At 66.0% G+C, this 113,858-nt stretch carries 119 protein-coding genes (1 of these 119 running past the window's edge); 38 read left to right on the forward strand and 81 right to left on the reverse strand.

The features are described 5' to 3' along the window. The first annotated feature begins 107 nt into the window (after positions 1-107). A complete protein-coding gene (locus tag H7J93_RS22530; RefSeq protein WP_267308526.1) occupies positions 108-683 on the forward strand; it encodes a DUF4396 domain-containing protein in 576 nt (191 codons plus the stop codon). 503 nt (positions 684-1,186) lie between these two features. After that, positions 1,187-1,900, forward strand: a complete 714-nt coding sequence (locus H7J93_RS22535; protein ID WP_308204947.1) for a DUF1326 domain-containing protein — start codon at positions 1,187-1,189, stop codon at positions 1,898-1,900. A 1,312-nt stretch (positions 1,901-3,212) separates the two neighbouring features. On the opposite strand, the gene H7J93_RS22540 is transcribed toward H7J93_RS22535, so the two are convergent. From H7J93_RS22540 to glmS, 15 genes are all read right to left on the reverse strand, one after another. Next, a complete protein-coding gene (locus H7J93_RS22540) occupies positions 3,213-4,190 on the reverse strand; it encodes a hypothetical protein (RefSeq protein WP_267308527.1) in 978 nt (325 codons plus the stop codon). 13 nt (positions 4,191-4,203) lie between these two features. Continuing rightward, complete coding sequence (locus H7J93_RS22545) at positions 4,204-5,412, reverse strand: protein kinase family protein (RefSeq protein ID WP_267308528.1); 1,209 nt, start codon at positions 5,410-5,412, stop codon at positions 4,204-4,206. Positions 5,413-5,518: 106 nt separating this feature from the next. Continuing rightward, positions 5,519-7,147, reverse strand: a complete 1,629-nt coding sequence (gene groL, locus H7J93_RS22550; RefSeq protein WP_267308529.1) for a chaperonin GroEL — start codon at positions 7,145-7,147, stop codon at positions 5,519-5,521. Positions 7,148-7,237: 90 nt separating this feature from the next. After that, the gene (gene groES / locus H7J93_RS22555) at positions 7,238-7,540 is read right to left on the reverse strand and encodes a co-chaperone GroES (protein ID WP_069416845.1); all 303 of its coding nucleotides are present in this window, start codon (positions 7,538-7,540) and stop codon (positions 7,238-7,240) included. A 200-nt stretch (positions 7,541-7,740) separates the two neighbouring features. After that, positions 7,741-8,193, reverse strand: a complete 453-nt coding sequence (locus H7J93_RS22560; protein ID WP_267308530.1) for a nuclear transport factor 2 family protein — start codon at positions 8,191-8,193, stop codon at positions 7,741-7,743. Continuing rightward, the gene (gene tsaD, locus H7J93_RS22565; protein WP_267308531.1) at positions 8,190-9,215 is read right to left on the reverse strand and encodes a tRNA (adenosine(37)-N6)-threonylcarbamoyltransferase complex transferase subunit TsaD; all 1,026 of its coding nucleotides are present in this window, start codon (positions 9,213-9,215) and stop codon (positions 8,190-8,192) included. The genes H7J93_RS22560 and tsaD overlap by 4 nt, the downstream gene beginning before the upstream one ends. Further along, positions 9,212-9,664 (reverse strand): ribosomal protein S18-alanine N-acetyltransferase, encoded by a 453-nt coding sequence (gene rimI, locus H7J93_RS22570; protein ID WP_267308532.1) that lies wholly within the window; start codon positions 9,662-9,664, stop codon positions 9,212-9,214. Before rimI ends, tsaD begins: the two co-directional genes overlap by 4 nt. Beyond that, a complete protein-coding gene (tsaB, locus tag H7J93_RS22575; RefSeq protein ID WP_267308635.1) occupies positions 9,661-10,263 on the reverse strand; it encodes a tRNA (adenosine(37)-N6)-threonylcarbamoyltransferase complex dimerization subunit type 1 TsaB in 603 nt (200 codons plus the stop codon). Before tsaB ends, rimI begins: the two co-directional genes overlap by 4 nt. After that, a complete protein-coding gene (gene tsaE / locus H7J93_RS22580; protein WP_267308533.1) occupies positions 10,260-10,727 on the reverse strand; it encodes a tRNA (adenosine(37)-N6)-threonylcarbamoyltransferase complex ATPase subunit type 1 TsaE in 468 nt (155 codons plus the stop codon). Before tsaE ends, tsaB begins: the two co-directional genes overlap by 4 nt. Then, a complete protein-coding gene (locus H7J93_RS22585; protein ID WP_267308534.1) occupies positions 10,720-11,811 on the reverse strand; it encodes an alpha/beta fold hydrolase in 1,092 nt (363 codons plus the stop codon). The genes tsaE and H7J93_RS22585 overlap by 8 nt, the downstream gene beginning before the upstream one ends. After that, positions 11,808-12,986 carry an alanine racemase gene (alr, locus tag H7J93_RS22590; protein ID WP_267308535.1) on the reverse strand — a complete coding sequence of 393 codons (1,179 nt, stop codon included), beginning with the start codon at positions 12,984-12,986 and terminating at the stop codon, positions 11,808-11,810. The genes H7J93_RS22585 and alr overlap by 4 nt, the downstream gene beginning before the upstream one ends. A gap of 148 nt (positions 12,987-13,134) precedes the next feature. Continuing rightward, entirely contained in the window at positions 13,135-14,517 is a 1,383-nt protein-coding gene (gad, locus tag H7J93_RS22595) for a glutamate decarboxylase (protein WP_267308536.1), read from the reverse strand. A 12-nt stretch (positions 14,518-14,529) separates the two neighbouring features. Then, a complete protein-coding gene (locus H7J93_RS22600; RefSeq protein ID WP_267308537.1) occupies positions 14,530-15,951 on the reverse strand; it encodes an NAD(P)H-hydrate dehydratase in 1,422 nt (473 codons plus the stop codon). A gap of 46 nt (positions 15,952-15,997) precedes the next feature. Beyond that, complete coding sequence (locus H7J93_RS22605; protein ID WP_267308538.1) at positions 15,998-16,897, reverse strand: alpha/beta fold hydrolase; 900 nt, start codon at positions 16,895-16,897, stop codon at positions 15,998-16,000. Further along, positions 16,897-18,765, reverse strand: coding sequence for a glutamine--fructose-6-phosphate transaminase (isomerizing) (glmS, locus tag H7J93_RS22610; protein WP_267308539.1), 1,869 nt, complete (start codon positions 18,763-18,765; stop codon positions 16,897-16,899). The genes H7J93_RS22605 and glmS overlap by 1 nt, the downstream gene beginning before the upstream one ends. 55 nt (positions 18,766-18,820) lie before the next feature. On the opposite strand from glmS, the gene H7J93_RS22615 reads away from it, so the two are divergent. The 4 genes from H7J93_RS22615 (at position 18,821) to H7J93_RS22630 (ending at position 23,262) form a co-directional block, all read left to right on the forward strand. Then, the gene (locus H7J93_RS22615) at positions 18,821-19,666 is read left to right on the forward strand and encodes a dienelactone hydrolase family protein (protein ID WP_267308540.1); all 846 of its coding nucleotides are present in this window, start codon (positions 18,821-18,823) and stop codon (positions 19,664-19,666) included. A 55-nt stretch (positions 19,667-19,721) separates the two neighbouring features. Then, complete coding sequence (locus tag H7J93_RS22620; RefSeq protein WP_267308636.1) at positions 19,722-20,762, forward strand: LLM class F420-dependent oxidoreductase; 1,041 nt, start codon at positions 19,722-19,724, stop codon at positions 20,760-20,762. Positions 20,763-20,941: 179 nt separating this feature from the next. Further along, positions 20,942-22,216 carry a DEAD/DEAH box helicase gene (locus H7J93_RS22625; protein WP_267308541.1) on the forward strand — a complete coding sequence of 425 codons (1,275 nt, stop codon included), beginning with the start codon at positions 20,942-20,944 and terminating at the stop codon, positions 22,214-22,216. Between the two features lie 257 nt (positions 22,217-22,473). After that, the gene (locus tag H7J93_RS22630; protein ID WP_267308542.1) at positions 22,474-23,262 is read left to right on the forward strand and encodes a DUF8548 family protein; all 789 of its coding nucleotides are present in this window, start codon (positions 22,474-22,476) and stop codon (positions 23,260-23,262) included. Between the two features lie 146 nt (positions 23,263-23,408). On the opposite strand, the gene H7J93_RS22635 is transcribed toward H7J93_RS22630, so the two are convergent. From H7J93_RS22635 to rplM, 7 genes are all read right to left on the reverse strand, one after another. Next, positions 23,409-23,990, reverse strand: a complete 582-nt coding sequence (locus H7J93_RS22635; protein WP_267308637.1) for a diacylglycerol-binding protein — start codon at positions 23,988-23,990, stop codon at positions 23,409-23,411. Between the two features lie 143 nt (positions 23,991-24,133). Continuing rightward, positions 24,134-25,486, reverse strand: coding sequence for a hypothetical protein (locus H7J93_RS22640; RefSeq protein ID WP_267308543.1), 1,353 nt, complete (start codon positions 25,484-25,486; stop codon positions 24,134-24,136). Between the two features lie 3 nt (positions 25,487-25,489). Next, entirely contained in the window at positions 25,490-25,795 is a 306-nt protein-coding gene (locus H7J93_RS22645; RefSeq protein WP_267308544.1) for a DUF7162 family protein, read from the reverse strand. A 44-nt stretch (positions 25,796-25,839) separates the two neighbouring features. Beyond that, the gene (gene glmM, locus H7J93_RS22650; protein WP_267308545.1) at positions 25,840-27,177 is read right to left on the reverse strand and encodes a phosphoglucosamine mutase; all 1,338 of its coding nucleotides are present in this window, start codon (positions 27,175-27,177) and stop codon (positions 25,840-25,842) included. 142 nt (positions 27,178-27,319) lie between these two features. Continuing rightward, on the reverse strand, positions 27,320-27,775 hold the full coding sequence (locus tag H7J93_RS22655; RefSeq protein ID WP_267308546.1) for a hypothetical protein: 456 nt from the start codon (positions 27,773-27,775) through the stop codon (positions 27,320-27,322). Positions 27,776-28,124: 349 nt separating this feature from the next. Beyond that, complete coding sequence (rpsI, locus tag H7J93_RS22660) at positions 28,125-28,598, reverse strand: 30S ribosomal protein S9 (RefSeq protein WP_372508010.1); 474 nt, start codon at positions 28,596-28,598, stop codon at positions 28,125-28,127. A 26-nt stretch (positions 28,599-28,624) separates the two neighbouring features. Continuing rightward, entirely contained in the window at positions 28,625-29,068 is a 444-nt protein-coding gene (gene rplM, locus H7J93_RS22665; protein WP_267308547.1) for a 50S ribosomal protein L13, read from the reverse strand. A 340-nt stretch (positions 29,069-29,408) separates the two neighbouring features. On the opposite strand from rplM, the gene H7J93_RS22670 reads away from it, so the two are divergent. After that, on the forward strand, positions 29,409-29,603 hold the full coding sequence (locus tag H7J93_RS22670; protein ID WP_267308548.1) for an excalibur calcium-binding domain-containing protein: 195 nt from the start codon (positions 29,409-29,411) through the stop codon (positions 29,601-29,603). Positions 29,604-29,720: 117 nt separating this feature from the next. Here H7J93_RS22670 and H7J93_RS22675 read toward each other — a convergent pair whose 3' ends face one another. The 4 genes from H7J93_RS22675 to eccCa all read right to left on the reverse strand — a co-directional run bounded on the left by H7J93_RS22675 (position 29,721) and on the right by eccCa (position 35,354). Next, positions 29,721-30,017 carry a WXG100 family type VII secretion target gene (locus H7J93_RS22675; protein WP_267308549.1) on the reverse strand — a complete coding sequence of 99 codons (297 nt, stop codon included), beginning with the start codon at positions 30,015-30,017 and terminating at the stop codon, positions 29,721-29,723. A 9-nt stretch (positions 30,018-30,026) separates the two neighbouring features. After that, positions 30,027-30,350 carry a WXG100 family type VII secretion target gene (locus H7J93_RS22680; protein WP_267308550.1) on the reverse strand — a complete coding sequence of 108 codons (324 nt, stop codon included), beginning with the start codon at positions 30,348-30,350 and terminating at the stop codon, positions 30,027-30,029. A gap of 82 nt (positions 30,351-30,432) precedes the next feature. Beyond that, positions 30,433-31,596 carry a type VII secretion-associated protein gene (locus H7J93_RS29300; RefSeq protein ID WP_267308551.1) on the reverse strand — a complete coding sequence of 388 codons (1,164 nt, stop codon included), beginning with the start codon at positions 31,594-31,596 and terminating at the stop codon, positions 30,433-30,435. Beyond that, on the reverse strand, positions 31,593-35,354 hold the full coding sequence (gene eccCa / locus H7J93_RS22690; protein WP_267308552.1) for a type VII secretion protein EccCa: 3,762 nt from the start codon (positions 35,352-35,354) through the stop codon (positions 31,593-31,595). The genes H7J93_RS29300 and eccCa overlap by 4 nt, the downstream gene beginning before the upstream one ends. Before the next feature lie 116 nt (positions 35,355-35,470). Between eccCa and eccD the strand changes: the two genes are divergently transcribed. Both eccD and mycP read left to right on the forward strand, forming a co-directional pair. Continuing rightward, the gene (gene eccD / locus H7J93_RS22695; RefSeq protein WP_267308553.1) at positions 35,471-36,748 is read left to right on the forward strand and encodes a type VII secretion integral membrane protein EccD; all 1,278 of its coding nucleotides are present in this window, start codon (positions 35,471-35,473) and stop codon (positions 36,746-36,748) included. Further along, entirely contained in the window at positions 36,745-38,079 is a 1,335-nt protein-coding gene (gene mycP / locus H7J93_RS22700; RefSeq protein ID WP_267308554.1) for a type VII secretion-associated serine protease mycosin, read from the forward strand. Before eccD ends, mycP begins: the two co-directional genes overlap by 4 nt. On the opposite strand, the gene eccB is transcribed toward mycP, so the two are convergent. After that, positions 38,044-39,390 carry a type VII secretion protein EccB gene (gene eccB, locus H7J93_RS22705; RefSeq protein ID WP_267308555.1) on the reverse strand — a complete coding sequence of 449 codons (1,347 nt, stop codon included), beginning with the start codon at positions 39,388-39,390 and terminating at the stop codon, positions 38,044-38,046. The two genes, mycP and eccB, sit on opposite strands and share 36 nt — an antisense overlap. A 53-nt stretch (positions 39,391-39,443) precedes the next feature. Continuing rightward, positions 39,444-39,998: a CGNR zinc finger domain-containing protein gene (locus tag H7J93_RS22710; RefSeq protein ID WP_267308639.1), complete on the reverse strand. Its 555-nt coding sequence runs from the start codon at positions 39,996-39,998 to the stop codon at positions 39,444-39,446. A 75-nt stretch (positions 39,999-40,073) separates the two neighbouring features. Here H7J93_RS22710 and H7J93_RS22715 point away from each other — a divergent pair, with 75 nt between their 5' ends. From H7J93_RS22715 to H7J93_RS22730, 4 genes are read left to right on the forward strand one after another with little or no spacing between them, the layout of a single operon-like run. Further along, positions 40,074-41,108, forward strand: coding sequence for an EamA family transporter (locus tag H7J93_RS22715; protein ID WP_267308556.1), 1,035 nt, complete (start codon positions 40,074-40,076; stop codon positions 41,106-41,108). Positions 41,109-41,141: 33 nt separating this feature from the next. Then, positions 41,142-41,900, forward strand: a complete 759-nt coding sequence (locus H7J93_RS22720) for a cutinase family protein (protein WP_372508005.1) — start codon at positions 41,142-41,144, stop codon at positions 41,898-41,900. Positions 41,901-41,928: 28 nt separating this feature from the next. Continuing rightward, a complete protein-coding gene (locus H7J93_RS22725) occupies positions 41,929-42,594 on the forward strand; it encodes a cutinase family protein (RefSeq protein WP_267308558.1) in 666 nt (221 codons plus the stop codon). Between the two features lie 48 nt (positions 42,595-42,642). Next, positions 42,643-43,320 carry a cutinase family protein gene (locus H7J93_RS22730; RefSeq protein ID WP_267308640.1) on the forward strand — a complete coding sequence of 226 codons (678 nt, stop codon included), beginning with the start codon at positions 42,643-42,645 and terminating at the stop codon, positions 43,318-43,320. Positions 43,321-43,373: 53 nt separating this feature from the next. Here the strand turns inward: H7J93_RS22730 and truA are convergent, their stop codons facing one another. From truA to infA, 8 genes are all read right to left on the reverse strand, one after another. Further along, on the reverse strand, positions 43,374-44,243 hold the full coding sequence (gene truA, locus H7J93_RS22735; protein ID WP_267308559.1) for a tRNA pseudouridine(38-40) synthase TruA: 870 nt from the start codon (positions 44,241-44,243) through the stop codon (positions 43,374-43,376). Positions 44,244-44,247: 4 nt separating this feature from the next. Then, positions 44,248-44,847, reverse strand: coding sequence for a 50S ribosomal protein L17 (gene rplQ, locus H7J93_RS22740; RefSeq protein ID WP_267308560.1), 600 nt, complete (start codon positions 44,845-44,847; stop codon positions 44,248-44,250). 75 nt (positions 44,848-44,922) lie between these two features. Further along, positions 44,923-45,975 carry a DNA-directed RNA polymerase subunit alpha gene (locus H7J93_RS22745; protein ID WP_267308561.1) on the reverse strand — a complete coding sequence of 351 codons (1,053 nt, stop codon included), beginning with the start codon at positions 45,973-45,975 and terminating at the stop codon, positions 44,923-44,925. 76 nt (positions 45,976-46,051) lie between these two features. Continuing rightward, positions 46,052-46,657: a 30S ribosomal protein S4 gene (rpsD, locus tag H7J93_RS22750; RefSeq protein ID WP_267308562.1), complete on the reverse strand. Its 606-nt coding sequence runs from the start codon at positions 46,655-46,657 to the stop codon at positions 46,052-46,054. Positions 46,658-46,671: 14 nt separating this feature from the next. Continuing rightward, entirely contained in the window at positions 46,672-47,088 is a 417-nt protein-coding gene (gene rpsK / locus H7J93_RS22755) for a 30S ribosomal protein S11 (RefSeq protein ID WP_267308563.1), read from the reverse strand. Next, positions 47,088-47,462 carry a 30S ribosomal protein S13 gene (gene rpsM, locus H7J93_RS22760; protein WP_083157592.1) on the reverse strand — a complete coding sequence of 125 codons (375 nt, stop codon included), beginning with the start codon at positions 47,460-47,462 and terminating at the stop codon, positions 47,088-47,090. The genes rpsK and rpsM overlap by 1 nt, the downstream gene beginning before the upstream one ends. Before the next feature lie 209 nt (positions 47,463-47,671). Continuing rightward, complete coding sequence (gene rpmJ / locus H7J93_RS22765; RefSeq protein WP_003879483.1) at positions 47,672-47,785, reverse strand: 50S ribosomal protein L36; 114 nt, start codon at positions 47,783-47,785, stop codon at positions 47,672-47,674. 39 nt (positions 47,786-47,824) lie between these two features. After that, positions 47,825-48,046 (reverse strand): translation initiation factor IF-1, encoded by a 222-nt coding sequence (gene infA / locus H7J93_RS22770; RefSeq protein ID WP_005140011.1) that lies wholly within the window; start codon positions 48,044-48,046, stop codon positions 47,825-47,827. 306 nt (positions 48,047-48,352) lie between these two features. On the opposite strand from infA, the gene H7J93_RS22775 reads away from it, so the two are divergent. The 9 genes from H7J93_RS22775 (at position 48,353) to mmsB (ending at position 58,803) form a co-directional block, all read left to right on the forward strand. Next, on the forward strand, positions 48,353-50,056 hold the full coding sequence (locus H7J93_RS22775; RefSeq protein WP_267308564.1) for an NAD(P)/FAD-dependent oxidoreductase: 1,704 nt from the start codon (positions 48,353-48,355) through the stop codon (positions 50,054-50,056). 50 nt (positions 50,057-50,106) lie between these two features. Continuing rightward, positions 50,107-51,609 carry an ATP-binding protein gene (locus H7J93_RS22780; protein ID WP_267308565.1) on the forward strand — a complete coding sequence of 501 codons (1,503 nt, stop codon included), beginning with the start codon at positions 50,107-50,109 and terminating at the stop codon, positions 51,607-51,609. Positions 51,610-51,638: 29 nt separating this feature from the next. Continuing rightward, a complete protein-coding gene (locus H7J93_RS22785; protein WP_267308566.1) occupies positions 51,639-52,484 on the forward strand; it encodes an LLM class F420-dependent oxidoreductase in 846 nt (281 codons plus the stop codon). 22 nt (positions 52,485-52,506) lie between these two features. After that, a complete protein-coding gene (locus H7J93_RS22790; protein ID WP_267308567.1) occupies positions 52,507-53,349 on the forward strand; it encodes an LLM class F420-dependent oxidoreductase in 843 nt (280 codons plus the stop codon). Positions 53,350-53,426: 77 nt separating this feature from the next. Then, positions 53,427-54,413, forward strand: coding sequence for a dTDP-glucose 4,6-dehydratase (rfbB, locus tag H7J93_RS22795; RefSeq protein WP_267308568.1), 987 nt, complete (start codon positions 53,427-53,429; stop codon positions 54,411-54,413). After that, positions 54,410-55,009 carry a dTDP-4-dehydrorhamnose 3,5-epimerase gene (rfbC, locus tag H7J93_RS22800; RefSeq protein WP_267308569.1) on the forward strand — a complete coding sequence of 200 codons (600 nt, stop codon included), beginning with the start codon at positions 54,410-54,412 and terminating at the stop codon, positions 55,007-55,009. The genes rfbB and rfbC overlap by 4 nt, the downstream gene beginning before the upstream one ends. Before the next feature lie 212 nt (positions 55,010-55,221). Then, entirely contained in the window at positions 55,222-56,739 is a 1,518-nt protein-coding gene (locus H7J93_RS22805) for a CoA-acylating methylmalonate-semialdehyde dehydrogenase (protein ID WP_267308570.1), read from the forward strand. A gap of 11 nt (positions 56,740-56,750) precedes the next feature. Then, entirely contained in the window at positions 56,751-57,917 is a 1,167-nt protein-coding gene (locus H7J93_RS22810; protein WP_267308571.1) for an acyl-CoA dehydrogenase family protein, read from the forward strand. Positions 57,918-57,927: 10 nt separating this feature from the next. Next, positions 57,928-58,803 (forward strand): 3-hydroxyisobutyrate dehydrogenase, encoded by an 876-nt coding sequence (mmsB, locus tag H7J93_RS22815; RefSeq protein ID WP_267308572.1) that lies wholly within the window; start codon positions 57,928-57,930, stop codon positions 58,801-58,803. Here mmsB and H7J93_RS22820 read toward each other — a convergent pair. The 3 genes from H7J93_RS22820 to H7J93_RS22830 all read right to left on the reverse strand — a co-directional run bounded on the left by H7J93_RS22820 (position 58,800) and on the right by H7J93_RS22830 (position 62,182). After that, entirely contained in the window at positions 58,800-60,029 is a 1,230-nt protein-coding gene (locus H7J93_RS22820; protein ID WP_267308573.1) for a serine hydrolase domain-containing protein, read from the reverse strand. The two genes, mmsB and H7J93_RS22820, sit on opposite strands and share 4 nt — an antisense overlap. 13 nt (positions 60,030-60,042) lie before the next feature. Next, complete coding sequence (locus H7J93_RS22825; RefSeq protein ID WP_267308574.1) at positions 60,043-61,281, reverse strand: serine hydrolase domain-containing protein; 1,239 nt, start codon at positions 61,279-61,281, stop codon at positions 60,043-60,045. 97 nt (positions 61,282-61,378) lie between these two features. Then, a complete protein-coding gene (locus tag H7J93_RS22830) occupies positions 61,379-62,182 on the reverse strand; it encodes an HAD-IA family hydrolase (protein ID WP_267308575.1) in 804 nt (267 codons plus the stop codon). Between the two features lie 107 nt (positions 62,183-62,289). On the opposite strand from H7J93_RS22830, the gene H7J93_RS22835 reads away from it, so the two are divergent. Continuing rightward, positions 62,290-62,952: a response regulator gene (locus tag H7J93_RS22835; protein ID WP_267308576.1), complete on the forward strand. Its 663-nt coding sequence runs from the start codon at positions 62,290-62,292 to the stop codon at positions 62,950-62,952. After that, positions 62,949-64,181, forward strand: coding sequence for a GAF domain-containing sensor histidine kinase (locus tag H7J93_RS22840; RefSeq protein WP_267308577.1), 1,233 nt, complete (start codon positions 62,949-62,951; stop codon positions 64,179-64,181). The genes H7J93_RS22835 and H7J93_RS22840 overlap by 4 nt, the downstream gene beginning before the upstream one ends. Positions 64,182-64,229: 48 nt before the next feature. Here the strand turns inward: H7J93_RS22840 and H7J93_RS22845 are convergent, their stop codons facing one another. From H7J93_RS22845 to secY, 10 genes are all read right to left on the reverse strand, one after another. Beyond that, on the reverse strand, positions 64,230-64,742 hold the full coding sequence (locus H7J93_RS22845; RefSeq protein ID WP_267308578.1) for a MarR family winged helix-turn-helix transcriptional regulator: 513 nt from the start codon (positions 64,740-64,742) through the stop codon (positions 64,230-64,232). A 45-nt stretch (positions 64,743-64,787) separates the two neighbouring features. Next, positions 64,788-65,822: a pyridoxal phosphate-dependent aminotransferase gene (locus tag H7J93_RS22850; RefSeq protein WP_267308579.1), complete on the reverse strand. Its 1,035-nt coding sequence runs from the start codon at positions 65,820-65,822 to the stop codon at positions 64,788-64,790. Further along, positions 65,822-66,832, reverse strand: coding sequence for a 3-oxoacyl-ACP synthase III family protein (locus tag H7J93_RS22855; protein ID WP_267308580.1), 1,011 nt, complete (start codon positions 66,830-66,832; stop codon positions 65,822-65,824). Before H7J93_RS22855 ends, H7J93_RS22850 begins: the two co-directional genes overlap by 1 nt. A 7-nt stretch (positions 66,833-66,839) precedes the next feature. After that, positions 66,840-67,511, reverse strand: coding sequence for an SRPBCC family protein (locus H7J93_RS22860; RefSeq protein WP_267308581.1), 672 nt, complete (start codon positions 67,509-67,511; stop codon positions 66,840-66,842). Beyond that, positions 67,492-69,222, reverse strand: coding sequence for a thiamine pyrophosphate-binding protein (locus H7J93_RS22865; RefSeq protein WP_267308582.1), 1,731 nt, complete (start codon positions 69,220-69,222; stop codon positions 67,492-67,494). The genes H7J93_RS22860 and H7J93_RS22865 overlap by 20 nt, the downstream gene beginning before the upstream one ends. Before the next feature lie 48 nt (positions 69,223-69,270). Next, positions 69,271-69,996, reverse strand: a complete 726-nt coding sequence (locus tag H7J93_RS22870) for an anti-sigma factor family protein (RefSeq protein ID WP_267308583.1) — start codon at positions 69,994-69,996, stop codon at positions 69,271-69,273. Continuing rightward, complete coding sequence (locus H7J93_RS22875; protein ID WP_267308641.1) at positions 69,993-70,484, reverse strand: sigma-70 family RNA polymerase sigma factor; 492 nt, start codon at positions 70,482-70,484, stop codon at positions 69,993-69,995. Before H7J93_RS22875 ends, H7J93_RS22870 begins: the two co-directional genes overlap by 4 nt. A 195-nt stretch (positions 70,485-70,679) precedes the next feature. After that, positions 70,680-71,483 (reverse strand): type I methionyl aminopeptidase, encoded by an 804-nt coding sequence (gene map / locus H7J93_RS22880; RefSeq protein ID WP_267308584.1) that lies wholly within the window; start codon positions 71,481-71,483, stop codon positions 70,680-70,682. 3 nt (positions 71,484-71,486) lie between these two features. Further along, on the reverse strand, positions 71,487-72,035 hold the full coding sequence (locus H7J93_RS22885) for an adenylate kinase (protein ID WP_267308585.1): 549 nt from the start codon (positions 72,033-72,035) through the stop codon (positions 71,487-71,489). After that, positions 72,032-73,369 carry a preprotein translocase subunit SecY gene (gene secY / locus H7J93_RS22890; RefSeq protein ID WP_267308586.1) on the reverse strand — a complete coding sequence of 446 codons (1,338 nt, stop codon included), beginning with the start codon at positions 73,367-73,369 and terminating at the stop codon, positions 72,032-72,034. The genes H7J93_RS22885 and secY overlap by 4 nt, the downstream gene beginning before the upstream one ends. Before the next feature lie 275 nt (positions 73,370-73,644). Between secY and H7J93_RS22895 the strand changes: the two genes are divergently transcribed. Genes H7J93_RS22895 through H7J93_RS22905 form a run of 3 tightly spaced genes read left to right on the forward strand, consistent with a single transcriptional unit; the run spans position 73,645 to position 76,402 of the window. Then, positions 73,645-74,583: a class I SAM-dependent methyltransferase gene (locus H7J93_RS22895; RefSeq protein WP_372508011.1), complete on the forward strand. Its 939-nt coding sequence runs from the start codon at positions 73,645-73,647 to the stop codon at positions 74,581-74,583. Further along, complete coding sequence (locus tag H7J93_RS22900) at positions 74,583-75,497, forward strand: class I SAM-dependent methyltransferase (RefSeq protein WP_267308588.1); 915 nt, start codon at positions 74,583-74,585, stop codon at positions 75,495-75,497. The genes H7J93_RS22895 and H7J93_RS22900 overlap by 1 nt, the downstream gene beginning before the upstream one ends. A 5-nt stretch (positions 75,498-75,502) precedes the next feature. Beyond that, on the forward strand, positions 75,503-76,402 hold the full coding sequence (locus tag H7J93_RS22905) for a class I SAM-dependent methyltransferase (protein WP_267308589.1): 900 nt from the start codon (positions 75,503-75,505) through the stop codon (positions 76,400-76,402). Positions 76,403-76,415: 13 nt separating this feature from the next. Here the strand turns inward: H7J93_RS22905 and H7J93_RS22910 are convergent, their stop codons facing one another. After that, positions 76,416-77,744, reverse strand: coding sequence for a xylulokinase (locus H7J93_RS22910; RefSeq protein ID WP_267308590.1), 1,329 nt, complete (start codon positions 77,742-77,744; stop codon positions 76,416-76,418). Positions 77,745-77,774: 30 nt separating this feature from the next. Between H7J93_RS22910 and H7J93_RS22915 the strand changes: the two genes are divergently transcribed. Beyond that, complete coding sequence (locus tag H7J93_RS22915) at positions 77,775-78,752, forward strand: NAD(P)-dependent oxidoreductase (protein WP_267308591.1); 978 nt, start codon at positions 77,775-77,777, stop codon at positions 78,750-78,752. Next, the gene (locus H7J93_RS22920; RefSeq protein ID WP_267308592.1) at positions 78,749-79,405 is read left to right on the forward strand and encodes an L-fuculose-phosphate aldolase; all 657 of its coding nucleotides are present in this window, start codon (positions 78,749-78,751) and stop codon (positions 79,403-79,405) included. Before H7J93_RS22915 ends, H7J93_RS22920 begins: the two co-directional genes overlap by 4 nt. 45 nt (positions 79,406-79,450) lie before the next feature. Here the strand turns inward: H7J93_RS22920 and sppA are convergent, their stop codons facing one another. The 16 genes from sppA to H7J93_RS23000 form a co-directional block, all read right to left on the reverse strand. After that, positions 79,451-81,247 carry a signal peptide peptidase SppA gene (sppA, locus tag H7J93_RS22925; RefSeq protein ID WP_267308593.1) on the reverse strand — a complete coding sequence of 599 codons (1,797 nt, stop codon included), beginning with the start codon at positions 81,245-81,247 and terminating at the stop codon, positions 79,451-79,453. Between the two features lie 76 nt (positions 81,248-81,323). Continuing rightward, the gene (locus H7J93_RS22930; protein WP_267308594.1) at positions 81,324-81,668 is read right to left on the reverse strand and encodes a DUF732 domain-containing protein; all 345 of its coding nucleotides are present in this window, start codon (positions 81,666-81,668) and stop codon (positions 81,324-81,326) included. A gap of 137 nt (positions 81,669-81,805) precedes the next feature. Next, a complete protein-coding gene (rplO, locus tag H7J93_RS22935; RefSeq protein WP_267308595.1) occupies positions 81,806-82,246 on the reverse strand; it encodes a 50S ribosomal protein L15 in 441 nt (146 codons plus the stop codon). A 2-nt stretch (positions 82,247-82,248) separates the two neighbouring features. Beyond that, positions 82,249-82,428: a 50S ribosomal protein L30 gene (rpmD, locus tag H7J93_RS22940; protein WP_083156001.1), complete on the reverse strand. Its 180-nt coding sequence runs from the start codon at positions 82,426-82,428 to the stop codon at positions 82,249-82,251. A 2-nt stretch (positions 82,429-82,430) separates the two neighbouring features. After that, entirely contained in the window at positions 82,431-83,099 is a 669-nt protein-coding gene (gene rpsE, locus H7J93_RS22945) for a 30S ribosomal protein S5 (protein ID WP_179967927.1), read from the reverse strand. 34 nt (positions 83,100-83,133) lie between these two features. After that, entirely contained in the window at positions 83,134-83,538 is a 405-nt protein-coding gene (gene rplR, locus H7J93_RS22950; protein WP_267308596.1) for a 50S ribosomal protein L18, read from the reverse strand. Between the two features lie 2 nt (positions 83,539-83,540). Next, positions 83,541-84,080, reverse strand: a complete 540-nt coding sequence (rplF, locus tag H7J93_RS22955) for a 50S ribosomal protein L6 (protein WP_267308597.1) — start codon at positions 84,078-84,080, stop codon at positions 83,541-83,543. Between the two features lie 13 nt (positions 84,081-84,093). Continuing rightward, positions 84,094-84,492 carry a 30S ribosomal protein S8 gene (gene rpsH, locus H7J93_RS22960; RefSeq protein ID WP_267308598.1) on the reverse strand — a complete coding sequence of 133 codons (399 nt, stop codon included), beginning with the start codon at positions 84,490-84,492 and terminating at the stop codon, positions 84,094-84,096. A gap of 86 nt (positions 84,493-84,578) precedes the next feature. Continuing rightward, entirely contained in the window at positions 84,579-84,764 is a 186-nt protein-coding gene (locus tag H7J93_RS22965; protein ID WP_067804051.1) for a type Z 30S ribosomal protein S14, read from the reverse strand. Positions 84,765-84,768: 4 nt separating this feature from the next. Next, positions 84,769-85,332: a 50S ribosomal protein L5 gene (gene rplE, locus H7J93_RS22970; RefSeq protein ID WP_083156011.1), complete on the reverse strand. Its 564-nt coding sequence runs from the start codon at positions 85,330-85,332 to the stop codon at positions 84,769-84,771. Position 85,333: 1 nt separating this feature from the next. Continuing rightward, the gene (gene rplX, locus H7J93_RS22975; protein WP_083156013.1) at positions 85,334-85,651 is read right to left on the reverse strand and encodes a 50S ribosomal protein L24; all 318 of its coding nucleotides are present in this window, start codon (positions 85,649-85,651) and stop codon (positions 85,334-85,336) included. Then, complete coding sequence (gene rplN / locus H7J93_RS22980; RefSeq protein WP_083124662.1) at positions 85,652-86,020, reverse strand: 50S ribosomal protein L14; 369 nt, start codon at positions 86,018-86,020, stop codon at positions 85,652-85,654. Positions 86,021-86,275: 255 nt separating this feature from the next. Continuing rightward, on the reverse strand, positions 86,276-87,157 hold the full coding sequence (locus H7J93_RS22985) for a formylglycine-generating enzyme family protein (RefSeq protein WP_267308599.1): 882 nt from the start codon (positions 87,155-87,157) through the stop codon (positions 86,276-86,278). A gap of 4 nt (positions 87,158-87,161) precedes the next feature. Further along, positions 87,162-87,869, reverse strand: a complete 708-nt coding sequence (locus H7J93_RS22990) for a hypothetical protein (RefSeq protein ID WP_267308600.1) — start codon at positions 87,867-87,869, stop codon at positions 87,162-87,164. A gap of 12 nt (positions 87,870-87,881) precedes the next feature. Beyond that, positions 87,882-90,233 carry an arylsulfatase gene (locus H7J93_RS22995; protein ID WP_267308601.1) on the reverse strand — a complete coding sequence of 784 codons (2,352 nt, stop codon included), beginning with the start codon at positions 90,231-90,233 and terminating at the stop codon, positions 87,882-87,884. A gap of 54 nt (positions 90,234-90,287) precedes the next feature. Beyond that, complete coding sequence (locus H7J93_RS23000) at positions 90,288-90,971, reverse strand: DUF2306 domain-containing protein (protein WP_267308602.1); 684 nt, start codon at positions 90,969-90,971, stop codon at positions 90,288-90,290. Between the two features lie 56 nt (positions 90,972-91,027). On the opposite strand from H7J93_RS23000, the gene H7J93_RS23005 reads away from it, so the two are divergent. The 6 genes from H7J93_RS23005 (at position 91,028) to H7J93_RS23030 (ending at position 97,969) form a co-directional block, all read left to right on the forward strand. Continuing rightward, positions 91,028-91,726, forward strand: coding sequence for a TetR/AcrR family transcriptional regulator (locus H7J93_RS23005; RefSeq protein WP_267308603.1), 699 nt, complete (start codon positions 91,028-91,030; stop codon positions 91,724-91,726). Positions 91,727-91,766: 40 nt separating this feature from the next. Then, positions 91,767-93,275, forward strand: a complete 1,509-nt coding sequence (gene zwf, locus H7J93_RS23010; protein ID WP_267308604.1) for a glucose-6-phosphate dehydrogenase — start codon at positions 91,767-91,769, stop codon at positions 93,273-93,275. Between the two features lie 58 nt (positions 93,276-93,333). After that, positions 93,334-94,044 (forward strand): GAF domain-containing protein, encoded by a 711-nt coding sequence (locus H7J93_RS23015; protein ID WP_308204945.1) that lies wholly within the window; start codon positions 93,334-93,336, stop codon positions 94,042-94,044. A 155-nt stretch (positions 94,045-94,199) separates the two neighbouring features. After that, positions 94,200-95,732, forward strand: a complete 1,533-nt coding sequence (locus H7J93_RS23020) for a sugar transferase (RefSeq protein WP_372508008.1) — start codon at positions 94,200-94,202, stop codon at positions 95,730-95,732. Between the two features lie 178 nt (positions 95,733-95,910). Next, the gene (locus tag H7J93_RS23025) at positions 95,911-96,564 is read left to right on the forward strand and encodes an undecaprenyl diphosphate synthase family protein (protein WP_267308606.1); all 654 of its coding nucleotides are present in this window, start codon (positions 95,911-95,913) and stop codon (positions 96,562-96,564) included. A gap of 7 nt (positions 96,565-96,571) precedes the next feature. After that, positions 96,572-97,969 carry an NAD(P)/FAD-dependent oxidoreductase gene (locus H7J93_RS23030; protein ID WP_267308607.1) on the forward strand — a complete coding sequence of 466 codons (1,398 nt, stop codon included), beginning with the start codon at positions 96,572-96,574 and terminating at the stop codon, positions 97,967-97,969. 18 nt (positions 97,970-97,987) lie between these two features. On the opposite strand, the gene H7J93_RS23035 is transcribed toward H7J93_RS23030, so the two are convergent. The 13 genes from H7J93_RS23035 to H7J93_RS23095 form a co-directional block, all read right to left on the reverse strand. Further along, the gene (locus H7J93_RS23035; protein WP_267308608.1) at positions 97,988-99,943 is read right to left on the reverse strand and encodes a hypothetical protein; all 1,956 of its coding nucleotides are present in this window, start codon (positions 99,941-99,943) and stop codon (positions 97,988-97,990) included. Between the two features lie 113 nt (positions 99,944-100,056). After that, the gene (rpsQ, locus tag H7J93_RS23040; protein ID WP_267308609.1) at positions 100,057-100,353 is read right to left on the reverse strand and encodes a 30S ribosomal protein S17; all 297 of its coding nucleotides are present in this window, start codon (positions 100,351-100,353) and stop codon (positions 100,057-100,059) included. Further along, a complete protein-coding gene (gene rpmC / locus H7J93_RS23045) occupies positions 100,353-100,586 on the reverse strand; it encodes a 50S ribosomal protein L29 (RefSeq protein WP_267308610.1) in 234 nt (77 codons plus the stop codon). Before rpmC ends, rpsQ begins: the two co-directional genes overlap by 1 nt. Next, a complete protein-coding gene (rplP, locus tag H7J93_RS23050; protein WP_006245113.1) occupies positions 100,586-101,002 on the reverse strand; it encodes a 50S ribosomal protein L16 in 417 nt (138 codons plus the stop codon). The genes rpmC and rplP overlap by 1 nt, the downstream gene beginning before the upstream one ends. A gap of 3 nt (positions 101,003-101,005) precedes the next feature. Continuing rightward, on the reverse strand, positions 101,006-101,887 hold the full coding sequence (gene rpsC, locus H7J93_RS23055; RefSeq protein ID WP_267308611.1) for a 30S ribosomal protein S3: 882 nt from the start codon (positions 101,885-101,887) through the stop codon (positions 101,006-101,008). Further along, complete coding sequence (gene rplV / locus H7J93_RS23060; RefSeq protein WP_267308612.1) at positions 101,887-102,492, reverse strand: 50S ribosomal protein L22; 606 nt, start codon at positions 102,490-102,492, stop codon at positions 101,887-101,889. The genes rpsC and rplV overlap by 1 nt, the downstream gene beginning before the upstream one ends. Beyond that, positions 102,492-102,773 carry a 30S ribosomal protein S19 gene (rpsS, locus tag H7J93_RS23065; RefSeq protein ID WP_007167837.1) on the reverse strand — a complete coding sequence of 94 codons (282 nt, stop codon included), beginning with the start codon at positions 102,771-102,773 and terminating at the stop codon, positions 102,492-102,494. The genes rplV and rpsS overlap by 1 nt, the downstream gene beginning before the upstream one ends. Before the next feature lie 10 nt (positions 102,774-102,783). After that, on the reverse strand, positions 102,784-103,626 hold the full coding sequence (rplB, locus tag H7J93_RS23070; protein WP_267308613.1) for a 50S ribosomal protein L2: 843 nt from the start codon (positions 103,624-103,626) through the stop codon (positions 102,784-102,786). 31 nt (positions 103,627-103,657) lie between these two features. Beyond that, positions 103,658-103,960, reverse strand: a complete 303-nt coding sequence (rplW, locus tag H7J93_RS23075; protein ID WP_267308614.1) for a 50S ribosomal protein L23 — start codon at positions 103,958-103,960, stop codon at positions 103,658-103,660. Further along, positions 103,960-104,622: a 50S ribosomal protein L4 gene (rplD, locus tag H7J93_RS23080; protein ID WP_267308615.1), complete on the reverse strand. Its 663-nt coding sequence runs from the start codon at positions 104,620-104,622 to the stop codon at positions 103,960-103,962. The genes rplW and rplD overlap by 1 nt, the downstream gene beginning before the upstream one ends. Then, positions 104,622-105,275 carry a 50S ribosomal protein L3 gene (gene rplC, locus H7J93_RS23085; protein ID WP_267308616.1) on the reverse strand — a complete coding sequence of 218 codons (654 nt, stop codon included), beginning with the start codon at positions 105,273-105,275 and terminating at the stop codon, positions 104,622-104,624. The genes rplD and rplC overlap by 1 nt, the downstream gene beginning before the upstream one ends. 14 nt (positions 105,276-105,289) lie before the next feature. Further along, a complete protein-coding gene (rpsJ, locus tag H7J93_RS23090) occupies positions 105,290-105,595 on the reverse strand; it encodes a 30S ribosomal protein S10 (RefSeq protein ID WP_003883485.1) in 306 nt (101 codons plus the stop codon). 548 nt (positions 105,596-106,143) lie between these two features. Continuing rightward, complete coding sequence (locus H7J93_RS23095) at positions 106,144-107,679, reverse strand: carboxylesterase/lipase family protein (RefSeq protein WP_267308643.1); 1,536 nt, start codon at positions 107,677-107,679, stop codon at positions 106,144-106,146. 154 nt (positions 107,680-107,833) lie between these two features. Here H7J93_RS23095 and H7J93_RS23100 point away from each other — a divergent pair, with 154 nt between their 5' ends. Further along, positions 107,834-109,084: a cytochrome P450 gene (locus H7J93_RS23100; protein ID WP_267308617.1), complete on the forward strand. Its 1,251-nt coding sequence runs from the start codon at positions 107,834-107,836 to the stop codon at positions 109,082-109,084. 112 nt (positions 109,085-109,196) lie between these two features. Then, on the forward strand, positions 109,197-110,462 hold the full coding sequence (locus H7J93_RS23105) for a cytochrome P450 (RefSeq protein ID WP_267308618.1): 1,266 nt from the start codon (positions 109,197-109,199) through the stop codon (positions 110,460-110,462). A 6-nt stretch (positions 110,463-110,468) separates the two neighbouring features. Here the strand turns inward: H7J93_RS23105 and H7J93_RS23110 are convergent, their stop codons facing one another. Continuing rightward, positions 110,469-111,110 carry a TetR/AcrR family transcriptional regulator gene (locus H7J93_RS23110; RefSeq protein WP_267308619.1) on the reverse strand — a complete coding sequence of 214 codons (642 nt, stop codon included), beginning with the start codon at positions 111,108-111,110 and terminating at the stop codon, positions 110,469-110,471. Positions 111,111-111,192: 82 nt separating this feature from the next. Between H7J93_RS23110 and H7J93_RS23115 the strand changes: the two genes are divergently transcribed. Further along, positions 111,193-112,887, forward strand: coding sequence for an MFS transporter (locus H7J93_RS23115; RefSeq protein ID WP_267308620.1), 1,695 nt, complete (start codon positions 111,193-111,195; stop codon positions 112,885-112,887). Here the strand turns inward: H7J93_RS23115 and mftG are convergent. Continuing rightward, positions 112,774-113,858: the 3' portion of a mycofactocin dehydrogenase MftG gene (gene mftG / locus H7J93_RS23120; RefSeq protein ID WP_267308621.1), read on the reverse strand. It continues 358 nt past the right edge of the window; only the last 1,085 of its 1,443 coding nucleotides appear in the window; its start codon lies off the right edge, out of view; it ends in the stop codon at positions 112,774-112,776. The genes H7J93_RS23115 and mftG overlap by 114 nt on opposite strands.

Below are 113,858 nucleotides of genomic sequence, written 5' to 3' on the forward strand. Positions count from 1 at the left end.
GCATCCTCCACGGCTGCCTGCGCCACCGCACCGCATACGACGAGCAGACAGCATGGTCGCACCGCCAAAACATCCCCACCGCAAAGGCCGCTTGACAACTTGCGCACTTGGGATGTCTAACCGGCTGTGCCATCGGCGAGATCGTCGGCCTCATTATCGGCACGGCGCTTGGCTTGTCGAATCTGGCCACCATCGCCTTGGCGATAGCACTGGCCTTCGTCTTTGGGTATTCACTTTCGACGCTTCCCCTGCTCAAAGCAGGTTTGACTTTGGGCGCCGCACTCGGCGTGGTTCTCGCAGCGGATACATTGTCGATTCTGACGATGGAACTCGTCGACAACCTTGTGATGGCGGTCATTCCCGGAGCGATGAATGCCGGCCTGGTGAATCCGATCTTCTGGGTGGGCATGATGATTGCGCTCGCCGCTGCCTTTTTTGCCGCCTATCCCGTCAATCGGGTGCTATTGCAGCGCGGCAAGGGGCATGCACTGACCCACCAATACCATGGCGCCGAGGGAACAGCCACGGGCGCAAGGCGATTCATTCCGTCGTTCAGCACCGGCGCACTGGTAGCCGTCATCGTGGCATTCATGCTAGGTGGATTAGTGGTGTCGGTCGCTGATGAGTTAACGCAAGCAAGCCCAGGACCAAGCCATGCGAAAGCGCTTGTGCCGCAGGTCTAGGAATACGAGCGAGGGCGTTTGTCGCGTCCGGCGTTGAAAGTTTGACAGGCGCGCCACGAAATAGCCCCCGCTATCAGTACCGCTCAGGCGCCCATTAACTGTCGGCGCTCCGTCTGCCAGGCCCTCATTCCGCTGCGACGCTCCACGAGGCCTGCATAACGAAGGTCCGTTTGAAAGTTCACTGCAAAATCGCGCTCATGGGAACCCGAACGGCAATGGACCGCTAGGCCGGTTCGTCGGTCGGCCAGGCAAACGATCCGATTGTGCAACGAGCTGTTCAATGGCACGGACAAGTCACTGCCCCCAATTACACCTGCTCGTTGATCGTTAAGGGGGGCGGGCGACACGACGCCACGGACCGCTGCCCGTCCTGGCAACGGCGAGGCACGCGCGGTTTTGATTCCTCCGCAAATACCCCCCGGGGGTACTTGCGGCGAGGGTTTCTGATGGTTACTGTCCAAATACCGGGTACCCCCCAGGGGTATATAAATGAGGAGACGGTTATGACAACCCCAACAACGGCTATCGACTGGCATCTCCAGGGCGATTGGTTCGACGTCTGCAGCTGCAAGTTGCCCTGCCCCTGTAGCTTCGCCCAAGAGCCGACGCACGGCGACTGCCTGTTCACCCTCGTCTGGCATGTGCGTGACGGCCACTTCGGCGGCGTCGACCTCAGCGGATTGAACGTCATATCCCTCGGCGAGTTCACCGGCAATATGTGGGTCGGTGACCCGAACGCCAAGATGCGACTTATGTTCTACGTCGACGAACGCGCTGACGACGTGCAGCGAGATGCCCTGGAGCGCATCTTCACCGGGAAGGAGGGCGGCTGGCCAGCTCAATTCGCCTCACTCATCGAGGATTTGCGCGGAATCGAATACGCCCCCATCTCCTTCGAAGCCGCTGATGATCTGGCTTACTGGAGGGCCGAAATTCCCGGAAAGGTCGACCTGCATGTTGCCGCGCTTACTGGGCCGACAGCAGATCCCGACCGGCGGGTCACGACAACGAATGCCCCAGGCTCCGAGGTCGGTCCGGGACAGGTCGCCACATGGGGTGTCGTCGAGAAGGACGAGGCAACCGGCTTCGATTGGTCACACCAGCATCGAGGCGGTTCGAGCAAGCACTTCCCCTTCGACTGGCGACCGGAGAACGCTGCAACGTCAGCGAGCGACTCCTTTTTGTCAAGCGAGTCATCGTGTAAGTGCCACGCCTGATCCAATGGTCGGCAATCGACACCAAGTTCGTTGAACAAACGAAGGGCGGCACCCTCCCGACAGAGGGTGCCGCCTTCTAGTGAAACAGCTGTACGACGAGGCCTCTCGAGGCTCTGTATGCCCCGGAGGGCAACAGATCACGGTCAAGGGCGTCGACTACCTTCACAGATCTGGGAGACGAAGGCGACTCAAGGCGGCCCGAGCCCCTTACCCGGACACCTGGACGGTCAGCCGGGTGCTGCCTGAGATCTAGCGCAGGTAGCGAAGGCGACTCGAACTTGCGGGGAGCACGCCAATCAGCATCCACGCCAATGGCCACGAACACGTGTGCCATCTCTCCTCGTGTAACCGTCGACCCAAGTGCAGCTGCTGCTAGGGGCATTGAGGCTAGGGGCGGGTATGTAAGGGACGTAGGGCGTATCAACCACAACCGGAGGCGGCATAACTGGCGGCGGCGCAACAGGCGCAGGGGTGGCGGAACACGGAACGACGTAGTCGGGAGGGTGCACTCTGTCAAGCCACTTGCCGTAGGCACGACCGCCCTCAGTCCTGACAGCAGCACAAATGTCAGCTTCGGTGTAACCGGCCACGCGGTACACCGCGTAAATCGGATCACCGGTCTCGGTGGCTTGGCGCAGCGACGGACAAGACTGATCCGTCCGCAACCACAGCGCTCCGGGGTGAGCATCAAGGAGTCGGTCTACTTCGGCGGGATAGCTGCCCGGCGTGTACACCGATTCAATAACGACGATTCCGACTGGCGGCTCACACGCCTGGTAAACGGGCGGCGGTGTGGCTAGTGCCGGCGCGGGAACAACGGCGGCTCCCGTCCCTAAAGCGGCTAACAGTCCCGCCGTCGCCAGCACCGGTTTGATCCCCATACCACTCTTCCCCCGGTCTCCCCGACCCACGTCCTCCGCTTCCAGGTGATTCCCAGCAGTATCACAGGCGCTTGTTTGGTCGTGCAAGTTTGCTGCACGCCTGTCACGACAGTGCCAGCCCTAGACATCGCCTTTGTACGAGCCTCGTGCCTTGCATCAGAAGCAAACCGGGGATCACTGCGAAAGCGGATCCTCACGCGAGATCCCGAGTGTCAGATCCGTGGTGATCGTTGTGCAGGTCGAGCACAGAAGTTGACCACATCAACGGCACCTCGATCACTCCGAAGCGAACCTTCGTGGTGTTGTGTGCTCCGCGCCACGCGTCACGGACCAGTCGGCAACGACTGGCTGCGAAAGCGGCAATGCGTACGAAGCGGTATCGGCTTCAGGATAAGCACCCCGGCAGCATCTGAGGGTGCGCCACAGGGAGCTCAACACCACTCCCCCGGGGTATTGGTTATGTCGTGTCGCACAACCAATTCTGTGTGCGCGGGGGGATCCCATGACCTTATGTAACTGTTGAGATCTTCACCCTCCAAACTCATCGCCTTCCCTCGGCAGGCATGATGCGGCCCGAAGGCTTCACCGCTGAAGCCCGTCTCGGGCACGAACATGAAAGACGGTCTGTCATCAGCCAAACTGGGCGTTGAAACGTTTGTCAGGAGCGTCTCACCCTTCGGGTCGTCATACGAGAGCCTCGGGAGGGACATGACCATGGCGTCCAGTCCTACGCGCGAAACGAGACCGGGCTCATTCGGGTCGGCGCGCTCGCTGATGGCTCGCTGGACTTTAATCATGAGGCGAACCCATCCGTCCCAATTTTGGTCGTGATACAACCGCGGACCGAGTTTCTTTATGAGACGCATGTCGTCAAACGCGAAGGGGTGACCGCTTGTGCGGTGGATAAATGCCACGTCTGCGTCAACGGCGCCCGAATATCGGTTGATGTAAGTTTCGAACTCAGGGAAGGCATGCGGGTAGATTTTCACCCCGTCGTCTTCGCTTCGTTCGTAGTTCGAGATGCAGTAGCAGACAGATGTGATGCCGTCTCCGGGTATGTCGGGAAACTTCGCGAATCCTGACATCGTTACGGTCATCCGCTTATCCCAACGGTGCGGGAGCATGCCGACTCGATGGTCCAGCGATGCCTGAAGCATTTCGACGACAGCCGTCACGTCCCCGGCAGCATCGCCGTTTCGGGCCAGTGTGGCAGCAATCCACTCGCTGGTGGGGAGTTCCGACGCTCGGTGATCCATAAAGGCGGGGCCGGTAAACGCGACAAAGAACTTGCCGCACCATGACACCACCTTGTTGGTGCTGTCGCTGACCGGTTCGCCCTCTTTGGTCAACCGTCGGTCTGAGACCTGCAGGATTCGGGTAGGACTCAGGAGGGTCTGAATCAGCGTCACAGAACTTGCCCAATCATGCTGGGGCACCTATTGGTTCGGTCTCAAGATTCTCTATCGCCTCGATGACCTTCAGTACCGTCTGATACCGCTGCGTCGGATCTGAATGGGAGCACTTCTGGATGATCTCACCGAGGGAACTGAAATCCGAGATGAGCCGGTTGACGCCCTTGAATATGTACGTCAGCACAAAGCCCACCACGTAGATGTCGTTGACAGGCTCGAATTCCTTGAACTTGTCCAGGGCCGGGTCCACGATAGTTCCCTTGATCTCGGTCTCCGACTTCGTGAACTCGGACTCTCGTGGCTTCGCCAGGCCGAAGTCTGAAAGCTTTACCTGGACCGCCCCGTTCGAGAACACGCGAAGAAGAATGTTCTTCAGACTCAGGTCGCGGTGGCAGATCCCCTTCCTGTGAAGGTAGTTGAGGCCGTATAGGAATTGGAGTGCGATCCTGCGCCGAACGCTGAAGTCGAACTGCGGCTGATTGTTTCGCCGCTTGATGTGCTCCTCAAGGGTCGTCTCGCAGAACTCCATCGTGTAGGAGTTCTCTTCCTCGTCGTACTTGTGGACCTTGAGGATGTACGGGAAGTCGAGCCCCTTCATGATCTCGAACTCACGGCGGAACCGTGCAATGTCACGCTCGTCAGCGTCCCGCTTCAGCTTCTTCCTGGCGAAAGTGATGTCGTAGTTGGGATCCACGAACTTGTGGACTATCGCGAAGGCCCCCTCGCCGACGAGGGTGAGGGATACCTGCGAGCTGTCGGCCAGGACGACGGCGGCGTCGGCCAACCCAAACACCGTGTCGTACTTCTCCACGAGAACCGGCGCGAAGCCATCGGGAATCGTGCTCCCACCGCTGTCGACCACCCATGTCTTGGCACCCTCGAGGACCCGCTGATATTCCGGTGCCACCGTGAGCGATTTTCCGACCTTCGCCAATGCCAGCTCCAGTTCGGCGACCTCTTCGATGAGAGCGAGCAGATTGCGGCTGTTGTCGGCGTTGAAGTGCCCGCCTCCATACAGCCCACCGCTGCGGGCTTTCTGGTTCATGAAGTCGAATTCGGCGTCCAACCGCGAGTGGATCGCCGCGAATGCCCACTCCAGTGGATCGACAAGCTGGAGAGAGTTAGGGGTGCGGTACATGTCGAAATAGTCGGGATCGACATACTTGTCCTTGTACTGCCTTAAAACCCGCTCTAGCCGTCTCTCCTCTGGTGAAGCCACAGGGTCCATTGTGTCATCGAGCGCCGACCGCCCAGCCGCATCGTCACGCAACGAGAACGTCCCCGGCCCTATTAGGACCGGGGACGCCTAGCACTGAAACTAGTGGTCAGTGGTGGTGATGACCGTGCCCATGGCTGTGACCGTGGTCATCCTCATCCTGGCTTACCGCTTCGACAACCGCGGTCTCGGTGGTCAGCACCATCCGCGCGACGGATGCCGCGTTCAGCACCGCCGACCGGGTGACCTTGACGGGGTCGACGACACCGGCGGCGGCCAGATCGCCGTACTCGAGCGTCGCGGCGTTGAAGCCCTGCCCGGCGGGCAGTTCGGCGACCTTGCTCACCACCACCGAGCCGTCGAGCCCGGCGTTGGTGGCGATCCAGTACAGCGGCGAACTCAGCGCAGAGGCGAACACGTCGACGCCCAGTGCTTCATCACCCGAGAGTGATTCGCGCAGCTTGGCGAGCACCGAGCCGGCCTGTACGAGTGCCGAGCCGCCACCGGCGACGATGCCCTCCTCCACGGCCGCCTTGGCTGCCGACACGGCATCCTCGACGGCTTCCTTGCGCTTCTTGAGGTCGGTTTCGGTGGCCGCGCCGACCTTGATGACGGCGACGCCGCCGGACAGCTTGGCCAACCGCTCCTCGAGCTTCTCGCGATCCCAGTCGGAATCGCTGACTTCGATCTCGGAGCGCAGCTGGGCCTTACGCGCCTCGATGGCGTCCTGCGTACCACCGCCGTCGACGATGACCGTGCTGTCCTTGTCGACGACGATGCGGCGGGCGGTGCCCAGCACGTCGAGGCCGACCTCGCGCAGCAACAGGCCTACGTCGGGGTTGACGACCTGTCCGCCGGTGACCACGGCCAGATCCTCGAGGAACGCCTTGCGGCGGTCACCGAAGAACGGCGCCTTGACAGCAACGGCCTTGAGCGTCTTGCGAATCGCGTTGACCACGAGCGTCGAAAGCGGCTCGCCCTCGACGTCCTCCGCCACGATCAGCAGCGGCTTGCCAGCCTCGGCGACCTTCTCCAGCAGCGGAAGAAGATCGGGCAGCGAGCTGATCTTCTCGCGGTGCAGCAGGACCAGTGCGTCCTCGAGCACGGCTTCCTGCGAATCGAAGTCGGTGATGAAGTACGCGGAGATGAAGCCCTTGTCGAAGCCCACACCCTCGGTGACCTCGAGCTCGGTGTTCAGCGTCGAGGACTCCTCGACCGTCACGACGCCGTCGGCGCCGACGGCGGTCATCGCCTCGCCCACCAGCTCGCCGACCTGCTCGTCGCGCGAGGAGACGGTCGCGACCTGAGCGATGCCGGTCTTGTCGCTGACGGGAGTCGCCGCCGCCAGAAGCGCTTCGGAGACCGCGTCGGCGGCCTTGCTGATGCCCGAGCCGAGTGCGATCGGGTTGGCGCCCGCTGCCACGTTGCGCAGACCCGCCTTGATGATCGCCTGCGCGAGCACCGTCGCCGTGGTGGTGCCGTCGCCTGCGACGTCGTTGGTCTTGGTCGCGACCGACTTCACCAGCTGGGCACCCAGGTTCTCGAACGGATCCTCCAGGTCGATCTCGCGGGCGATGGTGACGCCGTCGTTGGTCACCACGGGGCCGCCGTACGCCTTGGCCAGCACCACGTGCCGCCCGCGCGGGCCAAGCGTGATCCGCACGGCGTCGGCGAGCTTGTCGACCCCGGCTTCCATTGCCCGGCGCGCAGTTTCGTTGAACTCAATCTGCTTGCTCATGGATGTGCTTCCTGACTAAAGGGGGATGTACGAGTGCCGCCCCGGAACTCACCCGTGGATACGGGAAGCTCCGGGGCGGGACACGGGTGCTTACTTGTTGACGACAGCCAACACGTCGCGGGCGGAGAGAATCAGGTACTCCTCGCCGTTGTACTTGATCTCGGTGCCGCCGTACTTGCTGTAGATGACGGTGTCGCCTTCGGCAACATCCAGGGGGATGCGCTTCTCGCCCTCGTCGTCCCACCGGCCGGGGCCGACTGCGACGACGGTGCCCTCCTGGGGCTTCTCCTTGGCGGTGTCGGGGATGACCAGACCGGAAGCGGTCGTGGTCTCGGCCTCGTTGGCCTGAACGAGGATCTTGTCCTCGAGTGGCTTGATGTTCACGCTCGCCACGATGGAGCCCTCCACTAATTCGGGTGTCGGACCCGGGGGATTCCGGGTTCTCAATTACCAGGTGTTCGGCATAGCGTCCGTACCTTGCGACGTCGTCGCGGGTGCCGGCGCAGGGGTTGGCCGCCTGCCACCTAGCACTCTATACATGAGAGTGCTAGCACTCAAGACTGCCCTACTGCCTATCGCGGGGGGCGAACAGGTCAGAAGTTCGGCGGATCGACCATCAGATGATCAGAGACGTTGCCGATCATCTGGATCTCGACCTTGCGCTCGGTGAAATGCCAGGTCAAGCCGTCGCGGCCGAACGCGTCGAAATACCGTCCGACCACGATCGGCTGGATCGGCACGGTTTCGGTGTCCTGCAGGACGCAGAAGGTGGACCGCGCGACCGCGGTACCGCCGCTGACCTCGACGATCGGGTTGAGCACGAGGTGACGTGTCCGCGGCGTGTTGCCGTGGTCGGGGAAGCGGCGGGTCGTGGCGGCGAACAGGTTGGCGATGTTCTCCGCACCGGAGACGCCCGCCGGGCCGGTGCCGCCGAACGTCGCCCGGGACAGCAGCGCACCGACGCCGTCGAAGTCACCCGCATCGATCAGCTCGGCATAGCGGTAGAGCAGCTCGATGATCTCCAGCTTGTCCTCGACGGTGCTCATGCGACCTGGCCTTTCACCACCGGTAGGCCCGGGTCACTCGCCGCGTCCAGCGGCGATGGCGACGCGTCCGCCGCGATCAGGTGGGCGGCGAACGACGCGATCATCGCGCCGTTGTCGGTGCAGAGCCGGGGCCGCGGAATGCGCAGCGTCAGCCCCGCCTCGGCGCAGCGCTCCTCGGCGAGCTCACGCAGCCGCGAATTGGCCGCCACCCCACCGGCGATCAACAGCGTCGACACTCCCAGCGCCTTGGCGGCGCGGACGGCCTTCATGGTCAGCACATCGGCGACGGCCTCCTGGAAGCCGGCGGCGACGTCGGCCTGCGACGCCTCCGGATGACTCTCGACGTAGCGCGCCACCGCTGTCTTGAGCCCGGAAAAGCTGAACGCGTACGGATCATCGCGGGGCCCGCTCATGCCGCGGGGGAAGACGATCGCGTCGCGGTCGCCGGTCCGGGCGAGATCGTCGAGCACCTTGCCCCCCGGATAGCCGAGGCCCAGCAGGCGCGCCACCTTGTCGTAGGCCTCACCCGCGGCGTCGTCGACGGTGCTGCCGAGCTCGATGATCGGCTCGCCCAGCGAGCGCACGTGCAGCAGGTGGGTGTGTCCGCCGGACACCAGCAGCCCGACGCTTTCCGGCAGCGGACCGTGGTCGTAGACGTCGGCGGCCAGGTGTCCGCCGAGGTGGTTGACGGCGTAGAACGGCACCTGCCACGCCGCCGAATACGCCTTGGCGGCAGCCACTCCCACTAACAGGGCTCCGGCCAGGCCCGGGCCGATGGTCGCGGCGACGATGTCCGGCTTGTTCACGCCCGCCGTCTCGAGGGCGCGACGCATCGTCGGCCCTAGGGCCTCCAGGTGGGCGCGCGACGCGATCTCGGGGACCACCCCGCCGAATCGGGCATGCTCGTCGACGCTGGAGGCCACCTCGTCGGCGAGCAGCGTCACCGAGCCGTCTGCGCCCAGTTCGGCGATGCCCACGCCGGTTTCGTCGCAGGAGCTCTCAATGGCCAGGATGATTGTCATGTCGGATCTCGACGCATCGTATAGGCGTCGGCGCCACTGGCGCGGTAATAGCGCCGACGCAGACCGACGTTGACGAATCCGAAGCTCTCGTAGAGTGCGATCGCGGGTGCGTTGTCGGTGCGTACCTCAAGGAAAACCACGCTGTCGGAAGCAATTTCGAGGAGTTCGTGCACCAGACGGCGGCCGATGCCCTGCCCCTGATATTCCGGATCGACGCCGATGGTGTGGATTTCGTATTCGTAGGGCCGGGTCCGGCCCAGCCGTGCGATCCCCGCGTAGCCGACGAGCTTGTCGTCGGCGCGCGCAGCGACATAGTGGATGTGCTTGGCCTTGAGTTCGGCCAGGAACGCCCGCTCCGGCCACGGATCATCGCCCTTGAACAGTTGGGCTTCCAGTTCGGCACATCGCGCGGCGTCAGACGGTTTCAGCTTCCCGTAGACGACGGTCATCGAGCGGCGGCCTCCCGTTCGGCCAGCGTCTTGGCGTCGGGACGGCGGAGGTAGAGCGGCACCAGCGGCGCAGGTGGCGAGGTCCAGTCGGCGACGGCACGAACCAGGCCCTCGGCGGTGGGATACAACGGCGGCCGCGCCAGCGCCTCGTCCGCGCCGGGGACGTCTGCGGGGGCGGCGACGCCCGGGCCCTCGATCCGCACACCGTCGCGGTAGCGCGCCCAGTACACCTCACGCCTGCGCGCATCGGTGACGGCTAGCAGGTTGCCACCGGCCATGATGCCGATGGCGTCCAGACTGCACACGCCGTACACCGGCAGACCCAGCGCATGGCCATAGGCCGCCGCGGTGGCCATGCCGACGCGCAATCCGGTGAACGGCCCCGGTCCGCATCCGACGACGACCGCCGCCAGATCGTCCACCCCGACCTCGGCGTCGGCGAGTGCGGCGACCGCGTTGGGTGTCAGCTGCTCGGCGTGCGCACGGGCATCGAGCGTGACCCGTTCGGCCAGCACCTCGATCGTGTCGCCGTCCCGACGGACCACACCGGCGGTGACCGCAGGCGTGGCGGTGTCGATCGCCAGGATCAGCCCGTTCACGGTGTGCTCCACTGCCACATAGCGGTGCGCACCTCGCTGTCGATGCCGCGTTCGAGGCGGATGTCGAGATGGCTGTCGGACAGCCGCTCGGCCACTCCTTCACCCCACTCCACCACGACGACCGCGTCCTCGAGGTCGGTGTCGAGGTCCAGCGAGTCAAGTTCGGCGAGCAGGTCCACCGCGCTGTCGTCCAGAAGCCGGTAGAGGTCGACGTGGATCATGGCCGGGGCATCAGGTTTACGCGGCCGGTGGACGCGAGCCAACACGAACGTCGGCGAGGTGACCGGTCCCTCGACATCCATGGCCTGCGCGATCCCCTTGGCCAACACGGTTTTTCCGGCGCCGAGTGGACCCGCCAGCACGACAACGTCGCCTGCGCGCAGCTGGCTGCCCAACCGCTCACCCAGCGCGATGGTGTCGGCGGCGGTCGGCAGCTCCGCGGCACCTGCGGCGCGCTCAGCCATGGTCCCGAATCCGTTCCCGGACACGGCGGGTCAGCGCGACGAGCTTGGAGGGAGTGGCGCGCTCGACCAACCGAACCAGCGCATCGTCGATGATCTCCGGCTGCTCAAGCTCCACGAGATGTCCTGCGCCCTCGACGATCACGAGTTCGGACTTCGGCAGGGCGTCGGCCATGTCCTGCGAATACTCCATCGGGGTGAGCAGATCCTCGTCACCGCACGCGATCAGCGTCGGCACTTTCGCCAGGGTGCTCAGCCCTTCGGTCTCGTCGTGAACTTCGAGCGCGTGCAGGAATTCGACCAGTGTCTCGATCGGGGTGTCGTGCATCATCTTCTCGGAGAATTCGACGACGCTCGGGCTGATCTTCTCGTCGCCGTAGGAGGCCGCACGCAGGATGGGCGCAATCACCGATTTGGCGGCACCGCGGGTGCGATGCACAGTCTTCGGTGCGTAGCGGACGGCGAAGCGGACCGCCTCCAGCGCGGGGTTCTTCAGGATCTCCCCCAGCGGGGAGCGTGAAACCCCTTCCGCCGCAGACGCAATCAGCGCTGCACCCACGACGCGGGTCGGATAACGCTGGGGATACTGCCGCGCGTGCGACAACACCGTCATGCCGCCCATCGAATGGCCCACCAGCACGACCGGCCCGCGCGGTGCCATCACCGCCAGGACGGTCTCCAGGTCCCTGCCCAGTTGCTCGACCGTGTAGGTGTCCGGTGGCGCCTGACCGGACTGCCCGTGCCCACGCTGGTCGTAGAACACCATCCGCACCTGCGAGCCCCACTCCTCGGTCAGGCGGGCACGCTGGAAATGGAAAGCGCCCATGCGGAGACAGAAGCCGTGCGCGAAGACGACCGTCAGCCGGGCATCCTTGTCGCCCACCTCGCGAACGGCGAGGTCGACACCGTCCGGGGTGGTGATGACGACGCTGCGGTCGGCGTCGAGAAGGCCGAAATCCTCGTATTCGTAAGGGTCGTCGCTACTGACGCGGCGCCGCAGCGACCTGGCGACCGACACCGCGGTCGCGGTGCCGACAGCGGTCACACCCGCCGCGCCCGCCAGCCAACGAGCCCCTTGATCGCTCAACGCTGCGACCCGCGGTAGGTCCGGACGACGCGACCGCGTGGACTCGTGACGACCTCATAGTTGATGGTGCCCAGCAGCTCCGCCCAGTCCTGCGCGGTGGACTCACCTCGGCTGCCCGGCCCGAACAGGATCGCCTCGTCGCCCTCGGAGACATCACCGTCAGTGCCGACGTCGACCACGAGCTGGTCCATGCAGACGCGTCCGGCGATGCGTCGCAGCCTGCCGTTGATCAACACGTCGATGCGGCCGCTGAGGTTGCGGAAGACACCGTCGGCGTAGCCGATGGGAAGCAGCGCCAGGGTAGTGGCGCGCTCGGCGATCCAGGTGTGCCCATAGGACACGCCGTCGCCCGCCTGCACCGGCCGCACCAGCGCCACAGGGCATTTCAGCGTCATCGCCGGCTTCAACCCCATATCGCCGCGCTCAGGGATCGGCGTCTGCCCGTATACCGCGATGCCTGGCCGGACCATGTCGAACACCAGATCAGGGCGAGTCAACACCGACGGCGAGTTCGACAGGTGCACCACTTCGAAGTGCACACCCGCATCGCGCGCCTGGCCGACCATCTCCTTCAGCCGTTGCGCCTGAACGTCATTGAACGGATTGTCGGGGTCGTCGCCGTGCACCAGATGCGACATGAGGCCACGCACCGTGAACGCGTCGTCGGCGAGAGCGCGCTTCAGCGCCGTCAGCATCTCGAGATACTCGGCGGGGCTTGCGCCGTTGCGACTCAGCCCGGTGTCGACCTTGACGGTGACGTTCGCGGTGCTGCCCGTGCGTTCGACGGCGTCGCGGAGTTCGCCGATCTGACCCAGCGATGACACGGCGATCTGCACGTCGGCGTCGAGCGCGGGCGCGAAGTCCGTCCCCGGTGGATGCAGCCAAGCGAGCACCGGGGCGGTGATGCCGTCACGGCGCAGCGCGAGCGCCTCGTCGATGGTGGCGACACCCAGCTCCGCCGCACCCGCGGCCAGCGCGGCGCGACCCGTCTGGGTGGCTCCGTGGCCGTAGCCGTCGGCCTTGACAACGGCCATCACCTGAGCCGGACCCGCATGATCGCGCAGCAGCGCCACGTTGTGCGCCACGGCGTCGAGGTCGATGACCGCCTCGGGGGTCGCGGACGGCGGCACTGCCGTTGCCGGCGTCGTCGTCGCTCTGGTCGGTTGCATGGTCATGTCACCAGAGCCGATTCTCCCAGACCGGGAGCATGTGTCGCCGACGGCAACAGCCAACAGCGCGCTTCGAGCACCGCCTACACCGGCTGACCTAGGGTTTCATCCGCTTCTCGAGGCGGGTGTTTCCGGCCACAGTCACCGGTCCTGGTCAGTGAGCGAACGGCTCCAGTTCGTTGAAGTGTCCTTGCGGCTTCAGCGCGTCGAGGTGGGACAGCACGGTGACGGTGTCGTCATACAGGGCTCTGGCCAGGTCGGCCGAGAACCCCTCGCGGACCACGATCCGCAGCATGGTGATGTCCTCGGCACCCTCGGGCATGGTGTACGCGGGCACCTGCCAGCCGTACGAGCGCAGCGCGTGGGACACGTCGAACTCGGTGTAGCCGAAGTCGCCCTTCAGCCGGAAGCTGACGACCGGGATGGCCGAGCCGTCCGCGACCACGTCGAAGTGTTCGCTTTCCCGTAACTGGTCGCCGAGCCAGCGCGCCGTTGACGACAGACAATGCATCACCTTGCCGTAGCCGCCGCGGCCGAGCCGCAGGAAGTTGTAGTACTGGCCGACCACTTGGTTGCCCGGCCGGGAGAAGTTCAGCGTGAAGGTCGGCATGTCGCCGCCGAGGTAGTTGACGTGGAAGACGAGATCCTCGGGTAGATACTCCTTGCTGCGCCAGACCACGAATCCGACGCCGGGGTAGGTGAGCCCGTACTTGTGGCCGCTGACGTTGATCGAGACCACGCGGGGAAGGCGGAAGTCCCACACCAGGTCGGGGTGCAGGAACGGGACCACGAAGCCGCCACTGGCCGCGTCGACGTGGACCGGGACGTCCACTCCCCCGTCCGCCGCTACCTTGTCGAGTGCCGCGCAGATCTCGCCGATCGGTTCGAGTTCCCCGGTGTACGTGGTGCCCAGGATCGCCACCACGCCGATGGTGTCCTCGTCGATGTTCTCCACCACCTGTTCGGGGGTGATGACGTACCGGTCCTCGGCCATCGGAAGGTAGCGCGGTTCGACGTCGAAGTAGCGGCAGAACTTCTCCCACACCACCTGAACGTTGGCGCCCATCACCAGGTTTGGGGTCCGGTTCTTCCAGTCTTTTCCGACCTTTTCACGCCACCGCCACTTCATCGCGAGGCCGGCGAGCATCACGGCCTCGCTGGAGCCGATGGTGGAGACGCCGACCGCGCTGGACGGGTCGTCGTCGCGCAGATCCTCGGCGTGGAACAGGTCGGCCACCATGCATACGCAACGCTGCTCGATCGCTGCGGTCGCCGGGTATTCGTCCTTGTCGATCATGTTCTTGTCGAACGTCTCGGCCATCAGCCGCTCGGCTTGGGGATCCATCCAGGTGGTCACGAACGTCGCCAGGTTGAGCCGCGAGCTGCCGTCGAGCATCAACTCGTCGTGGATGAACCGGTACGCGGCGTCGGGATCCATCGCATCGTCCGGCAATCGCAGCGACGGGACGGGCGCCATTTCGAACCGGCACGTGTATGCCGGCTCGACGTGTTGTGCCTGAGTGTGCTTGCGCTTCACGGCAAGTCCTTCCTATAGAGAGGCGATGGCGGATCGAACATGGGCGAGGATGCGTGATGCCGACGTCGGCACGGGGCGCGGCCCGGGATCGGCCGCAGACAGGTTGGCGGCCCGCGCGTGGACGTAGGCGGCCGCGGCGGCGGCCTTGCCGGGCGGTAATCCGGCCGCGAGCAGCGCACCGACGATCCCGGACAGCACGTCACCGGAACCGGCTGTGGCGGCCCACGATTGGCCTGCGGAGTTGAGGTATACCGGCCCCCCGGGCTCCGCGATGACGGTGATGTTGCCCTTCAGCAACACGGTGACGCCGAGGTGGTCGGCGAGCTTGCGGGTTGTTCCGACGCGGTCGTCACCGGGTGGCGAGCCGGCCAACCGTGCGAATTCCCCTGCGTGAGGGGTCAACACCGTCGGCGCGGCGCGATTGGCGACGAGGTCGCGATGGGCGGCGAGGATGGTCAGCGCATCGGCGTCCACGATCACCGGCAGGTCCGTCCCGAGTGCGAACCACAGTGCGGATGCTCCCGCTTCGTCGATTCCCAGCCCCGGGCCGACCGCCCATGCCTGCACACGTCCCGCCGCGGAAACGGTCGGCGTGGCGATGACCTCCGGCCACTGTGAAAGAACCTGCTGCGCGGCACTTCCCGCGTAGCGCACCATGCCCGAAGTGGCAGCGACCGCCGCACCCGTACACAGCACCGCTGCACCCGGGTAGGTCGCCGATCCGGCCAGGATGCCCGTCACGCCCTGGGTGTACTTGTCGTCCTTAGGGCCGGGAACCGGCCACAGGGCGGCGACGTCGGCGGCCTCGAGCTCGAACACGTCGGACTGCGGCAGGTCCAGGCCGATGTCGACCAGCTCCACGCGTCCGCAATCGCCCAGTGCGTGAGCCGGTTTGAGGCCGCCGAAGGTGACAGTGAGCGCAGCGTGCACGTGCGGACCGTCGGTGGCGCCGGTGTGTACGTCGATGCCGCTGGGGATATCGACGGCGACCACGGGGATGCCGTCAGCGTCGACGGTGCCGAAGACCTCGGCAGCGTTCGGCCGCAGCGGTCCGGAGCCGGAAATTCCCACCACCCCGTCGATCACCAGATCGGTTGAGGCCGGGATGCTTTCGACGACCCGTCCGCCCGACGCGGTGAACGCGGCCAACCCCTTCGCGTGTGCGCGTTCCGGATTCAGCAGTACCGCGGCGGCAGTCGTTCCGCGGCGGCGCAGGAAGGTGGCCGCCCACAGCGCATCGCCGCCGTTGTCGCCGGAGCCGACGACCGCGCAGATCCGCCGGCCGGACACCCCGCCGGTGCGCATGGTGAGTTCACGGGCTATCGCGTTGGCCAGGCCGTGGGCGGCGCGGCGCATCAAGGCACCGTCGGGGAGGCTCGCCAACAGCGGCGCTTCTGCCTCGCGGATTTGGTCGGCGGTGTAGTAGTGCCGCATCGCTCCCTACGTTACGTGTCGAACCGGCCCATCGGACGCGGTTTCATCATCCGCGAGCCTGGCCGTCGACCCGATCCCAGAATGCCGCGGTTGTCGCGGCGATCCTTTCAGGAAACTCGCCGTTGATCGCATGCGACGCGTCGGGCCACAACTCGACTTGGCCCCTCGGCAGCAGCCCCCGTGCAGTCCCAGCGGCCCGCTCGGCGTCATGGAACACGCTACGGCCTGCGATCAGGGCAAGGACCGGGATGTCGAGCTCCCGCAATTGGTCGGCGGTGAAACGCGTAGGCGGAGGCTGCCGCAAGGCGAAGTCCTTGGTGCCCGCGGCGATAAGCGCCGCCACCGGGACGGAATCGTCGACGTCGGCACCCCCGGTGATCCATTTCAGCACCCGGCGACGCACCGATTCCGGAACCCCGGGAAGGCCCATCGGCAGCACCATCAGAATGGCCCGGAGCGGAATCGCCGCGAACGTCATCACCGGATCGAGCAATGTCAGCGACGCGACCGACCCGGGTCTGCGGACGGCGTAATTGGTGGCCGACCATCCGCCGAAGGACACCCCCATGAGATGCGGCGATGACAGCCCCAGCCCGGTGAGCATCTGGTCGAACCACTGTGCCTGGTCCTCGGCGTCCCTGAGCGGACGCTTCTGCACCGACAACCCCGGCTCGCCCAGCAAGTCGACTGAGAACACCGTGCGATGGGCGAGCAGGCCGGGAAGGTTGGTGCCCCACATCGGTGTCGACGCGTTGCGGCCGGGCAGTAACACGACCGGACGCCCGTCGGGGCCCGGGAAGCGATACACCCGCACAGTGCCGAAATCCGTTGGAATGTCGAATGACTCGTCGTAGGGCGGCAGCTCGGCCAGACAGGCGTCATACGTGGCGACGAAGTGCGCACGGGCAGCCTCGCTCCGGAAGTGTCCAACCCCGGAGCCCGGCACTATTCGACGGTGACGGACTTGGCGAGGTTGCGCGGCTTGTCGACGTCATAGCCGCGGGCCTGCGCCACTCCCGCCGCGAAAACCTGCAGCGGAATGGTCGACAGCAGCGGCTGGAAAAGCGTTGACACCGCAGGGATCTCGAACAGGTGATCGGCGTACGGACGGACGGTGTCGTCGCCCTCTTCCGCGATGACGATGGTGATCGCGCCCCGCGCCTGGATCTCGCGGATGTTCGACAGCAGCTTGGCGTGCAGCGTCGGCGCGTTCTTCGGCGACGGCATGACCACGATGACCGGCAGATCGTCCTCGATCAAAGCGATCGGTCCGTGTTTGAGTTCGCCCGCCGCAAAACCCTCGGCGTGCATGTACGCCAATTCCTTGAGTTTGAGCGCACCCTCGAGCGCAACCGGGTAGCCGACGTGGCGCCCGAGGAACAGCACGGTCTGCGACTGCGCGAACCGGCGGGCCAGCTCGAAAACGGGCTCGACCGACTCGAGTACGCGGGCCACCAAGTCCGGCATCGCCTCGAGGGAGCGGTACTCACGCTCGACCTCGTCGGGGTACTTGGTGCCGCGCGCCTGCGCAAGGGCCAGCCCGACAAGGTAGTTGGCGGCGATCTGGGCGAGGAAGGTTTTGGTCGACGCGACGCCGATCTCCGGTCCGGCGCGGGTGTAGAGCACGGCATCGCATTCGCGCGGAATCTGTGAGCCGTTGGTGTTGCAGATGGCCAGGACCTTGGCCTTCTGCTCCTTGGCGTGGCGCACCGCCTCCAGCGTGTCGGCCGTCTCGCCGGACTGCGAGATGGCGACGACGAGCGTGTGCTGGTCCAAAACCGGGTCGCGGTAACGGAATTCGCTGGCCAGCTCGGCCTCCACCGGCAGCCGCGTCCAGTGCTCGATCGCATACTTGGCCAGCAGACCGGAGTGGAAAGCGGTGCCGCAGGCCACCACGAACACCTTGTCGATCTCGCGGAGTTCCTGATCGGAGAGGCGCTGTTCGTCGAGCACGATGCGGTTGTCGACGAAGTGGCCGAGCAGCGTGTCGGAGACGGCGGCGGGTTGCTCGGCGATCTCCTTGAGCATGAAGTACTCGTAGCCGCCCTTTTCGGCGGCCGAGATGTCCCAGTCGATGTGGAAGGTGCGCGCGTTGGCGGAGTCGTCGATACCGTTGAAGTCGGTGATGCGGTACCCGTCGGCGGTCACGACGACCGCCTGGTCCTGACCCAGTTCGACGGCATCGCGGGTGTATTCGATGAACGCGGCGACGTCCGAGCCGACGAACATCTCGCCCTGGCCCACCCCCAGCACCAACGGCGTGGAACGCCGCGCGGCGACGATCGTGCCGGGATCGTCAGCGTTGGCGAACACCAGGGTGAAGTGGCCCTCCAGCCGGCGCAGTACGGACAGCACCGACGCCGGGAAGTCGCCCGCGGTCTCACCGTCGCGGTATGCGCGGGCAACCAGGTGCACGGCGACCTCAGTGTCGGTGTCGCTGGCGAACTCGACGCCGACGGCCTCCAGTTCGGCCCGCATGACGGCGTAGTTCTCGATGATGCCGTTGTGGACGACCGCGATCTTCTCGGCAGCGTCACGGTGCGGGTGGGCGTTGCGGTCGGTCGGCCTGCCGTGGGTCGCCCAGCGGGTGTGCCCGAGGCCGGTGCTGCCCACCAGGCTGGCGGCGTCGGACTCGGCCAGCGCGGCCGCAAGGTTGTCCAGGCGCCCGGCCCGCCGGCGCACCGTCAGGTGACCCTTGCCGTCGAGCAGGGCAACGCCCGACGAGTCGTATCCGCGGTACTCCATCCTGCGTAGAGCGTCGACGACAACGTCGCAGGCAGGACGCTGCCCCACGTAGCCGACGATTCCGCACATAGCCATTCAGGGTAGTGCAAGAGCGTCTGGCGACCGCCTGCGCTACGGTCGTCTCGTGGCGCGAACGGCGAAGCTATTCAACCAGTTGAAGCGTCGCGGGCCGCATCGTGTTTTACGTGGTGACCTGGCCTTTGCCGGATTGCGCGGCGTCGTGTTCACCCCGGAGTCAGGCCGCAATCTCGCAGGCGTGGCCTTCGGTCACGATTGGCTCACGAGTGACGACCGTTACTACGGGACGCTCGACCATCTGGCGTCGTGGGGCATCGTTGCCGCGGCGCCCGCCACCGAGACCGGGCTCGCGCCGTCAGTGCTCAATCTGTCCTACGACCTCGGCACCGCGCTGGACATCATCGCCGGGGTGCGGTTGGGACCAGGCAAGATCAGCGTGCATCCCACGAAGCTCGGCGTGGCCGGACACGGTTTCGGCGCGTCCGCGGCGGTGTTCACGGCGGCAGGCATGCCCAGCAGGATCAAGGGCGTCGTGGCGGCTTTTCCGACGGTCACCAAGCCCCGCGCCGAAGAACCCGCGGCGACGCTGAAGGTGCCCGGGTTGATCCTGTCCGATCCGGGCGATCCGATGTCGTTGCGTTCCAACGCCGTCGAGCTCGCGCGTGTGTGGAAGACCGGGACGCTGCGGGCCGTGAGCAAGGTGAAAGCGGGTGGGCTCATCGAGGGCCGTCGCCTGGCGAAGGTCGTCGGACTGCCGGGTGCCAATCGCGGCACGCAGAAGATCGTGCGGGCGTTGATGACCGGATACCTGCTGCACACGCTGACCGGCGACAAGGCCTATCGCGACTTCTCCGATCCCGAAATCGTGCTGCCGAAGGCCCCGACGCTCGACCCGTTCGCCGACGATCCGGTGGATCTCGAGAACAAGGTCGTCGCGTTGTTGAAGCCCTGAGGGCAACCAACCAACCGGTTGGGTGTATAACTTCCCCATGTCCTCTGCGCCGTCTATGCGAACCGGGATCTTCCTCAACTACGCGGGCGGCTTCCTGGAGGCCGTCGAGCAGGTCGTCGACATGGAGAAACTCGGTATCGACATCGCGCTGGTCGCCGAGGCCTATTCCTACGACGCAATCAGCCAGCTGGGGTTCCTGGCGGCCAAGACGTCGACGATCGAGCTCGGAACGGGCGTCGTCCCGATCTACATCCGCACCCCGACCCTGCTGGCGATGACGGCGGCCGGCCTGGACTATGTGTCCGACGGCCGATTTCGGCTCGGCATCGGCACCTCCGGCCCACAGGTGATGGAGGGCTTTCACGGCGTACCGTTCGACGCCCCGCTCGGTCGTACCCGTGAGGTCATCGACATCTGCAGGCAGGTGTGGCGTCGCGAGCGGGTGACCTACGACGGCAAGTACTACCAGATTCCGTTGCCCGCCGATCAGGGCACCGGCCTCGGCAAACCTCTGCATTTGATCAATCACCCTGTGCGGGAGCGGATTCCGATCACGATTGCGGCGCTCGGACCGAAGAACGTCGAGCTCACCGCGGAGATCGCCGAGGGCTGGCAGCCGGTGTTCTTCTTTCCGGAAAAGGCCGACGACGTCTGGGGCGATTCGCTGCGGGCCGGGTACGCCAAGCGCGACCCTTCCCTTGGCCCGCTCGACATCATGGTGAGCGCGCCGCTGGCGATCGGCGATGACGTCGACGACCGATTGGCTTGGGTGAAGCCACAATTGGCGCTGTACATCGGCGGTATGGGCGCCCGCGGGCAGAACTTCTACCACAAACTGGCGACCCGTTACGGGTTCGGCGAGGTGGCCGATCACATCCAGAATCTCTACCTCGACGGAAAGAAGGCCGAGGCGATCGAGGCGGTGCCCGACGACCTGGTGCGGTCCGTCTCGCTGGTGGGTCCGCGCGGGTTCGTCAAGGAGCGGCTGGCCGCGTTCAAAGAGGCGGGTGCCACCACGCTGTTGCTGCAACCGCTTTCAGGCGACCGCGGCGAAACGTCGAAATTCGTCGAGGAACTTCTGGGCCTGCTGCCGTAGCGATTAAGGAAATCGCCCATACCCCTGTAGACTGGGTACAGCGGCATCGTCTGTTCTGCCTTTTGCCGCTTCTCGATCGTCAAACCGAGCGCCGCGGGATCACCCGCGCCGGGCAGGACGACCACACTCAATCTTTCGGAGCTTCAATCTTGTCTGTTCAAATCCCTGGTGGCTCAACCGTGCCCACCTTCGCCGAACTCGGTCTGCCGCAGGCCGTCGTCGACGTGCTCGCCGACAACGGCATCGATACGCCCTTCCCCATCCAGGCGGCCACGCTGCCTGATTCGTTGGCGGGCCGTGACGTCCTCGGCCGCGGCCGCACCGGATCCGGTAAGACTTACGCGTTTCTGTTGCCGATGGTGACGCGACTCACAAACAATCCCAGCAAGCCTCTTCCCGGCCAGCCCCGGGCGCTCATCCTGGCCCCGACACGCGAGTTGGTGGCTCAGATCCAGGAGTCGCTCGCTCCCCTGGCTGCCGCCACGAATCTGCGCTCGGTCATCGTGTTCGGCGGTGTCGGGTACCAACCGCAGATCGACAAGCTGCGTGCCGGTGTCGACATCGTCATCGCCTGCCCCGGTCGCCTCGAAGACCACGTACAGGCAGGCCATGCTGACCTGTCGGCAGTGGAGATCACCGTGCTGGATGAGGCCGACCACATGGCCGATCTCGGATTCCTGCCTCCCGTCAAGCGTCTGCTCGACAAGACACCCCGCGACGGTCAGCGAATGCTGTTCTCCGCCACGCTGGATCGCGGTGTGGACGTTCTAGTCAAGCGCTATCTGAACAATCCGGTCGAGCACAGCGTCGACTCGGAGCAGTCGCCGGTCACCGCAATGGACCACCACGTTCTGCATGTCGAGAAGGCGTCGCGCATCAACGTGTTGGCCGACCTCGCCGCTTCACCCGGTCGGACCATCGTTTTCACCCGGACCAAGTTCGGTGCCAAGAACCTTGCCCGGCAGTTGAATTCGCGGGGTGTGCCTGCGGTGGAACTGCACGGCAATCTGTCGCAGAACGCCCGCACCCGTAATCTCGCGGCGTTCTCCGATGGCACGGCGTCGGTCTTGGTTGCGACTGACATCGCGGCACGCGGCATTCACGTCGACGAGGTCAGCCTCGTCGTACACGCGGATCCACCGGTCGAGCACAAGGCGTACCTGCACCGGTCCGGTCGGACGGCACGCGCCGGAAACGACGGCACGGTGGTGACGCTGATGCTCGACGAGCAGGTGTCGGATGTGCGGCAACTGACCCGTCGGGCCGGGGTGAAGCCGACGATCACCCGCTTCAGCGGTCCGTCGCATCCGGTGCTTCATGAGATCGCGCCCGGCGAGCGCACCTTCGGGAAGCCGATCGTGCCGGCCACGCCCAGTCGACCCGCGCCGGCCAAGCCGGCCCAGGCGCGCCGTCGTCGCTCGAACAACCGCCGTAGGCGGCCCGCCAACGCCTAGCTTGTTGGGCTGTGGACGGAGCCGCTTGTCGACTGCATTGTCGAGGGCGCTTGCCCACCCGCTCGTCCCGTATTGGGCGGACCCGCAGCAAACGGACGAAGTTCACTCTCGATTAATTCGCCGCTGCGCAGGCGTCGAACATGCCGCGAAGAGCACATCGACCCGTTGTTCCACCTCAAGTGCCGTAGTTGGCTGCGACATGTCGCAGGCCAGTGTTGTACTACCTCGACTGAGCACGACAGTGCGGAGAGGAAGTTATGGCCGAGGAATACAACCACGACGAACTAGCGCGGCTTATCGCGGCAATCGAAGAGGAGCTTGGAGACCCCGCACTTTGGGCAACGCCTGACGGCTACCCGGCCAGCCTCGCACTCTGCGTCATCGATTCAATCTTCTCCATCGGTGTGAATTACTCCGGGGTCGTCAATGTGATAGGTCGATACCGATCGCACCGCATTGCGCAGAGCGGCAACGCTGATGCTGATGGTCTCCTGGAGCTCATGGGCACGTTCGAATACCTGGGCGGCCCCGAACGCTGGGCAGATGAGATTGGAAACAAGCAGCGCACGTCGACCAAGAGCGGGATCCTCAAAGCTGAGGCGGTGCTCCAGGAGGCCCATGTACTTGCCGCGCAGGGTGTCTGGACAGTTCGCGATCTTCAGGAAGCTCAGCTAGTGGGTCGGCTACCTGAGATCAAGGCTGGTTGGAGGTCGGTCCGCGGGCAGAAGTCAGGAATTTCGTGGAATTACTTCCTGATGCTTGCCCGCGTACTTCCAGAGGGTGGCGATGTCGGTGAGAAGGCCCGATTAGAAGCGCGTCCCCGACCCAGTGGCGACGACGCGGTAGCCGGCGTGAAACCAGATCGGATGATCAAACGCTATGTCGCCGGAGCGATCGGCGCAGATGTTGGCAGGCTGACGGAACGGAAGGCAGCCGCGTTGGTAAAGGCAGCGGCGGAGGCAAAAGTATTGGAAGTTGTCGCCCTCGATCATGCAATCTGGCGTTTCGAGTCGGGCCGGTCAAGCCTGGCCGACTCCGATGAATGAGCGCCGGCACTCGCCGGCCGACAAGTCGTCATCAGAAACAAAACACGGAACGGTACCAACTGCAATATCATGACGCCCTGCCGAAGCACGCGCGGCCACCTACATCAAAACCGAACGCAAACAGAATATTTCGGTAATCTCCGATTCTAGACGGGGGCCTTCGAGGGTTGCCGTTCCTTGGCAAGGATTTCTGCGAGCATCGCAGCAACGACGCCAAACGCGAAATACAGTGGGACGAGCCATGGTCCGACACCAAACAGTCCGTCGGAGTCGGCGTTGTATGCGAACACGTCGGACTTGGCGAGCACGATCTCGACGATCGGTCCGAAGATCGCGGCCAGTACACCGCAAACGATCGACGGCTTGTCGCCAAGCACGCACCAGATGATGACCGCCATCGCGATGATGAGGGCTGTGCTCGGCACTGTCGGTGCGCTGTGCACCAAGGCAGTAGTGACGTAGGTACCGATAACCGCGGCGATACCTGCCAGCCCCTGCCGCGCAGTGACAGTGGTACGCGGATCAGGCAGATGCAGCCGCAGTTCGGCTAACGAGACCGTCGCAGCGCCAACCATTATCGGGAACCAGATGGGGCTGCTCCACACGAACGGCACCGCATCCGTGAAGTACTCCGTTGTGCCGGTGACGACGTGGCTGTGATCGCCGACGAGCGATGCCACCGCACCCAGTAGGAATAGGAAAAGAGCTTCAGGCACGCGCAACTTCACGAAGCGGACGTTACTCTCGCCAGCCCACCGATCGTGCCCAAGCTGCAACCCCTTCGTGGGTAGCGAGGTCGTCGGGTCGAGCGTCAGCACCGTGTGCCCTGGACGTTCCTTGAGGTTGACGAGTCATCTGCCCAGTCACCTGTTCATTCGCCCACCTGTGGCAGTTCGTCGGCTGCAATTTCACACGGCGTCCCCGCGGAGTCCGATGGCGCTGCGAGCGGCTCTATCGGCGGTGGTACGGCAGAGATGGGTGGCGGCGGCTCGATCGGTGTTTCGGTCGCCGCAGGTGGCGGGGGATCTGCCGGCCGCTCGGCGGCCGCCTCCTCGTCAACCGCCGCGGGATCGGCCTCGGCTGCGTCTGCGCTCTCTTCGTCGTCGACGATTTCTTCGTCTAACTCGCCCTCGTCGTCGGGCTCATCGAGTTCCTCTGGATTGTCTAGCTCATCTGGCTCGTCGACCTCGGGCAGATCCGCCAGTGCGTCCTGCTCGCTGCTCGACGTCCCCAGTAGACCGCCCAGAAGGTCGGCGAGCTGCCCCCCGAACCCCGACAGTCCGCTTCCGATGTCGGGCATTCCTCCCCCGAGCGACGGCATCGACGACGGCGCCATCGCCGCGGGTTCGACTGGCGGCGTAGCCGGTGGCGTGGGCAGAGGCGGGGGCGGTGGCCCCGGCAGCGGTGACTGCGCCACCGGTGGTGTCGACCACGGCGTCGACGCGCCCAGCGGCAAACTCATCCCCCCGCCACCACTCGAGTTCACCCCCGCTGGCGCGGTTCCCACGGCGTCATCCGTTGGACCAGACCACGCCGGACCGAAATCGCCGGGCACCTCGAACGCAACGGCCGACTGCGATGTCAGCTCGGCCACCGCGGCATCGTAGGCGTCCGTCACGGCGGCCACCGCCGAGCGCATTGCCGTCAGCCACTCGCCCCGAATATCGTTCTCTACGAACGGTTTTACCTCGAGTTCGACGAGTTCACTGGCCGTCGCACGATCACCCGCTCCGGTGGTGACCGTCTGCACAGCGGCACGCCAATCCGGGTTGGCGGCTCGGCTCTCCACCGCAACGGCCGCCGCGACCTTCCCATCGATGCTGCGCCACAACCGATCCCGCAGCGAGGTCAATGATTCAACCGCCGTGCGGACCGCGCTCACCACCGTCGCCGACGTCTCACCGTGACGGCGCAGGAACTCCCGCGACGCCCGCGCACCCTGCCCACGCCACACCACGGGCATCAAGACCAGCTGGGCCTCCTGACGAGCGAGCACCCCTTCGACCGCGGTGGCAGCGGACCGCAACGCCTCGCAGTCGGCATCGAGCGCACGCAAGTCGATACCGTCCTCGCTGCCGTACCAATCGCGCACTTGCGATGCGTGCAGGGTCAGATCCGCGTCCTGGTAGCCGACCAGATGGCAGGCCCATACATAGTCCTGCACCGTCTCGGTGGCAGGCTGGCCCTCGGCCAATCGTGAACCAGCGTCGTATGTTTCGGCCATCACTCAGCCCACCAGGCGGCTGGTGCGAAGATCAGCCTCGTCGTAACGGTGCGCGGTGGTACGCAACGTCGCCGCGATCTCCGCCGATGCCCGCGCCCACTCCCGGAGTTGGTCAGCAATACCGTCGATGGCGGCACGTACCGCTCCACCGCGTGCCACGTGCATCCGGCCAGCCGCCGCGCCACCGAACTGCAGCCCGGCAAGCCGGGTGCGGACAACGGCATCGATGGCGTCAGCAGCGGCCTGGTATTCGTCTGCGACATGCAGCAGTGCGGCGACGTCGACGTGCGCGACGTCTCGTTCTCCCATGTAGAGCTAGGACGCTATACGCGTCCCGCCGGTTCCCACCGGTTTCAGGGTTGTTCGCTGACCGATTCCGCCACCCGTGCGGCGAGCCTGCGAGCGGTGTCCTCGTCGGCGGCCTCCACCATCACACGGACCACCTGCTCAGTCCCCGAGGGGCGCAACAGGATTCGACCCGAGTCGCCCAGCGCACGTTCGGCCTCAGCCACCGCGGTACGTACCGACGGCGCTTCCGCGACCGTCGCCTTGTCCGCCACCTGGACGTTGATCAGCACCTGCGGCATCGTCTGCATCGGCTCGGCGAGCGTGGCCAGCGACGAACGCGTCTGCGCCATCCGCGACATCAAGCGCAGACCGGTCAGAATGCCGTCTCCCGTCGTGCCGAACGCCGGCATGACGATGTGCCCCGACTGCTCGCCGCCCAACGAGTACTCGCCCGCGCGTAATTCCTCGAGTACATAACGGTCGCCGACGCCGGTGGTGCGTACCTCGATGGAGGCCGCGCGCATCGCAAGGTGTAGACCGAGGTTGCTCATGACCGTCGTGACCAGCGTGTTGGACGCCAGTTCGCCGGCCTCCTGCATCGCGAGCGCCAGGATCACCATGATCGCGTCGCCGTCGACCGTCCGGCCGCTCGCGTCGACCGCCAGGCAGCGGTCGGCGTCTCCGTCGTGCGCGAGGCCGAGATCCGCACCGTGGGCTACGACTGCGGCCTGCAGCGTCTCCATGTGCGTGGAGCCGCAAGCCTCGTTGATGTTCAGACCGTTGGGCTCCGCATTGATCACGATGACGTTGGCGCCCGCTGCGCGATAGGCACGGGGTGCGGCGGACGAGGCCGCGCCGTGGGCACAGTCGACGACAACGGTGATTCCGTCGAGGCGGGTCGTCACGCCCTTGCCGACGTGGCGGAGGTAGCGGTCCAGGGCGTCCTCGCCGTCGACCACGCGGCCGATGCCCGCACCGGTCGGGCGGCGGCCGGGTCCTTCGTGAACGAGCTCCTCGATGCGGTCCTCTGCCGCATCGTCGAGCTTGTGACCACCCGGCCCGAAGATCTTGATGCCGTTATCCGGCATCGGATTGTGCGACGCGCTGATCATCACGCCGAAGTCAGCGTCATATGCGCCGGTGAGGTAGGCCACCGCCGGGGTCGGCAGCACCCCGACCCGCAGCGCGTCCACGCCCTCGCTGGTGATACCGGCGATCACCGCTGCTTCGAGCATCTCCCCGCTGGCCCTGGGATCGCGGCCGACCACGGCCACCCGGCGCGCATGACCGCCGACACTGCCAAGCCGTCGAGCAGCCGCCGAACCAAGCGCCATGGCCAGTTCAGCGGTCAGATCCTGGTTGGCGACGCCGCGCACCCCATCGGTGCCGAACAGTCGACCCATGCCGACAAACTTCTCATAAATGGCGTCCAAAGAGCCAACCGCGGACACCGCGCGCCGTGCCGCCACCGAACCGGTACTCAAATGCGACCAGAAGCACTCACCGCCCGTATCCGGGCGGATACGGGCGGTGAGGTCGCTTCATTTAGCTGCCGTGCTCAGCGGACGGCTGCTGCGGGGTTGCGGGCGCCGTGGTCGGAACCTCGTCCCCGGACGTCTGACCAGGGGTGCTCTCAGGCTGGCCGGGAGTGCCCTGGATGTGGCCAGGGGCGCTCTCAGACTGGCCCGGGCCGTTCTGCTGGATCAGGACCGATCCGAGGCTGTTGTTGCACACCGACTGCTCGGTGCCCTCAGTGTCGGTGGACTCCACCAGCTGGGTCACTCGATCCACCTCGAGGTCGCAGACACCGGCTGCGATCGTCGCGGCGTCGGTGGCCTTCACGTCCTCAAGGACTCCAGCGCTGCCGAGGGTCACATTGACCAGGCCGTCGGGCGCGGGAGCGTTGTCGGGCTGCGCAGCCGCGATGCCCAGGCCCGCAGTGAAGAGCAGCGACCCACCGAGGACGGTGCCGGCTGCGACGTTCTTCATGACGTTCCTCATCCAATTGCTCCTTTTCAGTCGAGGAGGCGACAACCGGTCCCCAACGGCATGACTGCCGTACCGGTGGCCCGTGGGGCCTATCCGCGCATGCAGGACCGCCACCTCCGAAGACGCTGTATTCACGATTCACGATCGGGCCAGCCTCTAAACGAAAAGCACCGAATTGTGAACTGGTCGACCTTGTATGCAAACCCGCCGATAACGGCCAAATTGCCTATTTACCTGCTGCGGACCAGTCGAGATCGTCGCTGCCCACGGCGAATGGATATGTCATGCGCAGCGACCTGCTCTCCCCACTAAGCATTCCGCCCGGTGCGCGTGATGCACACCGGGCGGAATGAGAAACAGATCAGCGCTTGCTGTACTGAGGCGCCTTACGGGCCTTCTTGAGGCCATACTTCTTGCGCTCGATGGCCCGCGGATCGCGGGTCAGGAAGCCGGCCTTCTTGAGCGCAGGCCGATCCTCGGGCTGCACCAGGATCAGCGCGCGGGCGATCGCCAGGCGCAGTGCACCGGCCTGCCCGGACGGGCCGCCACCGTCGAGGTGGGCGTAGATGTCGAAGGAGTCAACCCTGTCGACCGTCACCAGCGGCGCCTTGATGAGCTGCTGGTGCACCTTGTTCGGGAAGTAGGCCTCCAGGGAGCGGCCGTCCAGATGGAACTGGCCGGTGCCCGGCACCAGACGCACCCGGACCACGGCCTCCTTGCGGCGCCCGACGGTCTGGATGGGACGGTCGATGATGACCGGCTCGCGCACGGCTGCTGCTTCAGGCGCAGCGGTCTCGGTCTCGGTCGCGGTCTCCTCGACGGGAGCCTCGGTCACTTCTTCGGTCGTATCGGTCGATTCGGTCACTGGGCCACCTGCTTGATCTCATACGGAATGGGCTGCTGGGCGGTGTGCGGATGATCCGGCCCCGCGTAGACCCGCAGTTTCTTCTGGATCTGGTGGCCGAGCTTGGTGTGCGGGATCATGCCGAGGATCGCCCGCTCGACGACCCGGTCGGCGTGCTTTGCCATCTCGTCACCGAGCGCACGTGCCCGCAGACCGCCGGGATAACCCGAGTGGCGGTAGGCGAACTTCTTCGAAAGCTTGTCGCCGCTGATGGCGACCTTGTCTGCGTTGATGACAATGACGAAATCGCCACCGTCGACATTCGGCGTAAATGTCGGCTTGTGCTTGCCACGCAGCAGATTCGCTGCTGCGACGGCGAGCCGGCCGAGCACCACGTCCGTGGCGTCGATGACGTACCACGAACGCGTGGTGTCACCCGCCTTTGGCGTGTACGTAGGCACAGCGCTACCTCTCATCTATCGGGTTGGATCCCGGAGCGACCCGGGGGCCGGTCAGGTGTGCGGTGGGGAACCCTCGGCGACCGACGTTGACCCGAGGCCCCGGCGTTACCGCACGCCAACGGAGCAGCTTACCTGTGCACGTCCTCGCAGGTCAAAACGCCTTCGGCAGGGGCTGACCTGGCCTGATCGGCCGGGGTCGGCTGCCCCTCGGCCCCGCGCGGGTCAAAACATAGGGAAACACCTGATTTCTCCGCCCACCAAGCCGCCGTAGCTTCGTCTGCGTCGGCGAGCGGTGTTAGCCAGGGCCCGATCCAAATATCAAGATCACAACGGAGAACAGATGTTTCGCACTCTCATCGCCGGGGCTTTGGTTGCCGCGGCGGCCGCTGTCGGCGCCGCTTCGGTCGCCAACGCCGAGACCTACTACAAGAACTGCACTGCGGCGCGCGACGCCGGTGTAGCGCCGATCATGCAGGGCGAGGACGGCTACGCGCCGCACCTCGACCGCGACGGCGACGGCATCGCCTGCGAATAGCCGCAGCTCAAGCTGGGTTTGCGCCACCGTGGCCATCTCCCGCACCACGGTGGCGCAAACCTTCTCCTGGCGAATCCCCTGGCTCCCCTCCAAACGGGACCGCGCAGAGTCTGCGGGCTACCGGCCCCAGGCGTTCGCCGCCATCCGGTCCATCGCCGCGACCTCGTCGGAGCCGTCGCGGACAGCGTTACCCAACCTGATCAGGATGTCGTTCAGCGCCGCCGCGGCCTGCTCCCAGCGTGCCTGCTCGATGCGGTACGCCTCGGCGGCCTGTCGCGTCCAGATCTCCTGTAGCGGCGCGATCTGAGCGCGCAGCTCGTCCAGCGCCGTGTTCAGTCGCGCCGACGTGGTGTGTATCTCCTGCCGGACGGTGTACTCGATCTCGCCGAAGTTGTACGAGAGCACGTTTTCCATGCGGACTCCTCAGAGGTTGTTGGCGACGGCGCTGATCTGATGCGAATGGCTCTCCGCTGCTTCGCGAAGCGTCTGCTGATTCAGGCGGATCGTTTCGGCGATCCTTTGCAGAGAACCGTGGAGCCTTACGGATTCGGTGTTCCATCGGTCCACGACATCGTGGAAGCGGGCAGCTGCCACGCCTCCCCACACCGATGCGGGCACTCCGCCCATGCGCCCGATGAAGGACGACAGCATCGCGCGGATCTCCTCGTTTCGCGCGTCGGTCTTGGCGGCGATTGCAGTCATCAGGTCGAAGTCGGTGTTGAGTGCGCCACCTGCCGGTGTGGTCATCGATGTCCTTCCGTCCGTGCGTGCTGTCATGAAGGTTCGACGCAAGGGCGTGCCATTCGGTTCCACCGTTCTTGCGCCTGATTCACCGCACCGCGTGTGCGGATCGGATCGCGCGATCGCATGCATCGCGAATGAGGTGTTCGCGGCCGAGCGTGCTCTGGCAGCCGATGGCGATGCGAACGGCGCCGTCGACCACCACCGCCCACTCGATACGCCGCTCTTGTCGAATCTCTCGATATGTCACCGCCGATCTGCCTGCACGGTGATCGGACGGGTTGAACTCGACGAAGGCGCCGTCGACGCCCTCGGCCATCGCTGTCCGCAGAGAGTCCGCGGTCTGCGCCAGGGTGGACGGAAAGGGGGCGAGGGACTGTGTGATGTGCACAGCGATATCGCCGTCTGTCGGTGAAACCACCTGCACCCTTGCCGATCCGGGTCCAGACGTGATGCGTCGCGCTGTCCAGGTCGCAGGCACCATCACCCCGACCCTGCCCTCCACCAGCAGCGTCATCGGCATGTTGTCGACACGTGAACCCGAACCGCTGTCATGCGCCGCCACGAAACCGCCGGCCACGGCCAATGTGAGCAGCAAACCGGACAACACAGCCAAGGGCCTGCGGTGCCGAAAGTTGCCCTGTACAACGACGTCCGTCGGTTGCGCTGTGGCCGCGCGCTGTACCCAGTCGTCGTCGAGGATCCTGGCCGGTACGCCTATGGCACGCAGGCGACTCATGATCATCGATGCGAGCGCATCGGCGCCGAAGACCGCCGCCGGAGCGTCCACCACCACCCCTGCCGCAACCCCAACGGCCGTCACCACCGCGTCCGCGGTGGCCACCGGCTCCTCCCCTCGCGGCACCACAGCGGTGATCGTTCCGAAGGCGGTCACCACGACGATATCCGGAGCGATTTCGACGACCGAGTCTTCGACCGGTATCCCCTGTCTCAGCAGTGCAATTCGCTCCAGGACCACAACATCGGTCGCCGCGTTGCATGCGGCCTGTCGTGCCCTTTGGAGTCTGGCCGACGACCACCAAGCGGGGCAGACCAGGACAGCGGTGTCGACCTCTGAGCCCACGACCACACTCATGAGGTCGTCCCATACCTGTTGGACGGTCACTGGGCGATCGGCGAGCAAGGCGATGTCGTCATCAACGTAATCGAGTGCGACGGAGATCAATTCAGGGCGGGCATCGTTGGCTCCTCGAATCGTTCCCGGGCCGATCTCGACCACGACTTCAGTCACGGCGGGTCGGTCCAGGCAACCTGGATGAGCTGATCCCCATCGCCTCGGGTGATGAGCGTTCCCCGTCCGGGTGGCAGCGGCGATGATCGGACGGTCCCGAGCAGCACACCGTCGTCGGGGCGGGCGCTCATCATCAACCCCACGCAGCCCAGTTCGCGCATCCCCGCCAGGACCGGATCGAACATCGCGCGTGCGGCACCGCCGGAGCGGCGGGCCACGACGACGTGCAGCCCGAGATCCTTGGCATGAGGCAGGAAGTCGGCCAGCGGAGCCAGCGGATTGCCGGTCGACCCGGCTGCGAGGTCGTAGTCGTCGATGACGAGATAGACGTCGGGCCCCGACCACCAAGAGCGGGTGCGCAACTGCTGCTGAGTGACGTCTTCGCCGGGCATCCGAGCTTCGAGACGTTGCACCAGCGCCGTCACTCGCGACGTCAGCGAGGCCGGTGACATCACGTATCCGCTGAGATGGTCGGACTCGACGACACCGAGCAGACTTCTGCGGAAGTCGACAATCTCGAGTTGAGCCTCGTCGGCGGTGTTGGTCCGAATCAGCTCGCGGCACAGGAGCCGCAGCAGCGCGGTCTTCCCGCAGCCAGATTCACCGAGCACCAAGAGATGGGACTGTTCGGCGAAATCGACGCGTAGGGACGTCAATTCGCGTTCGCCGATGCCGATCAGAACCCGCGATCCGTGGTCAGCGCTGACACCGAGGGCATCACGGTGGATCTTGGTCGGCAGCAGCTGGACCTGAGGTGCAGTGCCGGGGGCCCATCGGTCACGCAGACGTTGGACGTTGACGACGATCACGTCGGCGAGCCCATCCGCCGTGGGCTCGCCGTCCCACCGCGGCAGGGCAATGGCGAACTCCCGGCCGCTAGTCGAGATGCCGCGTCCGGGTGGCCGAAGGGACAGTTCGCGCGCACGTTTACGGTCTATCTCCGATTCAGCGGGGTCACCGAGCCGGAGTTCGATGCGCGTGGCGATCTGATCCTTCAGCGCGGGCCGCAGTTCTGCCCAGCGCGATGCGGTCACGACGACGTGGACGCCGAATGAAAGGCCCTGGGCGGCAATCGCAGTGATCGTCGCCTCGAGGAAGTCAAACTCCTGACGCAACGTCGCCCACCCGTCGATGACCAGGAACACGTCGCCGAACGGATCGTCGACCGTCTCACCGGTGGCTCTGCGGCGGCGATATTCGGCCATCGAGTCGATACCCAGGCGACGGAACGTCGACTCCCGCTTCCTTATCACCGAACTCGCCATCGCGACGGTGCGGCGGCACAATTCCGCGTCTTGACGGGCCGCCATCGATCCCACGTGCGGCAGGTGCCGCAGTGAGGACAGGACCCCTCCGCCGAGGTCGAGACAGTAGAACGCGACAGTCGCCGGGGCATGGCGTTGGGCCAGGGCCAGCATTATCGTGCGCAGCGCCGTCGACTTTCCTGACCTCGGAGCGCCGACGATCGCGACATTGCCTGCCGAGCCGTCCAAGTCGACGATGAGCAGGTCGCGGCGCTGTTCGTACGGGTTGTCGACCACTCCGATCGAGACCGCGAGACTAGGCCCCCCGGCGGGCGCCGCCGCCACCATGTCGAGCGTCGGCGATTCGGTCAGCGGCGGCAGCCACACCTGATGTGCGCGTGGGCCGCGGCCCGCCAGACGGTCCAGCATGGTGTCCAGCACGGTGCGGTCCGGCTGTTGCAGGCGGTCGCCAGCGACCTGCTCAACGAGCGATCCCACCCGCGACGCCGTGAACACCAGTGGCCGCGTAGGCCTCCTCGGTACGGGCGCGCTGCGCCGCGGCCTGCCCTGACCGGAGACGTATGCGGTCTGGAATCGCACGAGTTCGCCCTCCGCCGATTTCAGATAGGCCGCGCCGGGTGTGCTCGGCAGGTTGTAGGCGTCGGGAACACCCAGAACCGCACGAGATTCCGCAGCGGAGAAAGTCTTGAGGCAGATCCGATACGACAGGTGTGTCTCCAGCCCGCGCAACCGGCCTTCGTCCAGGCGCTGGCTGGCGAGCAACAGATGTATGCCCAGCGATCGACCCAATCGACCGATCGCCACAAACAGCTCCGCGAACTCCGGGTGCTGGCTGAGCAATTCGGAGAACTCGTCCACCAGAATGAACAACGCGGGCAGAGCCGCCAGACTCGGATTCTTCGCCCGCGCCCGTCGGTACTCACCGAGGTTGGCGCATCCGCCCGCCCGAAGCAGCTGCTGGCGCCTGTTCATCTCGCCGGTCAGCGCATCGTTCATCCGGGTCACAAGGGGTGCCTCTGCGGCCAGATTGGTGATGACGGCGCCGACATGCCTGGCGCGCTCCAAACCGAGAAACGTTGCGCCCCCCTTGAAGTCCACCAGGATGAGGTTGAGGACATCCGGTGGATGCGACGTGATCATCCCGAGCGCCAAGGTGCGCAGCAGTTCAGACTTGCCGGAGCCGGTGGCGCCGACGCACAGCCCGTGCGGCCCCATTCCGTTGTGTGCCGCTTCGTTGATGTCGAGAGTTACCCGGATTCCATCCTGCGCGACGCCGATGGGCACCGGCTTGATGTGACCATCGGTTGTCGCCCAGAGCTTCTCGATATCAACGCCGTCGATCGCCATCAGGTTCAGCCAGTCGAGTGACTCTGTCGTCCTGCGGTCCGCCTCGGTCACGCGGTATGGCGCGAGGCGACGAGCGCACACCGACGCCTGCACCACGGTGAGAAGGTCGGGCTCAGCGATCACCTTGTCGCTGTCCTGCTCGCGAACGGCGTCGGCACTGACGTGCAGCCCTTGGCCCTGCACCAAACCGTCCAGCGATGCGCCAATGTCGATAATGGTGGCGTCGGGGCCCACGCACACTCCTGCCGAATCACCACCGTCCAGGACCATCACGACGTGACGTGAGTCGGCATCTGAGTCTGCATTGGCCAGCCTCGCCGGGCCCGCCTCGTCGGCAGCAAGCCAATGCTGATGATGGGGAAGCCATTTCAACCAGTCCCACTCGACGCCTGTCTCGGCGCCGACGACGGCGCATATCGTGAGATCGTCAGGGCCGTGCCATACCGCCAGCTGGCAGATCATCGCGCGAACCAACGCCCTCGCGACGTCCACGTCACCGTAGACGGTGAGCACTGAGAATGATCTCAGAGGCACCACAAACGGCGCACTGGCAACCGTCGACCGCTCTTGGATCAACCTGCGCATCGCAGTCACCGTGACGGGATCGATTTCGTCCTCTGCGCCCAGCTCCGGTGCGATGAATTCAGTGTTCAATTGTTGGTCGCCGACGCCGATGCGCACAGCGCAAAAATCCGGATCATCGGGGCGTCGCTCCCACATCCGTGCGTCACCGGCCAGAGTCCACAGCCTGCGCGGCTCAGGGTGATTCCACCGCGACGACTCCCGTTGGGTATCGGCTGCTTTCGCGGTCGTCTGATCAAGCGTGTCGAGGTAGTCGAGATACTTTCGCCGCTCCGTGTTGAGGTCAGCGGTGCGGTTGGCACCTCGCGAGTAGACCAGCGTGCCGAGGACCGATGTCAACATCATCACGGGAAAGAACGCGTACATCGGGTGGCGCATCGCCTGCGAACCCGATGTGAAGTACACCGCCATCATCCCGACGGCCGCGACGAGCATGGCTATCGGCATCAGGCGGGCCAGCGGGTTGGCCGGCGGCGACGCCGGAATCGGTGGCGGCGCATCGACGGCAATGGCACCGCGCGCCGCCGTCGGCACCGGCACCCTCGACTCGCGGGTGAAGTCCATCGAACAATGGACGCCGCGGTCGCCGATTCCGTTCCATCCCCAGCCGGTGGAGTTGCCGCGATTGCGTTGTCCCGAGCGGCGTTACGGTGAACCCGGTCAGTATCGAGGGGGGATCGATGCGAGATTCGCTGTGCCGGCTCACGGTTGCGGCCTGCGCCGACGACATACATCGAATGGTCGATCTGGCGCTGCCGACCGATATCCACATTGCCCAGCTCCTGCCGCTGATCGTCGACATCGTTCACCCCCATGGCACGAACGGTCGTGACTGGAGATTGTCGCGACTCGGTGATCTGCCGCTCGACGACTGTTCGACCCTGAACGACAACGATGTCCGCCACGGTGAAGTCTTGCTGCTCACCGCCATTGACCCGCCCATCACGGAATGGGTCGGCTGCGATCCCTGTCTCGCCGTGGCCGCGGGAGTCACTCAAGGCAGCGCCCCAGTCCTACGGATCCTGCCGACGGTCTGCTGCGTATTACTCGGTGGACTCGGCGCGTTGATGTTGACACGGTCGGCGGGCACCGGCGATGTCCTTGTCGGATCGTGTTTGGCCGTCGCTGCGGCGACGGGGGCGGCTGTCTCTTGGCGGCTTCGCGCCGATCCCCGGATATGTGTGCCGTTGAGTCTGGTCACAATCCTCTATGCGGGCGCCGTGGGATTTGTCAGCGTCCCACCGGGGCCTACCGCTTCGGGACTGTTGCTCGCGTCTGCGGCCGTCCTCGCCGCGGCGGTTGTCCTGTCGCGGATAACCCGCTGCGGTACACCGTATTTGACGGCAATCGCGACCCTCAGCGCGCTGATCGTCGCGGTAGCGGCCGCCGCGGCGACATGGCGATTGCAGCTCGCGGCGGGCGGCGCGGCGCTGGTCACGCTGTCACTCGCGCTGCTGGGAGGGGCGCCCAGGCTGTCGATGATGCTCAACCGTATGCCAGTCGACTCCGCGGTGCCTGACGTGGGGAGCTGTCATCAAACGTTGACGGGGCTGGTGATGGGGTCATCGGCCGCCGCGGCCCTCGGCGCCGCATCGGTCGCCGCGGGGGATGGATCTGCGCTACGGGGTACCGCGTTCGCGGCCGTCGTCGCGCTGGTGCTCGTCCTGCGGATGCGGACTCATGTTGATCCGGCTCGTCGCGTCGGTCTGGCGGCGGCGGCAATGCTCGCTGCCGCCGCAGGTTTCGCCATCGCCGCCGCGTCGGCTCCGCACCACATCCCTGTCATCAGCGCACTCGCCACGGTCTCGGGTGCCGCCACGTTGACCTGCCTGGCCCCGCCAGCGTTGAGCCCCATGGTGATACGTGCCGTCGAGATCATCGAGTACGTCGCACTCGCGGCGGTGGTCCCGTTGGCATGTTGGGTGGCCGGCGTCTTTGGATTGGTTCGCGGACTATGACGACTGCCGCAGCGAAGGCTTCTCGGATGGCGGGCGCGGCGGCGCTCGCGATCGTGCCGCTGTGGGTCGCGCCCACGGCGGCGGCGGTCACGCCGCCGGTGGTCGATATGTCGATGCTGCCCGAGCCGGAATCACCGCATCCTTCGCGGCGTACGGAACAGCAGGGTCAGTGTCTCGCCTCCACTGATCGCACTGTCGACTCCAAAGGCCCCGACTTGCAGGATGTCTGGCGGCTGACGCGTGGCGCGGGCCAGACGGTCGCTGTCATCGACACCGGCGTGTCGCGGCACCGCCTGCTCCCCCACCTCGTCCCCGGCGGCGACTACGTGTCAACCGGGGACGGCACCGCGGATTGCGACGGTCACGGCACCGTTGTCGCCGGGATCATCGGCGCATCCCCGGATGACAGCGGGTTCAGCGGCATCGCCCCCGATGCCACCATCATCGGAATCAGACAGTCCAGTAACAAGTTCCGTGCTGCGGACGACCCGTCCGGTAGCGGCTTCGGCGATGTCGACACCCTCGCGATGGCAGTGCGCACGGCCGCGGATCTGGGCGCGACCGTGATCAACATATCCACGGTCGCATGTGTGTCGACCGGTGACGGGTTGGACGACCGCGCGCTGGGGGCCGCGCTGGCCTATGCCGTCGACATCAAGAACGCAGTCGTGGTGGCCGCCGCGGGAAACGTCGGCTCGGTCGGCCAGTGCTCCGAGCAGAACCCGACATCCGCCGGTGATCCGGACTGGTCTGACGTCGAAACCGTCGTGAGCCCCGGCTGGTATGACGACTACGTGCTGACCGTCGGTTCGGTGGGCCGCGACGGCACGCCCTCGGCGTACAGTCTCGCCGGGCCGTGGGTCGACGTCGCAGCGGCGGCCGAGGACGTCGTCTCGCTGGACCCCGACGGCGAGGGTCTGATCAACAGCCTCACGGCTGACGAGACGCCGATCTCCGGGACGAGTTACGCCGCTCCCGTCGTCAGCGGGATCGTCGCACTGGTGCGGTCACGGTCACCGGAGCTGACCGCTCGGCAGGTCATGCAGCGCATCGAGGACACCGCCCGTCGCCCTTCCGCGGGTTGGGATCCCGTCGTCGGACACGGGGTGGTCGACGCAGCGGCATCGGTGAGCGCCGGTCCTCGTCGCCCGGACGGCGAGCACCGGCCGCTGCCTCTGCCGGTTCCTGCGTCCACTCCGCCGGACGACCGACCCACCCGATTCGCTGTGCGAGGGGCCGCGGTCTGCGTTGGGGTATCGGCCGCGCTGGTTGCGATTGCGGCGTCGACGAATCGGCTACGGCGTCGGTCCGACGCTGTCCCTCCCCACTGATGCGCCTTCGACGCTGAGCTCGGGACCGCGTGGCAGCCGAGCCAGCAGCGGCCACGGTGCAGGCACCGGGTCCGACAGACCGAGTCGGCCCGCGGCCTCCTCGTCGCGTATCCCGAACACCACACCGGAATCGTCGACGAGATACAATGCACCGGTTTCGGCGCCCTCACCGGACAAGCCTGTCGCCCGGACGAATGCACTGCGGCCGGTAGGCATGACAAAGCCGTCGACACCGGGACCCGCGCCGTCGGCCTGCGCCAGTTGCACGAGATCGCTGTCCAGGGACAGTGTTTCCGACGTGAGCACAGCGTCCGGCCGAACACAGAGCGCCGAACTCTCGGCGACGCCGCCACGATCGGGAAAGGTGGCCACGGGGAGCGCGTTCACAATCGGCACGTTTCCGATGAGCCCCGGTGCGACAGTGACGATGTCACGTCTGTGCGCATAGGCGAAGTTGATGAGGTCGGCCGCCACCTCACCGACGCGCTGGACACCGTGTCCGAGCACCACGTAGTGCTCCCCGGAATCGGCGCGAGTCGACCGCACCACGGTGCCGACCGGAAGCCCCGGCAGCACCGACGGCGTTCCGACATGCGCAATGACGGGGGTGGCTATCTCGGGTACCTCCGGCACTGCGTCGAGCAGCGCCCGCGACACCTGCTGTGGTGTAACACCATCGATCTTCAGCGCGCGAACAACGGCCGGGTTGCGCAAGTCGACTCGCGCCTTGCGTCCGTCGTAGAGCAGGTACGCTGTCGCCGCGCTCTCACCACGCGCGGCAACAAGGCTGTTGGCGCCCGAATCCATTGGCGGGGGCGCTGTTCCGGCCAGCACGGTGGTGATCCCGTTGTCGTCTTCGCAGACCGTCCAGACCAGTTCGGCTGTCCCGAGCGGAGCCCCGATCGTATCCGGGGCACCCGGAATGCCGACGAGAGGTCCACGCCTGGCCCGTGCCAGCGCCGACGCGCTGACGAGCTCGGGCTTGTCCGTCGCGCCGGTGATCAACCGTGCGGAAGCGAGATTCATCGCGGGGTGCATGGTGTCGCCGATGCGCACATACAAGGCGCCAGATTCTCGGACCATGACGATCGTAGCGTTGCCGACGTCACCTCGGGGTTGCAGGAACGCGAGGACCGCGCATACCGCGATCGCTATGACCGTTAGAACGGCTCCGGCCATCAACGAAAGTGATTGTGCACGTAGGGGATCATCGAGCATCCGCGCGTCGGCGCGCACCAGCGCATGTTCCATTCGCCGCATCAGGAATCGATGCGCGCTGACCTGGATCCTGGTTGTCGCCCGTCCAGCCATCCCTCCCCCGCGGCCAGCCTAACGGCGCGCGGGTGGTGGCGGCGTCACGAATTTCAGTCGGCCTTGGCGCGGCGTTCGCGATAGGCGGCGACGTGTTGACGGTTGCCGCAATTGCCGGTGTCGCAGAACTTTCCGGAGCGGTTGCGCGAGAGGTCCACCAACACTGCGTCGCAATCCGATGCGGCACACACCTTGAGCCGGCGCAGCTCACCGATGCGGATGAGGTCGGCCAGCGCCATCGCCATCTCTGCTCCCATCCGCTGCCACAGCGGGTCGTGCACGGACGCCAGGTGCAGATGCCACTCCGGCATCTCCGGGTGGCGGGTCAGCCACGGGGCGGCCTCGGTGTCGCTCAGTAGAGCGTTCACCTGCCCAACCGCGCGCTCCTCGTCACCGGCGACGGCCCAGATCTTGCCGAGCCGTTCCCGCAGGCGATGGACGGAGTCGAGCTCGGCGGCGTCGTGGTCGCGCCTGCCGGTCCACCCGAACCCGTCCAAATAGGCATCGAGCGCCGGGAGGTCGGCGAGCTGCTCACCGTCCACCCGATCGCTGTTGACCAGGACACATGCCGCACGCAGCGTGAGCTCCGTGTCATGACTGAAAAGCATTTGACTCATGACCCCCTTTCCCGCTAGCGTCATGAGCAAAGTTCATTTTACTCATTACATCCCGGAGGTGTCCCCGTGACCGCGAATCAGCTCGGCGTGCACGCGTCCGCCAGTCACTTCCGGCTCGGCTTGCTGCTGGCCGTCGGCTCGGCATTCTCGTTCGGGTCATCGGGACCGTTCGCCAAGGCACTGATGGAGGCCGGCTGGAGCCCGACGGCCGCCGTGGTCGCCCGCTTGGCCGGCGGCGCCCTGGTGATGGCGGTGTTCGCGACGATCGTGCGACCCGGCTGGGTTCGTGAAGCGTTGCGCCATGCGAAGACCGTCGTCCCGTACGGCGTGATCCCGATCGCCGGGGCGCAGCTCTTCTACTACTGCGCGGTCTCGCACCTGTCCGTCGGCGTCGCGCTGCTGCTGGAGTACACCGCGCCGATCCTCGTCGTGGCGTGGGTCTGGACCACCACACGACGCAGGCCGACCAACCTGACGTTGGCAGGAGTCACCATCGCGGTGGTTGGAATCATGTTGGTGCTCAACGTGTTCAGCGACGCGCACATCAATCTCATCGGCGTCGGTTGGGCCTTGGCCGCCGCGGTCTGCGCCGCGTGCTACTTCGTGATGTCGGCCAACGTCGGCAAGCACGCCGACGACAGCGATGGCGTCCACCCCGTCACGCTGGCCGCGGGCGGCCTGGTCGTCGGCGCCGCAGCCGTCACGCTGCTCGGCGTCGGCGGCATCATGCCGCTGACCTTCACCGCCAACGACACCGTCATCGCGGGGGTGACGACGTCGTGGGTCGTGCCGGTCGTCGCACTGGGCGTGGTCGCCACCGCGATCGCCTACACGCTCGGCATCATGGGCATCGCGCGGCTGCGTCCCCGGTTCGCATCGCTGGTCGGCCTGTCCGAGGTGATGTTCGCGGTCCTGGCCGCGTGGGTCCTGCTCGGTGAGGCGATGACGATGATTCAGGCCGTCGGCGGGGTCATCGTGCTCGCGGGCTTGGCGATGGCACGTCAGGGCGACCGCTCCGAGGAGTCCGCCGATGTGACCTTGCCCGAGGGCGTGCCCTCGGCTCCGCTGACCTCGGTAATTGACGCAACCGTCGAAAAGTAAGCGGCTGGCTGCGGCCCCCGCAGATATGCGAAAATGGCCGACGTGACTTTGCTCCGGATGCCATTACGGCTGGCTACGGTTACTTCGGCCGTTGTCTGCGCCGCCATGACACTCGTCGCTGCCCCGCTGGCGGTGGCGCAGCCTGGCCATTCGCCGGGACCTGCGCCAGGGCCGGGGGTTGCGCCGGGGCCTGACCCGTCGGCCTCGTCACCGTCGTCGACGTCGTTATCGTCGTGCCCCGACATCGAGGTGATCTTCGCCAGGGGAACCGACGACACCCCGGGGCTCGGCACGCCCGGCACGGCGTTCGTCAACGCGTTGCGCCCGCTGGTCGGGGGTCGGACCGTCAACGCCTACCCGGTCAACTACCCCGCCTCGTATGACTTCCTGGCGGCCGCCGACGGCGCCACCGACGCGGAGAACCGCGTCGCGCTGATGTCGCAGCAATGCCCCTCGACCAAGCTCGTGCTCGGCGGCTACTCGCAGGGCGCGGCCGTCATCGACATGCTGGCCGGTGTCCCCCCGTTGGGCAACAAGATCGGCGACATCGGGTCGGCGCCGCCGTTGCCCGCGAGCCTGCAGGACAACATCGCCGCCGTGGCCGTGTTCGGCAACCCCGCAGCGAAGTTCAGCAATCCGCTGACCAGTTCGGTCTTCGGCGGCAGGGCCATCGACCTCTGCAAGGACGGCGACCCCATCTGTTCGCGGGGCAGGAATCCGTTCGCTCACAACGATTACGTGTCCGCGGGGCTGGTTCAGCAGGCGGCGAGCTTCGTCGCCGGAAGGGTCTGACGGCAATTGCCGCTACCCTGTTGATCTTGTGACGTTAGATCGACTCCGTAACCTGCTGATCGCCACCTCCATCGCTGCGGCTGCGCTTGTCGCCTCTGCCCTGTCCCCCTCGCCGATCGGCGGCCTCGGAACCGCGTCGGCCCAAGGGTGCCCGGACATCGAGGTCGTCTTCGCCCGCGGCACCAACGACGCACCGGGCCTGGGCAATGTGGGCGGCGCCTTCGTCGACGCGTTGCGCGGCAAGGTCGGCGGCAGGTCCGTCGGCGCGTACGCGGTCGACTACCCCGCGACGTTCGACTTCCTCAAAGCGGCCGCCGGCGCCAACGACGCCAGTGGCCACATCCAGTACATGGTGAACAACTGCCCCAACACCCGTCTGGTGCTCGGCGGGTACTCCCAGGGCGCCGCGGTGATCGACGTGATCAGCGCCGTACCAGTGCCAGGCATCGGGTTCGACAATCCGTTGCCACCCAACGTCCCCGACCACGTCGCGGCGATCGCCGTATTCGGCAATCCGTCGGCGAAGCTCGGGCTGCCGCTCACCGTGAGCCCGACGTGGGGCGGCAGGTCCATCGACCTGTGCAACCCGGGCGATCCCGTCTGCCAGACCAACGGCGAGGACGTCGCCGCGCATCGCGCATACGTGGGTGGCCCCACCAACCAGGCCGCCGATTTCGTCGCTTCGCGCCTCTGACCTGGCCCTACACCATTATCTGCGAGGCCGTTAATGCTTTCTATTAACATCCGTGTGGTGATCCGCCGTCACTTGCTCACCGGTCTCATCGTGGCGCTCGTTCTCGGCACCGCACTCATCACGCCCCAAACTGTCGCGTCGCTGACGCCGTCTGCGAATGCCCAATCGTGCCCTCCCGTCGAGGTGATCTTCGCCCGCGGCCGGCTGGAATCGCCGGGGGTCGGCAATCTCGGCAATGCGTTCATCAACGCGCTGCGGTCGAAGTCGAAGAAGAACATCGGTGTCTATGCGGTGAAGTACCCGGCCGACAACGAGATCGACATCGGCGCCAACGACATGAGCGGCCATATCCAGTACATGATGAACAACTGCCCGGACACACGACTGGTGCTCGGCGGCTACTCGCTTGGCGCCGCGGTCACCGACGTGGTGCTCGCGCTGCCGTTCGACTTCTTCGGGTTCAAGGCCCCGCTGCCGCCCGGCGCGGATCGCCACATCGCCGCCGTGGCGCTGTTCGGCAACGGCGTCGCCTGGGTCGGACCGATCACCAACTTCAACCCGGTGTACCGCGATCGGACCATCGAGTTGTGCCACGGCGCCGACCCGATCTGCAACCCGGCCGATCCGAACACGTGGGAAGAGAACTGGCCCGCCCACCTCGCCAGCGCGTACATCAACGCGGGGATGGCGAATCAGGCGGCCGACTTCGTCGCGGCCCGCATCTAACTCGGCGGTTTCGGCGTGCTAAGTCTCGCTGAGCGTGACCCAGCACGCCGAAATCACAACACTCGCAAGTCGCGCGTCATCTTGGTCCGCGCCTCGAGCTCGGCGTCGGGCGGATAGTCGACACCCACGAGCGTCAGGCCCTGCGCCGGCGCCGCCGCGAAATCGCTCGACCGGCTGGTCGCCTTCAACAGCGTGGCGCACCAGCCTGGTTCGCGGCGATGCTCGCCGATCGCCAGCAGCGCGCCCACCAGCGACCGCACCATGGACCAGCAGAAGGCATCCGCGGTGACGTACGCGGTGACCCGGTCGCCGTCGCGCACCCAGTCGAACCGCTGCAGGTCCCGGATGGTGGTGGCGCCGTCGCGATGGCGACAGAAGGCCGCGAAGTCGTGCAGCCCCACCAGATCCCGCGACGCGGTCGCCATGGCGTCGACGTCCAGCGGTCGCGGCCACGGAGTGACGAAGCGCGCCTCCTGCGGTTCGACGCCGTACGGCGCGGTCGACAACCGGTATTCGTAGTGTCGCCGAAGCGCCGAGAACCGTGCGTCGAAACCCGGTGCCGCGCGGGCGATGTCGAGCACCCGCACGTCTCGGGGCAGGAACCGGCCCAGTCGTTGCACCAGCGGACGGAACTCGCTCTCGCCGGGACGGGTCGTGCGTGGATAGGCGTGCGGCAACGCTTCCACCGGCACATCGACATGGGCGACCTGACCGGTGGCGTGTACGCCGGTGTCGGTGCGGCCGGCCGCGCGCAGCTGCACCGGGGTGCGGAACACCGTCGAGAACGCTTCGTCGAGCACACCGGCTACGGTGCGCTGACCCGCCTGCACCGCCCAGCCCGCGAATTCGGTGCCGTCATAGGCGATGTCGAGGCGAAGACGAACGAGCCCGCCACCGTTGTCGATGGCGGGCTCGTCGCTCATGTCGCTAGGACTTGTCGGCATCCTCGTCGGAGTCGGCCTTCTCCTCGGCGGCCTCCTCAGAGACCTCGGCCTCGGCTTCCGCCTCCTGAGCCTCCTCGATCGCGGCGTCCTCGGCCTTGACCTCGTCGACGCTCTCCTCGGCACCGACCGCGGCCTCGGGCTCGACCGCGGCCTGCGGCGCCGCGGCGGCCGCGACCTTCTGCGATGAGGCCGCACGGCGGGCCCGGTTGGCCTCCGAGGTCACGGTCCTCTCCCGCACCAGCTCGATGACGGCCATCGGGGCGTTGTCGCCCTTACGAGGCTCCACCTTGATGATGCGGGTGTAGCCGCCCTCGCGGTCGGCGAAGAACGGACCGATCTCGGCGAACAGCGTGTGCACCACGTCCTTGTCGCGGATCTTCTTCATCACCTCACGCCGGTTGTGCAGCGTGCCCTTCTTGGCATGGGTGATGAGCTTTTCCGCATAGGGCCGCAACGCCCGCGCCTTGGGCTCTGTCGTCTTGATCCGGCCGTGCTCGAAGAGCGACGTGGCCAGGTTGGCCAGCAGCGCCTTCTGGTGTGAGGACGACCCGCCGAGGCGAGGGCCCTTGGTGGGCTTAGGCATTTTGAACCTCAGGCATTGCGACTATCTCCTATGTGGGGCCGACCCCCGTATCAGGTAGGGCCGGGACGGACTTTCTTAGAGCTGTTCGGTTTCTGCGTAGTCCTGGTTGTCGTCCAGGTCGTAGCTGGCATCGCTGTTCCAGGTGCCCGTGGCGACGTCGTAACCGGCGACCTCGGACGGATCGAACGTGGCCGGGCTGTCCTTGAGCGACAGACCGAGCTGGTGCAGCTTGATCTTCACCTCGTCGATGGACTTCTGGCCGAAGTTACGGATGTCCAGCAGATCGGACTCCGTGCGGGCGACGAGCTCGCCCACCGTGTGCACGCCCTCGCGCTTGAGGCAGTTGTACGACCGAACGGTCAGGTCGAGGTCGTCGATCGGCAGCGCGAAGCTGGCGATGTGATCGGCCTCGGCGGGCGACGGCCCGATCTCGATGCCCTCGGCCTCGACGTTGAGTTCCCGTGCCAGACCGAACAATTCGACCAGCGTCTTGCCCGCGGACGCCAGCGCGTCCCGAGCGGTGATCGAGTTCTTGGTCTCGACATCGAGAATCAGCTTGTCGAAGTCGGTGCGCTGCTCGACGCGGGTGGCCTCCACCTTGTAGGTGACCTTCAGCACCGGGCTGTAGATGGAATCGACCGGGATGCGGCCGATTTCGGCGCCCGACGCCTTGTTCTGCACGGCGGGCACGTAGCCGCGGCCGCGCTCGACGACGAGCTCGACCTCGAGCTTGCCCTTGTCGTTCAGCGTCGCGATGTGCATCTCGGGGTTGTGCACCGTCACGCCGGCCGGCGGGACGATGTCACCCGCGGTGACCGCGCCGGGGCCCTGCTTGCGCAGGTACATGGTGACGGGCTCGTCCTCCTCGGATGACACGACCAGACCCTTGAGGTTCAGGATTATGTCGGTGACGTCTTCCTTCACGCCGGGAACGGTGGTGAACTCGTGCAGCACACCGTCGATGCGGATGCTGGTGACCGCCGCGCCGGGAATCGACGACAGCAGGGTCCGCCGAAGCGAATTGCCAAGGGTGTAACCGAATCCGGGCTCCAGAGGTTCGATGACGAACTGGGACCGGTTCTCGGAAATGACCTCTTCCGACAATGTGGGTCGCTGAGAAATCAGCATTGTTTCTTTCCTCCTTCGCGGCAACCGCTATTTGATGCCGCGCAACCCGGCCGTCATCCGGACGGCCAAGCAAGTCTTACTTCGAGTAGAGCTCGACGATCAGCTGCTCCTGCAGCGGGATGTCGATCTGCGCGCGCTCCGGCAACTGGTGCACGAGGATGCGCTGACGCTCGCCGACAACCTGCAGCCAGGCCGGGATCGGGCGCTCGCCCGCGGTTTCCCGCGCGACTTCGAACGGCAGCGTGTTCAGCGACTTCTCCTTGACATCGATGATGTCGTACTGCGACACCCGATAGCTCGGGATGTCGACCTTGACACCGTTGACGAGGAAGTGGCCGTGGCTGACCAGCTGACGCGCCATCCGGCGGGTGCGCGCAAGGCCCGCACGGTAGATGACGTTGTCCAGCCGGCTCTCGAGGATGCGCAGCAGGTTGTCACCGGTCTTGCCGGGCTGCCTGTTGGCCTCTTCGTAGTAACGGCGGAACTGCTTCTCCATCACGCCGTAGCTGAAGCGGGCCTTCTGCTTCTCCTGAAGCTGCTGGCGGTATTCGCTCTCCTTGATCCGCGCGCGGCCGTGCTGACCGGGCGGGTAGGGGCGCTTCTCGAAGGACTGATCTCCGCCGACCAGGTCGACGCCGAGGCGGCGTGACTTGCGGGTCGCGGGTCCGGTGTAACGAGCCATCTGTTCTATACCTCCTAGACCCTGCGTCGCTTCGGCGGACGGCAACCGTTGTGCGGCTGCGGCGTGACGTCGGCGATCGCGCCGACCTCGAGGCCGGCGGCCTGCAACGAGCGGATGGCGGTCTCGCGGCCCGAGCCCGGGCCCTTGACGAAGACGTCGACCTTCTTCACACCGTGCTCCTGCGCCTTGCGGGCAGCGTTTTCCGCGGCCAACTGCGCGGCGAACGGGGTCGACTTACGCGAACCCTTGAAGCCGACGTGTCCCGAGGACGCCCATGCGATGACGTTGCCCTGCGGGTCGGTGATCGACACGATCGTGTTGTTGAACGTGCTCTTGATGTGCGCGGCGCCGTGCGGGACGTTCTTCTTTTCCCGGCGACGGGTCTTCTGCCCCTTCTTCGGAGCGCCTGCTGCCTTCTTTGCGGGTGGCATTACTTGGCCTTCTTCTTACCGGCGATGGTGCGCTTCGGGCCCTTGCGGGTGCGCGCATTGGTCTTGGTCCGCTGGCCGCGCACCGGCAGGCCACGGCGGTGCCGCAGGCCCTGGTAGCAGCCGATCTCGATCTTGCGGCGGATATCGGCCTGCACCTCACGGCGCAGATCACCCTCCACCTTGAGGTTGCCCTCGATGTAGTCGCGCAACTGGGTGACCTGATCATCGGTCAGGTCCTTGGTGCGCAGGTTCCGGTCGATGCCGGTGGCGTCCAGGATCTCCTGGGAGCGGGTACGGCCGACGCCGTAGATATAGGTCAGCGCGATCTCCATGCGCTTATCGCGCGGGAGGTCGACGCCCACTAGACGTGCCACAGTGGTGTGTTCCTTCTCGTTGCGGAGGTCTGCTCCCAGTCCGTTCCCGACGGCGTCGGGGTCCAGCCTCCGTACCGGACGTTCAGAGTCTTCGGCTTGTCGCCTAACGGCTCATCTCAAGCGGCCTATCCGCTCAGTGGTACTGGGATTTCATCATTCAGTTGTGTTGCGATCCAAGGTGGTTGGCCAGGTCCTGGCGGAAGCCTTGACTAACCCTGTCGCTGCTTGTGGCGAGGATCGGAGCAGATCACCATGACCCGCCCATGCCGACGGATCACCCTGCATTTATCGCAAATGGGCTTGACGCTCGGGTTCACCTTCACGACTGTGTCGATCCTTCTGTGTTTCTCGTTTGCTTCTGATTACTTGTACCGGTAAACGATGCGGCCCCGAGTCAGGTCGTATGGAGACAACTCCACGACGACGCGGTCCTCGGGCAGGATGCGGATGTAGTGCTGCCGCATCTTGCCGCTGATGTGGGCGAGAACCTTGTGACCGTTCTCCAGCTCAATGCGAAACATCGCATTGGGCAGGGGTTCGACCACGCGACCCTCGACCTCGATGGCACCGTCTTTCTTGGCCATTATGTTTCGGAGATCCTCCGTGTCCTGCGAATCGTTGGCGCCTTCTTTGGCGCAGCTACACTCCGACTACAAAACGTGAGCCTGTAGCCAGAAATTCCAGCAATTCGAGGACAGAGAGCACGCAAGAGCCGGCGCGGAAGCCGCACCGTTGGTCAATACTACCCGCTTCGCTCCCGCTCCCAAAATCGCTGAACGCCCAGCTCAGCCTCTCAACCGCACGCTGAACTGGTCCAGCTCGTTCCGCTCATGGCGAACCGGTCGCCTGACCCTGATATCCGCTGGACGACGGGCGCATACTTAGAACCGATGACCGCCCCCGTCGCGCAGTCCCGAAAACCCGTCATTCTCACCGTCGACGACGACCCGGCAGTTTCGCGCGCCGTCGCTCGTGACCTCCGCCGCCACTATGGCGAGAGATACCGCATCGTGCGCGCCGAATCAGGCGCCGACGCCATCGACACGTTGAAGGAGCTCAAGCTGCGCGGCGACGCCGTCGCAGTCTTCGTCGCCGATTACCGGATGCCGCAGATGAGCGGCATCGAGTTCCTCGAGAAGGCGATGGACTTCTTCCCCTTGGCGCGCCGGGTGCTGCTGACGGCATACGCCGACACCCACGCCGCCATCGACGCCATCAACGTCGTCGACCTCGACCATTACCTGCTCAAGCCGTGGGATCCGCCAGAAGAAAAGCTCTATCCGGTGATCGACGGTCTGCTGGAGGGCTGGCGTGCCGTCGGCGACCGAGCCATGCCCTACACCAAGGTGATCGGTCACCGGTACAACGACCGATCCTGGGAGGTGCGCCAGTTCCTGGCCCGCAACGAGTACTCGTTCCGCTCCATCAACGCCGACGAACCCAAGGGCAGGCAGCTACTGGAAGCCGCAGGGGTGGACGACACCCGGCTGCCGGTCGTCATCACCGAGAAGGGCGAGACCCTCGTCCAGCCCTCGGATGTCGAATTGGCCACCCTCCTCGGCCTGTCCACCAGCCCGCAGCTGGAGATGTACGACCTCGCGGTCATCGGCGGTGGCCCCTCAGGCCTGGCCGCCGCGGTGTACGGAGCGTCGGAGGGCCTCAAGACGGTCTTGATCGAGAAGGCCACCACCGGCGGGCAGGCCGGCCGCAGCTCCAAGATCGAGAATTACCTGGGGTTTCCCACCGGCATCTCGGGCGCCGAGCTCACCACGTCGGCGCGCAGGCAGGCCGAACGCTTCGGAGCCGAGGTCATCACGACCCAGGAAGCCGGCAGGCTCGAGATCAACGGTGTCGGCGCGGCACATTCCGTCCGTCTCAACGACGACACCACCATCGGCGCGCGGGCGGTCATCCTGGCCACCGGTGTGGACTATCGCCAACTGCAGATCACCGGCTGCTGGGACGATCCCGCGGATCCGAGCTGCAACTACATCGGCCGCGGCGTCTACTACGGGGCCTCGGTCTCGGACAACAGCGAGTGCGCGGGTGAAGACGTCTACATCGTGGGCGGCGCGAACTCGGCCGGCCAGGCGGCGATGTTCATGTCGCAGACCGCCAAGTCGGTCACCATGCTGATCCGCGGCGCCTCGCTGGAGGCCGGGATGTCCCAGTACCTGGTCGACCGAATCCTCAGGACCCCGAACATCACGGTCCGCACCTGCACCGAGGTCGTCGACACGGTCGCCGAGGACGGCCACCTGTCCGGGCTGGTGCTACTGGACAAGCGCACCGAACAGACCGAGACCGTCACCTGCGATCGGATGTGCTGTTTCATCGGCGCGACACCACGCACCGATTGGCTGGAGGAAGCGGGAATAGCCCGCGATGATCACGGTTTCATCCTGTCGGGACCCGATCTGCGTGACAAAGTCGGGTGGACGCTCGATCGCCCGCCCCATCACTTGGAAACAAGTGTGCCGGGTGTGTTTGTTGCAGGTGATGTGCGTTCGGAATCCGCGAAGCGGGTTGCGGCCGCGGTCGGCGAAGGGTCGATGGCGGTGATGCTGGTGCACAGGTATCTGGCCGAGGCATAGGAGCCGACACCGCCGGCGGGGCATGATTGGCCCAAGAAAGGAAGGCGCCAATGAGCACGCAAGAAGAGGAATGCGTGCGCGACGAGCTGCGGACGCTCTTCCTGTTCGAGAAATTGTCCGATGAGCAGCTCGACATCCTCTGCGCCGCCGGACACATCGAGAACTTTCCCGCGGGCCCGATAGTTCGCGAGGGCGACCCTGCCACCTGCTTCTACGTGATGATCGACGGTGAACTTGTCATGTCGAAGCGCTCCGGCGGTGTCGACATCCAGACCAACCGCACATCTCAGCGTGGCGTGTACTTCGGTGCCTGGTCCGCGTACATCCCGGGTGAAGAGCAGACCTACCAGGCCTCGGTGCGGCTGACCAAGCCCGCCCGCTGCTTCGTACTGGACTCCAACGACTTCGCGGAATTCATGCGGACCCAGTTCCCCATGGCCGTCCACCTGCTCGAGGGCCACCTCGTCGGCGGACGCCGTCAGACCCAGATCATCGGCCAGCGCGAGAAGCTGCTCGCACTCGGCACGATCACCGCAGGCCTGACCCATCAGCTCAACAACCCCGCCGCGGCCACCGCCCGTGCGGTCGCCGACCTCCGCGAAAGCGTCGGCCATATGCGACACAAGCTCGCCATGGTGGCCGAGGCCCAGTTCACCCCGGAGGCGCTGCGCGTCCTGGTGAACATTCAGGACCAGGTCGCCGAACAGGTCGCCAAGTCCCGCGATCACGAGCTGACCGCACTGGAGGCCTCCGATCGCGAGGACCAGATCGGCGAATGGCTGGAGGATCACGGTATCGCCAGCGCCTGGGACTACGCGCCGACGTTCGTCGACGCGGGACTGGACACCGACTGGCTGGAACGCGTCTCGGCGTTGGTCGACGACGTCGATGCCTCCGCGTCGCTGCAGAGCGCGATCGGGTGGTTGAAATACACGATCGACAACGAAATGCGGATGAACGAGATCGCCGAGGCCAGCAAGCGCATCTCGGCACTCCTCGCCGGCGCCAAGCAGTACTCGCAGATGGACCGGGGCGCCTACGGCAGCGCCGACGTGCACGAGCTGCTGCGGAGCACGCTCATGATGTTCGGCGACAAGATCGGCATGGAGGGCAAGGGCAAGCCGGTCACCCTGATCAAGGACATGGACAAGACGTTGCCCGAATTACAGTGCTACCCAGGCGATCTCAACCAGGTGTGGACCAACATCATCGACAACGCCATTCAGGCGATGGACGGGCACGGCACCTTGACCATCCGGACCGCCCGCGAGAACGACGAGATGATCCGCGTCGAGATCTGCGACGACGGACCGGGGATCCCCGAGGAAATCATCGACCGGATCTTCACGCCCTTCTTCACCACCAAACCGTTCGGTGAGGGCACCGGCCTAGGCCTGGATCTGGCGTGGCGCATCGTCGTCGAGAAGCACGGCGGAAACCTGTCGGTGCAGTCCCAACCGGGCGATACCCGCTTCAGCGTGTGCCTGCCGTTGGTGGCACCGGCGCCCATCGCACCGACGCCCGGCGAGCTTTCGGCCGCAGGAACGGAATAGGGCCGGCCGAATCGCAGGTTAGGTAGATCATGGCGACTCCTGATCTCGGCAAGTACGGCGTCTTCGGGCACTTCTTCCACTGGCGAAAGTTCTCCCCCCAGCAGTTCAAGGACATCGAGGCGCTCGGCTACGGCGCCCTCTGGGCCGGTGGCTCACCGCCTGCCGAGCTCGACTGGGTCGACCCCATCCTCGAGGCCACCCAGAAGCTGCAGGTCGCGACGGGGATCGTCAACATCTGGACCGCGGAGGCAGGTCCGGTCGCCGAGTCCTTCCACCGGCTCGAGAAGAACTACCCGGGTCGATTCCTGCTCGGGATCGGCGTCGGCCATCCCGAGGCGCATCAGGAGTACAAGAAGCCGTACGACGCCTTGGTCGAGTACCTCGACAAGCTCGACGAGTACGGAGTGCCGAAGGACCGCCGAGTGGTCGCCGCACTCGGGCCGCAAGTGCTCAAGCTGTCGGCGCGGCGCTCGGCAGGTGCGCATCCCTACCTGACGACACCTGAGCACACCGCCGAGGCGCGCAAGCTCGTCGGACCCGGCGTGTTCATCGCACCCGAGCACAAGGTCGTGCTGACCACCGACGCGGACAAGGCGCGCACCGCCGGACGCAAGTACCTCGACGTCTACCTCGGCCTGAAGAACTACCTGAACAACTGGAAGCGGCTGGGGTTCACCGATCAGGACGTCGCCAAGCCGGGCAGCGACCGGCTCGTCGACGCCGTCGTTGCCTATGGCACTGTCGAAGACATCGCGGCACGGTTGAAGGAGCACCTCGGCGCGGGCGCCGACCACGTCCCCGTGCAGGTGCTGACCGAACCGGACAAATTGGTCGACGCGCTGGCCCAGCTGGCGGGGCCGCTCGGCCTGCAGTGAACTCGCAACGGAAGGATCTCCGATGACTGAGCTCAAACCCGATCTCGGCCGCTACGGCGTATGGACGTTCGGTGCGCCCAAACCCGAACAAGCCGTCGAGATCGAGAAACTCGGTTACGGCGCGGTGTGGATCGGCGGGTCACCCGCGGGCGACCTGAACTACGTCGAGCCCATCCTCGAGCGCACCGAGACGCTGCAGGTGGCCACGGGCATCATCAACGTCTGGACGGCACCGGCGGAGCAGGTCGCGGAGGCCTATCACCGGATCGAGGACAAGTTCCCTGGCCGATTCCTGCTCGGGATCGGGATCGGTCATCCGGAGCACACCGAGGAGTACCGCAAGCCCTACGACGTGCTGGTCGAATATCTCGACGTGCTCGACAGCGCCAAGGTGCCGACGAGCCGGCGCGTCATCGCCGCCCTCGGACCCAAGGTGCTCAAGCTGTCGGCCCAGCGCAGCGCGGGCGCCCACCCGTATCTGACGACCCCGCAGCACACCGGGGAGGCCCGAAACATCCTGGGGCCGACGGTGTTCCTGGCACCCGAACACAAAGTGGTGCTGGCACGCGACGCGGAAGCCTCCCGCAAGATCGGCCGTGAGACCGTCGATTTCTACCTCAACCTGTCGAACTATCTGAACAACTGGAAGCGGCTGGGGTTCACCGACGACGACATCGCAAAGCCGGGCAGTGACCGGCTCATCGACGCCGTCGTCGCACATGGCACCCCCGAGGACATCGCCAAACAGCTCAACGAGCACCTCGAGGCGGGGGCCGATCACGTGGCGATCCAGGTGCTCGGCGGCTGGGACAATCTGGTGCCGACGCTGGAAGAACTCGCGGGCCCGCTCGGGCTGAAGCGCTGACACTGCCGCGGCGCGACGCCTGGCAGCAAAGTCAAGGCGGATGCCGCCCCGAAGCGATCCTCGACTAGGGTTTGGCCATGCGGTTGCTGGTCACTGGCGGCGCGGGGTTCATCGGCGCCAACTTCGTGCACAAGGCTGTCGGCGAGCACGAGGTGACGGTCCTCGACGCGCTCACCTATGCGGGCAGTCGCGAGTCGCTGACGCCGGTCGAGAACGACATCCGACTGGTCGAGGGTGACATCACCGACGCCGACCTGGTCAACAAGCTGGTCGCCGATGCCGACGCCGTCGTGCACTTCGCCGCCGAGACCCACGTCGACAACTCGCTGTCGGGCCCGGAGCCGTTCCTGCACGCCAACGTCGTCGGCACGTTCACCATCCTGGAGGCGGTGCGGGCGCGCGACGTTCGGCTGCACCACATCTCCACCGACGAGGTGTACGGCGACCTCGAACTGGGCAGCCCAGAGCGGTTCACCGAGTCGACGCCGTACAACCCGTCGAGCCCGTACTCGTCGACGAAGGCCGCCGCCGACATGCTGGTGCGCGCATGGGTGCGCTCCTATGGTGTGCGCGCGACGATTTCGAACTGCTCCAACAACTACGGGCCCTACCAACACGTCGAGAAGTTCATTCCGCGTCAGATCACCAACGTGCTGACCGGGCGGCGGCCGAAGCTCTACGGCGCCGGGGCCAACGTGCGTGACTGGATCCATGTGGAGGACCACAACAGCGCGGTGACACGCATTCTCACCGACGGCAAGATCGGGCGCACGTATCTGATCGGCGCCAACGGCGAGCGGGACAACCTCACCGTGATGCGCACGATCCTGCGACTGATGGATCGCGATCCCGACGACTTCGACCATGTGACTGACCGCGCCGGCCACGATCTGCGGTACGCGATCGACGCGTCGGTCCTGCGCGACGAATTGGGTTGGAGTCCCGCACACACCGACTTCGAGGACGGGCTGCGCGACACCATCGAGTGGTACCGCACCAACGAAGCGTGGTGGGCGCCGTTGAAGGAGAGCGTCGAAGCCGGATACGCGGGGCGGGGCCAGTGACGTTCCGCGAGCTCAAGGTTCCCGGTGCATGGGAGCTCACCCCGCAGGTGCACGCCGATTCGCGCGGCGGGTTTTTCGAGTGGTTCAAAGATGCCGAGTTCACCGAGTTCGCCGGGCATCGGTTCGATCTGCATCAGGCGAACTGTTCGGTGTCGGCGGCGGGCACGCTGCGCGGTCTGCACTTCGCCGAGGTGCCGCCGAGTCAGGCGAAGTACGTCGGATGCCCGCACGGCAAGGTGCTCGATGTGGTCGTCGACATCCGGGTCGGGTCGCCGACGTTCGGGCAGTGGGACTCGGTGGTTCTCGATGACCGCGACCGGCGGTCCATCTACATCTCCGAGGGCCTCGGCCACGCTTTCTTTGCGCTGGAAGACAATTCGACGGTGATGTATCTGTGCTCGGCGCCCTATAACCCGCAGCGGGAGCACACGATCAACGCGCTCGATCCCGCGCTCGGCATCGTCTGGCCGGAGTTCGACGGCGGGCCCCTCCTGTCGGATCGAGACCGCGCGGCACCGACGTTGGCTGAAGTCGAGGCGGCCGGGTTGCTGCCGACGTGGGACGAGACCCAGGCATTCATCGCCGGTCGGCGCTAGCTCCCCTCCCTTTTCACCGAGACTGCGCACAGATCGCGATCCGGGCGGAAATCGCGATCTGTGAGCAGTCTCGGCGCAGAGTGTTCGACGAGTTTCTGCTCGGCGTATTCGGCCCCGGCCCCACAGGCGGATGATGGGCTGCAGAGGCGTCTTGCGCGCGCCATCCGGCCATTACTAGGATATCCAAGTATCTAGCAGCGAGGGACACGATCATGACCACACAGATTTCGCATTTCATCAACGGCAAGCGCACCACCGGCGATTCCACGCGCACCGGCGACGTGATGAACCCCAGCACGGGTGAGGTGCAGGCCAAGGTGCCGATGGCGTCGCGAGCCGACGTCGACGCGGCCGTCGCGGGCGCCGCCGCGGCGCAGAAGGAGTGGGCCGCGTGGAACCCCCAGCGCCGCGCCCGCGTGATGATGAAGTTCATCGAGCTGGTCAACGCCAATGTCGAAGAATTGGCCGAGCTGCTCAGTTTGGAACACGGCAAGACCGTCGCCGACTCCAAGGGCGACATCCAGCGCGGCATCGAGGTCATCGAGTTCGCGATCGGCATCCCGCATCTGATCAAGGGTGAGTACACCGAGGGCGCGGGCACCGGCATCGACGTCTACTCGATGCGCCAGCCGCTCGGCGTGGTCGCAGGCATCACCCCGTTCAACTTCCCCGCGATGATCCCGCTGTGGAAGGCCGGTCCCGCACTGGCGTGCGGCAACGCGTTCATCCTCAAGCCGTCCGAGCGCGACCCGTCGGTGCCGGTCCGGTTGGCCGAGCTGTTCCTCGAGGCCGGCCTGCCGGCTGGCGTGTTCCAGGTCGTGCACGGCGACAAGGAAGCCGTCGACGCGATCCTCGAGCATCCCGACATCAAGGCCGTCGGCTTCGTCGGCAGCTCCGACATCGCGCAGTACATCTACGGCAACGCCGCCGCCAACGGTAAGCGGGCACAGTGCTTCGGCGGTGCGAAGAACCACATGATCGTGATGCCGGACGCCGATCTGGACAACGCGGTCGATGCACTGATCGGCGCGGGCTACGGCAGCGCTGGTGAGCGCTGCATGGCGATCAGCGTCGCCGTTCCGGTCGGCGAGCAGACCGCAGACCGGTTGCGCGCCAGGCTCGTTGAGCGCGTCAAAGGTCTGCGCGTCGGTCACAGCCTCGACCCGAAGGCCGACTACGGACCGCTCGTGACCGAGGCCGCGCTCGCACGCGTCAAGGACTACATCAACCAGGGCGTCGAGGCCGGCGCCGAGATCGTCGTGGACGGCCGCGAACGCACCAGCGACGACCTGCAGTTCGGCGACGCGAACCTCGAGGGCGGCTACTTCATCGGCCCGACACTGTTCGACCATGTCACACCCGACATGTCGATCTACACCGACGAGATCTTCGGCCCGGTGCTGTGCATTGTGCGGGCCAAGGACTACGAAGAGGCACTCGCGCTGCCATCCGAGCACGAATACGGCAACGGCGTCGCGATCTTCACCCGCGACGGCGACACCGCCCGCGACTTCGTGTCCCGCGTGCAGGTCGGCATGGTCGGCGTGAACGTGCCGATCCCGGTGCCGGTGTCCTACCACACGTTCGGCGGGTGGAAGCGGTCCGGCTTCGGTGACCTCAACCAGCACGGCCCACACTCGATCCTGTTCTACACCAAGACGAAGACGGTGACGCAGCGTTGGCCCGCGGGTAGCCACGGCGCCGAGTTCGTCATCCCCACCATGAAGTAGAGCTGGAATCGATGGACTTCTTCGGGCTCGACGACGACGAACGCGTGATCGCCGAGACGGCGGCGGCGTTCGCCGAGAAGCGGCTCGCGCCATACGCATTGGAGTGGGACGAAACCCACCACTTCCCCATCGACGTATTGCGCGAGGCCGCTGAGCTCGGGATGGCCGCGATCTACTGCCGGGAGGACGTCGGCGGCAGCGAGCTGCGCCGGCTGGACGCCGTGCGGATCTTCGAGCAGCTGGCGATGGCCGATCCGACGATCGCGTCGTTCCTGTCGATTCACAACATGTGCGCGTGGATGGTCGACACGTATGGCACCCAGGAGCAGCGCAAGTCGTGGTTGCCACGGCTGGCGTCGATGGAGGCCATCGCGAGTTACTGCCTGACCGAGCCGGGCGCCGGATCGGATGCCGCGGCGTTGCGCACCAAGGCGGTCCGCAGCGGAAGCGACTATGTGCTCGACGGCGTCAAGCAGTTCATCTCGGGTGCGGGATCGTCGGACGTGTACGTGGTGATGGCGCGTACGGGGGAAGACGGTCCGCGTGGGATCTCGGCGTTCGTCGTCGAAAAGGACATGCCGGGTCTGAGTTTCGGCGCACAGGAAGTGAAGATGGGCTGGAATGCCCAACCCACCGCGCAGGTGATCTTCGAGGGTGTCCGGGTTCCGGCCGACGCGATGCTGGGCGGTGCCGAGGGTGAGGGTGGCGGCTTCGGTATCGCGATGAACGGTCTCAACGGCGGTCGCATCAACATCGCCGCATGCTCGCTGGGCGGTGCGCAGGCCGCGCACGACAAGGCGCGCAGCTACGTGGCGGACCGGCAGGCGTTCGGCGGTTCGCTGATCGACGAGCCGACGATCAGGTTCACGCTCGCGGACATGGCGACGGCGCTGCAGGCGTCACGAATGCTGTTGTGGCGCGCGGCATCCGCGCTGGACGAGAACCATCCGGAGAAGGTCGAGCTGTGCGCGATGGCCAAGCGTTACGTCACCGACGCCTGCTTCGACGTGGCGGATCAGGCGCTGCAGCTGCACGGCGGATACGGCTATCTGCGCGAGTACGGCCTGGAGAAGATCGTCCGGGATCTGCGGGTGCACCGAATCCTCGAGGGCACCAACGAAATCATGCGTGTGGTCATCGGTCGGGCTGAGGCGGCCCGGGCCCGCGCGTCGGCGTAAGGGAGAGCACATGAGCACGGTCGCGTTCTTGGGGTTGGGCCACATGGGTGGGCCGATGGCGGCGAATCTCGTCGCGGCGGGCCACACCGTGCGGGGCTTCGACCCCGTCGCCGCGCTCAAGGAGGAGGCCGTGGAGAAGGGTGCACAGGTCTTCGACAGTGGCGCCGAAGCGGTTTCGGGCGCCGAGGTCGTCATCACCTCTCTGCCCAACGGCGGCGTCGTGAAGGCCGTGTATGCCGAGGCACTGCCCGCGGCCGCGAAGGGGACGCTGTTCATCGACACCTCCACGATCTCGGTCGACGACGCACGCGCGATTCACGCGCAGGCGCTCGAGCAGGGCCACGCCCAGCTTGACGCACCGGTCTCCGGTGGGGTGAAGGGTGCGGTCGCGGGCACGCTGGCGTTCATGGTCGGCGGCGAAGCCGACGCGGTGGAGCGCGCGCGACCCATCCTGGAACCGCTGGCGGGCAAGATCATTCACTGCGGCGATTCCGGCACCGGGCAGGCCGCCAAACTGTGCAACAACATGGTTCTGGCGGTGCAGCAGATCGTCGCGGGCGAGGCGTTCGTGCTGGCTGAGAAGCTCGGCCTGTCCGCACAGTCGCTGTTCGACGTGATCACGGGCGCCACGGGTAACTGCTGGGCGATTCACACCAACTGCCCTGTGCCCGGCCCGGTTCCGACGTCGCCGGCCAACAACGATTTCAAGCCGGGCTTCGCGACGGCGTTGATGAACAAGGACATCAGCCTCGCGATGGACGCGGTGAAGTCGACCGGTGCGTCCGCACCGCTTGGCTCTCATGCCGCGGAGATCTACGCGAAGTTCAACGAAGACAACGCCGACAAGGACTTCAGCGCGGTCATCGAACTGATCCGCAAGGGCTAGTGCTGGGGTCGGCACCCCAGCGCGTCGCGGAACAACGCCTGGCGCAACGCGAGCTCTCTGGGGTCGCTGAAGGCGTGGTAGCCAAGCTTGTTCATCACGTAGCCGTATCCGATACCGGTGTCCGGGTCGGCGAACCCGAACGAGCCACCCAGGCCGGGCCATCCGTAAGCCCGGTCCGTGGAACCGAATACGAACTTCGACGTGGGCTTGCCGAAGCCCAGTGAGAACGACGAGTCCAGGTACATGATCCTGTCGCGCGAGCCACGGGTGGAGGCGACGGCGGGGCCTTCCAACGCGTCGCGGACGGATTGGCTCAGGCCCAGCTTCGTATCGCCGGTGGCCGCGCTCGAGTAAAGGTTGGCGATCGACCTGGCAGTGCCGGTCCCGTTGACCGACGGTATCTCCGGAATGCGCAACTCATCGCGGTTGAAGTCGCCCGCCTCCTTGATTCCCATCGCCACCAGGAACGCTCGTGCGGTCAGACTCCTCGGGTTGAACAGCCCCGCCACGAACAACGGCGGCATCGTGTGAAGGTGCAGCAGCATTTCGCGTCGGGTGACTGGCTCCAGAAGGGCCACCCGACTCCGGTCGACCGACTCCGGCAGGCCGATGTAGAAATGCAGGTCGAGCGGTCCGGCGATCTCCTCGGCGAAGAACCGGCCTATTGTGCGGCCCTGTGGATCCACCTTCCGGATGAGCACGGACTGATACCACCCGAGCGTCACCGCGTGATAGCCGAATCTGGTCCCCGGCTCCCACGCGGGGACCTGCGCCTCGATCCTTGCCGCCAGCGTGTCCGGGTCGGCGATGTCGGCAAGCGTCAGTGGCGGCGTGATCGCAACGAGTCCGGCCTGGTGGCTCAGCAGCTGACGGACGGTGATCGCGCCCTTCCCGCCCTGCGCGAACTCCGGCCAGTAGTCGGCGACCTTGGCGTCGTAGTCGAGTAGGCCACGGGAGGCGGCGACCGCTACGGCAAGTGACGCAATGCCTTTCGTGGTCGAGAACACATTGACGATGGTGTCTTTCTCCCACGGCGTGTGGGTGTGCCCGTTGCGGTATCCACCCCAGAGGTCGACGACCTTGCGGCCGTCCCGATACACCGCGATCGCCGCACCGATCTCCTGACCGCTGCTGAAATTGCGACGGAAGGCATCGGCGACCTGTCCATAACCTGTGTCGACCTCACCGCCGATGAGATCGGTTGAGGCATGGGGCCGTTGGACCATGGCGTGCCCTTTCTCAGGATTGGGGCCGAGTCCCCAGGATGTCGCGGAACAGCGCCTGGCGCAGGCGTAATCCTCGGGGATCGCTGATCAAATGGAACCCGAGCTTGTTCATCACATAGGCGAACCCGACGCCGGTGTCCGGATCGGCGAACCCGACCGAACCGCCCGCACCTGGCGCTCCGAACGCCCGCTCCGACGAGCCGATCACGTACTTCGGATTGTTGGGGATGGGCCTGCCGAAGCCGAGTGAGAACGACGTGTTCACATGCAAAACCTTGTCGCGCAACCCTTTCGTCGGATGCACCGGCGGAGCCGTCAACGCATTGAAGACCTGCGCCGTCAGCCCGATCTCGGATCCGCCGATGGCCGCATCGCCGTAGAGCCTGGCCACGGATTCGGCGGTGCCGGTTCCGTTGGCGGCGGGGATCTCGACGACGCGGACGTCCTCGCGATTGAAGGTCGAAAGGCCGGTGGCCCCTTCGAACGCGACACCCGCTTGCGCGGTCAACGTCGTCGGGACGAACAGGGCGGCCGCAAGACGGGGCGGCAGCACGTGCAGATTTAGCAGGGTGGCAAGCTGGGAGGGCACGTGCAGATGCGCCACCCGGTCGCGGTCGATGCTGGCCGGCAATCCGATGTGGAAGTCCAGTCCGAGCGGGCCTGCGATCTCGTCGGCGAAATATCGGCCGAGGGTGCGCCGCTGTGGGTCGACATGCCGGATGAGCTCGGAGGCGTACCAGCCGAGCGTCACACCGTGGTAGCCGTGCCGGGTGCCCGGCGACCACGCGGGGACCTGCGCCGCCAATCGCCGCGACAGTTTCTCGGGCGCGGCGATGTCGGCAAGGGTCAGCAGCGGCTTGATCACCGGCAGCCCGGCCTGGTGGCCAAGCAGCTGCCGAACCGTCACGGCCTCCTTGCCGCCCTGCGCGAATTCGGGCCAGTACTCGGCCACTCTGGCGTCGTAGTCCAACAGCCCACGGGAGACAGCCAGCGCGACGGTCAGTGCCGCAACACCTTTCGTGGTCGAGAACGTGTTGACCAGGGTGTCCTTCGTCCACGGGGCCCGAGTGCTCCCGTTGCGGAATCCGCCCCAGAGATCGACGACCTTGCGCCCGTCGCGGTAGACCGCGACCGCAGCCCCCACCTCCGCACCGCTGGACAGGTTGAGCCGGAATGCGTCGGCGACCTTCCCGTAGCCCTCATCGACGTCACCGCACACGGCCTCGCGTGAGAAGCTGATTCTCGAAGCCATGACCTAGTTCACCGCCTACGCGGCGGACTCAGCCAACGACACACCGCCGTGCGCACGAATTTTATCTGCGCAGACGCTGCTGAAGAAGAAATTCCGGCTAAGCGGCGGACGGCTTGCGCCTCGCCCACCAACGACCATGCATCAGTTGGCAATCGGCGACCCGCAGCGGCGTGTTGCCACCGAAGTCGGGACGCACGGCCACGGCCGCCGGGATGTCCGGGGCGCCCTCACCGGTGATGACGACGGTCGCGAGCCCGGCCCCGGTGGCCGCGCGCAGACCGGAGGCCGATCCGCTGATCGCGAGCGCGTTCTCCGCGGTGATCCCCAGCTCGCCGAGAGCGTAGCGATGAGCCTCCGGATTGGGCATCATCTGCTTGACGTCCTCGGCGGTCACCACCGTCTCGACGATTCCCTCGCCGACGAGCTGTCGCACCAGCGGCTCCGCCCAGCTCCGATGGCCACTCGTCACGACGGCCACCTGCAGACCGGCCGCAAACGTGTCCACCACGAAGTCGGCGAGGCCGGGACGCGGGGCGAGATCGCGCTCCAGGATCAGCTCGTCGAACAACATGGTCTTGGTCGTGTAGATGTCGTCGGCCAGCAGCTTGGTCAGTACATCGGACTCGGTCGCCACGCCGCGCTTGCGCAGTTCGGCGGCGACGCGCTGGCGCTCGTCGGTGAGCGCGAGCAGCTGCCGGTAGCGCGTCACGGACCAGCTCAGGTCGAGTCCATGGGCCGCAAACGCGGCGTTGTACGCCTCCCGGTGACCGTCGCATTCGATGTCCGTCAAAGCATCGAGGTCGAAGATCACCGCCCGAAGCGGACATCGGGCTCCGGCGGGCGAGGCGGAATCCCACCAGAAGCGGCCGGCGCGCCAAGTCGTCTCATGCGTTGTCGGCATGCAGCTAGGGTGGCCCACATCACAGTCTGCTACCTCCCCCATTTGGGGGATCGGCGATGCCAACTTCTCCTACCCGCGTAAAACACCAGGTCATTAAGGTGGTGAACATGACGTCCGGCACTCCGGTGCGGCTTGTACTGGTCGACGATCACGAGATGGTCATCGAAGGTCTCAAAGCCATGCTCGCCGCCTTCCGCGACCGCGTAGAGGTGGTCGGGCAGGCGATCGGGGCCGAACGGGCGGTCAGCGTCGTCGACGAACTCGACCCCGACATCGTGCTGTCAGACGTGCGCATGCACGGCTCGAGCGGCCTGGACCTGTGCATGGAACTTCGCGAACGCAATCCCGAGCGCAAGGTCGTGATGCTGTCGGTCTACGACGACGAGCAGTACCTCTTCCAGGCCCTGCGTGTCGGCGCGTCCGGATACCTGCTGAAGAGCATCAGCAGCGACGAACTCGTCCGGCAGCTCGAGTTCGTCCATCGCGGGGAAACCGCGATCGACCCGAGCATGGCGGCCAGAGCGGTCGATACCGCGGCGCGGATGCAGCGCGACGAGTTCTGGCCGGGAGCGCGGCAGGGGTTGACGCAGCGCGAGAGCGAGATCCTGTCGTATGTGGTGAACGGGCTGTCCAACCGGGCCATCGCAGGCAAGCTGGTGATCGGCGAAGAAACCGTCAAGACGCACCTGAGTTCCATCTACCGCAAGCTCGGAGTCACCGATCGCACGGGCGCGGTGGCCACGGCGCTGCGGGAGGGCATCTACCAATGACATGGCCGCCCCGGCCGCCCAACGCGGTCCACGACCTCGTCGACGCCGACCGCGAACTCGCCCTGCTGCGCGAGTTGATCCAGGCGGCGTCCTCGGGACCCGGCGTCGAACCGCTGGCCGCCGCGGCGGCACGAATGATCACCGCCGCCACCGCCAGCGACGTCTGCTTCGTCCACGTCCTCGACGACAGCGACCGGTCCCTGACGCTCGCGGGCGCCACCCCGCCGTTCGACGCCGAGATCGGCAAGATCCGATTGCCGTTGGGCCAGGGCATTTCCGGATGGGTCGCCAGCCACCGCGAGCCCGTCATCATCACCGAGGACAAGGAGAGCGACCCCCGCTATATGCCGTTCCAGTCGCTGCGCGGCCGCGACTTCACGTCGATGGTGTCGGTGCCCATGGAGACCGACCCCGGCGGGCTGGTCGGGGTGCTCAACGTGCACACCGTCGAGCGCCGCGAGTTCACCGCGCGTGACGTCGAGCTTCTGTTGGTGATCGGCAGGCTGATCGCAGGCGCGCTGCATCAGGCCCGGCTGCACCGCCAGCTGGTGGCCCGCGAGCGGGCACACGAGAACTTCGTCGAGCAGGTGATCGAGGCGCAGGAGATCGAGCGGCGACGGCTGGCGGGCGATATTCACGACGGAATCTCGCAGCGCCTGATCACCCTGTCGTACCGGCTCGACGCGGCCAGCCGCTCGGTGTCCGACGATCCGACCGCGGCCGCCGAACAGCTGGGTAAGGCACGCGAACTGGTCGATCTGACGTTGCAGGAGGCCCGAGCCGCGATCAGCGGGCTACGGCCGCCGGTGCTCGACGACCTCGGCCTTGCGGGTGGGCTGGCCAGCCTGGCGCGTTCCATCCCGCAGATCGGCATCGAGGTCGATCTGGTGGAGGCGCGCCTGCCCGACCACGTCGAGCTCGCGATGTACCGGATCGCGCAGGAATGCCTGCAGAACGTCGTCAAGCACGCGAAGGCCACGTCCGCGCGGCTCACGTTCGCCGTCGATGCGACGGACACCGGGAGCGTCGCACGCCTCGAAATCATCGACGACGGTGTCGGTTTCGACACTTTCGAGCATCCCCTGGGCAGCGACGAGATGGGCGGCTACGGCCTGCTGTCGATGGCTGAACGCGCCGAGATCGTCGGTGGCCGGCTCAACATCCGGTCGAGGCCCGGCTCAGGCACCGCCGTGACCGCGACGATCCCGCTGCCGTCCCAACTCCAGTGATTTGTGTGCGTTGAGGAGCGGCCACCGCTCGCGAACGCACACAATTCGCTAGAAATCGCCGGCGTTGCGGCGCAGCGTCTCGATGGACTGGGCGAGCGCTTTGGACTCGCGCTCGGACATCCCGATATCGGCGAACACCTCGTTGTTGAGGGTGACGGTGGCATCCTCGACCGTCGACCGACCGAGTTCGGTGATCCGCACCAGGGTGGTGCGCCCGTCCGTCGGATGCGGGATGCGCTCCACCAGGCCGTCGGCTTCGAGCCGCCGGATGGCGTGCGTGACGCTGGTGACGTGGACCTGAAGGCGGTCGGACGCCTTGGTGATCGGCAGCGCCCCGTCCCGGGTGAACGCCAACAACCGCAGCAATTCGAACCGGGAAAAGCTGAGGTCATACGGCCGCAGCGCGTTCTCGACGCGGGCCAGCAGAATCTGGTGCGCCCGCATCACCGAGGTGACCGCGACCATGCCGTCGGCTACGTCACCCCACCCGAAGCGCTCCCAATTTTCGCGCGCCAACGCGATGGGATCGCGCTTGCGCGGCCACGATGGTTGCGAGGGCACGCCTCTTCATACCGCACATGACGGCCGTCGGGATCGAGTACCGGGTCAGAGCGCGGCGGCCACCGCGTTCAGCACCGCACGCGTCGACTGTCGGTTGCCGACCGTGATCCGCACTCCCCCGTCGGCGTAGCCGCGGACCTGCAATTCGGTGCCTTCGAACGCCTCCCGCCACTGCCGGCCCCACGACGGCAGGTAGACGAAATTGGCGTGCGCGTCGGTGCTGTACACCCCCATCGCCCGCAATCGCATGCGCAGGTAGCGCCGTTCGGCGGTGACCATCCGGATCCGTTGCTGCAGCTCACTTTCCGCGTCATAGGATGCGGCGACCGCCACCAAGCCGGTGATGGCGATACCGAACGGCAGCTGCATGGTCCACATCTTGCGGGCCAGCTCGGGGGCACAGAAGCCGTAGCCGACGCGCAGCCCGGCCAACCCGTAGGCCTTCGAGAAGGTCCGCACCGCCACGACATTCGGATACCGCTCGATCAACGCAGGGGTGTCGATGCGGTGATGGGGCGAGAGGAACTCCACGTACGCCTCGTCGAGCAGCACCACGGTGTCCGACGGGACACGATCGAGGAAGCGCTCGATGTCGGCCGAGGACTCGACGGTGCCCGTGGGGTTGTGCGGCCGGCACACCACCACGACCCTGGCGTTCGCGGCGGCGTCGGCCATGGCGTCAAGGTCGTGGTGTCCGTGCCGATCGAGCGGGACGGTGACCGACTCCAACCGGGCCATCTGGGCGAAGATCGGATAGCCGTCGAACGTCGGTGAGGTCATCACGATCCTGTCGCCAGGGTTCGTGAGGGCGCTCAGCATCTGCATGATGACGCCCGTGGCGCCGACGCCGATGACGACCTGTTCGTCGCGCACCCCGATATGGTCGGCGATCAGTGCGCGAAGCCGCTCGGGCAGGAACTCGGGATACCGGTTGCCTGCATCGATCGCGGAGATGAGCGCGGACCTCACAGTCGGCAACGGCGCGAACGGATTCTCGTTGAGCGACAGGGCCATTGAGTTCACCGCGCTGGGTAGCGCGCCGACCGCGGCATCCGTGACGGCGCGGTTCGGGCTGGCCATCAGCCCCGACCTCCCCACCGCACGGCGGCAGCCCCGGCGAAGTCGCCGGCGTGGGCGAAGGCCGACATCATCACGACGTCGCCCTTCTTCAGCTGGCCGTCGGTGATGGCGCGGTCGAGGTTGACGGGTATCCCCGCGGCGAACATGTTCCCGCACTCGTCGAACGTGTCGCGGTGACGTTCCTTCGGCAGCTCCAGCGCCTCGCGCCAGTTCCGCAGGAACGCCCGGTTCGGCTGGTTGGTGACAAGCAGGTCGAGATCCCTTGGCTTGACCCCGATCCGGTCGCAGACGGCGTACGACACCTCGGGCACCTGACGGTTGCCGCGGGCCAGCACCTTCGTGATCTTGCTTTCGGTGAACCCGATGGACGCCTCGCCTTCGCCGGGCTGCCACCACTTGCGCGGCGGATCGACCGCAATCGTCATATCGCCGGCGTACTGACCGTAGGTGCGGCATTCGATGTCGAGGATCGGTGACTCGTCGGACAGCGACACCAGACCCACCGCGGCACCGTCACCAGGGACCGCCGCCTGCGCCTTGCGCCGGACCGTCGGTTGATTGAACGCCTGCCCGGCCGCGTTCGAAGCGATCGCGATCAGCGCGGTGCGCCCTTCGCCCGACTCGATCAGGGTGCGTGCCACCTTCAGGCCGAGCACAAACGCCGCACATCCTCCGTTGTGCAGATCGAGCACCCAATTCGGTTTCATGCCAAGGCGATGCGCCGTTCCGCCGCCGCCACCGTAAAACGGGACATCCGGCATCTGGGTGTGCGTGATGAGGATGTCGGCACCCGCGATCACATCGTGGCCATGGCGTTCGATCAGTCCGGCCGCGGCGCGCTCGACCATGTCGATGGCGGTCTCGTCCTCGGCGACGTGGTGGCGGAACTTCGGCGCACGGAACATCAGGTTGTCCCGTAGGTCGTCGGATTCGGCGAACTGCGCGTAGTAGTCCGCGCTGATCGGCTCTCCGGGTAGGTATGTCGAAACATCGATCAGGCTGACGGTCATAGCGTCCTCACTTCATCCAGTCCGGGGTGATGGAAAGCCCGTTGCGGTGGCGGTATTCGGCGATTGCCTTGAGGTTCTTCAGCTCCAGCAGGTGGCCGGGGCCGAACATGTCCCAGAAGTCTCCGACCCAGACCGGTCGCTGCGGCGGCGCAGTCTCGGGGTAGGGGTTGTTGTCGTAGAAGGGGTGGTGGCAGTTGGTCCACAGCACCACCGAACCGGGCTTGTCGAACACCAGCTGGGCGTCGACGATGCGCATCAGGTAGATCATCCACAGGTGCTTGCCCTGATCCCACGCGCAGTGGTAGTCGACCGTGCGGGCCTCTTTGTTCGCCACGGTACGGGTGAATATCGGGCTGCCGGTCTCGCCGCCGAGTTTGTCGTACGCGACCCACAGGCCGGGCTCCTCGGTGGGCTCGAAACCGCGGAGGCTGTAGGTCCACTCCTCGAGACAGCGAGTGTCGGCCATGTAGTCGAACAGCTCGTCGGGCGGGCAGTCGACGTAATCGTTGACGGTGCAATAGGTTCCGAACACCTCATCATGCGGATACACCGAGCGCATCATCTCCATGATGATCGGCGTCGCCTTCTCTCTCGGCGACGTCTCGACGCGGATCACCCCGTCGATCGGATCGGCGGTTCCCCGGTGGACGGTGATGTCCTCAAGTGCGGGCAGCGACATTGACGTGCTCCTTCGTTGTGGTGCGCGGTTGACTGACTGCATCGGCAGAGTTGCCGAGAAACGCTGCGAACGGGGGGATCTCGTCGGCGGAGCACTCGATGCTGATGACCGAGGGGCCGTCCACGTCGAGTGCTGTCGCGAGAGCGTCGGGCAGCTCGTCGAGGTCGGTGACGTTGATCGACCTCAGGCCCGGGAACATCGCGGCCAGCCCGGCGCCGAGCCGGCTGGGCCCGAACCGGTTGTAGCTGTAGTGGTCGCCGTAGAACACCTGCTCACGCGTCACGCACATCGCATGTGCGTGGTTGTCGAACAGCAGGAAGGTGACCGGGAGCCGGTACTGCACCGCCGTATGAATCTCCATACCGTGCATGAAGAACGAGCCGTCTCCGGCGATGACGACAGTCCGGCCGCCGGTGTCCGCGGCACGGCCGAACGCCATACCGATACCGGCGCCGAAGCTGTATCCCATCCCGCCCATGCCCAGTGCGACGACGAAGCGGCCGCCTCGGCGCACGGGAAGATGATGTATTGCCGAGGCGCCGATGTTGCCGGCGTCGACGACGACGTCGACGGCATCGGGCAGCATCCGGTCGAGCACCGTCAGCGCATCGCGGTAACGAACGCCCGGCCCGTCGTGGGCGGGCGGGCGCAGCTCGGAACGCCGCATCGAATCGGGCACGCGTATGCGGGCCGGGCGGCCATGCCCCGACAGCGCCGCGGTCAGCGACGCCAGCGATCCGCGCAGATCGTCGGTGTGCACATGCGTGCACGGCAGATACGGTGTCTCGCCGCCGATGGAATAGACCTGTGTCGAGCGGAGCGCGTCGTCCAGTCCTGCGCGCGCCGTCACCGACAGCCTGGTGCCGACGACGAGGCACAGCGCGCTCTCGGCGATGGCCTCCGCGACTCCCGGGTGGCCCATCACGCCGGTCACTCCGAGCGCGGACGACGACCCCATCCCCGGTGTGCCCGCGGCGTCTTTCGCGTCGGGAACGCATGCCACGCGTGCCCGTAACAGCGACCGCAGCCGCTCGAGCTCCGCGCGGGCGTCGTCACGGACCACTTGTTCACCGGCGATGATCGTCACGGGTCCGTCGATGCGGCGCAGCGCACGCGCGATCGGATGCGGATTGCCGGTGTACCGGTTCTGATGGTTGATCGCCAAGGCAGAGCCGTTCACCGAGGTGAGGGTCGCCTGCTGAATATCCTTGGGCAGCAACAGGACCGCCGGTCCACCGGTGCGCGCCGCCGCGATCGCCTCCGGTAGCACCGTAAGGATGTCCTCGGGCGTCGTCACCCGCTTGCAGTACACCGACACCGCCGAGAACAGCGCGTGGGCGTCCAGCGCTCCGTTCAGTCCACTGGTGTCCTGAAACGCGCCCCGCCCGTCCAGGGACGTCGGCGCCTGTCCGATGAGCGCCAGCACCGGAACCCGGCTCGCGAAGGCCTCACCGAGGCCGGGCACCGTGTTGAGGCATCCGCCGCCGGACGTCGCGGCCACCACGCCGAGTCCAGATCCGCTGCGGCTGTAGCCGTCGGCCATTGTCGCGGCAGAGAACTCGTGCTTCGCCAGGACTGCGGTGATGTCCGCGCGGTAGTACGCCGCGTCGTAAAGGTCTTCGATGTTGGCGCCGTCGACGCCGAATATGTAATCGACGCCGATCCCCGCGAGAGTGCCGACGATGTGGTCGACTACCCGATGCCTGCCCATATACAGGACACGATTGGCTAGCCGATTCGGTTCATTCGGTGTCTGGAATCACAGCTTCTTTTCCAACAGTACCTGTCCGGAATCGGGCGAAACCAGTTGCACTGCAGCGATTTCATCCACCGGAAGAGGCGTGTTGGCGCTCGGCAACGCCGTCGCACCCGACAACCCGAGCCACGTCGCAATCTGACTCTGGCTTCCATCGCGTCCCACGACGACCATGCCGAGGTTCTGCGGCGGAGCGTCGCGTCGGCCCCAATCCCCGTAGGTGCATGCCATGTCGATGCGGGTGCCCCAGCCGTAACCGGTCATGCTGATGGTCGCGTTGATCGGCGTGTCCGACACCTTCGTCATTTCCATTGCCCCGGCGACAGGTTCCGAACCCTGCTGCAGTCCGAAACTCTGTGGACGGATGGCGAACACCAAGGCGATGGCCACCACGGCGGCCGCGGCGGCGAGCGCGGCGGTGGTCATCCAGCGCGAGCGTCTGCGTCGTGACTGGACTCGGGTCAGCAACGAATCCAACATGTGAGGCGGCGGCTGCGATTGCTCACCGTCGATCGCCGCGACATCCGCGGTGTCGAGCGTGGCAAGCAGCGGCGGGATCTCACTCAGCTCCGCGACGGCGGCGCGGCAGCGCGGACATGTTGGCAGGTGTGCCTCGTATTCGCGGCGGTCCTCCGCGGTCAAGGAGCCGAGCACGTAGGCGGCGTCCCAGGTGGCAAAGCGGTCGTCGTCCAAATCCTCACCGCCTATGTGCAGCCCCAAGCGTGTCATCGTGTCACCCCCATTTCCTGCAACGTGAGCCGCAAGGCCCGCATGCCGTAGTGCAGCCGCGACTTCACGGTGCCTTCGGCGATCTGCAGGTCGGCAGCGATCTGGGCGGTCGTGGCGCCCTGGTAGTACGCGCGGCTGATGACCGCGCGGTGGTCCTCGGACAGCTGGGCCATGGCCTCAGTGAGCAACATGCGGTCCAGCGCCGTCTCCACCTCGTCGGGCCCTGCGTGGTCCGCCGCCTGTTCCATGTCGGGAGTGCCGGTTTCGCTGCGGAACCTCGCGCTTCGTCGTTCGTCGATGACAAGGTTACGCGCCACGGTGAACAGCCACCCCCGCGCGGATCTCTCGGTGTCGTCGGTCACCTCGGGGTGACGCCACGCACGCAGAAGCGTCTCCTGCACGACATCCTCCGCCCGAGCTGTATCCCCGGTGAGCTTCATGGCATAGCGCCAAAGCGCTGCGGCGTGCTCTTGGTAGAGCACCCGCATGACCTGCCCTTCCGCGGTCGCCGGGTCGTCCAAATTTCAACCTCCGTCTGTAATACGAGGTTGCCGGTCATCCGGTTCACTTACAGCGGGTGAAGCAGCGACGCGTCGCAGCTCAAGAATGCGCCGAAACAGCATTCCGGGTCGGGAAATTACGCGGCCCGCAGCCCGGAACGCTATTTCGCGAGTTCGGGAAGCCTAATTCGCCGGAGCGGTCAGGATTCGCGGTCCGTCATCCGTGACGGCCACGGTGTGCTCCCAGTGCGCGGCCCGGGAGCCGTCGGCGGTGACGACGGTCCATTGGTCCTCGAGCACGACCGTCTTCGTCGTGCCGAGGGTGAGCATCGGCTCGATGGCCAACACGGAGCCCGGCGCCAGGTGGGGGCCACGTCCCGGCGCCCCTTCGTTGGGCAGGAACGGGTCCATGTGCATTTCTCTGCCGATGCCGTGGCCGCCGTAGCCGGCGACGATGCCGAACTTGCGGTCGTACCGCTTCTCGGCGGCATGCGTGCCGACCTCGATCGCGTGCGACACATCGGTGAGCCGGTTGCCTGGCACCATCGCCGCGATACCGGCTTCCATGGCTTCGCGGGTGGCTGCCGACAGCGCGTCGTCGACGGGGATCAGCGCACCGACGCCGAAGGTGACGGCCGAATCACCGTGCCAGCCGTCGAGGATCGCACCGCAGTCGATGGACACCAGATCGCCTGCCGCCAGGATCTCGCTCGCGGACGGAATGCCGTGCACCACACGCTCATTGACCGACGAGCAGATGCTGGCCGGGAAACCGTGATAGCCGAGGAACGACGGGATACCGCCGCCGTCGCGGATCACCGACTCGGCGATCTGGTCCAGCTCGAGCGTGGACACACCCGGGGCGGCGGCGTCGCGGACAGCCTGCAGGGCTGACGCGACCAGCGCGCCCGCCGCGGCCATCGCGTCGAGTTCACCGGGGGTGCGCTGCGGGACGGTCCGGCGGTTCCGCAGCCCGGGCAGGCCCATCGCTTACTTTCCGAGCGCGCGCAACGCCCGGGCGAAGACCTCGTCCAGTGCGCCGACCGCGTCGACGGTCTGCAGGTTGTTGTGCGAGTAGTACTCCAGCAGCGGCTCGGTCTCGTCGCGGTAGACCTGCATCCGGTTGCGGATCACGTCTTCGGTGTCGTCGGCGCGGCCGCGGGCCTTGAGCCGCTTGAACAGCTCCTCCTCCGAGACGGAGAACTCCAGCACGGCGTCGAGTTTGGTGTTGTGGTTCTTCAGCATCTCGTCGAGCGCCTTGGCCTGCTCGACCGAACGCGGGTAGCCGTCGAGGATGAAGCCGGCGGCCGCGTCCTCCTGCTCGATCCGGTCCTCGACGAGCGCGTTGGTCAGGCTGCTTGGCACCAGGTCGCCGGCGTCGAGGTAACGCTTGGCCTGGACCCCGAGCTCGGTGCCTTCGCTGATGTTTTTGCGGAACAGGTCCCCGGTCGAGATCTGCGGGATGCCGAGCTTCTCGGAGAGCTTCTGCGCCTGGGTACCTTTGCCCGCCCCCGGCGGTCCGAGTAGAACGACTCTCACTTCAGGAACCCTTCGTAGTTGCGTTGCATCAGCTGGCTCTCGATCTGTTTGACGGTATCCAAGCCGACACCGACCATGATCAGAACCGCAGTACCGCCGAACGGCAAGTTCTGCACGGAGCCGGTATTGCCGATCTGCAGGAACATATTCGGCAAGACGGCGATCACGCCCAGGTAGATCGAGCCCGGCAGGGTGATCCGGTTGAGCACGTAGCGCAGGTAATCGGCGGTCGGCCGGCCCGGGCGGATGCCGGGGATGAACCCGCCGAACTTCTTCATCTCGTCGGCACGCTCGTCGGGATTGAACGTGATGGACACATAGAAGTACGTGAAGAAGACGATCAGCGCGAAGTAGATCGCGATGTAGGTCGGGTCGGCCGGGTTGGTCAGGTACTCGGCGACGAACCGCGCCCACCACCCGTTGGCGGCGTTCTGGTTGCCGCTGGTGACCAGCTGGGTGATCAGGTGCGGGATGTAGATCAGCGACGACGCGAAGATGACCGGGATGACGCCTGCCTGGTTGACCTTCAGCGGCAGGTAGGTCGAGGTGCCGCCGTACATGCGTCGGCCGACCATGCGCTTGGCGTATTGCACCGGGATACGTCGTTGGCCCTGCTCCACGAACACCACGCCGACGACGATGCCCAGCGTGGCCACGCAGACGGCGGTGAAGACGAGGCCGCCGCGGCTGTCCAGGATGGACTTGCCCTCGCCAGGGATGGCCGACGCGATGCTGGCGAAGATCATCAGCGACATGCCGTTGCCGATGCCCCGCTCGGTCACCAGCTCGCCCATCCACATGACCAGCGCGGCGCCCGCGGTCATCACCAGCACCATCACCACGAGGGTGAAGATGTTCAGGCCCTCACTCTGGCCCTGGATGATGTCCAGCGTGCAGCCCTGCAGCAGGCCGCCGTTGGCCGCGAGCGCGATGATGCTGGTGGACTGCAGCAGCGCCAGGGCAATCGCCAGATAGCGCGTGTACTGCGTCATCTTGGTCTGGCCGGACTGACCCTCTTTGCGCAGCTGCTCGAACCGCGGGATCACGACGGTCAGCAGCTGGATGATGATGCTGGCGGTGATGTACGGCATGATGCCGACCGCGAACACCGACAGCTGCAGCAACGCCCCGCCGGAGAACAGGTTGATCAGTGAATAGACCTGTCCCGAGTCGCCTCCGCTGACCTGGGCGATGCACTGCTGAACGTTCGGATAGTTGACGCCGGGCGACGGGATCGAGGCACCTACGCGGTAGAGGATGACGATGCCGATGGTGAAGAGGATTTTTCGCCTCAGGTCCACTGTTCGCAGTGACGAGATGAAAGCCGAAAGCACTCTTCCTCCTGCGCAGCCGACCTGTCACTAGCGGCATGCAAATGTGGCTGGTCTGACCAGCGCGTTCTTGGTTAAGTCTGGGTGTCCATCACGTGCGACCCCGTCAGGCGCGCAGCCTGCGAAGTCACGTGTCAAACAGTCTAGAAGACTAACAGTTGCAGCTCCTTTGCCCTGCATCCAGTGACCCTGACTTGCGCTCACAGTGACTTCTCAGCTCGGGAACATACCGTGGTGTCATCTCGTTATATCCGCTAAGTAAATAACTCTCGTAGGGGCTGATGATGGCAAGGACTGACAACGACACCTGGGATCTCGCATCGAGCGTCGGTGCGACCGCGACGATGGTCGCCGCGGCCCGCGCGATCGCGACCGCGGCCGACGACGCGCTGATCAACGATCCGTTCGCCGAGCCGCTGGTGCGCGCGGTGGGCGTGGACTTCTTCACCAAGCTGGCCAGCGGCGAGTTGCGCGTCGAGGATCTCGACGTCGACCACGCGTCGGTGGGGATGGCGCGGATGACCGACAACATGGCGGTGCGGACGAAGTTCTTCGACGAGTTCTTCCAAGACGCCGCGGCGGAGGGGATCCGGCAGGCCGTCATCCTGGCGTCGGGCCTCGACTCTCGCGCCTACCGCCTGGACTGGCCCGCGGGCACGACGGTGTACGAGATCGATCAGCCCGAGGTGATCGAGTTCAAGACAAGGACACTTACCGAGTTCGGCGCCGAGCCGACCGCCGATCGCCGCACGGTCGCCGTAGACCTCCGCTTCGATTGGCCATCGGCACTGATCGCCGCCGGCTTCGACCCGAGCCGGCCCACCGCGTGGAGCGCCGAAGGACTGCTCGGCTATCTGCCGCCGGAGGCGCAGGACAAACTGCTGGACACCATCACCGAGCTCAGTGCCGTCGGCAGCCGCGTCGCGGTGGAAAGCTCACCGAGCATCTCCCCCGAGGACAGCGAGAAGGCGATGGAGCGCATGCAGGAGGCGGCGCAGCAATGGCGCAACCACGGCTTCGAGCTCGACTTCGGTGACCTCATCTATATGGGCGATCGCAACGAGGCGTCGGCATACCTGGCCGAGCGCGGCTGGCAGATCTCCTCGCAGAGCGTCAAGCAGCTGTTGAGTGAGAACGGCCTGCCGGCATTCGCCGAGGAGGACGAGGACACCGCGCGCTTCGGCGAGTTGCAGTACGTCACCGGCATACTCGGCTGATGAGCAGCACGGACAGCCGAACGGACGGCGACAGCTGGGATCTGGCGTCCAGCGTCGGTACCACCGCGACGATGGTCGCCGCGGCGCGCGCCGTGGGCAGTCGAGAGGACAACGCGCTCTTCGACGACCCGTACGCCGCGCCACTGGTCCGTGCGGTGGGTCTGGACTTCTTCACCCGACTTGTCGACGGCGAGGTCGAGCTGCCCGACGACGGCCAACCGGGCGGTCCGGCGTTCCTGGCGATGTCCATCGCGGTGCGCACGCGGTTCTTCGACGATTTCTTCACAGATGCCTGCGCCGCGGGGATCAGGCAGGCGGTGATCGTGGCGTCCGGTCTGGACTCACGCGCCTACCGGCTGCCGTGGCCGGATGGGACCGTCGTCTACGAGATCGACCAGCCGCAGGTCATCGAGTTCAAGACCTCGACGATGGCGTCGATCGGTGCGGTCCCCGCCGCACAGCATCGGACCGTCGGCATCGACCTGCGGGAGGACTGGCCGAAGGCCTTGCGCGACAGTGGGTTCGATGTGAATCAACCGACGGCGTGGAGCGCCGAGGGGCTGCTGGTCTACCTGCCGCCGGACGCGCAGGACCGGCTCTTCGACGACATCACTGCGCTCAGTGCACCGGGTAGCCAGTTGGCCACCGAGTACCACCCGGATGCCGCGGCCAGCATCGGCTCGCGCATGAAGGCGATCAAGGCGCAATTCGATGACGCGCCAGATCTGGACATCACGCAGTTGTTCTACGACGGTGAGCGCAACGGTGTGGTCGAGTACCTCACCGAACACGGCTGGCAGGTGTCGGCCCGCCGTCGCCCGGACGTCTTCGCCGGCTACGGGCGTGAGTTCCCCGATACCGAAGCCCTTGTACCGCTGCGCGATTCACTTGCCGTGATCGCGACCAGAAAGTAGGAGACATGGCACGTACGGACAACGATTCGTGGGACCTGGCATCCAGCGTCGGTTCGACGGCGACGATGGTCGCCGCTCAGCGGGCGCTGAGCAACCGCGAAGGACTCATCTTCGACCCGTACGCCGAGCCGCTGGTGCGCTCGGTCGGCCTCGACTTCTTCGTCAAGGCGCTCGACGGCGAGATCAACCTCAACGACGTCGATCCCCGATTCAATGTGCGGCGCGCGGCGGAGGGAATGGCCGTTCGCACACGCCATTTCGACACTCTGTTCACCGATGCGATCGCCGCAGGGGTGCGCCAGGCGGTGATACTGGCCGCCGGCCTGGACGCGCGAGCGTATCGGCTCGCCTGGCCCGCCGGAACCACCGTCTACGAGCTGGACCAGCCCGAAGTCATCGCTTTTAAAAGCGATACGCTCGCCCAGCTGGGCGCCGAACCCGCAGCGGATCGCAGGGCCGTCGCGGTCGATCTCCGCGATGACTGGCCGAAAGCACTGCTGGACAACGGCTTCGACCCGACCCAGCCGACGGCCTGGATCGCCGAGGGACTGCTGATCTACCTGCCGCCCGAGGCGCAGGATCTGCTGTTCGACCGCATCGACGAGCTCAGTGCTCCGGGTAGCCGCGTCGCCACCGAACACATACCGGATATCAGCGCCTTCAACGACGAGAGGGCGCAGGAGATCGCCGCGCGGTTCACGCAGTACGGACACAACATCGAGATGTCGGAGCTGATCTATCAGGACGAGCGCAACGACGTCATCGAGTATCTGACGGCACGGGGCTGGGACGTCACGGCTCAGAAGGTGCGGGACGCCTACGCCGCCAACGGGTTCGAGTTCCCCGAGGACGGGGCGATCGGCTTCTTCGCCGATATGAGCTACCTTACGGCGATCAAGGGCTAGACGCCCCGTTGACTCAACGCTTGGCCAGCTCGCAGAACCTGCCATAACGGTCGTCGACGGCCGCTCGCCACAGCGGATCGGGCTCGACGACGCGTTGGACCGATGCCCACCTCGCCGCGTCGGTGACCGACGATTCCAGTCCGACCGCCATTCGCCCCAGAAACGCCGCACCGAGCGCCGCCCCTTCGGCGACACCCGAGACGCTCACGGGCAGGCCCGTCGCGTCGGCGATCGCCCGCATCCACGGCGCGACCCGCGTGCCGCCCCCGGACGCGATGATGCGTGACGCCCGCGCACCACTCATCTCGATGAGTTGCCGCACAACGAATCCCGAGGCTTCGAAGGCCGCCCGTCGCACTGACGCGCCGTCGTGGGTGAGGTTCAGCCCGTCGAGCACGCTGCGGCGGTCGGGATCGTGCAGTGGAACGCGTTCGCCGCGCAGATACGGCGACCACACCGGCACACGTCCGGGGTCGGCCTCACCGTCGTCGGCCACGAGGCGGTCCACCCAGCCGAGGAAGAGGCCGCCCGCGTTGCTCGGGCCGCCGATCTGGAACTTGCCCGGCCGCGGATGCGGGAGCGTCCACAGGCCCGGAACCTCACGTAACTCGCCGATCGTCACCCACACGATCAGGGTGGTACCGCACATCACGAGGACGTCGCCGTCCTCGTCGGCGCCCGCCACCAGTTGTTCACACACCGCGTCGACCGCGCCTGCACCCAACACGGCGTCGGCGTCGCGGACCTGACCCGCGGCGGTGCCGGTCGTCTCGACCCGCGGCATGGTGTCCGGTGACGTGCCGCACTCGGCGCAGACCGATGCGCTCCAGCCAGTGCCGTCGAACAACGGGTACGCGGTGCTGGCCGTGGAGTTGTCGATCATCGGCTCGCCCGCCAGCGCGTAATTGGCCACCGCCGTCGCCGGCCAGTAGCCGTGCGCGCCTGGCGCCTCCCCCACCGTCCAGCGCAGGAATTCGACGGCCTCGCCGGACAGAAACGACGCGGCCGGACCGGTCGTGGACCGACCACGGCCGTCGCCGTAGAGCAGGCCGGGCGTCTGCGGACGTCCCTGCTCGTCGACGGCGGTCAACGACGGCACCATCGCGGTGACCGTCACGGCAGCAGCGCCGTCGCCGCCCAGTTCCCCCAGCGCCTTCAGGGCTTCTGAAGGGCCCCGCCGCCAAGCCTCGTCGGCGTCGTGCTCGAGCCGATCGGCGGCGGGCACCCGCACTCGGTGCGGAATTCGCGTCCTGGCCGCCACCTGGCCGTCCTCGTCGGCAGCGACGGCCTTGACCGCGGTCGTACCGATGTCGATGCCGATTGTCACCGCTTTGGCTGACACGGGCGCCACCGTACGCCAGCATGTGCATACGTGGACAGACTTCGCGCGCTCGTGACGGCGCCCCTCCGCGGTGCGGGTTTCGACAAGCTGCGCCAGCTGGCCGACGTCGTCTACGACCCATGGATCGAACAACGCCCGCTGCGGATCTACTCCGCCGAACAATTGGCCAAGCGAGTCACCGATGAACACGCGGATCTCCTTGTGGTGGAGAGCGATTCGGTGAGCGGACCGGTGTTCGACCTGCCGCTGCGGGCGATCGCATCCACCCGTGGCGATCCCAACAATGTCGACATCGCGGGGGCCACCGCGGCGAGAATACCGGTGCTGCACACCCCCGGTCGCAACGCCGACGCCGTCGCCGAGATGGCGATCGCGCTGCTGTTCGCGACCACCCGCCACGTGCTGGGCGCCGACGCCGATGTCCGTGCCGGCGAGGTGTTTCGCGACGGCACCATCCCCTATCAACGGTTTCGGGCATGGGAGATCGCGGGCCTGACAGCCGGTTTGGTGGGCCTCGGCGCGGTGGCGCGCGCATTGCGGTGGCGGCTGGAGGGACTCGGCGTGACGGTCATCGCCCACGACCCGTACAACGACGAGGCCCGACACAGCCTCGACGACCTGCTCGCCGAGGCCGACGTCGTCTCACTGCACGCACCGGTCACCGACGAGACCGTGGGGATGATCGGTGCCGACCAGTTCGCGAGGATGCGGGACGGTGCGGTGTTCCTCAATACGGCACGGGCGCAACTGCATGACACCGACGCGCTGGTCGACGCCCTGCGCAGCGGCAAGGTCGGGGCGGCCGGACTGGACCATTTCGTCGGCGAGGTCCTGCCCGCCGACCATCCGCTCACGAAGATGCCCAACGTCGTGCTGACGCCTCACATCGGCGGAGCCACGTGGAACACTGAGGCACGGCAGGCGCAGCTGGTCGCCGACGGCCTCGGTGCGCTGCTGTCCGGGCGCGCGCCCGCACATATCGTCAACCCGGAGGTGCTGACGTCGTGAGATTCGTCGCCGATCCCGAGGAGGCGGTGCTCGCCGCCGCCAGGGACATGCTGCGCCGCGGCCTGGTCGAGGGCACGGCGGGCAACATCTCGGCCAGGCGCGAGGACGGCAACGTCGTCATCACCCCGTCCTCGGTGGATTACTCCGCGATGACGCTCGACGACCTCGTGCTCGTCGACCCGGACGGCGGGGTGCTGACCGCCAAGGACGGCCGGAGCCCGTCGACGGAGATGGCGCTGCACCTGGCGTGCTATCGCGCGTTCGACGACATCGGCAGCGTGATCCATAGCCATCCGGTGTGGGCCACCATGTTCGCGGTCGCCCATCAGCCGATTCCCGCCGTCGTCGACGAGTTCGCCGTGTACTGCGGTGGCGACATCCGGTGTGCGGACTATGCGGCATCGGGAACCCCTGAGGTCGGCCACAACGCCGTCAAAGCGTTGGAGGGCAGGGCCGCTGCGCTGATCGCCAACCACGGTTTGGTCGCCGTCGGCCCGCGGCCCGACAAGGTGCTGCACGTCACCGCACTGGTGGAGCGGACCGCGCAGATCGTCTGGGGCGCAAGAGCTCTCGGCGGTCCGGTACCGATCCCCGACGAGATCAACAACAACTTCGCCGCGGTGTACGGCTATCTGCGCCAGAACCCCATGTGATTTGTGTGCGTTTTCGAGCGCTCACCGCTCCTGAACGCACACAAATCAGAAGCGATAGTCCCCCAACCACAGCGCACTGACGCCGCTCACGGACCGATCGGCCTGGCTGAGCACGCCGGCCACCGAACGTCCCACGAGAACAGCGAGCGCCTCGGGCAACGACGCGGCCGCGGGCGCCGACGACGGCTTGGGGTGCAGGAAGTCCATGAACGACGAGCCCGGATAGCTCACCAGGCGGACGTCGTCGTCAGGGTCGAGGCCCGCAAGCACCTTGGCACGGCTGATCGCGGTGCGAAGCCCGCCGAGCTCGTCGACGAGACCGCGCTCATACGCGTCGGCGCCCGTCCAGACCCGGCCGCGGGCGACCGCGTCGACCGCCTCCACATCCATCTTGCGTCCGGCGGCGACCCGCTCGACGAAGTCGGTGTAGAACAGGTCGGCCTCCGCCTCGACGGCAGCGTGCTGCGCGTCGGTGAACGGCTGGTTGATCGACCAGGCGTCGGCATTGGCGTTGGTCCGCACCGAATCCGAGCCGACACCGAGGCGGTCCTTGAGCTCACGCGCGACCAGCTTGCCGGTCACGACGCCGATCGAGCCGGTGATGGTGCCCGGGTTGGCCACGATCACGTCGGCCGCCATCGTTGCGTAGTAACCGCCCGACGCCGCGACGGCTCCCATCGACGCGACGACGGGTTTCCCGTTGTCCCGGATCCGAACCACCTCGCGCCAAATGGTTTCCGACCCGGTGATCGCTCCGCCCGGGCTGTCCACCCGCAACACGATGGCGGAGACGGAGTCGTTGGCCGCGGCCTCGCGCAACGCCGCGGCGATGGTGTCGCCGCCGGCGCTGGAATTACCGAACGGCAGCACCTGCGGTCCACCGCGGCCGCTGACGATCGGGCCGTGCAGCGTGACGACGGCGATAGTCGGCTTTTTCTTACGACCCGGCACCGCAGGCATGGGTGGTGACGGCCGCGACGCGGTGGCCTTCGCGTACCGCGACAGGTACAGCCGCGGCGGCGCGTCCTCGGAATCCGCGTCGCCGGTCTCCGGTGAGATACCCGGCGCCCCAACGAGTTCGCCGATGCGGGCATACGCCTCGTCGCGGAATCCGATTCGGTCGATCAATCGGCCGGTGACGGCATCGTCGCGTAGCAACGGTGCCTTGTCGGCGAGCGCGTCGACCTCCGCCGGATCGAGCCGGCGCGACTCCGCGACCGCCTGCCAGACCTGGCCATGCAGGCTCTCGATCAGCCGGCGATCGGCCTCACGGTGCGAATCGGTGTAGCTGTCCTGCGTGAAAACGTTTGCGAACGACTTGTATTCGCCGCGCGCGACGAACTGCGCCTCGATACCCGCCTTGTCCAGTGCATCGCGCAGGAACGTCGCGTTGGTGGCGAATCCGATCAGTCCGACGGTGCCCGAGGGCTGCATCCACACCTCGCGAAACGCCGACGCGAGGTAGTACGACAGCGTGCCAGGGTAGGTCTCGGCCCACGCCAGCGAGGGCTTGACATCGCTGAACGCGGAAATCGCCGCGCGCAACTCCTGTACGGGTCCGGCTGCGGCGGCGGGAAGTTGGACGCGCGCGATCAGCCCCGCCACCCGCGGATCGTCTGCGGCACGATGGATGGCGTCGACGGCGTCGCGCAGGACCAACGTCCGGTTGCCGCCGGTGATGATCGCCAGTGGGTCGAAACCACTGGTCTCCTGCGGCGGCGCCATCAGGTCGAGTTCGAGCACGCATCCGTCGGGGATGCCGTGGTGCCGAGCGGTGTCGACCCGCCTGCCGAGCGCGCGAAGGTCGTCGATACCGGGGATCCCTGGCAGAAATGCGAACATTCTCTGAGCCTACCGACGGCTTCGGAGACGACCGGGGTCCGTCATTGCGGCTGCTCGTTGACTCTGCGCCGGTGAGTCAGCCCGGCATGATCTTCGTGAACTGCGGGCAGTAGACGGCCACCGAAACCCGCATGAAGCCAACTGCCTGCGCACGACTGAGGTTGGCGTTCTGCAGCGAGGCGACGATGTTGCGCACCAGCGGTGCCGGATTCGGGTTGCGCGCCATCTCCAGGGCCAGCGTGTTGCACACATTGCGCCCCAACGCCGCGAGGTCGGTTTCATCACCCGAGGTGATGCCGAGGGAGTTGACCGCCTTCTCGAATTGCTCGTCGGCATCCTGCGCCTGCGCAGTCGCGGCGCCGAACACCGCGAGACCGGCGGCGACCATCACGATGGTGACGGCGCGACGGAGAGTGGTCATCTCAACTCCTGCAGTTTCGGCCCCCGCGTCCCCCGCGTCCCCCGCGATATTGATCGCACCGACGAGTGATCGTGTTACCAGCTTCATTACACAAGAGCCCCTACCGTATCGGCAGGGGCTCATGCGTACAACTGGAACTACAGCTCGGTTGCGGATCCGCCCGCGGCGGTGATTTTCTCGCGTGCGCTCCCGCTGAACTTGTGCGCGGAGACGTTGACCTTGACGGTGAGCTTGCCGTCGCCGAGCACCTTCACCAACGAGTTCTTGCGCACCGCACCCGACGCCACCAGCTCGTCGACACCGACGTCGCCGCCCTTGGGGAACAGCTTGTTGATGTCGCCGACGTTGACGACCTCGTACTCGGTGCGGAACCGGTTACGGAAGCCCTTGAGCTTCGGCAACCGCATGTGGATGGGCATCTGACCACCCTCGAACATCGCGGGGACGTTCTTGCGTGCCTTGGTGCCCTTCGTACCGCGGCCGGCGGTCTTGCCCTTCGAGCCCTCGCCGCGGCCCACCCGGGTCTTCGCGGTCTTGGACCCGGGCGCCGGGCGCAGGTCGTGCAGTTTGATAGTCATCCTCAGACCTCTTCTACTTCCACGAGATGGTGGACGGCCTTGATGAGTCCACGGGTCTGCGCGTTGTCCTCACGGACCACCGACTGCCGGATCTTACGCAGTCCGAGGGTCCGCAGGCTTTCGCGTTGCTTCCAGCGCGCACCGATCGTGCTGCGCACCTGGGTGATCTTGAGCTCTGCCATGGTTACGCCGTTCCTTCACGCGCAGCCGACGCGGCCAGCGCCTCGGCTTCCCGCCGCGCCCGCAGCATGCCTGCCGGCGCCACGTCCTCGATGGACAGCCCACGCCGGGCCGCCACCTCTTCCGGACGCTGAAGCAGCTTGAGCGCGGCCACGGTGGCATGCACCACGTTGATCGCGTTGTCGCTGCCCAGCGACTTGGCCAGGATGTCGTGCACGCCCGCGCATTCCAGCACCGCGCGAGCAGCGCCACCGGCGATCACACCGGTACCGGGGCTGGCCGGGCGCAGCATCACGACGCCTGCAGCGGCCTCGCCCTGCACCGGGTGGGTGATCGTCCCACCGATCAGCGGGACGCGGAAAAAGCCCTTACGCGCTTCCTCGACACCCTTGGCGATGGCGGCCGGGACCTCTTTGGCCTTGCCGTAGCCAACACCGACCATGCCCTTGCCGTCACCGACGATGACCAGTGCGGTGAAGCTGAACCGCCGGCCACCCTTGACCACCTTGGAGACACGGTTGATCGCGACGACGCGCTCGATGTAGTTGCTCTTGTCGCCGCTGTCGCGGCCACCACGGCCGCCGCGGTCGTCGCGACGACCACGACCGTCGCGGTCTCCCCGGCCGCCGCCGCGGTTGTCCTGCGCCGGAGCGGCGCCAGCCTGCTCGGCCATCATGCAGTCCTTCCCAAATGATTGAAGTCAGTCATCAGAACTTCAGCCCGCCTTCGCGTGCCGCGTCCGCCAGTGCCGCGATGCGTCCGCCGTAGGTGTAGCCACCGCGGTCGAACACCACCGCCTCGATGCCCGCGGCCTTGGCGCGCTCGGCGATCAGCTGACCGACCCGCACACTGTGGGCCTTCTTGTCGCCATCGACCGCGCGCACGTCGGGCTCGATCGACGATGCGGCCGCCACGGTGGTGCCGTTGAGATCATTCACCAGCTGAACGTGGATGTGCCGTGACGAACGGTGGACCACCAGACGCGGCACCTCGGCGGTGCCGGCGATCTTCTTACGCAGTCGGGCGTGCCGACGCAGTCGCGAGACACGCCGCGTCTCGGACACGTTCTGCCCAACGGGCTTACGCACCGACGCCTCAGTCTTCGTAGCCATATCTACTTACCTGTCTTTCCGACCTTGCGGCGGATCTGCTCACCCTCGTAGCGAATGCCCTTGCCCTTGTAGGGATCGCTCTTGCGCAGGCGGCGGATGTTGGCCGCGATCTGGCCGACCTTCTGCTTGTCGATGCCCGAGATCGAGAACTTCGTCGGTGACTCCACGGCGAACGTGACGCCCTCGGGAGCGTTGATCAGTACCGGATGGCTGTAGCCCAAGGCGAACTCGAGGCTGTTGCCCTTGGCCACCACGCGGTAACCGACGCCGAAGATCTCCATCTTGATGGTGTAACCCTCGGTGACCCCGGTGACGAGGTTGGCGACCAGCGTCCGCGACAACCCGTGCAACGAACGGCTGCGCCGCTCGTCGTCGGGCCTGGCCACCACGATGGCGCCGTCGTCGTCACGCGACACCTTGATCGGCTCGGCCACCGCGAGGGCAAGAGTTCCCTTGGGACCCTTGACCGACACGTTCTGGCCGTCGATCGTCACGTCGACCCCGGCGGGAACCGGGACCGGCTGCTTTCCAATTCGCGACATAGCTAGTTCCCCCTCACCACACGTACGCGAGGACTTCGCCGCCCACGCCTTCTCGGGCTGCCTGACGGTCGGTCCTCAGACCGGACGACGTGGAGATGATCGCCACGCCAAGACCGCCGAGCACGCGCGGCAGATTGGTGGACTTCGCGTAGACCCGCAGACCGGGCTTGCTCACCCGGCGCAGTCCCGCGATGCTGCGTTCACGGCTCGGGCCGTACTTCAGTTGCACCACAAGCGACTTGCCCACCCGAGCATCCTCGGTGCGGTAGTCGGCGATGTAGCCCTCGCGCTTCAGGATCTCGGCGATGTTCGCCTTGATCTTGCTGTGCGGCAACGTCACCTCATCGTGGTACGCCGAATTGGCGTTGCGCAGACGTGTCAAGAAGTCTGCGATCGGATCCGTCATGGTCATGACAGCCGGTTCACCTTCCTCGCGGCGGTTCCATCGTGTTCATCGATGGCCTACCGCAACCTTTTTGGTCAGTAGTAGTAGAGCTGTTACCAGCTGGACTTCTGCACACCCGGCAGTTCGCCGGCATGTGCCATCTCGCGTAGGCAGATGCGGCAGAGCCCGAACTTGCGGTAAACCGCGTGCGGGCGACCGCACTTGCTGCACCGGGTGTAAGCGCGCACCTTGAACTTGGGCTTCTTATTGGCCTTGTTGACCAGAGCCTTCTTTGCCATCTGTTCAGTTCTCCTTGAACGGAAAGCCCAGCGCCCGCAACAGCGCTCGTCCTTCGTCGTCGTTGGTCGCCGAGGTGACGACGGTGATGTCCATGCCACGGGGGCGGTCGATGGAGTCCACATCGATCTCGTGGAACACCGACTGCTCGGTAAGCCCGAACGTGTAGTTGCCGGTCCCGTCGAACTGCTTCGGCGACAACCCGCGGAAGTCGCGGATACGCGGCAGCGCGATCGAGATCAGGCGGTCGAGGAACTCCCACATCCGGTCGCCGCGCAGCGTCACGCGCGCACCGATCGGCATACCCTCGCGCAGCTTGAACTGCGCGATGGACTTGCGGGCCTTGCGGATCTCGGGCTTCTGGCCGGTGATCAGCGCGAGGTCGTTGACCGCGCCGTTGATCAGCTTGGCGTCGCGGGCGGCGTCACCGACACCCATGTTGACGACGACCTTGACCACGCCGGGGATCTGCATGACGTTGGCGTAGCCGAATTCCTTCTGCAACGCGTCCTTGATTTCCTCGCGGTAGCGCTGCTTGAGGCGCGGGAGGGTCTTCTCAGCGGTGGTCATGTCAGATGTCCTTGCCGTTGGTCTTGGCGATGCGGACCTTCTTGCCGGTCTCTTCGTCAATGCGGTACGCGATGCGGGTGGGCTTGCCGTCGGAGTCGACGACCATCACGTTGCTGACGTGGATGGCAGCCTCCTGCGTGACAATGCCGCCGGACTGCGCGCCACGCTCGTTGCGCGAGATGGCGGTGTGCTTCTTGATCCGGTTGACGCCCTCGACGAGGACCTTGTCCCTGCTCGGATACGCCTGCAGCACCTTGCCCTTGGCGCCCTTGTCCTTCCCGGAGATGACCAGGACGGTGTCGCCCTTCTTGACCTTCATCTACAGCACCTCCGGAGCAAGCGAAACGATCTTCATGAAGCGCTTCTCGCGCAGTTCACGACCGACCGGCCCGAAGATGCGGGTACCGCGCGGGTCGTTGTCGGCCTTGATGATGACGGCGGCGTTCTCGTCGAACTTGATGTAGCTGCCGTCGGCGCGGCGGCGCTCCTTCACGGTGCGCACGATGACGGCCTTGACCACCTCGCCGCGCTTGACGTTGCCGCCGGGGATGGCGTCCTTGACGGTCGCCACGATGATGTCGCCGATGCCGGCGTAGCGCCGGCCAGAGCCACCGAGCACGCGGATGCACAAGATCTCCTTGGCACCCGTGTTGTCGGCGACCTTCAGCCGCGATTCCTGCTGAATCACTCGAACTCCTCGACCTGGTTAATGTGTGCACGGCAGATACCGACCTGACGTGCGCGGTCTTGCTGTCACCGAAGGGCACGCGGGGCCCATCCGAACGGATCGGCCGAGGTCTGCCCAAGGCAACCCGTTGATTCTAGGTGACGACCTGCGCAGAACCAAATCACCGCTGGTCACCTAGCGCAATGTCGCGCTGAGAGCGCCGTCGAGGCTATATATACACAGCATCGCTCTCAGACTGACGTTGAGCTTTCATCACTAGACATCAGCGACACACCGGAACCCGATGTGGGTGGTCGCACTGTCCTGCGACTGGGGCGAGCGCGCCGAGGGACGGTACCGGTGGCAGTACTCGGGCGCACACAGGTGCGATCCGCCCTTGAGAGTCTGGTTCACGGCGGGGTTCGCCGTCAGGCCGGGCGTGCAGCAGCCTTTGCCGCCGTCGAGGCGGTGATGTGCCGAGAACTCCGTGGTCGTCCACTCCCAGACGTTGCCGATCATGTCGAGCAGGCCGAACGCGTTGGCCGGGAAGGTCCCGACAGGCGACGTGCCGATCCAGCCCAGGGCCCCCTCGTTCAGGTAGGGAAAACGGCCCTGCCAGGTGTTGGCCATCAGCTTGCCGTCCGGTGCGACGTCGTCGCCCCATGGATAGGTGGTGGCGGCGCCCGCCCGAGCGGCGTACTCCCACTCGGCTTCCGTCGGCAGCCGGCGGCCCGCCCACCGCGCGTACGCCGCCGCGTCGGGATACGCGATCTGCACCACCGGATGATCGAGGCGCTCCTCGAAGTTCCAGCCCTCGGCGCCGAACGGGCGCCGCCAGTTGGCCCCCGGTTCCCACGTCCACCACTGCCGCCAGTCCCTCAAATCGACCGGTCCGCTCGTCGGTTTGAAAACCAGCGCCCCCGGCACCAGATCCGCCGGCGCCGCACCGGGATACAGAGCCGGGTCGATCGGCTGTTCGGCGACGGTGAGATATCCAGTGGCGTCGACGAATTCGGCGAACTGGGCGTTGGTCACCGGGTGGCGTTCGACGGCGATCGCCGCCACGGTCACGGTGTGGGCGGGCGCCTCTTCCGGATAGAACTGCGTCGAGCCCATCCGAAACGATCCGCCCGGCAGCTCGACGAGCTCGGAGAGCATGGGTTCAGGGTAGTTCGATGGAGAAATCGTTCATCAGTGGCGAGGTGAACGGGTCGAAGTCCGCACTGGCGGGCCCCTGCACGTGCACCACCACGAGATAGTCACCCGAATTCGTCCAGATGTGCGCGATGCGGTCACCGAACTCCACGGATTGGCCCGGCGCATCAGACCAGGAGCCGAGGAGCTTCTGGCCGCTGAACCCGCACAGCTCGGCGGGCAGCACGCTGACGCTGCTGACATCGGATGCCGCCATCGCGTTGTCGGCGTACTTCTTGAACGCCGCCGCGGGATCGAGTGTCGTCTTCGCGATCGTGACCGTCGCCCAGATCCCGTCCGGGCCGGTGAGTTTCGCGCCGACATCCCCTTCGCCCGGCGCTGTCGACCAGCCTTGCGGAAGCGCCACGGTGATCTTCGGCGCCGCCGGATCAGCCACCGTCGCCGTCGCCACTTCATCCGCCGGAGGATCCGTCAGCTCACAACTGACCACGCCCGCGGGCACCGAGGTGCGCGTCGTCGGCAGGATGCCGGGTTCGGTGAGGTCGGCCTCCGGCGTCGGAATCGCGCGCGTCGTTGTCGTGGTGACGGTGGTCGTCGTTGTCGATGCGGTGGTCTGGTCGGCCTCGTCGGTGACCGGCGCACCCTCGCTGGTCTTGCCACACGCGGACACCATCACCAGGCACAGCGCGGCGAGTGCCGCCGATCGAATTCTCATCAGTCCCTCGGCTCAGTCTTTCGCGAAAGCGCGCGCGAATTCACGCTCCAGATCCACGTACGGTGCACCGGAGACATCGACGTTCACCTGAGTGATCGTGCCACCCGTGAACGCGAACGGTGCCTTATATGCCCGCGATACCGGCGATCCGGTGTTGCGGCCGACGCTGAGGGTGGCTCCCGCGAGGCCGAACGTGCCGGGGTGGACCTTGACGCCCGAGCGTGACGCCACCTCGGTGTCGTCGATGTACAGCGCCGCGTCGCCCAGTGGCGTGTGACTGCCCTCGACCGTTCCGGTGCGGGTGTAGGCGGCTCCGAAGGTGTGCTTGCCCAGCGGCACGGGTCCCGGTGAGGACAGCACCTGCTCCTCTTCGCCGAGGAAATTGTAGATGTAGTGCAGCCGCCCGTCCTGGATGAACAGCACATGTCCACCGTGTCCACCGCCGTGCTTGAACAACACGCCCTCTGCCCCGGTGCTGTCGACGGTCACCTCTGCCATCACCACGAATGACCGCCCACTGACCTCCACGGCCGCGCCCATACCGACGTCGGCGGTGCCCGGGTAGTAGGTGTAGGACTCGCGAGCCCCGGTCAGGTAAGGCCGCTCCCTGCCAATGGTTTCGAAGATGGTCAGGTCGCCCAGCGGGAGCCCGTTGTACTTCTGCGCCTCGCTGAACCAGAGCGCCTGGAGTTCGGCGAGTTTGTCCGGGTGCTCGGCGGCCAGATCGTGACACTGGCTGCGGTCGGCTTCGATGTGGAACAGCTCCCATCGGTCCTTGTCGAAATGCGACCAGCCCGCAGGCGATGCGGCGTGCACGGTGTTGGCGAACCATCCCTCGTGCCAGATGCCGCGCGTTCCCAGCATTGTGTAGAACTGCGTCGTCTTACCGGTTGCGGCCTTCGGATCTTCAAGGGCCGCTTTGAAGCTGACGCCGTCGAGAGGTTTCTGGACGATGCCCTTGACGGTCTCGGGCGGCTCGATGCCGAGCATTTCGTACACCGTCGGGGTGATATCGCAGACGTTGACGTAGTTGTCGCGCACCTCGCCGTGCGCCGCGAGGCCCGCGGGCCACGAGATGATCGCGGTGTCGGCGATACCGCCCTCGTGTGAGGCGTAGCGCTTGAACAACTTGTACGGCGTGTTGAACGCCATCGCCCAGCCGATCGGATAGTGGTTGTAGGTCTCTGGCCCACCCAGGTTGTCGATGAATCGCAGGCCTTCTTCCACCGTGTCGACGTAGCCGTTGAAGAACTTGACCTCGTTGACCGAGCCGTTGGGACCGCCCTCGCCGCTGGCACCGTTGTCCGAGATGACCACGATGATGGTGTTGTCGAGTTGGCCGGACTCCTCCAAATAGTCCAGGATGCGCCCGATTTGGGCGTCGGTGTAGCTCAAGAATCCTGCGAACACCTCGGCCATCCGGCAGAACAACCGCTTTTCGTCGTCCGCGAGCGAGTCCCACGGCCGCACGGTGTCCTGGTCGGGCCACGGTTCCCCGTTGGGGCCCTTGACATCCGAGTACGGGTTGACCGGCGACAGCTCGGTATCAGCCGGGACGATACCGAGGCGCTTCTGGTTCTCCAGCACGATCTCGCGATAGCGCTCGTAGCCCATGTCGAACTTGCCGGAGTACTTGTCGGCCCACTCCTTGAAGACGTGGTGCGGGGCATGGCCGGCCCCCGGGCAGACGTAGGAGAACCACGGCTTGTCGGGTGCGATCACCTTGGCGTCACGGATGAACTCGATTGTCTTGTCCGCGAGGTCCTTCGACAGGTGATAGCCATCCTCCGGGAGCCCCGGCGGCGCGACGGGATGGTTGTCGTAGACGAGTTCGGGATACCACTGGTCGGTCTCGCCGCCCAGGAAACCGTAGAACCGCTCGAAGCCCCGCGACAGCGGCCAATGCCGCTTGGTGGACGCAAGATTGGATTCCTCCAGCGGGGTCAGATGCCACTTGCCGATGCAGTAGGTGTTGTAGCCCTTCTCCGCGAGGACCTCCGAGACCAGTGCTGTGTCGTCGGGGATGCGTCCGTTGCAGCCCGGGAACCCTTCGGTGAACTCCTCGATGGTCGCCATACCGACAGTCGTCGCGTTGCGTCCGGTGAGCAACGACGCGCGCGTCGGTGAGCACAGTGCGGTGGTGTGAAACTGCGACAGACGGACGCCACGCTCGGCGATGCGGCTCATCGTCGGCATCTCCACCAGACCGCCGAAGCAGTCCCAGGTGGCGATGCCGGTGTCGTCCCAGACGAGATAGAGGACGTTGGGGGCGCCCTCCGGTGCGGTGGGCGCAGCGTAGGGGCCCCAGTCCGGTTCCGAATCGCGGATATCGAGTTCGATCTTGCCGTTGAATTCCGTCGCCATGGCAGCCCTGTCCCGGTTCGCTGATCGCCGCTTGGTCGACGATCGCGGTGGAGATTACCCCGGCGATATGAGTTCAGACTGAGAATTCGACGCCGGCGGCGCGGCGCGCTTTCGGGTCAGCCACCATTGCACGGCGGCCAGTGGAATTGTCCAGCCCAGCCACGCGCCCAGGCCTGCCACGAACCACAGGTAATGCTCCTCGTCGCCGCCAAAGACGCTGTCCTGCAAGGGCTGCAGCGAAATGAACAGTACGGGCGTCCAAATTCGGTTGGTGATCGTGGACAGTGCGACCGTCGCGCTGCGGACCATGTGCTTGCGGTGCTCGGCGAAGCGCCGGTGCCGCGCCGCGACGAATCCGTTGATCGTGAACCACTGCCATACCGCGCCCAAGAGCACGTTGCTGACCGCGAGTAGCGGACCGAACGGGGTGGCGGCCCCGATCACCATCGCCGATGCCGCGGCGGGGATCGCGGCGGCGACGTACACACGCCCCGTGCGGCGGTGCAGTGCGGGATGACGGGCGCGAAGCCGCGGCCAGATCTGCGCGACGGCCGAGATCATGGCGACGCTGCCGAGCATCACGTGAGCGACGAGCAGCGGATAGTGCCACGCGAACGTCGGGGGCACCCTGGTACCGCCGGTGAAGTACGGCGGCAACGAGAACAGTAGGAACGCAGTGACGATGACGGCCAGTGCCGGCGTCAACCATGCCGCACGCGACGTTGTTGCGTATGTCATACGCATTTAGCGTACGGCATACGCAGATCGCCTGCAATCGCTTATGCTGGCGGCCGATGAGCGATCCCCTACCCCGCGCGCTGGAGATCTTGTGGCACGAGTCGAGCGCGCCGAAACGCTCGGCAGGGTTGAGCCGCGAGCGCATCGTCGCCGCGGCCGTCGAACTCGCCGATGCGCACGGTCTTGGTGGGCTGTCGATGGCACGGCTGGCCGAGCGGCTCGGCTGCGGCACGATGTCGCTGTATCGACACGTCGCCAACAAGGACGAGTTGGTGACCTTCATGCTGTCGACGGCGCCGAGCCCGCCGCCCGCACCCTCCGATCCCGCGGATTGGCGTGGCGCCCTTACAGATTGGGCCGACGGGCTGTGGGAGCTCTACCACCGCCACCCCTGGATTCTGTCTGCCGCCGCGGCCGGCCCGCCCGCGGACCCCGGTCAGGTGGCCTGGCTCGACGCAGGTCTGGCCACCTTGGCTCCGACGGGTTTGTCCGAGCGCGACAAGCTCGCTGCGGTGATGGCGGTGCTGCACTTCGTTCGCGGCGCCGCCGCGCTGAGCGTCGAAGCGGCGGAGGTTGCAGGACCCGGCTACCCCGCTCTGCTACGGCAAGTCGTCGACGCCAGCCGATTCCCGGCGCTCGCGTCGGCATTGGAGGCCGGGGCGTTCGACGCCGACGGTGATCACCTGACCGATTTCCACTCTGGACTGCGGCAGCTCCTCGACGGTGTAGCCACCCGGGTGCGCGGCAATACCTGAGGCCGTGCAGGAAGTCAGCCCCGGTGGGAGTATGCCGAAGGTGGCGACAAGCAAACCGCAGACCATCTCCTACCCGCACCCCGGCTCGCGTCCCCGCCGTGACGACGACTACGCGGTGGATCCGCACGTGGTCGTGCTGTTCGGCGCCACGGGTGATCTGGCCAGGCGCAAGCTGATTCCCGGCCTCGCCTACCTCGATCAGTCCGAACTGGCCCCGCACATCGAGATCGTCGCCACGTCACTGGAGGACATCTCCACCGAGGACTTCCTCAAGCTGGCCAAGGAAGCCATCGACGAGTTCGGCACCCACAAACTCAGCAGCCAACAGTGGACGCGGTTCGCCGAGACCGTCACCTACGTACCGCAGAGCGCGGGACCCGAGGGGCTGGCGGCCGCCGTCGCCGCCGCGGAAGCCAAGCTGGGCCCCGACGTGCGCCGGCTGCACTACCTGTCAGTGCCACCGAAGGCGGCCCGCGCAGTCATCACGATGCTCAAGGAGGCCGATCTGGTCGACCGCTCCCGGGTGGTGATGGAGAAGCCGTTCGGGACCGATCTGGCCAGCGCCGTCGAGCTGAACAACTTCGTGCACGAGACGTTCGACGAAAGCCAGATCTTCCGCATCGACCATTTCCTCGGCAAGGAGGCGGCGCAGAACATCCTGGCCTTCCGGTTCGCCAACGGGCTGTTCGAGCCGATCTGGAACCGCAACTTCATCGATCACATCCAGATCGACATCCCCGAAACGCTGGGCCTGGACCAGCGCGCCAACTTCTACGAGAGCACCGGCGCGTACAAGGACATGGTGGTCACCCACCTTTTCCAGGTGATGGCGTTCGTCGTGATGGAACCACCCACGGCGTTGGAGCCACGCGCGATCAGCGAAGAGAAGAACAAGGTGTTCCGGTCCATGCTGCCGGTCCGATGTTCCGACGTGGTGCGCGGCCAGTTCGCCGGATACCGCGAATTGGAAGGTGTGGCAAAGGACTCCGATACCGAGACCTTCATCGCTCTGAAGGTCGGCATCGACAACTGGCGGTGGGCCGGGGTTCCGATCTACCTGCGCACGGGCAAGCGGATGGCCGAAGGCATGCGCATCATTTCGATCGCGTTCAAAGAGGCGCCGCGGTCGATGTTCCCGGCGGGGTCCGGCGTCGGCTCACAAGGGCCCGACCATCTGACCTTCGACCTGGCGGACAACTCCAAGGTGTCGCTGTCGTTCTACGGCAAGCGTCCGGGGCCGGGCATGAAGCTCGACAAGCTGTCGATGCAGTTCTCGACGCAGGAGATCGACACCGTCGGTGACGTGCTCGAGGCCTATGAGCGTCTGATCCTGGATGCGATGCGTGGCGATCACACGCTCTTCACCACCGCCGAGGGGATCGAGTCGCTGTGGGAGCGCTCGGAGCAGCTGCTCGCCGACCCGCCGCCGGCGAAGCCCTACCCGCAGGGCACGTGGGGCCCCAACGCCATCCACCAGTTGATCGCACCCAACGCGTGGCGGTTACCGTTCGAGCGGGCGTGGCGGGAAAACAAGAACAACGGAGACTAGCCACCTTCGCCGGGCAACTTGCATACAAACTTCCGGGTTTGTCGATAACGTCACTTGGGTGCCCAGCATTCAGCGGTTTGACGAGTGGCTGAACCGCAAGCTCGAAGAGTTGGCGCGCAACGCCGGCGAGGACGTCAACACCTATGTCGCGCGCGCGGTGGCATCACAGATGGTCGCCGACGTACGACGCACCGATCCGATACTTCTCAAGGCACTCGTCGATCATCTTTCCGAATCCGGCGTGCTTCAGACCGACTCGATGCCGGACGTGGAGATTGTCATCTCCGACCCTGATCGGCTGCGTGCCCTTGATGACACCGGGTTGCTCGACAGCCCTCGGGAGGAGGCCTTCGACCGGATCACCCGAGCCGCAGCCGACGCGTTGGACGTTAAGTTGGCGGCACTGACCTTGATAGCTGCGGACCGGCATTTCTTCTTGAGCACCGTCGGGATGGCCAATATGTCCGAGCCCGCGGATCGTTCCATCCCGTTGAACCAATCCATCGATCAATACTCGGTGGCCGACGGCAATCCGCTGGTGCTTGAAGACGCCCGAAGCGACCCGGTTTTCATGAAGCACCCGGTGGTGCGCAGCGGCGCCGTCGCGGCATACCTCGGCATCCCCCTGATGAGTAGTGACGGCCACGCCATCGGCACGCTGTGTGTATACGACGACAAACCGCGGCAATGGGGCACCGGTCACATCCAGATCCTCAGCGACTTGGCACACCTCGCCGCTGACCGAATCTTCGGGCGCACCACCGCGTAGACACCGCAACTACGAATTCCGGCGCAGCTACCCCGAAAGCCATCGCCCGCTGGCGGACTCAAATTTTCGACGCGCTGACATGCGTCACATTTCGTTCCCGCGGGTGACAAAACACCCTAGGATCGCTTTGCCAGAACCGCCGGAAAGCCTCACAAATGCAGCTAGACGCGAAGGTTATGCCCCAGACGCCAAGTAGCCGTCCGACTACTCCGCGCCTGCGGGCGGTGCCCGTTCCATCCGTGGTGCCGCCGTCCCCGCACTGGGTTGAAGTCTTTCGGCGCGATCCGGGGTACTCGGTGGTCACTGTGGCGCTCGACCTGGTAACGGCCACCACGGCGGTAGCGCTGGCTCATCTGTCCTATCCGGGCGGACTCGAGGACGAGCGCAGCATCGGTTTGTATTCGTGGCTGTTCGTGCCGATCGTGCTTGTCGTTCTGTCGACGCGGTCGCTGTATCGGCAGAAGCTGAACCACGGATTTCTCGACGAGTTCGAACCGGTGGAAACATCAATTGCGATTTCCGCACTGGCAACCTTGACGGCCATCGTGCTGCTCGTTCCTCGGATGCAGGTTGGACAGGTTGTCGTACCCGGCGTCAGCCCGAGCGAGCTGGTATTGCGGATCTGGGTGTGCGCGGCGATTCTCATCCCCGGCGTCCGCCTGGCCAGGTCGTTGGCGAACCGCTGGTTGCGGCGCAAGTGGCGAGTTGGGAGGCCGGCGCTGGTCGTCGGGTCCGGCCCGGTGGCGCATCAACTCATCAACCGGATGCGTCACGTACGCGACTACGGCTTGTGGCCCGCGGGGGTCCTGGACGATGCGCGGCCGTCCGACACGGATACGTTCGAAGTGCCTTACCTGGGCACCACCGGCAATCTCGAGAGCGCGGTACGTCAGACGCGCGCCGAGGAACTCATCATCGCTCCGTCGTCGCTTCCCGACGAACAGTTGGCGCGGACGGCCCAGCTGGCACAGGAGCTCGGCGTCCGCGTCCGGGTGGTTCCGCGACTGATGGACGCGGTCGGCGTCGGCACCCGCATCGAGCATCTCGGCGGCGTCCCTCTGATGGTGCTGACCAGAGTCAATCCGAGGGGTTGGCAGTTTGCGGTCAAGCACGCGTTCGACCGGACGGCTGCCCTGCTGGGGCTGGTGCTCATCTCGCCGCTGTTGATCGCCCTCGCCCTCGCGGTCAAGCTGAGTTCGCCAGGGCCGGTCTTCTTCAGCCAGGAGCGGATCGGGCGCGACGGCAAGGGCTTCGGCTGCCTGAAGTTCCGCACCATGCGCCCGGCTCCGGCCGCGGCCAAGTTCGAACCACAGGCCGGGGTGGCGCCGGGCGGCGTGGAAGGCGAGGATCGGCGCACGTGGATCGGCAAGTTCATGCGCAAGTTCTCGCTGGATGAGCTGCCTCAATTGTTCAACGTCCTGCGCGGCCAAATGAGTCTGGTGGGCCCTCGCCCCGAGCGGCCGGAATTCGTCGAGCTGTTCGAGATGCATGTGCGCCGCTACGGCCAGCGGCACCGGGTGAAGGCCGGTATGACCGGCTGGGCTCAAGTTCACGGCCTGCGGGGACAGACCTCGATCGCCGATCGCGCCGAGTGGGACAACTACTACATCGACAACTGGTCGCTGCTCCTGGACTTCAAGATCCTGCTGCTCACGGTCCTTGCCGTGTTGCGATCCGCCGAGGACTGATCCTCGCCGTCATCCGGCTCGGCAGCGGAACTCCATTCACATCATTCCCGCAGGTCACATTCCTCGGGGTATGGCTGCTGAACTTTTTGCATTTAATTTCGAAATCACAATAAGTCGGGTTATATTTCATGAGAACTTGCCGTTGGGGGGCGTGTACGGGTTTGTAGGGGGGTGACCGGTGGATTCCCAACCAGCTCATGTCGGGTTGATTCCCGACGGTCTGCGGCGTTGGGCGCAGGCCAACGACGCGACGCTGGACGACGCCTACCTCAGGGGCGCAGAAAAGGTCACCGAGATCCTGTTGGCGCTGCAGCGCAACGGCGTGCAGACCGCAACGGTCTACAACCTGAGTCAAGCGAATCTCTCCCGGACAAAGGCCGAGTTGGACGCGGTGTACGCGGCCTCGTTGCACTTTCTCACCACGCTGATTCCCGACCACTTCGATCACACCGCCTGCCGGGTGCGGTTGCACGGCAATCGGAATCTGTTGCCGCACAAGTACGTTGCAGCTGCAGAAGATCTGGAAACCGCGATGACCGGCAGCGACTTCCAGATCAACATCCTCTCCGCATACGACGCGCAACACGAGTTGCGTACCGCTCACGAGCGCGCTCTTCGCGAGGGGTGTGACATCACCGATGCACTGGAGATCGGAAACGTCGACCTGATCATCAGGAGCACACCGGAGCAGCTACTCAGTGGCTTCCTGCCCCTGCAGAGCCAGTACGCCCAGCTGGTGTTTCTGCCGACCCCGCTCAACGATCTGACCGAGCAGGACATAGCCGACCTCATCGCCGCCTATCGGCGCTTTCCCCAGCTTCGCGGCAGGTAGGGCTGCCATGGAGTCGACGCGCAACCCGGTGATCATCGGCGCCGGCCCCGCCGGCCTCACCGCGGCCCTGGAGTTGGCGAAGAACGGGGTCACACCGCGCATCTTCGAGGCGTCGGGGGCCGTCGGCGGGTTGGCACGCACCCCGACCGATGGCGACTGGCGTGTCGATCCAGGCGGTCACCGCTTCTTCACCAAGAGCGAGGAAGTCGCCGCGCTATGGCGGTCTCTGCTTCCGGCCGAGGAGTGGATCTCGGTGCCTCGTAGCTCCGCCATGCTCGTGAACGGCCATCCGGTGCGGTATCCCCTAGTCGGACGCGATCTCCTGACGCAGATGGGTCTTCCGCGCGGCATGCAGGGCCTCGGGAGTTTCGTCTGGTCCAGACTGCGGCACGGATTACCTTCCATCGACCGCGCCGAGACATTCCGGGATTGGGGCACAAGGCAATTCGGGAATTACTGGTGCGGCCTCTTCTTCGACGGCTATGTCCGGAAGACGTGGCTCACCAACCCTGACAATCTGGCAAGCGACTGGGCGAACCAACGAATCAAGCCGATCAGCTGGCGCCGGCCGGACGCGGCGAATTCCACGAGTCCCGATGTCTTTCAATACCCGCGGCGCGGGCCCGGCCAGCTCTGGGAAGCCGCGGCGGCGGCCCTGGCGGACTTCGGAATCGTCCCTTCCCTCAACTCGAACGTCGCCCACATTCGGCAAAGCGGCAGCGGCTGGACGGTGGAGCTTCAAAACGGTGAGACCGCTTCTGGGGATGCCGTCTTCTCGACCATGCCGTTACGGCTGCTCATCGACAACCTGGAACCTCTGCCGCCCCAACATATTCGGGAGATCGCCGCGACTCTGAGGCACCGCTCCTTGATCACGGTCGCGGTCGCTTTGCAGAAGCACTACGACATTCCGTACAACTGGGTGTACACCCCCGGCAAGGACGTTCGGGTGGGCCGGATCCAGAACTACGGTCGATGGTCCAGCGCGCTCGCTCCGCAGAACTGGAACGGCACCTATCTCGGACTCGAGTACTTCACCCTCCCAGGGGAAGATCTGGCGGTGGCGAGCAACGAAAGCCTCGGCGCCATAGTCCAACAAGACCTCCGCGCGCTCGGCTTCGACCACACCGCACTCGACCACGTCATGATTGTGCGCTCGCAGTACGCATATCCGATCGAAGACTCGATGCGGGAGCGCAACGTCGCCCGAATTCGGGACTACCTGCGGCTACGCCATCCCACGCTGCATCCCATCGGTCGTAATGGCATGCACCACTACGACAACCAAGACCACGCGATGCTCAGCGCGATGCAGAGTGTGGCGAAGTATTTCGGTGCCAAAGTCGATCCGTGGCAGGTGAACACGGATCGCAGCTATCACGAGACGGGGCTGGCGCGGGCGTGAGATCGAAGGCGGCCTGAGTCAGCCACGTCGCCTACGGTGGACGGCCAGCGCGACGACGCTGGCCCCGACGACCACACCGACGCCCGCGGTGATCCACCAGACAGGGTTCGAGCCGCCGTCGTCAGCGGTGTCCGCCGGCGCCGCGGCTTGTGTATCGATACTGACCGGATCGCTGCCCGGCAGAGAGATCACCGCCGCCCCGTCCAGCGCCGCCCACCGACGCACATCGCCGTCGAGCCAGTCGAGTAGCGAATCGAGTTGGTCCGGTGCATCCTCCGACGTGGCGAAGAGGACGGTGCGGTCCCCGCTGCGCCCGACTTGAAGCGACGCGAACGGCGTTGCCGGATCGAGTGTCAGCTTGGCTGGACTACCGCCCCCGACGCGCTGGACTTCGATGGCGCCGTCAGCCGAACTATGCACCGGCGGAACCACTTTGTCGTCGTTCCAGCCATCGGCGGAGATGAGCACGGCGGGCGACGCGCTGTCGATGGCGGCCGAGAAGGGCACCACCTCGGTGTCGAGTCGCGCACCGCTGAGACGTTGCAGTCCCGCCATGATCGACACCGCCCGGGCGGTGTCGTCGAACGACTCGGGTTCCACGCCGACCTGCACCCTGGGCATCAGCGCCTGGGGAACCGACTGGAATCCGAGCGGGTCGGGGGGATTCGCGACGCTGCTGTCCACTGTGGTGTCGCCATCGACGGTCAGCGTCACCGGTTGGAACTCGCCACATTGTCCGGTGTTGCCTGCGATATCGACGGTGACGGAAAGCTTTGTGTTGCGCCGTAGTTCGGACTGCGGCACGCTGACGGATCGGTCGATCTGACCGCTCGAGTCGGCGGTCCACCGGTCGATCTGCCTGCCGCCGACAGCCACCACCACCTGTCCGCCGACGGTGGAGGGCAGCGGCGTGTAGGAACCCGTCAGGTGCACCCGCACGTCCCGTACGGGGTGTCCGATCCGGGTCTGGTCGAGCGAGACGACCACCTGCGGCTCGAACGCCGTCGCAGTCAGCTCGGGTTGGCCGAGATCGCGGATGCTGACCTGGTTCATCTGCTCTGCGGGTGACGAGTTGATCGGACCTGCAACCACTTTGGAGGACAGTGCCAGTTGGGACAGCGCGCTGCTGAGCAGCCTCGTCTGGTTCGTGAGCTCGTCCGACGAACCGCTGATCTGCAGCGCGGGAACTCCCCCGTCGTGGCTCTGCAGCGAAAGGGCGGCGTCCGACCCCTCACGAATGACGATGTTGCGTTCCAGCGGAGCCGACGGGGGCACCGGACGGTCATTCTCCAAGGCCGCGATGTCGATGTCGGTGTTCTGTCTGCCGTACCGGTTGACGACAGCGGTGGTCAGCTGCACCGCTGCATCGGATTCCGCAGCGGTGGGCTTCTGCGGGGTGAAGATCGTCAGCTTCTCCAGCACCGGCGGAAGGAAGTCCGACACCCTGGTAGGTGCCACCTCCTTACCCGTGTAGTCGATTGCGGCATCGGCGAGTTGAAGCGGAACCGTCGGGTCGAACAGGCAGTCCCCCTCTTCGGGCAGCAATCGGCTGCGCACCGTGAACGTGACGGAATCGTCGACGACCCGCGCCCCTGTCAGAGGAATCGACAGCGGGGTGCTCTCCGCCATCAGCAGCTCGATTCGTGACAGCGTGCGCCCTTCCTGGCTGACCATGAGGGTCCCGCCTCGGACATACGGCGGCAGTTCGACGTCGGCGGTCAGTGCGCCGGGTGTCAAACCCTTCGGAACCGGGACGGTGATCGTCTGTGTGCCCTGCAGCCCGTGCAGCGAGATGTCACCGTCGACGCCGAGCGACGTCAGGCTGAGCGTCGGCGCATCCGCCACCTCGCCCCCGTCGCCAGGAGCCGCATTCACCTGCGGTGAACCGAAATTGACGGTCAAGACGGCAACGACAGCGGCGCTCGCGGAAACGAGCGTCGCCTTTTTCAGAACACGCGCAAGGGCAGCCCCCATATGGCCGAAGGTATAGCCATGGGCCCCGATCGACAAACGAGGGCCCCGCCGCCCGGGATACGAAAAACCCCCGACACGCCGTGTGTGCGGGGGCTTTCCTTTTGCGGTCCGGCCTATTTCGCCTTTTCGAGAATCTCGACGAGACGCCAGCGCTTGGTCGCAGACAGCGGCCGCGTCTCCATCAGGGAGACCCTGTCGCCGATACCGGCGTCGCCGTTCTCGTCGTGCGCCTTCACCTTCTTGGTGGTCCGGATGATCTTGCCGTAGAGCGGGTGGCTCTTACGATCTTCCAGTTCGACGACGATGGTCTTCTGCATCTTGTCGCTCACGACGTAGCCGATGGCGGTCTTGCGACGGCCACGCGGCTGTTCGGTGCGAGGTGTGTGCTTGGGGCCCTTGGTTTCTGCCATTACGAATCCTCACCTGCGGGCCCGGATGCCAGACCCAATTCACGTTCACGTAGCACGGTGTACACGCGTGCGATTTCCTGGCGCACCGTACGAAGCCGGCGGTTGTTTGCCAGCTGTCCCGTCGCCATCTGGAAGCGAAGATTGAACAGCTCTTCCTTGGACTCGCGCAGCTTGTCCTTCAACTCGTCGTCGGTCAGCTCGCGCAGTTCGCCCGGCGTCACTCCCACAGCCATCAGAAGTGCTCCTCTCGGGTAACAATGCGTGCCTTGATCGGCAGCTTGTGGATCGCGCGGGTCAGCGCCTCGCGCGCGGTCTTCTCGTCGGGGTAGCTGAGCTCGAAGAGCACGCGGCCCGGCTTGACGTTGGCGACCCACCACTCCGGCGAACCCTTACCGGAACCCATGCGGGTTTCGGCGGGCTTCTTGGTCAGCGGACGGTCCGGGAAGATGTTGATCCACACCTTGCCGCCACGCTTGATGTGCCGGTTGATGGCGATACGAGCGGACTCGATCTGCCGGTTGGTGATGTACGCGTGCTCCAGCGCCTGGATGCCGTAGTCACCGAAGCTCACCGAGGTGCCACCGCTGGCGATGCCGCGCTGTCTCGGGTGATGTTGCTTGCGGTGCTTGACCTTGCGGGGAATCAACATGGTTCAGCTCTCCGATGGGGTTTCCGTTGCGGCGGCCTGACCGGCAGCAGCCTCGGTACCTGTGGTCGCCTCGGCGGCTGCCGGAGCGCCCTCAGTGGCGGTCGGTGCGGCTTCGCCGCCGGAGGCGGCACGGCCGGCTTCGGTGCTCGTCGCGGTGGTGCCCGATGCGCCGCTGCGGCGCGGACGGGTGCCCGACGGACGCTCACGACGCGGACGGTCCGCGCCTGCCGGAACCGCGGCGGTCAGCTCACGCTTACCACCGACGATGTCGCCTTTGTAGATCCAGACCTTCACACCGATGCGGCCGAAGGTCGTCTTGGCCTCGTAAAGCCCGTAATCGATGTCGGCGCGCAGCGTATGCAGCGGCACGCGACCCTCGCGGTAGAACTCCGAGCGGCTCATCTCGGCGCCGCCGAGGCGGCCCGAGCACTGCACCCGGATGCCTTTGACGTTGGGCTGGCGCATCGCGGACTGGATGGCCTTACGCATGGCGCGACGGAACGCGACACGGTTGCTCAACTGCTCGGCAACGCCCTGGGCCACCAACTGAGCCTGAGACTCGGGGTTCTTCACCTCGAGGATGTTCAGCTGGACCTGCTTGCCGGTCAGCTTCTCCAGGTCGGCGCGGATGCGGTCGGCCTCGGTGCCGCGGCGACCGATCACGATGCCCGGACGCGCGGTGTGGATGTCCACACGGACGCGGTCACGGGTGCGCTCGATCTCCACGTCGGCGATGCCGGCGCGCTCGAGTCCGGTGGCAAGCAGACGACGGATCGCCACGTCTTCCTTGACGTAGTCCTTGTACTGCTTGTCGGCATACCACCGGGACTTCCAGTCGGTGGTGATACCGAGCCGGAAGCCGTGGGGATTGATTTTCTGGCCCACTACTCTGAGCCCTCCTTCGCTTCGTCAGAAGCTTCTTTGGTCTGGTCGGCATCCGCCTTCGCAGCGGCTTTCTTGGCCGGAGTCTTCTTCGCGGCGGCCTTCTTGGCCGGCGCCGTCTCCACAGTCACGGTCTGCGCTTCAGCCGTCTCAGCTGCCGCGGCCGGAGCCTTCTTCGCCGCCGCGGCCTTGCTGGCCTGGGCACGGCGTGAACGCGTGGTGCTGGCGGACTGCCCGCGCCCACCCTCGCGGCTGGGCCTGCTCTCCACGACCACGGTGATGTGGCTCGTGCGCTTGCGAATCCGGAAGGCACGGCCCTGCGCGCGCGGACGGATGCGCTTGGCGGTCGGGCCCTCGTCGGCGTAGACGGTGGCGACCACGAGGGTGGACGGATCCAGCCCCTCGTTGTTCTGCGCATTGGCCGCGGCGCTGGCGATGACCTTGGCGACCGGCTCGCTGGCGGCCTGCGGCGCCCACCGCAGGATGTCCAGTGCTTCGGTCACCGACTTGCCGCGCACCAGGTCGATGACCCGGCGCGCCTTGGTCGGCGAGATGCGCACGAAGCGCGCCTTCGCGACCGCAGACGGATATTCAGTCGTTGTACTCATTACCGGCGCTTAGCCTTCCGGTCGTCCTTGATGTGACCCTTGAACGTGCGGGTCGGTGCGAACTCGCCGAGCTTGTGTCCGACCATCGCCTCGGTGACGAACACCGGGACATGCTTGCGGCCGTCATGCACCGCGAAGGTGTGCCCGATGAAGTCGGGGATGATCGTCGATCGACGCGACCAGGTCTTGATGACCTGCTTGGTGTTCTTCTCGTTCTGTGCGTCGACCTTCTTGAGCAGGTGGTCGTCGACGAACGGACCCTTCTTGAGGCTGCGAGGCATTTACTGGCTCCTACCGGTGATGCTTCTTGCCGGTGCGCCGGCGTCGGACGATGAGTTTGTCGCTTGGCTTGTTCGCCTTGCGGGTACGGCCCTCGGGCTTGCCCCACGGGCTGACCGGGTGACGGCCGCCGGAGGTCTTGCCCTCGCCGCCGCCGTGCGGGTGGTCGACCGGGTTCATCACGACACCACGGACGGTCGGGCGCTTGCCCTTCCACCGCATCCGGCCGGCCTTGCCCCAGTTGATGTTCGCCTGCTCGGCGTTGCCGACCTCGCCGACCGTGGCGCGGCAGCGCACGTCGACGCGTCGGATCTCACCGGACGGCATACGCAGCGAGGCGTAGGTGCCTTCCTTACCCAGCAGCTGGATGCTCGCGCCGGCCGAACGCGCCAGCTTGGCACCACCGCCGGGCCGCAGCTCCACCGCGTGGATCAGCGTGCCCGCCGGGATGTTGCGAAGCGGCAGGTTGTTGCCCGGCTTGATGTCGGCGTTGGCGCCGGACTCCACGATGTCGCCCTGCGACAGACCCTGCGGCGCAATGATGTAGCGCTTCTCGCCGTCCAGGAAGTGCAGCAGTGCGATGTTCGCGGTGCGGTTCGGGTCGTACTCGATGTGCGCGACCTTGGCGTTGACGCCGTCCTTGTCGTTGCGACGGAAATCGATCACGCGGTAGGCGCGCTTGTGCCCGCCGCCCTTGTGACGCGTGGTGATTCGACCGTGCGCGTTGCGGCCGCCCTTGCCGTGCAGCGGACGAACCAGCGACTTCTCCGGATGGTCGCGAGTGATCTCGGCGAAATCGGAGACGCTGGCACCGCGACGACCCGGGGTCGTCGGCTTGTACTTGCGAATTCCCATGCTTCTCTAAATCTCTCTGCTATCCCCGGGCTTAAGCCGGTGCTCCGAACAGGTCGATCGGCTTGCTGCCCTCGGCCAGCGTGACGATGGCGCGCTTGGTGTTCTTGCGCTTGCCGTAGCCGGTGCGGGTGCGCTTGCGCTTGCCCTGCCGGTTCAGCGTGTTCACCGAGTCGACCTTGACCTTGAAGATCTTCTCGATCGCGATCTTGATCTCGGTCTTGTTCGAGTCGGGGTGAACGACGAACGTGTACACGTTGTCTTCGATGAGCCCGTAGGACTTCTCGGAGATCACCGGCGCCAAGATGATGTCGCGTGGGTCAGTGACGGTCGCCATCAGGCCGACACCTCCTCATCCTTCTTCGTGTGAGCTGAGATGTAGGCATCCAGCGCCTCCACGCTGAACACCACGTCATCGGCCTTGAGCACGTCGTAGGTGTTCAACTGATCCGGGGAGAGCACATGCACGCCGGGCAGGTTGCGAACGCTCTTGGCGCCCGTCTCGTCGGCACGGCCGATCACGATGAGAACCTGCTTGTTCTGCGTCAGCGTTCCCAGGAACGCCTTGGCGCTCTTGGTCGACGGGGTCTGACCCTCGACGAGCTCGGTCACCGCATGAATACGGCCGTTGCGCGCCCGGTCCGAGAGCGCCCCGCGCAGGGCGGCGGCGATCATCTTCTTCGGGGTCCGCTGGCTGTAGTCACGCGGCTGCGGACCGTGCACGGTGCCACCGCCGGTGAACTGAGGTGCACGCGTCGAACCCTGACGGGCGCGGCCGGTGCCCTTCTGCCGGTACGGCTTCTTGCCACCACCGCGGACATCGCCACGGGTCTTGGTCGCATGCGTGCCCTGACGCTTGGCCGCCAGCTGCGCCTCGACAACCTGATGCATCAGCGCGATGTTCGCCTCGACGTCGAACAGCTCGGCGGGCAGCTCGACAGAGCCGTCCTTCTTACCCGCCGGGGTGTGGACATCAATCTTCAGAGTCTTCTCGGCCATTACTTCTCGCCTCGCTTGATTGCGCTGCGGACCATCACCAGTCCGCCGTTGCGGCCGGGGATGGCGCCCTTGATCAACAGCACGCCGTTCTCGGCATCGACCTTGTGCACCAACAGGTTCTGCGTCGTCACGCGGTCGTTACCCATGCGACCCGACATGCGGGTGCCCTTGAACACGCGGCCGGGTGTAGCGCAGCCACCGATGGAACCCGGGCGGCGGTGCACCGCCTGGGCACCGTGGCTGGCGCCCTGGCCCCTGAAGCCGTGACGCTTCATGGTGCCGGCGAAGCCCTTACCCTTCGAGGTCCCCGTCACGTCGACATAGGTGCCGTCGGAGAAGATCTCGGCGGTCAGCTCCTGACCGAGCTCGTACTCAGCGGCCGCAGCCTCGTCGTCGAGCCGCAGCTCGGCGAGGTGGCGGCGCGGGTTGACGCCGGCGGCCGAATACTGGCCCGTCACCGGCTTGTTCACCTTGCGTGGGCTGATCTCGCCGTACGCGAGCTGCACGGCCGAGTAGCCGTCACGCTCGGGCGTACGGATGCGGGTGACGACGTTGGGGCCGGCCTTGACGACCGTCACCGGCACGACCCGGTTGTTCTCGTCGAACACCTGCGTCATGCCCAGCTTGGTGCCCAGAATCCCTTTTCTAGCCATGAATCCGTGGTCTCCTACTGGATGTTGACGTCGACACTGGCCGGCAGATCGATGCGCATGAGAGCGTCAACGGTCTTCGGCGTCGGGTCGAGGATGTCGATCAGCCGCTTGTGCGTACGCATCTCGAAGTGCTCCCGCGAGTCCTTGTACTTATGCGGGGAGCGGATGACGCAATACACGTTCTTCTCGGTCGGCAGCGGCACCGGGCCGACCACACTGGCGCCCGTACGGGTGACCGTCTCGACGATCTTGCGCGCCGAGGCGTCGATCGCCTCATGGTCGTAGGCCTTCAGCCTGATGCGGATCTTCTGTCCCGCCACGCTTCTCCTACCTCACTACTAACGGGCCCGTCGTGGGCCTGGTCGGTAGCCGCGCTCCAGGACCAACCCGGTCGCGCAGCCCTAGCCGCCGCTGTTTACCTGTCTGTGGTTCACCGACCCCCGCGCTCGGGTGTGTCGCCCTCACGCACACTCGCCCGCGTCGGAAATCCGTCACGCTCGAGGTGGGGACCGGACGCGCCCGTTCGGGCGCCGGTCGTATGCCCCGTGCCAGACAGTCCCGCATGGGTGCCGTCCCGGCTCAAGGCAACCTGAACAGTATGCCCTAGATCCTGGCGTGCTCCAAATCCCTGCTCACCCGTCCGGGCCAGGGCATATCGGCCGGTGGTCGGCCTGATCGCCGAGACTGCCCACAGATCGCGGATTCGCGCGAAATCGCGATCTGTGCGCAGTCTCGGCGGAGCTATTGGCCAGGTGATCAGGCCAGGTAGGTGCCGCGGAAATGCGCGAGCACCGCTTCGATGTCGTGGGCGTTCCATGCGCTGACCCAGTGATCGGCGAAAGTCTTCGGGTCGGGTGTCGGCATCCGATCAACCTTTCAAGCTCGCCCAGAACGGGCACCGATGCGTCTGCTCGAACGAGGTGACGACGCGGTTGCCGTCGGGCTGCAGCGACATCCGTTCGCCCGCATCGCCCGGGGTCAACGGGGGCCAGTCGGGTCCTGGCGAACCGGTCGCGACGAAGCGGCTCACGTAGTCGATCATCTGCTCGGAGAGGCGTTCCTGCGCGGCGTTCAGCGGTGGCGCCCCTCCGACGTCGAACAGATACCGCAGTTCCAGAGAATGAGCCGCGCCGATCGGAAAGGGTGCCTCGCGTATCGGTTCCGGCGCGGGCGCATCGGGATCGTCGAACACGAACGAATACACCGGAGCGTCTTTGGCGAGCGCGTCCGCCAGTTCGTCGGCGACGCAGGCGAACACGCCGTCGGTCGTCGCTGTCGAAAAGGCAAGCGGCACACTGCCTCCGAACCGGTCGGGCGGGTAATGCTGGGCCACTGCCGGCGCATTCGCCCCGAAGGCTTCGGCGAGCAACTCGGGGTACTGCGGCACATCCATCGGGCGCCCGCGAATGAACTGCAACGCGGTGAAGAGGTTGAACTCGTCGGCTGTGGTGCCGATCATCACTGGCACCTTCGCGGCGCGACCTTCAGCGGCGCCGCGCATCGGGTCTACGGGCAGCACCGCGGTACCCGTTACCGGTCCGCTGAGCTGTTCGGTGCCGATGCGGCCGTAGTACAGCGGCCGCTGCAACCTGTCGACGGGCAGCGCACGCAGACACTCCGCGGCCGTCGCGTCATCAGCGCAGCCAGCCTCTGCGGCGTACTGCATGCTCACTTTTTCAGCGGCAGGCAGATCGACTTGGGCTTGGCACGGCCCGCTGAAGACGATCGCCGCCCGGAACAGGCCCTCCGATTCGGGCGACACCAGATGGTCGCAGACCGACATGCCGCCGGCTGACTCACCGGCGATCGTCACCTGGTCCGGGTCGCCGCCGAACTCAGCGATGTTGTCGCGCACCCAGCGCAACGCGGCCTGCTGGTCAGCCAGTCCGTAATTGCCCTGACCCAGTGCAGGGTGCGCCAGGAATCCGAGCGCGCCCAGCCGGTAGTTGATGGTCACGACGACCATGTCGCCCCGGCCGGCCAACCGCCGCGAGTTGTAGATGTCGCCGCTGCCCGCGAGGAAACTGCCGCCGTGGATCCACACCATCACCGGGCGTTTGTCGGCCGACGGCGGCGGTGTCCACACGTTGAGCGTCAGGCAATCCTCGCCGGTTGGGCGGCGATCCTCATCGCTGATGTCCTGTACACATTGCGCTCCCGGCCGGGTTGCGTCGCGGAACCCGTCCCACGGAGAAACAGGCGCCGGAGGCTGCCACCGAAGTGGACCGACCGGCGGTGCAGCATAAGGGATTCCGGCGAAGTAGCGGTGATCCAGCGAGGTGGTTCCGCGCACCGCGCCGGCCTGCGTGTGGACGACGGCCGGGTCGTCGGGCACCACGATCGCGTCCCGGTTGGCGGCGGACTCCCCACGGCCGCAGCCGCCCAGCACGACCATGGCGGCCATCAGCAGTGCTACCGTCCGCCGACCCCGGCCCGCCGTTGCCCTGCGCACCCCCGCGAGCCTACTGACACCTCGCGGGACGACCGGCCGCTCGATCGCTTACTATGGCGTCACACCAATACTTGACACCTGTCAAGAGCGCCGGAGCGAGGTAACCATGAGCACGCCGATCATCGATGACGCTGCCAAAGTGCTGGCCGACCCGAAGGCCTATGCCGACGAGCCCAGACTGCACGCCGCGCTGACCCACCTGCGCAAGAACGCCCCGGTGACGCTTGTCGACGTGCCGGACTTCTATCCGTTCTGGGCGATCACCAAGCACGCCGACATCATGGCCATCGAGCGGGACAACGAGCTGTGGATCAACGCCCCGCGCCCGATGCTGATCACCAAGGACAAGGACGACCTGGCCAAGGCCAACCTCGAAGCCGGCGGCGGGCTGCGCAGCTTGGTCCACATGGACGACCCGCACCACCGCGACATCCGCAAGATCGGCGCCGACTGGTTCCGGCCGAAGGCCATGCGCGCGCTGAAGACCCGCGTCGACGAGCTCGCCAAGATCTATGTCGACAAGCTGGTCGAGAAGGCCCCGGAGTGCGACTTCGTCCAGGAGGTCGCGGTCAACTTCCCGCTGTACGTCATCCTGTCGCTGCTGGGCCTGCCGGAGTCCGACTTCCCCCGGATGCTCAAGCTCACCCAGGAGCTCTTCGGCAACGAGGACGACGAGATGACCCGCGGGCAGAGCGCGGAGGACCTCAACGCGGTCATCCTCGACTTCTTCAACTACTTCACCGCGCTGACCGCCGAACGCCGCAAGAATCCGACCGAGGACCTGGCGTCGGCGATCGCCAACGCCAAGATCGACGGCGAGTACCTCAATGACGTCGACTGCCTGTCCTACTACGTGATCGTCGCCAGTGCGGGCCACGACACCACCAGTGCGGCGATCTCCGGCGGTCTGCTGGCGCTTATCGAGAACCAGGACCAGCTGGCTCGTCTCAAGGCGCAGCCGGAACTGATGGGCACCGCGGTCGAGGAGATGATCCGCTGGACCACCCCGGTCAAGGAGTTCATGCGCACCGCCACCGCCGACACCGAGGTGCGCGGCGTCCCGATCAAAGAGGGCGAATCGGTGCTGCTGTCCTACGTCTCGGCGAACCGCGACGAAGAGATCTTCGACGAGCCGTTCCGCTTCGACGTCGGCCGCGACCCCAACAAGCACCTCTCGTTCGGTTACGGCGTGCACTTCTGCCTCGGCGCCGCACTGGCACGGATGGAGATCAACAGCTTCTTCAGCGAGCTGGTGCCGCGGCTGGAGTCGATCGAGCTGACCGGGAAGCCGGAGTTCATCGCGTCGACGTTCGTCGGTGGGCTCAAGCGCGTGCCGATCAGGTACTCGCTTCGCTGAACCGCCTCCTGCGCGGTGATGTCCCTGCGATGGAGCCCAACCTCGCGGCGCGAAGTGGTGTCGGTCACATAGACTGCTCTTGACACCCGTCAAGTCGTTCCCGAGGAGCTTCATGAGCACGTCGACGATGGACCAGGAATCGCAGGAAGCCGCGAGAGTCTTCGTAGATCCGACGGCATATGCCGACGACGACCGGTTACACGCCGCGCTTGCTCATCTCCGGGCGCACAACCCGGTCCCCTACGTGGATCACGAGCCGTACCGGCCGTTCTACGCGATCACCAAACACGCCGACATCATGGCCATCGAGCGCGACAACAATCTGTGGCTCTCCGAGCCGCGGCCGCTGCTGGCCACTGCCGCCGCCGACGATCTCGGCAAGCAGCAACTCGAAGCCGGGATGGGGTTGCGCACCCTGATCCACATGGACGACCCGCACCACCGCGACGTCCGCAAGATCGGTGCGGACTGGTTCCGTCCCAAGGCCATGCGTGATCTCAAGGTCCGCGTCGATGAACTGGCCAAGACCTACGTCGACAAGTTGCGCGACATCGGGCCGGAATGCGATTTCGTCACCGATATCGCAGTGCACTTCCCGCTCTACGTCATCCTGTCGCTGCTCGGCCTACCCGAGGAGGACTTCCCGCGCATGCACCAGCTCACCCAGGAGCTGTTCGGCGGGGACGACGAGGAATACAACAAGCGCGGCAAGACGCCGGAGGAGCAGCTGGCGATCCTGATCGACTTCTTCACCTACTTCGCCCAGCTGACCGCGTCGCGTCGCGAGCACCCGACCGACGATCTGGCATCGGCGATCGCCAACGGCCGCATCAACGGTGAGCCACTGTCCGACGTCGACACCGCCTCCTACTACGTCATCGTCGCGACGGCGGGACACGACACCACCAAGGACGCCATCTCCGGCGGACTGCTCGCGCTGATCGAAAACCCCGGCGAACTGGAGCGCCTGCGCAAGGATCCCGGGCTGATGGGCACCGCGGTCGAGGAGATGATCCGGTGGACGACGCCGGTCAAGGAGTTCATGCGTACCGCCGCCGAGGACACCGAGGTTCGCGGGGTACCGATCAAGAAGGATGAATCCGTCTATCTGGCTTACGTTTCCGGCAACCGGGACGAGGAGGTCTTCGACGAGCCGTTCCGCTTCGACGTCGGCCGCGACCCCAACAAGCACGTCGCGTTCGGATACGGGGTGCACTTCTGCCTTGGCGCCGCGCTGGCGCGGATGGAGATGAACAGCCTGTTCTCCGAACTGGTTCCTCGACTGGAGTCCATCGAACTCGCGGGCAAGCCCGAACTGGCGGCTACGACCTTTGTCGGCGGGCTCAAGCACCTGCCGATTCGGTACACCGTGCGCTGAGCGCGGCTATTCCTTCTCTTGCTTGGCTTTCTTGGCATGCGTGGCCAGGAATCCGTCGACCGCAGCCTCGGCGCATGCACGGTAATCGAAATCGGCCAAAGTGCTGAGCCGTCCGAGGACCAGGGGACCGATCAGCAGCGCGATCGCGCGTATGCGGTCGGGCACCTCGATCTCGGCCGCTGCTTGGGGACTGTCGAAGATGGCGTCGAACGGTACCGAGTAGAGCGCGATGATGCGCGCCCGCAACGGGCCGGCGGTATCCGAATCCGCTTGCCGCACATCGGAATAGTCGCCGGCATCAGGACCTGAGGCCAGCCACGTCAGGGCGGTGAGCATCGCGGGCACCTCGGCGATCGCGTCCGTCCACCCTTCGACGACCGCGATCAACTGCTCGCGCAGGTCGCCTTCGGGCGGCGGCATCGGTGCGGGTTGCAGCAGGCTCATGAACGCCGCGCTCAACAGATCGTTGGCGCTCGAGAAATGGCGGTAGAGCGTGGCCCTCGCCACGTTGGCGGTCCGTGTGACCGCGTCGATCGTCACGGCGCTCGGACCGCCCGCGCGCAGGAGCGACGTCGCGGCCTCGAGCAGACGCGCCCGCGAGCGGGCGGGCCGCGGGTCCGTACTGCGGCCCACGCGCGAGACGGCCATCGTTTAGGCGACCTCCTGGTCGGGAACAGCTACGAGACTGTCAGTCTCAAACCTCTCCTCCACCCCATTGGAGCGCGATCACGTGGTCGACACCCTCACCCGGTCTGACCAGAGTATCGACGCCGGCTTGGCAACCCTGTCCAGGTTCGGGCGGTTCTGGTTGCTCACGGTCGCCGCCCTCGACGTTCTGCTGGTCATTTCGTCGATGGTGGCGCTCAACGCCGCGCTCCCCGATATCGCGGTCGAGACCGCCGCGACCCAGACGCAACTCACCTGGATCGTGGACGGCTACACGCTGGTCCTGGCCTGCCTGCTGTTGCCCGCGGGTGCGATCGGCGACCGGTATGGCCGACGAGGCGCCCTGGTGGCGGGCCTCGCGATCTTCGCGGTGGCGTCGATAGCACCGGTGTTCTTCGACAGTCCGGTGCAGATCATCCTCGCCCGGGTGCTCGCAGGTGTCGGGGCGGCGTTCATCATGCCCGCGACGTTGTCACTTCTGACAGCGGCATTCCCGAAAAGCGAACGGAACAAGGCCGTTGGAATCTGGGCCGGCGTCGCAAGTTCGGGTGCGATCGTCGGATTCATGGGCACGGGCCTGCTTCTGCACGCCTTTGCCTGGCAGTCGATCTTCTATGCGTTCGCCGCATCGGCCGTCGTGCTCATCGTGTGTACGTTCACGATCGCCTCGTCACGCGACGACAGCGCTACCCCGATCGACGGTATCGGCGCGGTGCTGATCGGTTCTGCCGTAGCGGTTTTCGTGTTCGGCGTGGTGGAGGCGCCGGTACGGGGATGGACTCATCCGCTGGTGTGGGGCTGCATGGCAGCCGGGGTTGCGCTGGCGGTGGCCTTCGGTGTGGTGGAACTGCGACGCCGACATCCTCTTCTCGACGTCCGGCTGTTCGGGCGCCCCGACTTCACCACCGGGGCGATCGGCATCACCATCCTCTTCCTCGCCAACTTCGGGTTCTTCTTCATCGAGATGCAGTACCTGCAGCTCGTTCTCGGCTACAGCCCACTGCAGACCGCGTTCGCACTCGCACCGCTGGCGGTGCCGATCATGATCCTCGGCGCAACGATGCATATCTACCTCCCGAAGGTCGGGTTACGAACGGCCGTGGCGCTCGGCCTGTTTCTCATCGGCGTCGGGCTCTTCCTCATGCGTTACCTCGACGCAGGGGCGTCCTACCTCGATCTGGTCTGGCCGATGTTGGTCACAAGTGCGGGCATCGGCCTGTGCGTCGCGCCGACCACCTCGGCGATCATGAACGCCGTTCCCACCGAGAAGCAGGGCGTGGCGTCCGCGGTCAACGACACCACGCGCGAGGTCGGCGCCGCGGTCGGAATCGCCGTCGCCGGTTCCGTGCTGGCGGCGCAGTATGGGACCGTACTGTCGCCGGAGCTGGCCGGCTTCCCGGGGCAGATCCGCGCGGCTGCACTGGAATCGCTGGCCAACGCGCTCGCCGTCGCCGACGAGATGGGCCCGCAGGGCACACATTTGGCCGACCTCGCCACGGCCGCGTTCATCGAGTCGATGAGCCTCTCACTGCTCGTGCTGTCCATCGTGTTGACCCTCGCCGCCGCCTTCGTCGCGGTGTGGGCACCCGGTCGCGACGGCAGGCAGTTCGAGTTCGCACGTCGGATCAACGAGCGCTGGTCGGGGTCAGGCTCGGGATCGGGAGATGAACTCGGCGACCCGGTGGCCGATCATGACGATGGTCGCGTGGGGGCCGCGGCTGGTGATGGCGGGAAGCACCGAGCCGTCGACCACCCATAGCGCGTCGACGCCGCGCACCCGGCACTGCGCGTCCACCACGGCGGACTCGTCGCCGTCCCGACCCATCGGTGCGGTACAGCACAGATGTTGCGATGTCGACCACGACGCGGTCTCCGATTTCGCGTGCCTGCCTGCCAATTCGAGCGCGAGACCCGCACCGGAGCGCAAGGCAGCGACGTCCGCGGGTTCACTGTCGTAGTGGTGCTCGATGGCGGGCAGGACGGTCGGGTCGGCGGAGACCAGTCGGACCGTGCCGCGGGACCGCGGCCGCATCAGCGCGACCCCGACGTGGGGGTGATCACCCGGGTCGTCACGGCGTCCGGTCACCATCGCGCCGAACCCCGCTGTGTAGGGCCTGATTTCGAGGCCGCCGTCAGTAGCCAGCACAGCCTCCAGCGGTGGCAGCCCGTGAGTCTCTGCCCAGTCGACGGGCAGCACCCACTCGGGATGGTCCGACGTCGCAGTGCCGACCGGCAGGTCCACCACCACGGGCACTCCTGCGGCGGTCAGCACATCCGCCGGTCCGATACCCGAAAGCATCAACAGGTGTGCCGATCCAATCGCACCGGACGACAACACGATTCGGTCCGCGGTCAGCACGGTCGGCCCGTCCGGCCCCACGCACTCGACGCCGACCGCCCGGCTGCCGACGATTCGGATGCGGGTGACCCGGGTATCGGTCAGCACCGTCAGGCCGGGACGGTCCATCGCCGGTTTCAGGTAGGCGCCACCGGGGCCGACCCGAGTTCCGCCGTTGATGTTCAGCGGAACGGCCCCCACACCCGGCGGCAACGGCGAATCCGGCGCCGACCCGTTGAGGTCATCGATCCACTGATATCCCGCGTCTATCGCGGCGTTGACGAAAGTGGCTGTGCACCCGTCGAATTCAGAGACACGTTGCACCTGGATCGGTCCCGAGCTGCCATGCAGGGGCCCGTCGAAGTCGGCATCGGACTCGATCGCACGGAAGT

Source organism: Mycobacterium barrassiae (assembly GCF_025822765.1).
GTDB lineage: Bacteria > Actinomycetota > Actinomycetes > Mycobacteriales > Mycobacteriaceae > Mycobacterium > Mycobacterium barrassiae.

Bases quoted from the DNA above. Each gene is read 5' to 3' on its own strand.
- H7J93_RS22535 (WP_308204947.1), top strand. From the start codon at position 1,187: ATGACAACCCCAACAACGGCTATCGACTGGCATCTCCAGGGCGATTGG.
- groL (WP_267308529.1), bottom strand. From the start codon at position 7,147: ATGAGCAAGCAGATTGAGTTCAACGAAACTGCGCGCCGGGCAATGGAA.
- H7J93_RS22560 (WP_267308530.1), bottom strand. From the start codon at position 8,193: ATGAGCACCGTCGAGGACAAGCTGGAGATCATCGAGCTGCTCTACCGC.
- tsaD (WP_267308531.1), bottom strand. From the start codon at position 9,215: ATGACAATCATCCTGGCCATTGAGAGCTCCTGCGACGAAACCGGCGTG.
- rimI (WP_267308532.1), bottom strand. From the start codon at position 9,664: ATGACCGTCGTCTACGGGAAGCTGAAACCGTCTGACGCCGCGCGATGT.
- tsaE (WP_267308533.1), bottom strand. From the start codon at position 10,727: ATGGCTGAGCGCGCCGCAGGTGCCGCGGAGCTGCCGACCGCCGCCGAC.
- alr (WP_267308535.1), bottom strand. From the start codon at position 12,986: ATGACCATGCAACCGACCAGAGCGACGACGACGCCGGCAACGGCAGTG.
- H7J93_RS22600 (WP_267308537.1), bottom strand. From the start codon at position 15,951: ATGCGGCACTACTACACCGCCGACCAAATCCGCGAGGCAGAAGCGCCG.
- glmS (WP_267308539.1), bottom strand. From the start codon at position 18,765: ATGTGCGGAATCGTCGGCTACGTGGGGCAGCGTCCTGCCTGCGACGTT.
- H7J93_RS22620 (WP_267308636.1), top strand. From the start codon at position 19,722: ATGCGAACCGGGATCTTCCTCAACTACGCGGGCGGCTTCCTGGAGGCC.
- H7J93_RS22630 (WP_267308542.1), top strand. From the start codon at position 22,474: ATGGCCGAGGAATACAACCACGACGAACTAGCGCGGCTTATCGCGGCA.
- H7J93_RS22640 (WP_267308543.1), bottom strand. From the start codon at position 25,486: ATGGCCGAAACATACGACGCTGGTTCACGATTGGCCGAGGGCCAGCCT.
- H7J93_RS22645 (WP_267308544.1), bottom strand. From the start codon at position 25,795: ATGGGAGAACGAGACGTCGCGCACGTCGACGTCGCCGCACTGCTGCAT.
- glmM (WP_267308545.1), bottom strand. From the start codon at position 27,177: ATGGGTCGACTGTTCGGCACCGATGGGGTGCGCGGCGTCGCCAACCAG.
- H7J93_RS22655 (WP_267308546.1), bottom strand. From the start codon at position 27,775: ATGAGGAACGTCATGAAGAACGTCGCAGCCGGCACCGTCCTCGGTGGG.
- H7J93_RS22670 (WP_267308548.1), top strand. From the start codon at position 29,409: ATGTTTCGCACTCTCATCGCCGGGGCTTTGGTTGCCGCGGCGGCCGCT.
- H7J93_RS22675 (WP_267308549.1), bottom strand. From the start codon at position 30,017: ATGGAAAACGTGCTCTCGTACAACTTCGGCGAGATCGAGTACACCGTC.
- H7J93_RS22680 (WP_267308550.1), bottom strand. From the start codon at position 30,350: ATGACCACACCGGCAGGTGGCGCACTCAACACCGACTTCGACCTGATG.
- eccCa (WP_267308552.1), bottom strand. From the start codon at position 35,354: ATGGACTTCACCCGCGAGTCGAGGGTGCCGGTGCCGACGGCGGCGCGC.
- eccD (WP_267308553.1), top strand. From the start codon at position 35,471: ATGCGAGATTCGCTGTGCCGGCTCACGGTTGCGGCCTGCGCCGACGAC.
- mycP (WP_267308554.1), top strand. From the start codon at position 36,745: ATGACGACTGCCGCAGCGAAGGCTTCTCGGATGGCGGGCGCGGCGGCG.
- eccB (WP_267308555.1), bottom strand. From the start codon at position 39,390: ATGGCTGGACGGGCGACAACCAGGATCCAGGTCAGCGCGCATCGATTC.
- H7J93_RS22710 (WP_267308639.1), bottom strand. From the start codon at position 39,998: ATGCTTTTCAGTCATGACACGGAGCTCACGCTGCGTGCGGCATGTGTC.
- H7J93_RS22720 (WP_372508005.1), top strand. From the start codon at position 41,142: ATGGCCGACGTGACTTTGCTCCGGATGCCATTACGGCTGGCTACGGTT.
- truA (WP_267308559.1), bottom strand. From the start codon at position 44,243: ATGAGCGACGAGCCCGCCATCGACAACGGTGGCGGGCTCGTTCGTCTT.
- rplQ (WP_267308560.1), bottom strand. From the start codon at position 44,847: ATGCCTAAGCCCACCAAGGGCCCTCGCCTCGGCGGGTCGTCCTCACAC.
- H7J93_RS22745 (WP_267308561.1), bottom strand. From the start codon at position 45,975: ATGCTGATTTCTCAGCGACCCACATTGTCGGAAGAGGTCATTTCCGAG.
- rpsD (WP_267308562.1), bottom strand. From the start codon at position 46,657: ATGGCTCGTTACACCGGACCCGCGACCCGCAAGTCACGCCGCCTCGGC.
- rpsK (WP_267308563.1), bottom strand. From the start codon at position 47,088: ATGCCACCCGCAAAGAAGGCAGCAGGCGCTCCGAAGAAGGGGCAGAAG.
- infA (WP_005140011.1), bottom strand. From the start codon at position 48,046: ATGGCCAAGAAAGACGGTGCCATCGAGGTCGAGGGTCGCGTGGTCGAA.
- H7J93_RS22775 (WP_267308564.1), top strand. From the start codon at position 48,353: ATGACCGCCCCCGTCGCGCAGTCCCGAAAACCCGTCATTCTCACCGTC.
- H7J93_RS22780 (WP_267308565.1), top strand. From the start codon at position 50,107: ATGAGCACGCAAGAAGAGGAATGCGTGCGCGACGAGCTGCGGACGCTC.
- H7J93_RS22785 (WP_267308566.1), top strand. From the start codon at position 51,639: ATGGCGACTCCTGATCTCGGCAAGTACGGCGTCTTCGGGCACTTCTTC.
- H7J93_RS22790 (WP_267308567.1), top strand. From the start codon at position 52,507: ATGACTGAGCTCAAACCCGATCTCGGCCGCTACGGCGTATGGACGTTC.
- rfbB (WP_267308568.1), top strand. From the start codon at position 53,427: ATGCGGTTGCTGGTCACTGGCGGCGCGGGGTTCATCGGCGCCAACTTC.
- H7J93_RS22805 (WP_267308570.1), top strand. From the start codon at position 55,222: ATGACCACACAGATTTCGCATTTCATCAACGGCAAGCGCACCACCGGC.
- H7J93_RS22810 (WP_267308571.1), top strand. From the start codon at position 56,751: ATGGACTTCTTCGGGCTCGACGACGACGAACGCGTGATCGCCGAGACG.
- mmsB (WP_267308572.1), top strand. From the start codon at position 57,928: ATGAGCACGGTCGCGTTCTTGGGGTTGGGCCACATGGGTGGGCCGATG.
- H7J93_RS22820 (WP_267308573.1), bottom strand. From the start codon at position 60,029: ATGGTCCAACGGCCCCATGCCTCAACCGATCTCATCGGCGGTGAGGTC.
- H7J93_RS22825 (WP_267308574.1), bottom strand. From the start codon at position 61,281: ATGGCTTCGAGAATCAGCTTCTCACGCGAGGCCGTGTGCGGTGACGTC.
- H7J93_RS22830 (WP_267308575.1), bottom strand. From the start codon at position 62,182: ATGCCGACAACGCATGAGACGACTTGGCGCGCCGGCCGCTTCTGGTGG.
- H7J93_RS22835 (WP_267308576.1), top strand. From the start codon at position 62,290: ATGACGTCCGGCACTCCGGTGCGGCTTGTACTGGTCGACGATCACGAG.
- H7J93_RS22840 (WP_267308577.1), top strand. From the start codon at position 62,949: ATGACATGGCCGCCCCGGCCGCCCAACGCGGTCCACGACCTCGTCGAC.
- H7J93_RS22850 (WP_267308579.1), bottom strand. From the start codon at position 65,822: ATGGCCAGCCCGAACCGCGCCGTCACGGATGCCGCGGTCGGCGCGCTA.
- H7J93_RS22855 (WP_267308580.1), bottom strand. From the start codon at position 66,832: ATGACCGTCAGCCTGATCGATGTTTCGACATACCTACCCGGAGAGCCG.
- H7J93_RS22860 (WP_267308581.1), bottom strand. From the start codon at position 67,511: ATGTCGCTGCCCGCACTTGAGGACATCACCGTCCACCGGGGAACCGCC.
- H7J93_RS22865 (WP_267308582.1), bottom strand. From the start codon at position 69,222: ATGGGCAGGCATCGGGTAGTCGACCACATCGTCGGCACTCTCGCGGGG.
- H7J93_RS22870 (WP_267308583.1), bottom strand. From the start codon at position 69,996: ATGACACGCTTGGGGCTGCACATAGGCGGTGAGGATTTGGACGACGAC.
- H7J93_RS22875 (WP_267308641.1), bottom strand. From the start codon at position 70,484: ATGCGGGTGCTCTACCAAGAGCACGCCGCAGCGCTTTGGCGCTATGCC.
- map (WP_267308584.1), bottom strand. From the start codon at position 71,483: ATGGGCCTGCCCGGGCTGCGGAACCGCCGGACCGTCCCGCAGCGCACC.
- H7J93_RS22900 (WP_267308588.1), top strand. From the start codon at position 74,583: ATGAGCAGCACGGACAGCCGAACGGACGGCGACAGCTGGGATCTGGCG.
- H7J93_RS22905 (WP_267308589.1), top strand. From the start codon at position 75,503: ATGGCACGTACGGACAACGATTCGTGGGACCTGGCATCCAGCGTCGGT.
- sppA (WP_267308593.1), bottom strand. From the start codon at position 81,247: ATGTTCGCATTTCTGCCAGGGATCCCCGGTATCGACGACCTTCGCGCG.
- H7J93_RS22930 (WP_267308594.1), bottom strand. From the start codon at position 81,668: ATGACCACTCTCCGTCGCGCCGTCACCATCGTGATGGTCGCCGCCGGT.
- rplO (WP_267308595.1), bottom strand. From the start codon at position 82,246: ATGACTATCAAACTGCACGACCTGCGCCCGGCGCCCGGGTCCAAGACC.
- rpmD (WP_083156001.1), bottom strand. From the start codon at position 82,428: ATGGCAGAGCTCAAGATCACCCAGGTGCGCAGCACGATCGGTGCGCGC.
- rpsE (WP_179967927.1), bottom strand. From the start codon at position 83,099: ATGGCCGAGCAGGCTGGCGCCGCTCCGGCGCAGGACAACCGCGGCGGC.
- rplR (WP_267308596.1), bottom strand. From the start codon at position 83,538: ATGGCTACGAAGACTGAGGCGTCGGTGCGTAAGCCCGTTGGGCAGAAC.
- rplF (WP_267308597.1), bottom strand. From the start codon at position 84,080: ATGTCGCGAATTGGAAAGCAGCCGGTCCCGGTTCCCGCCGGGGTCGAC.
- rpsH (WP_267308598.1), bottom strand. From the start codon at position 84,492: ATGACCATGACGGATCCGATCGCAGACTTCTTGACACGTCTGCGCAAC.
- H7J93_RS22965 (WP_067804051.1), bottom strand. From the start codon at position 84,764: ATGGCAAAGAAGGCTCTGGTCAACAAGGCCAATAAGAAGCCCAAGTTC.
- rplE (WP_083156011.1), bottom strand. From the start codon at position 85,332: ATGACCACCGCTGAGAAGACCCTCCCGCGCCTCAAGCAGCGCTACCGC.
- rplX (WP_083156013.1), bottom strand. From the start codon at position 85,651: ATGAAGGTCAAGAAGGGCGACACCGTCCTGGTCATCTCCGGGAAGGAC.
- H7J93_RS22985 (WP_267308599.1), bottom strand. From the start codon at position 87,157: ATGCTCTCCGAGCTCGTCGAGCTGCCGGGCGGATCGTTTCGGATGGGC.
- H7J93_RS22990 (WP_267308600.1), bottom strand. From the start codon at position 87,869: ATGAGAATTCGATCGGCGGCACTCGCCGCGCTGTGCCTGGTGATGGTG.
- H7J93_RS22995 (WP_267308601.1), bottom strand. From the start codon at position 90,233: ATGGCGACGGAATTCAACGGCAAGATCGAACTCGATATCCGCGATTCG.
- H7J93_RS23000 (WP_267308602.1), bottom strand. From the start codon at position 90,971: ATGACATACGCAACAACGTCGCGTGCGGCATGGTTGACGCCGGCACTG.
- H7J93_RS23005 (WP_267308603.1), top strand. From the start codon at position 91,028: ATGAGCGATCCCCTACCCCGCGCGCTGGAGATCTTGTGGCACGAGTCG.
- H7J93_RS23020 (WP_372508008.1), top strand. From the start codon at position 94,200: ATGCAGCTAGACGCGAAGGTTATGCCCCAGACGCCAAGTAGCCGTCCG.
- H7J93_RS23030 (WP_267308607.1), top strand. From the start codon at position 96,572: ATGGAGTCGACGCGCAACCCGGTGATCATCGGCGCCGGCCCCGCCGGC.
- H7J93_RS23035 (WP_267308608.1), bottom strand. From the start codon at position 99,943: ATGGGGGCTGCCCTTGCGCGTGTTCTGAAAAAGGCGACGCTCGTTTCC.
- rpsQ (WP_267308609.1), bottom strand. From the start codon at position 100,353: ATGGCAGAAACCAAGGGCCCCAAGCACACACCTCGCACCGAACAGCCG.
- rpmC (WP_267308610.1), bottom strand. From the start codon at position 100,586: ATGGCTGTGGGAGTGACGCCGGGCGAACTGCGCGAGCTGACCGACGAC.
- rplP (WP_006245113.1), bottom strand. From the start codon at position 101,002: ATGTTGATTCCCCGCAAGGTCAAGCACCGCAAGCAACATCACCCGAGA.
- rplV (WP_267308612.1), bottom strand. From the start codon at position 102,492: ATGAGTACAACGACTGAATATCCGTCTGCGGTCGCGAAGGCGCGCTTC.
- rpsS (WP_007167837.1), bottom strand. From the start codon at position 102,773: ATGCCTCGCAGCCTCAAGAAGGGTCCGTTCGTCGACGACCACCTGCTC.
- rplB (WP_267308613.1), bottom strand. From the start codon at position 103,626: ATGGGAATTCGCAAGTACAAGCCGACGACCCCGGGTCGTCGCGGTGCC.
- rplW (WP_267308614.1), bottom strand. From the start codon at position 103,960: ATGGCGACCGTCACTGACCCACGCGACATCATCTTGGCGCCGGTGATC.
- rplD (WP_267308615.1), bottom strand. From the start codon at position 104,622: ATGGCCGAGAAGACTCTGAAGATTGATGTCCACACCCCGGCGGGTAAG.
- rplC (WP_267308616.1), bottom strand. From the start codon at position 105,275: ATGGCTAGAAAAGGGATTCTGGGCACCAAGCTGGGCATGACGCAGGTG.
- H7J93_RS23095 (WP_267308643.1), bottom strand. From the start codon at position 107,679: ATGGCCGCCATGGTCGTGCTGGGCGGCTGCGGCCGTGGGGAGTCCGCC.
- H7J93_RS23100 (WP_267308617.1), top strand. From the start codon at position 107,834: ATGAGCACGCCGATCATCGATGACGCTGCCAAAGTGCTGGCCGACCCG.
- H7J93_RS23105 (WP_267308618.1), top strand. From the start codon at position 109,197: ATGAGCACGTCGACGATGGACCAGGAATCGCAGGAAGCCGCGAGAGTC.
- H7J93_RS23110 (WP_267308619.1), bottom strand. From the start codon at position 111,110: ATGGCCGTCTCGCGCGTGGGCCGCAGTACGGACCCGCGGCCCGCCCGC.